The organism is Gordonia terrae (genome assembly GCF_001698225.1).
Lineage (GTDB): Bacteria > Actinomycetota > Actinomycetes > Mycobacteriales > Mycobacteriaceae > Gordonia > Gordonia terrae.
Genome location: NZ_CP016594.1, coordinates 5576223 through 5691565 on the forward strand (window position 1 = coordinate 5576223; position 115343 = coordinate 5691565).

General features: G+C 67.7%; 104 protein-coding genes and 1 pseudogene (1 of these 105 only partly in view). 62 read left to right on the plus strand and 43 right to left on the minus strand.

From position 1 onward, the window contains the following. Positions 1-532 carry the 5' portion of a YoaK family protein gene (locus tag BCM27_RS24710; RefSeq protein ID WP_004021084.1) on the minus strand. Its footprint begins 170 nt before the window's first position, so only the first 532 of its 702 coding nucleotides appear in the window; its start codon is at positions 530-532; the stop codon falls past the left edge of the window. Between the two features lie 8 nt (positions 533-540). Next, positions 541-930 (minus strand): hypothetical protein, encoded by a 390-nt coding sequence (locus BCM27_RS24715; RefSeq protein WP_004021083.1) that lies wholly within the window; start codon positions 928-930, stop codon positions 541-543. A gap of 67 nt (positions 931-997) precedes the next feature. Here BCM27_RS24715 and BCM27_RS24720 point away from each other — a divergent pair, with 67 nt between their 5' ends. After that, entirely contained in the window at positions 998-1918 is a 921-nt protein-coding gene (locus tag BCM27_RS24720) for a dihydrodipicolinate synthase family protein (protein WP_004021082.1), read from the plus strand. On the opposite strand, the gene BCM27_RS24725 is transcribed toward BCM27_RS24720, so the two are convergent. The 3 genes from BCM27_RS24725 to BCM27_RS24735 are packed head-to-tail and all read right to left on the minus strand — an operon-like array spanning position 1908 to position 4869. Next, positions 1908-2537, minus strand: coding sequence for a TetR/AcrR family transcriptional regulator (locus BCM27_RS24725; protein WP_004021081.1), 630 nt, complete (start codon positions 2535-2537; stop codon positions 1908-1910). The two genes, BCM27_RS24720 and BCM27_RS24725, sit on opposite strands and share 11 nt — an antisense overlap. 8 nt (positions 2538-2545) lie before the next feature. Then, positions 2546-3433 (minus strand): alpha/beta hydrolase, encoded by an 888-nt coding sequence (locus tag BCM27_RS24730; RefSeq protein WP_004021080.1) that lies wholly within the window; start codon positions 3431-3433, stop codon positions 2546-2548. A gap of 11 nt (positions 3434-3444) precedes the next feature. Beyond that, positions 3445-4869, minus strand: a complete 1425-nt coding sequence (locus BCM27_RS24735) for an APC family permease (RefSeq protein WP_004021079.1) — start codon at positions 4867-4869, stop codon at positions 3445-3447. A 216-nt stretch (positions 4870-5085) separates the two neighbouring features. On the opposite strand from BCM27_RS24735, the gene BCM27_RS24740 reads away from it, so the two are divergent. From BCM27_RS24740 to BCM27_RS24750, 3 genes are all read left to right on the plus strand, one after another. Then, on the plus strand, positions 5086-6195 hold the full coding sequence (locus tag BCM27_RS24740) for an FAD-dependent monooxygenase (RefSeq protein WP_004021078.1): 1110 nt from the start codon (positions 5086-5088) through the stop codon (positions 6193-6195). A 79-nt stretch (positions 6196-6274) separates the two neighbouring features. Continuing rightward, a complete protein-coding gene (locus BCM27_RS24745; protein ID WP_167550903.1) occupies positions 6275-6973 on the plus strand; it encodes a GntR family transcriptional regulator in 699 nt (232 codons plus the stop codon). 71 nt (positions 6974-7044) lie between these two features. Further along, on the plus strand, positions 7045-8856 hold the full coding sequence (locus tag BCM27_RS24750) for a gamma-glutamyltransferase family protein (protein ID WP_033204189.1): 1812 nt from the start codon (positions 7045-7047) through the stop codon (positions 8854-8856). A 24-nt stretch (positions 8857-8880) separates the two neighbouring features. Here the strand turns inward: BCM27_RS24750 and BCM27_RS24755 are convergent, their stop codons facing one another. Then, positions 8881-9375 carry an Lrp/AsnC family transcriptional regulator gene (locus tag BCM27_RS24755; protein WP_033204191.1) on the minus strand — a complete coding sequence of 165 codons (495 nt, stop codon included), beginning with the start codon at positions 9373-9375 and terminating at the stop codon, positions 8881-8883. A 143-nt stretch (positions 9376-9518) separates the two neighbouring features. On the opposite strand from BCM27_RS24755, the gene pdhA reads away from it, so the two are divergent. The 6 genes from pdhA to BCM27_RS24785 all read left to right on the plus strand — a co-directional run bounded on the left by pdhA (position 9519) and on the right by BCM27_RS24785 (position 16277). Next, on the plus strand, positions 9519-10610 hold the full coding sequence (pdhA, locus tag BCM27_RS24760; protein WP_004021074.1) for a pyruvate dehydrogenase (acetyl-transferring) E1 component subunit alpha: 1092 nt from the start codon (positions 9519-9521) through the stop codon (positions 10608-10610). Further along, positions 10607-11596 (plus strand): alpha-ketoacid dehydrogenase subunit beta, encoded by a 990-nt coding sequence (locus BCM27_RS24765; RefSeq protein WP_004021073.1) that lies wholly within the window; start codon positions 10607-10609, stop codon positions 11594-11596. The genes pdhA and BCM27_RS24765 overlap by 4 nt, the downstream gene beginning before the upstream one ends. 16 nt (positions 11597-11612) lie before the next feature. Continuing rightward, a complete protein-coding gene (locus BCM27_RS24770) occupies positions 11613-12974 on the plus strand; it encodes a dihydrolipoamide acetyltransferase family protein (RefSeq protein WP_004021072.1) in 1362 nt (453 codons plus the stop codon). Between the two features lie 31 nt (positions 12975-13005). Next, complete coding sequence (gene lpdA, locus BCM27_RS24775) at positions 13006-14388, plus strand: dihydrolipoyl dehydrogenase (protein ID WP_004021071.1); 1383 nt, start codon at positions 13006-13008, stop codon at positions 14386-14388. A gap of 28 nt (positions 14389-14416) precedes the next feature. Continuing rightward, a complete protein-coding gene (locus BCM27_RS24780; protein WP_373278285.1) occupies positions 14417-15517 on the plus strand; it encodes a Glu/Leu/Phe/Val family dehydrogenase in 1101 nt (366 codons plus the stop codon). Positions 15518-15590: 73 nt separating this feature from the next. Further along, entirely contained in the window at positions 15591-16277 is a 687-nt protein-coding gene (locus tag BCM27_RS24785; RefSeq protein WP_033204315.1) for an EthD domain-containing protein, read from the plus strand. Between the two features lie 9 nt (positions 16278-16286). Here the strand turns inward: BCM27_RS24785 and BCM27_RS24790 are convergent, their stop codons facing one another. The 13 genes from BCM27_RS24790 to BCM27_RS24850 all read right to left on the minus strand — a co-directional run bounded on the left by BCM27_RS24790 (position 16287) and on the right by BCM27_RS24850 (position 29965). Beyond that, positions 16287-16979 carry a helix-turn-helix domain-containing protein gene (locus tag BCM27_RS24790; protein WP_004021068.1) on the minus strand — a complete coding sequence of 231 codons (693 nt, stop codon included), beginning with the start codon at positions 16977-16979 and terminating at the stop codon, positions 16287-16289. 4 nt (positions 16980-16983) lie between these two features. Then, the gene (locus BCM27_RS24795) at positions 16984-18174 is read right to left on the minus strand and encodes an NAD(P)/FAD-dependent oxidoreductase (RefSeq protein ID WP_004021067.1); all 1191 of its coding nucleotides are present in this window, start codon (positions 18172-18174) and stop codon (positions 16984-16986) included. Continuing rightward, complete coding sequence (locus tag BCM27_RS24800) at positions 18171-19502, minus strand: FMN-binding glutamate synthase family protein (protein WP_004021066.1); 1332 nt, start codon at positions 19500-19502, stop codon at positions 18171-18173. The genes BCM27_RS24795 and BCM27_RS24800 overlap by 4 nt, the downstream gene beginning before the upstream one ends. 202 nt (positions 19503-19704) lie before the next feature. Then, on the minus strand, positions 19705-20463 hold the full coding sequence (locus BCM27_RS24805; protein WP_004021065.1) for a GltB/FmdC/FwdC-like GXGXG domain-containing protein: 759 nt from the start codon (positions 20461-20463) through the stop codon (positions 19705-19707). Further along, the gene (locus BCM27_RS24810) at positions 20451-21347 is read right to left on the minus strand and encodes a class II glutamine amidotransferase domain-containing protein (protein ID WP_004021064.1); all 897 of its coding nucleotides are present in this window, start codon (positions 21345-21347) and stop codon (positions 20451-20453) included. Before BCM27_RS24810 ends, BCM27_RS24805 begins: the two co-directional genes overlap by 13 nt. Positions 21348-21413: 66 nt before the next feature. Next, positions 21414-22772, minus strand: coding sequence for a type III glutamate--ammonia ligase (glnT, locus tag BCM27_RS24815; protein WP_373278284.1), 1359 nt, complete (start codon positions 22770-22772; stop codon positions 21414-21416). 229 nt (positions 22773-23001) lie between these two features. After that, positions 23002-24372: an ammonium transporter gene (locus tag BCM27_RS24820; RefSeq protein ID WP_004021062.1), complete on the minus strand. Its 1371-nt coding sequence runs from the start codon at positions 24370-24372 to the stop codon at positions 23002-23004. Between the two features lie 56 nt (positions 24373-24428). Continuing rightward, entirely contained in the window at positions 24429-25469 is a 1041-nt protein-coding gene (locus BCM27_RS24825; protein WP_033204317.1) for a heme-dependent oxidative N-demethylase family protein, read from the minus strand. A gap of 2 nt (positions 25470-25471) precedes the next feature. Then, positions 25472-26473 (minus strand): PDR/VanB family oxidoreductase, encoded by a 1002-nt coding sequence (locus tag BCM27_RS24830; protein WP_004021060.1) that lies wholly within the window; start codon positions 26471-26473, stop codon positions 25472-25474. Next, complete coding sequence (locus tag BCM27_RS24835) at positions 26470-28008, minus strand: heme-dependent oxidative N-demethylase family protein (RefSeq protein ID WP_004021059.1); 1539 nt, start codon at positions 28006-28008, stop codon at positions 26470-26472. The genes BCM27_RS24830 and BCM27_RS24835 overlap by 4 nt, the downstream gene beginning before the upstream one ends. Continuing rightward, complete coding sequence (locus BCM27_RS24840) at positions 28005-29006, minus strand: PDR/VanB family oxidoreductase (RefSeq protein WP_004021058.1); 1002 nt, start codon at positions 29004-29006, stop codon at positions 28005-28007. The genes BCM27_RS24835 and BCM27_RS24840 overlap by 4 nt, the downstream gene beginning before the upstream one ends. Then, on the minus strand, positions 29003-29572 hold the full coding sequence (locus tag BCM27_RS24845; RefSeq protein ID WP_004021057.1) for a dimethylamine monooxygenase subunit DmmA family protein: 570 nt from the start codon (positions 29570-29572) through the stop codon (positions 29003-29005). The genes BCM27_RS24840 and BCM27_RS24845 overlap by 4 nt, the downstream gene beginning before the upstream one ends. 9 nt (positions 29573-29581) lie before the next feature. After that, positions 29582-29965, minus strand: coding sequence for a cupin domain-containing protein (locus BCM27_RS24850; protein ID WP_004021056.1), 384 nt, complete (start codon positions 29963-29965; stop codon positions 29582-29584). A gap of 555 nt (positions 29966-30520) precedes the next feature. Between BCM27_RS24850 and BCM27_RS24855 the strand changes: the two genes are divergently transcribed. Together BCM27_RS24855 and BCM27_RS24860 are read left to right on the plus strand one after the other, a co-directional pair. After that, entirely contained in the window at positions 30521-30820 is a 300-nt protein-coding gene (locus BCM27_RS24855; protein WP_231895953.1) for a WhiB family transcriptional regulator, read from the plus strand. Between the two features lie 147 nt (positions 30821-30967). Beyond that, a complete protein-coding gene (locus BCM27_RS24860; RefSeq protein WP_004021054.1) occupies positions 30968-31300 on the plus strand; it encodes a hypothetical protein in 333 nt (110 codons plus the stop codon). Here the strand turns inward: BCM27_RS24860 and BCM27_RS24865 are convergent. Beyond that, the gene (locus BCM27_RS24865) at positions 31277-31741 is read right to left on the minus strand and encodes an alpha-isopropylmalate synthase regulatory domain-containing protein (RefSeq protein ID WP_004021053.1); all 465 of its coding nucleotides are present in this window, start codon (positions 31739-31741) and stop codon (positions 31277-31279) included. The two genes, BCM27_RS24860 and BCM27_RS24865, sit on opposite strands and share 24 nt — an antisense overlap. Before the next feature lie 6 nt (positions 31742-31747). On the opposite strand from BCM27_RS24865, the pseudogene BCM27_RS26145 reads away from it, so the two are divergent. Together BCM27_RS26145 and BCM27_RS24870 are read left to right on the plus strand one after the other, a co-directional pair. Next, a pseudogene (locus BCM27_RS26145) lies at positions 31748-31957 on the plus strand (hypothetical protein); the annotation flags it as partial. A gap of 3 nt (positions 31958-31960) precedes the next feature. After that, positions 31961-32422: a FadR/GntR family transcriptional regulator gene (locus tag BCM27_RS24870; RefSeq protein WP_004021052.1), complete on the plus strand. Its 462-nt coding sequence runs from the start codon at positions 31961-31963 to the stop codon at positions 32420-32422. Between the two features lie 29 nt (positions 32423-32451). On the opposite strand, the gene BCM27_RS24875 is transcribed toward BCM27_RS24870, so the two are convergent. Beyond that, on the minus strand, positions 32452-33927 hold the full coding sequence (locus BCM27_RS24875; protein WP_004021051.1) for an MDR family MFS transporter: 1476 nt from the start codon (positions 33925-33927) through the stop codon (positions 32452-32454). 123 nt (positions 33928-34050) lie between these two features. Here BCM27_RS24875 and BCM27_RS24880 point away from each other — a divergent pair, with 123 nt between their 5' ends. Next, positions 34051-34674 carry a TetR family transcriptional regulator gene (locus BCM27_RS24880; RefSeq protein ID WP_033204194.1) on the plus strand — a complete coding sequence of 208 codons (624 nt, stop codon included), beginning with the start codon at positions 34051-34053 and terminating at the stop codon, positions 34672-34674. A 19-nt stretch (positions 34675-34693) separates the two neighbouring features. Here BCM27_RS24880 and ggh read toward each other — a convergent pair whose 3' ends face one another. After that, positions 34694-36034: a glucosylglycerate hydrolase gene (gene ggh / locus BCM27_RS24885; RefSeq protein ID WP_004021049.1), complete on the minus strand. Its 1341-nt coding sequence runs from the start codon at positions 36032-36034 to the stop codon at positions 34694-34696. Positions 36035-36119: 85 nt separating this feature from the next. Here ggh and BCM27_RS24890 point away from each other — a divergent pair, with 85 nt between their 5' ends. Continuing rightward, positions 36120-36800 (plus strand): SDR family oxidoreductase, encoded by a 681-nt coding sequence (locus BCM27_RS24890; RefSeq protein WP_004021048.1) that lies wholly within the window; start codon positions 36120-36122, stop codon positions 36798-36800. Between the two features lie 173 nt (positions 36801-36973). Here BCM27_RS24890 and BCM27_RS24895 read toward each other — a convergent pair whose 3' ends face one another. Next, complete coding sequence (locus tag BCM27_RS24895; protein ID WP_004021047.1) at positions 36974-37363, minus strand: nuclear transport factor 2 family protein; 390 nt, start codon at positions 37361-37363, stop codon at positions 36974-36976. 146 nt (positions 37364-37509) lie between these two features. Between BCM27_RS24895 and BCM27_RS24900 the strand changes: the two genes are divergently transcribed. The 6 genes from BCM27_RS24900 (at position 37510) to BCM27_RS24925 (ending at position 44943) form a co-directional block, all read left to right on the plus strand. Next, the gene (locus BCM27_RS24900; protein ID WP_081487005.1) at positions 37510-38652 is read left to right on the plus strand and encodes a glycerophosphoryl diester phosphodiesterase membrane domain-containing protein; all 1143 of its coding nucleotides are present in this window, start codon (positions 37510-37512) and stop codon (positions 38650-38652) included. Beyond that, on the plus strand, positions 38649-39329 hold the full coding sequence (locus BCM27_RS24905; protein WP_004021044.1) for a DUF4129 domain-containing protein: 681 nt from the start codon (positions 38649-38651) through the stop codon (positions 39327-39329). Before BCM27_RS24900 ends, BCM27_RS24905 begins: the two co-directional genes overlap by 4 nt. After that, positions 39326-40621 carry a DUF4350 domain-containing protein gene (locus BCM27_RS24910; protein ID WP_004021043.1) on the plus strand — a complete coding sequence of 432 codons (1296 nt, stop codon included), beginning with the start codon at positions 39326-39328 and terminating at the stop codon, positions 40619-40621. The genes BCM27_RS24905 and BCM27_RS24910 overlap by 4 nt, the downstream gene beginning before the upstream one ends. Next, entirely contained in the window at positions 40618-41700 is a 1083-nt protein-coding gene (locus tag BCM27_RS24915) for an AAA family ATPase (protein WP_004021042.1), read from the plus strand. Before BCM27_RS24910 ends, BCM27_RS24915 begins: the two co-directional genes overlap by 4 nt. Continuing rightward, the gene (locus BCM27_RS24920; RefSeq protein WP_004021041.1) at positions 41700-42992 is read left to right on the plus strand and encodes a DUF58 domain-containing protein; all 1293 of its coding nucleotides are present in this window, start codon (positions 41700-41702) and stop codon (positions 42990-42992) included. The genes BCM27_RS24915 and BCM27_RS24920 overlap by 1 nt, the downstream gene beginning before the upstream one ends. Before the next feature lie 253 nt (positions 42993-43245). After that, positions 43246-44943 (plus strand): HNH endonuclease signature motif containing protein, encoded by a 1698-nt coding sequence (locus tag BCM27_RS24925; RefSeq protein WP_004021040.1) that lies wholly within the window; start codon positions 43246-43248, stop codon positions 44941-44943. Positions 44944-44964: 21 nt separating this feature from the next. Here the strand turns inward: BCM27_RS24925 and BCM27_RS24930 are convergent, their stop codons facing one another. Then, complete coding sequence (locus BCM27_RS24930) at positions 44965-45375, minus strand: RidA family protein (protein WP_004021039.1); 411 nt, start codon at positions 45373-45375, stop codon at positions 44965-44967. Positions 45376-45456: 81 nt separating this feature from the next. Between BCM27_RS24930 and BCM27_RS24935 the strand changes: the two genes are divergently transcribed. After that, positions 45457-45840: a winged helix-turn-helix transcriptional regulator gene (locus tag BCM27_RS24935; protein ID WP_004021038.1), complete on the plus strand. Its 384-nt coding sequence runs from the start codon at positions 45457-45459 to the stop codon at positions 45838-45840. Here BCM27_RS24935 and BCM27_RS24940 read toward each other — a convergent pair. Continuing rightward, the gene (locus BCM27_RS24940; RefSeq protein ID WP_004021037.1) at positions 45837-46130 is read right to left on the minus strand and encodes a hypothetical protein; all 294 of its coding nucleotides are present in this window, start codon (positions 46128-46130) and stop codon (positions 45837-45839) included. The genes BCM27_RS24935 and BCM27_RS24940 overlap by 4 nt on opposite strands. A 78-nt stretch (positions 46131-46208) precedes the next feature. Then, a complete protein-coding gene (gene acnA, locus BCM27_RS24945) occupies positions 46209-48803 on the minus strand; it encodes an aconitate hydratase AcnA (RefSeq protein ID WP_004021036.1) in 2595 nt (864 codons plus the stop codon). A 106-nt stretch (positions 48804-48909) separates the two neighbouring features. On the opposite strand from acnA, the gene BCM27_RS24950 reads away from it, so the two are divergent. The 6 genes from BCM27_RS24950 (at position 48910) to BCM27_RS24975 (ending at position 54079) form a co-directional block, all read left to right on the plus strand. Then, complete coding sequence (locus tag BCM27_RS24950; protein WP_004021035.1) at positions 48910-49590, plus strand: GntR family transcriptional regulator; 681 nt, start codon at positions 48910-48912, stop codon at positions 49588-49590. Between the two features lie 255 nt (positions 49591-49845). Next, positions 49846-50892, plus strand: coding sequence for a Bug family tripartite tricarboxylate transporter substrate binding protein (locus BCM27_RS24955; RefSeq protein ID WP_004021034.1), 1047 nt, complete (start codon positions 49846-49848; stop codon positions 50890-50892). A 59-nt stretch (positions 50893-50951) separates the two neighbouring features. Then, positions 50952-51350, plus strand: a complete 399-nt coding sequence (locus BCM27_RS24960) for a universal stress protein (RefSeq protein WP_004021033.1) — start codon at positions 50952-50954, stop codon at positions 51348-51350. Then, entirely contained in the window at positions 51340-51903 is a 564-nt protein-coding gene (locus tag BCM27_RS24965; protein ID WP_004021032.1) for a tripartite tricarboxylate transporter TctB family protein, read from the plus strand. Before BCM27_RS24960 ends, BCM27_RS24965 begins: the two co-directional genes overlap by 11 nt. Continuing rightward, a complete protein-coding gene (locus BCM27_RS24970; protein WP_004021031.1) occupies positions 51903-53408 on the plus strand; it encodes a tripartite tricarboxylate transporter permease in 1506 nt (501 codons plus the stop codon). Before BCM27_RS24965 ends, BCM27_RS24970 begins: the two co-directional genes overlap by 1 nt. Then, positions 53408-54079, plus strand: coding sequence for an RraA family protein (locus tag BCM27_RS24975; protein ID WP_004021030.1), 672 nt, complete (start codon positions 53408-53410; stop codon positions 54077-54079). Before BCM27_RS24970 ends, BCM27_RS24975 begins: the two co-directional genes overlap by 1 nt. Before the next feature lie 150 nt (positions 54080-54229). Here the strand turns inward: BCM27_RS24975 and BCM27_RS24980 are convergent, their stop codons facing one another. From BCM27_RS24980 to BCM27_RS25000, 5 genes are read right to left on the minus strand one after another with little or no spacing between them, the layout of a single operon-like run. Next, a complete protein-coding gene (locus BCM27_RS24980; RefSeq protein WP_004021029.1) occupies positions 54230-54973 on the minus strand; it encodes a TetR/AcrR family transcriptional regulator in 744 nt (247 codons plus the stop codon). Beyond that, on the minus strand, positions 54970-56571 hold the full coding sequence (locus BCM27_RS24985; protein ID WP_004021028.1) for an FAD-dependent monooxygenase: 1602 nt from the start codon (positions 56569-56571) through the stop codon (positions 54970-54972). The genes BCM27_RS24980 and BCM27_RS24985 overlap by 4 nt, the downstream gene beginning before the upstream one ends. Positions 56572-56581: 10 nt before the next feature. Further along, the gene (locus BCM27_RS24990; RefSeq protein ID WP_004021027.1) at positions 56582-58300 is read right to left on the minus strand and encodes a (2,3-dihydroxybenzoyl)adenylate synthase; all 1719 of its coding nucleotides are present in this window, start codon (positions 58298-58300) and stop codon (positions 56582-56584) included. Beyond that, on the minus strand, positions 58297-60618 hold the full coding sequence (locus BCM27_RS24995) for a hydantoinase B/oxoprolinase family protein (protein ID WP_004021026.1): 2322 nt from the start codon (positions 60616-60618) through the stop codon (positions 58297-58299). The genes BCM27_RS24990 and BCM27_RS24995 overlap by 4 nt, the downstream gene beginning before the upstream one ends. Before the next feature lie 34 nt (positions 60619-60652). Next, on the minus strand, positions 60653-62761 hold the full coding sequence (locus BCM27_RS25000) for a hydantoinase/oxoprolinase family protein (protein WP_004021025.1): 2109 nt from the start codon (positions 62759-62761) through the stop codon (positions 60653-60655). Between the two features lie 265 nt (positions 62762-63026). Between BCM27_RS25000 and BCM27_RS25005 the strand changes: the two genes are divergently transcribed. The 4 genes from BCM27_RS25005 to BCM27_RS25020 are packed head-to-tail and all read left to right on the plus strand — an operon-like array spanning position 63027 to position 65972. Next, positions 63027-63782 carry a maleate cis-trans isomerase family protein gene (locus BCM27_RS25005; RefSeq protein ID WP_004021024.1) on the plus strand — a complete coding sequence of 252 codons (756 nt, stop codon included), beginning with the start codon at positions 63027-63029 and terminating at the stop codon, positions 63780-63782. Positions 63783-63811: 29 nt separating this feature from the next. Further along, positions 63812-64474 (plus strand): VOC family protein, encoded by a 663-nt coding sequence (locus BCM27_RS25010; protein WP_004021023.1) that lies wholly within the window; start codon positions 63812-63814, stop codon positions 64472-64474. Beyond that, positions 64471-64716, plus strand: coding sequence for a hypothetical protein (locus BCM27_RS25015; protein ID WP_004021022.1), 246 nt, complete (start codon positions 64471-64473; stop codon positions 64714-64716). Before BCM27_RS25010 ends, BCM27_RS25015 begins: the two co-directional genes overlap by 4 nt. After that, a complete protein-coding gene (locus BCM27_RS25020; RefSeq protein WP_033204197.1) occupies positions 64713-65972 on the plus strand; it encodes a hypothetical protein in 1260 nt (419 codons plus the stop codon). Before BCM27_RS25015 ends, BCM27_RS25020 begins: the two co-directional genes overlap by 4 nt. Positions 65973-66053: 81 nt before the next feature. Here the strand turns inward: BCM27_RS25020 and BCM27_RS25025 are convergent, their stop codons facing one another. The 3 genes from BCM27_RS25025 to BCM27_RS25035 all read right to left on the minus strand — a co-directional run bounded on the left by BCM27_RS25025 (position 66054) and on the right by BCM27_RS25035 (position 68497). Further along, a complete protein-coding gene (locus tag BCM27_RS25025) occupies positions 66054-66329 on the minus strand; it encodes a hypothetical protein (protein ID WP_004021020.1) in 276 nt (91 codons plus the stop codon). A gap of 84 nt (positions 66330-66413) precedes the next feature. Beyond that, a complete protein-coding gene (locus tag BCM27_RS25030) occupies positions 66414-67505 on the minus strand; it encodes an alpha/beta fold hydrolase (protein WP_004021019.1) in 1092 nt (363 codons plus the stop codon). Further along, positions 67502-68497: a stage II sporulation protein M gene (locus BCM27_RS25035; protein WP_033204331.1), complete on the minus strand. Its 996-nt coding sequence runs from the start codon at positions 68495-68497 to the stop codon at positions 67502-67504. Before BCM27_RS25035 ends, BCM27_RS25030 begins: the two co-directional genes overlap by 4 nt. Positions 68498-68608: 111 nt before the next feature. Here BCM27_RS25035 and BCM27_RS25040 point away from each other — a divergent pair, with 111 nt between their 5' ends. Together BCM27_RS25040 and BCM27_RS25045 are read left to right on the plus strand one after the other, a co-directional pair. Continuing rightward, positions 68609-69451, plus strand: coding sequence for an RDD family protein (locus tag BCM27_RS25040; RefSeq protein WP_033204201.1), 843 nt, complete (start codon positions 68609-68611; stop codon positions 69449-69451). Between the two features lie 339 nt (positions 69452-69790). After that, on the plus strand, positions 69791-70756 hold the full coding sequence (locus BCM27_RS25045) for a lipase family protein (protein WP_239450636.1): 966 nt from the start codon (positions 69791-69793) through the stop codon (positions 70754-70756). Between the two features lie 298 nt (positions 70757-71054). Here BCM27_RS25045 and BCM27_RS25050 read toward each other — a convergent pair whose 3' ends face one another. Beyond that, entirely contained in the window at positions 71055-72248 is a 1194-nt protein-coding gene (locus BCM27_RS25050) for an acyl-CoA dehydrogenase family protein (RefSeq protein ID WP_004021015.1), read from the minus strand. Positions 72249-72320: 72 nt separating this feature from the next. Between BCM27_RS25050 and BCM27_RS25055 the strand changes: the two genes are divergently transcribed. Further along, a complete protein-coding gene (locus tag BCM27_RS25055) occupies positions 72321-72653 on the plus strand; it encodes a TfoX/Sxy family protein (protein ID WP_004021014.1) in 333 nt (110 codons plus the stop codon). Between the two features lie 171 nt (positions 72654-72824). Here BCM27_RS25055 and leuS read toward each other — a convergent pair whose 3' ends face one another. Further along, positions 72825-75707, minus strand: coding sequence for a leucine--tRNA ligase (gene leuS / locus BCM27_RS25060; protein ID WP_004021013.1), 2883 nt, complete (start codon positions 75705-75707; stop codon positions 72825-72827). Positions 75708-75815: 108 nt separating this feature from the next. Here leuS and BCM27_RS25065 point away from each other — a divergent pair, with 108 nt between their 5' ends. Both BCM27_RS25065 and BCM27_RS25070 read left to right on the plus strand, forming a co-directional pair. Then, on the plus strand, positions 75816-76325 hold the full coding sequence (locus BCM27_RS25065) for an SdpI family protein (RefSeq protein ID WP_004021012.1): 510 nt from the start codon (positions 75816-75818) through the stop codon (positions 76323-76325). A gap of 43 nt (positions 76326-76368) precedes the next feature. Then, positions 76369-77376 (plus strand): bile acid:sodium symporter family protein, encoded by a 1008-nt coding sequence (locus BCM27_RS25070; RefSeq protein ID WP_004021011.1) that lies wholly within the window; start codon positions 76369-76371, stop codon positions 77374-77376. Here the strand turns inward: BCM27_RS25070 and BCM27_RS25075 are convergent, their stop codons facing one another. Beyond that, positions 77377-79428 carry a CocE/NonD family hydrolase gene (locus BCM27_RS25075; RefSeq protein WP_004021010.1) on the minus strand — a complete coding sequence of 684 codons (2052 nt, stop codon included), beginning with the start codon at positions 79426-79428 and terminating at the stop codon, positions 77377-77379. Between the two features lie 148 nt (positions 79429-79576). Next, positions 79577-80170, minus strand: coding sequence for a YqgE/AlgH family protein (locus BCM27_RS25080; RefSeq protein ID WP_004021009.1), 594 nt, complete (start codon positions 80168-80170; stop codon positions 79577-79579). A gap of 145 nt (positions 80171-80315) precedes the next feature. Between BCM27_RS25080 and BCM27_RS25085 the strand changes: the two genes are divergently transcribed. Beyond that, a complete protein-coding gene (locus BCM27_RS25085) occupies positions 80316-81650 on the plus strand; it encodes an MFS transporter (RefSeq protein ID WP_033204205.1) in 1335 nt (444 codons plus the stop codon). Here BCM27_RS25085 and BCM27_RS25090 read toward each other — a convergent pair. Further along, positions 81631-82188, minus strand: a complete 558-nt coding sequence (locus BCM27_RS25090) for a hypothetical protein (RefSeq protein WP_004021007.1) — start codon at positions 82186-82188, stop codon at positions 81631-81633. The genes BCM27_RS25085 and BCM27_RS25090 overlap by 20 nt on opposite strands. A gap of 120 nt (positions 82189-82308) precedes the next feature. On the opposite strand from BCM27_RS25090, the gene BCM27_RS25095 reads away from it, so the two are divergent. Continuing rightward, positions 82309-83400 carry an aminotransferase class V-fold PLP-dependent enzyme gene (locus tag BCM27_RS25095; protein WP_004021006.1) on the plus strand — a complete coding sequence of 364 codons (1092 nt, stop codon included), beginning with the start codon at positions 82309-82311 and terminating at the stop codon, positions 83398-83400. Between the two features lie 30 nt (positions 83401-83430). Here BCM27_RS25095 and BCM27_RS25100 read toward each other — a convergent pair whose 3' ends face one another. Beyond that, positions 83431-84966 (minus strand): glycerol-3-phosphate dehydrogenase/oxidase, encoded by a 1536-nt coding sequence (locus BCM27_RS25100; RefSeq protein WP_004021005.1) that lies wholly within the window; start codon positions 84964-84966, stop codon positions 83431-83433. Between the two features lie 36 nt (positions 84967-85002). Beyond that, positions 85003-85599 (minus strand): TetR/AcrR family transcriptional regulator, encoded by a 597-nt coding sequence (locus BCM27_RS25105; protein WP_033204208.1) that lies wholly within the window; start codon positions 85597-85599, stop codon positions 85003-85005. 49 nt (positions 85600-85648) lie between these two features. On the opposite strand from BCM27_RS25105, the gene BCM27_RS25110 reads away from it, so the two are divergent. Beyond that, complete coding sequence (locus BCM27_RS25110; RefSeq protein ID WP_033204210.1) at positions 85649-86557, plus strand: diacylglycerol/lipid kinase family protein; 909 nt, start codon at positions 85649-85651, stop codon at positions 86555-86557. Between the two features lie 27 nt (positions 86558-86584). On the opposite strand, the gene BCM27_RS25115 is transcribed toward BCM27_RS25110, so the two are convergent. Beyond that, positions 86585-88051, minus strand: coding sequence for a CCA tRNA nucleotidyltransferase (locus BCM27_RS25115; protein WP_004021002.1), 1467 nt, complete (start codon positions 88049-88051; stop codon positions 86585-86587). A gap of 207 nt (positions 88052-88258) precedes the next feature. On the opposite strand from BCM27_RS25115, the gene BCM27_RS25120 reads away from it, so the two are divergent. The 14 genes from BCM27_RS25120 to BCM27_RS25185 all read left to right on the plus strand — a co-directional run bounded on the left by BCM27_RS25120 (position 88259) and on the right by BCM27_RS25185 (position 108705). Beyond that, the gene (locus BCM27_RS25120; RefSeq protein WP_004021000.1) at positions 88259-89506 is read left to right on the plus strand and encodes an NUDIX hydrolase; all 1248 of its coding nucleotides are present in this window, start codon (positions 88259-88261) and stop codon (positions 89504-89506) included. Continuing rightward, positions 89397-92231, plus strand: a complete 2835-nt coding sequence (locus BCM27_RS25125; RefSeq protein WP_239450637.1) for a DUF6049 family protein — start codon at positions 89397-89399, stop codon at positions 92229-92231. Before BCM27_RS25120 ends, BCM27_RS25125 begins: the two co-directional genes overlap by 110 nt. A 329-nt stretch (positions 92232-92560) precedes the next feature. After that, positions 92561-96217 (plus strand): murein biosynthesis integral membrane protein MurJ, encoded by a 3657-nt coding sequence (gene murJ, locus BCM27_RS25130; protein ID WP_033204335.1) that lies wholly within the window; start codon positions 92561-92563, stop codon positions 96215-96217. Between the two features lie 211 nt (positions 96218-96428). Further along, entirely contained in the window at positions 96429-97628 is a 1200-nt protein-coding gene (locus BCM27_RS25135) for a TetR/AcrR family transcriptional regulator (RefSeq protein WP_004020997.1), read from the plus strand. A 727-nt stretch (positions 97629-98355) separates the two neighbouring features. Continuing rightward, positions 98356-99090: a glycosyltransferase family 2 protein gene (locus BCM27_RS25140; RefSeq protein ID WP_239450638.1), complete on the plus strand. Its 735-nt coding sequence runs from the start codon at positions 98356-98358 to the stop codon at positions 99088-99090. Between the two features lie 13 nt (positions 99091-99103). Next, complete coding sequence (locus BCM27_RS25145) at positions 99104-100195, plus strand: glycosyltransferase family 4 protein (RefSeq protein WP_004020995.1); 1092 nt, start codon at positions 99104-99106, stop codon at positions 100193-100195. Then, positions 100192-101217 carry an NAD-dependent epimerase/dehydratase family protein gene (locus BCM27_RS25150; RefSeq protein WP_004020994.1) on the plus strand — a complete coding sequence of 342 codons (1026 nt, stop codon included), beginning with the start codon at positions 100192-100194 and terminating at the stop codon, positions 101215-101217. Before BCM27_RS25145 ends, BCM27_RS25150 begins: the two co-directional genes overlap by 4 nt. A 7-nt stretch (positions 101218-101224) precedes the next feature. Then, complete coding sequence (gene rfbF, locus BCM27_RS25155; RefSeq protein WP_004020993.1) at positions 101225-101992, plus strand: glucose-1-phosphate cytidylyltransferase; 768 nt, start codon at positions 101225-101227, stop codon at positions 101990-101992. Continuing rightward, positions 101989-103170, plus strand: coding sequence for a DegT/DnrJ/EryC1/StrS family aminotransferase (locus tag BCM27_RS25160; RefSeq protein ID WP_004020992.1), 1182 nt, complete (start codon positions 101989-101991; stop codon positions 103168-103170). Before rfbF ends, BCM27_RS25160 begins: the two co-directional genes overlap by 4 nt. A gap of 6 nt (positions 103171-103176) precedes the next feature. Beyond that, positions 103177-105381 (plus strand): hypothetical protein, encoded by a 2205-nt coding sequence (locus BCM27_RS26150; RefSeq protein ID WP_033204217.1) that lies wholly within the window; start codon positions 103177-103179, stop codon positions 105379-105381. Then, entirely contained in the window at positions 105378-105572 is a 195-nt protein-coding gene (locus tag BCM27_RS26155; protein ID WP_004020990.1) for a hypothetical protein, read from the plus strand. Before BCM27_RS26150 ends, BCM27_RS26155 begins: the two co-directional genes overlap by 4 nt. Beyond that, a complete protein-coding gene (locus BCM27_RS26160; RefSeq protein WP_004020989.1) occupies positions 105569-106402 on the plus strand; it encodes a glycoside hydrolase family 16 protein in 834 nt (277 codons plus the stop codon). Before BCM27_RS26155 ends, BCM27_RS26160 begins: the two co-directional genes overlap by 4 nt. 24 nt (positions 106403-106426) lie before the next feature. Then, on the plus strand, positions 106427-107422 hold the full coding sequence (locus BCM27_RS25180; protein ID WP_004020988.1) for a glycosyltransferase family 2 protein: 996 nt from the start codon (positions 106427-106429) through the stop codon (positions 107420-107422). Then, entirely contained in the window at positions 107419-108705 is a 1287-nt protein-coding gene (locus BCM27_RS25185; protein WP_004020987.1) for a polysaccharide biosynthesis protein, read from the plus strand. The genes BCM27_RS25180 and BCM27_RS25185 overlap by 4 nt, the downstream gene beginning before the upstream one ends. Here BCM27_RS25185 and BCM27_RS25190 read toward each other — a convergent pair. Then, complete coding sequence (locus tag BCM27_RS25190; RefSeq protein WP_004020986.1) at positions 108619-109620, minus strand: sterol desaturase family protein; 1002 nt, start codon at positions 109618-109620, stop codon at positions 108619-108621. The genes BCM27_RS25185 and BCM27_RS25190 overlap by 87 nt on opposite strands. Positions 109621-109724: 104 nt before the next feature. Here BCM27_RS25190 and BCM27_RS25195 point away from each other — a divergent pair, with 104 nt between their 5' ends. The 7 genes from BCM27_RS25195 (at position 109725) to trxB (ending at position 115296) form a co-directional block, all read left to right on the plus strand. Next, positions 109725-110441: a TetR/AcrR family transcriptional regulator gene (locus BCM27_RS25195; RefSeq protein WP_004020985.1), complete on the plus strand. Its 717-nt coding sequence runs from the start codon at positions 109725-109727 to the stop codon at positions 110439-110441. A 146-nt stretch (positions 110442-110587) separates the two neighbouring features. After that, a complete protein-coding gene (locus tag BCM27_RS25200) occupies positions 110588-111445 on the plus strand; it encodes an SH3-like domain-containing protein (protein ID WP_004020984.1) in 858 nt (285 codons plus the stop codon). Next, on the plus strand, positions 111442-112158 hold the full coding sequence (gene scnC / locus BCM27_RS25205; protein ID WP_004020983.1) for a thiocyanate hydrolase subunit gamma: 717 nt from the start codon (positions 111442-111444) through the stop codon (positions 112156-112158). Before BCM27_RS25200 ends, scnC begins: the two co-directional genes overlap by 4 nt. A 4-nt stretch (positions 112159-112162) precedes the next feature. After that, positions 112163-112531 (plus strand): hypothetical protein, encoded by a 369-nt coding sequence (locus tag BCM27_RS25210; protein ID WP_004020982.1) that lies wholly within the window; start codon positions 112163-112165, stop codon positions 112529-112531. A 97-nt stretch (positions 112532-112628) separates the two neighbouring features. Further along, positions 112629-113195, plus strand: coding sequence for an RNA polymerase sigma factor SigM (gene sigM / locus BCM27_RS25215; RefSeq protein WP_004020981.1), 567 nt, complete (start codon positions 112629-112631; stop codon positions 113193-113195). A gap of 147 nt (positions 113196-113342) precedes the next feature. After that, positions 113343-114137 carry an anti-sigma factor family protein gene (locus tag BCM27_RS25220; RefSeq protein ID WP_004020980.1) on the plus strand — a complete coding sequence of 265 codons (795 nt, stop codon included), beginning with the start codon at positions 113343-113345 and terminating at the stop codon, positions 114135-114137. Positions 114138-114279: 142 nt separating this feature from the next. Then, positions 114280-115296, plus strand: coding sequence for a thioredoxin-disulfide reductase (gene trxB / locus BCM27_RS25225; RefSeq protein ID WP_004020979.1), 1017 nt, complete (start codon positions 114280-114282; stop codon positions 115294-115296). Positions 115297-115343 lie beyond the last annotated feature (47 nt).

Below are 115343 nucleotides of genomic sequence, written 5' to 3' on the forward strand. Positions count from 1 at the left end.
AGCCGCGCCACCCTCCGGTGAAGAGGTCCGCCGACAGTTGGGTGAGGGTCGACGTCACGACGACCGTGGTCATGTCCCTGATCGCGAGCTTGCGCGCCACACACGCCTGCACGCCCATGACCCCGGCAGTGGCACACGCCGCCAGGATCTCGAAGTGCGCGGAGTCCGCGAATCGGGGAATCGCGAACAGCGCGGCAAGGATCAACAGCACAGCGCTACCCACTGCCAGCAACGTCGTCGTGATCGACGTCCACGACGTGCCCTGGCGTCGTAACACGAACCCGGCGCCGGCTGCCGCAAGAGTGAACGCGACGAGCGCGGCGAACGGCCCGGCCACGGGGAGGTCATCTGCCCCGGCCGCACCCATTCCGAGGATCACGACGTTGCCGGTCATGTTGCCGACGAAGACACGGTCGAGACCGAGAAAGCCCACAGCGTCGACGAGCCCGGTGACGAAGGTCAGGATGACCATGAGGGACACCGCGTAGACGGGCCCTCGCCGACTCGACTGAGCGGGTTCCGCATCACGCACGCGGGAGGTCATTTGGTGAAGGAACCGCAGTCGTTGTGCTCCCACGGGAGTTCGCGCTCACTCGGCGATTCGTCGAGCAGTTCGACGATGAAATGGGTGACTTTGCGGTTCTCCAGGTTTCGGATGCGGTGGGGCTGCAGAGGTCGTTCGCGCCCCACCGTCTTGTAGAGGACGAAGCCCGCCTCGGCAACCTGGCTGATCCCCCACTCGTCGTCCCCGAGATCCTGGCCCTGCGCGGTACCGGGCTCCGGCCATACGACGACGTGGTCATGGTGGTGCTGATGGAAGTCGAACATCCCGTGCGGTTCGAGGGTCATGGACCACACACGGACACGCTCGTTTTCGAAGAGAAGTGTGTCGCCGGGCGTCGGCGGGATGTCGCGATCTGGAGTGGACACGAGTACCTCCTGAATTGGATGCTATTTTGGCATCCTAGCATTCGATTGGTAGGAAGTCTTGAATCCGATGAACCACCCACGGGTCGCCGGCGACCCCAGAGATGTCACAGCCTGGGGCATGGTGCCGACTCCCTTCACCCGCACCGGCGAAGTCGACCACGCCTCGCTGCATCGCGTCGTGACACACCTGCGCAGGCGTGGCTGTGACGGCCTCATCGCGCTGGGCGCCATAGCGGAGCCGGGCACCCTCAGCCGAGGTGAGAAGATCGATGCCGTGCGGACCATCGCCGCTGCAGCAGAAGATGCTCCGGTCGCGGGTGCAGTTCTCGCACTTGAGCCCGATCAGTTCGAGTCCGACCTCGTCGCGGTGAGCGTAGAGACCCACAATGCCCTCTCCGCGATCATGATTCCGGTGAACACGCCCGACCCGAACTTCCTGAGCGCGGCGATCCGACGCGCCGGCGACGTCTCTGGACTCCCGGTCATCTTGCAGGACCTGCCACGTTTCTCCGGGGTACACATCGACATCTCCGACCTCGCCGCGGCGGTGTCTGCAAGTTCGTGCTGCGTCGCCGTGAAATGCGAGGCGTCACCGACATACGAACGGATCCGGTTCTTGTCGGCGAACACCTCCTCCGCCGGCCTCATCAGCGGGTTCGGCGGCCTCGGCCTCGTCGACGACGTGATCGCCGGTGCATCCTCGGTCGCGATAGGTTCCACTCCCACGGGGGAGGTAGTCGAGGCGATGGCATGCGCTCTCCGCGGCCGGTACGCCGAGGCGTCTGCGGTGATCGGATCGGTGGCTTCGCGCATCCACTTCGAGACGCAACCGGGTGCGAATGTCGCCATCCGTAAACGACATTGGCAACGGGCCGGCGTCATCGAGACCTCGATGGTCCGCCAACCGACCCGCCGGTTCGGTCCTGAACTCGAGGAGCATTCGCTCGTTCACCACCCGGCGGTCTCGCCGTTCGGTCTCACGACCTGACGTCGTCCAACAGGCGGGTGGTGACCTCGATCAACGAATGGGCGTACTCGTCCGGGCTCGGAAAGCCTTCGTAGGGAACGGTTCCAGGGGTCAGGTGGCCGAGCGAGATTACCCGCATGAGCAGGCTCTGCACGATCACCTCATAGGCAGTTGCGACAGCCCGCTCGTCGTGGACGCCCTGAGACTTCAAGCTGTCGACGAGAACCGACCGGATCTGCGCGTGGAAGGCGAAACCTCGCCTCCGCAGCCGCTCATCGTCGGCGGAGTGGACGAAGATGAACGCGTACAGGCGTTCCGCGCCGAACAGGGTGCGGCTCAACGTGCCGATGTAGGCGCGCAGAATCTCCTCCAGCGTCGGCCCCGCTTCCGCGAGACGTTGCTCGATCTCATCCGCGAGGTCCGAGAGCGCTTGGTCTTTGACCGCGTACAGCAACGAGTCCTTGTCCGGGTACCGGCCATAGACTCCCCCTACGGACACCGCCGCGCGGGAGGCCACCGCCGCCATCGTGAACTCCCGGATTCCGACGTCGGTGATCACCTCGATGGCGGCCTGCAGGATTCGTGCCGCGGATTGCCGACTACGGCTCTGTTGTGGCTCCAGCGTCGGACGAACGGTCATCGAATCGCCTACTCCTTCCAGGACTGTCGCAGGAACGACACCGCGTCCTCGGTCCTCATGTCGTCGGAGAACTCGGCCGCGCCGTGATCTGCGCCCTCGACGATACTGAGCGTGCTGCGGAAGCCGGCCTCCCGCAGTGCAGTATGCAGGTTGACCGACTGCGCGCGTCCGACGCGCGTGTCCGAGTCTCCATGGACCACGAGGTAATCGGGCCGAACACCCTCCGTGAAGTGAGCCGCGACAGCGGGCACGACTGCGTCGCTCGTGGCGAACAGGGCGACGATGTCGGACAGGTCAGCAGCCGCCCGAGCTCCAGCCGGTGAGGCGTCGGCTCGCAGAGACCGTGCGTCCGCCACCCCGTAATGCGCGATCACCGAACGGACGACGGCCGACTCGCGACCCTCACCGACTCGACGCCCCACAACCCTGTCCCCGGACACAGCGGCGATACCGGCGAGCAGCGCGCCTGCGGAGCTTCCCCACAGAGATACCCGCTGAGGGTCGAGATTCCACTCGTGGGCGTGCCGGCGCAGCCATCGCACGGCTGCCCGCACATCTTCGACCGGTTCGGGGAAGCCGACTTCGCCCGCCAGTCGATACGACGCAGATGCGACGGCAATTCCTCTGCGCGGCAATGCGTTCCATGGTCCCATCTCGCGCACTCCGCCGACGAAGCTGCCGCCGTGGATGTAGACCACCACCGGCCACGGACCGCCGGTGGCCGGAAGATGGAGATCGAGTCGCAGGGGTCGCCAACCCGGTATCACCGCATAGATCAGGCCGCGGTGACTCATCGTCGCAGGTAGGACGGCCACCGGAGGCGGCGACAAGAGTTCGGGAGGCGTCACCGACTCGTAGTCGATCGAGGGTGCGACGTCGACGATGGTCCGGGGCATGGTCGTGGCTCCTAGTCGAGGACGGACAACTCGTTGCGATTGCCGATGTGGTTCTGTCGCGCTGCGCCGTAGACCGCCGCGGCAATCGGGAGAAGTGGCATGAGCAGGACGATCAGCTTCGTACTACCGGTGACATCGGAGTAGTTGGCGATGATGACACCGAGGACCACCAGGAGGCACAGGCCCGACACGATGGGCGCGACGAGAACCGCCCAGACATTCGCCCGGGGGAGCTTCCCCAACCGGGCCGCCACCAGGATGCTCACGCAGCATCCGAGCATGAGGGCGGTCAACGAGATGCTGGTGACACCCGACACCATCGGAAAGAGGTTGACGATGGGATCGGCACCTGCGACGACGAAGGGTGCGAGGACCACCACCGAGATTCCCGTCTGCACCGCTCCGGCCACGGATGGCGTTCCCCATCGCGGGTGCACCGACGCCAACACTGATGGCAGCAGGTCCGCGCGGCCGAGGGCGAAGTGATACCGGGCCGCCATGTTGTGGAACGCGACGCTGGCGGCGAAGAAGCTGACGGTGACCAGGACAGACAACAGATTCCCCGACCACGAGCCGAGATAGATGTCGGCGGTCGCGAAGACCAGCGCGCCCGGGTCCTCGGCGGCGACAGCCTTTACGTCGTCGAACGCAGCGACCAGCGACCAGGTTGCGACGACGAATACGCCCACGAGCAGTGCGATGGAGGCGTACGTCGCGATCTTGATGCTCTTACGCGCCGCCCTGGCCTCTTCGCCGTAGATCGCGGTCGCTTCGAATCCGACGAACGACAGGACGCAGAAGGCCAGCGTCAGCGCCACGTTCCCGTCCAGCATTGCCCCGGGTGAGAAGACGTCGAACGACCAACCCTCCGGACGCTGGACGGCGACCGCGACCGCGAGGACGAGCAGCATCACGAACTGCAGGATCGACACGACGGTGATGAGGTGTTTGGCTACTTCGACGCCGCGCCGGCCGAACCATGCGGTCAGGACGAGCACGACGGCTGCGTAGAGGTACCAGGGCGCATCGAAGCCGAACATCGACTCGATCGTCAGGCCGAGGAAGTACCCTGTCGCCGCGGCCATTCCGGCCGCCGCCATGTTGTAGGCGGTGGTGGCGACGAAGGCCGCGCCGGAGCCGACGACACGTCCGAGGCCGAATCCGATGAAGGCGTAGTACGCACCGGCATTCGTGACGTACCGCGCGAGGGTCACGAACGCCGAGGCGAACACGGTCAGGGCGAGAGCGACCACCACCAGAAGTCCCACGGTCCCGGCGCCGACGCCGAACCCGAGGCTCAGGGAGAGATTCGACGCCATCGCGGTGAGGGGCGCGGCGACGGCCACCACCATGAACGTCAGGCCGAATGCGCCGATCGTGTTGCGCTTGAGATGTTCGGTATCCGGGACTGGTGGCCGGCTGGTCTGTGAGGACATGGTGCCTTCGATTCCTGTGGGTTGGGGCCGGCCGCTCGAGTCTGCGAGCCAGGCCGTCTAACGGACTGCAGCGGTATACGCGAATCCGAATTCGTGTTAGAACTATTGCATCCAATTTGAATCACCGTCAATGGCGAAGGTGATTCGTAACACATCGGAAACACGCCACCGCACGGAGCGAGCTGGTGGTTCCGCACTCGGCAGGAGACCCAAACGATGCGAGTTCTGATTTCTGGCGGCTCGGTGGCCGGCCTGACCGCGGCGGCTCTGCTGAGCCGGGACGGCCACGAGGTCACCTTGCTGGAACGTGCGTCCGGACCGCGGCAGGGCGGTGTCGCCGTCGACGTTCGCGGACAGGCGCTCGATGTCGCCCGGAGCCTGGGTCTTCACGACCTGTTGCTCGACCATCGCGTCGGCTACGAGGACCGCTTCTCGTTCGTGGACCGTGCGGGTGTACCCCAGGCCCTCGTGACCCCCAACACCGATGTCTACGACAGCCCCGACGACATCGAGATCTCGCGCGACCGGCTCGTGGACATCCTGTCCGATGCCGTACCCCGCGGGGTCACCACGTCGTACGGGTCCTGGATCGAGAAACTCGAGGACGAGGGTTCTCACGTCACCGTCGAAATCCGGGGCGCTGACACCCGGCGCGAGGAGTTCGATCTGGTGATCGGGGCGGACGGTCTGCACTCCGGGGTTCGACGTCTGGCCTTCGGGCCGGAGCACCGCTTCGTGCGCCACCTCGGCCTGTACGTCGGCGTCATCCGGAGCTGCTCGACAGACCTGGGCGTTCGAGACACGACGGTCTACAACGAGCCGGGGAGGATGGTGATGGTCCGCGGCGACGGTCGGGAACAGTCCGCCATCCTCGGATACAGATCCCCACTGATCGACTACGACTACCGCGACGTCGACGCGCACCGAAGAATGCTCACGAGGGCTTTCACCGGCGACACGGGATGGAAGTTCGGTGAGATCCGCGACGAGATCGCGTCCACCCCGGACCTCTACTTCGACGCCGTCAGCCAGACCGTCATGGACTCGTGGACGACCGGACGCGTCGCACTGATCGGCGATGCCGGGTACTGCGCGTCGTTCTTCTCGGGTATGGGCACCACCCTCGCCATGACCGGCGCAGCCGCGCTGGCGCACGCCCTCGCTGTGGAGACGACGGTGTCGGCGGCTCTGGACGCCTACTGCTCGACGATGCGTCCCGTGGTCGACGCCGCGCATGCGTTGGCCGGCGAGGGTGCCGACATCCTGTTCCCGACGACGGAAGAGGACATCACCCTCCGGAATCGCCGATACGCGCTGAAGGTCTGATCGCCGCACGTCCCGCCTCGCGCCGAGGAGGCCGTAAGATTGGCGCTCGTCCCGACGAGCCTGGGTGGAGGACGAGCAGGTGCTGGTGGAACCTACCGCTGACGAGCCGTTGTCGTTGAGCGACTCGTTGGTCGCCGAGCTCCAGCGCCGAATCCTCGGCGGTCAGATCGCCGTGGGTTCGTGGCTCCGGCACGAGGCTCTCGCGGAGGAGTTCGGTGTCAGCAGAACTCCTGTCCGCGAAGCGCTCCGGGTGCTCCAGGCGCAGGGGATCGTCACGATCGTCAAGAATCGTGGCGCGCTCGTCGACGGGCTCTCCGGACGCGACATCCGCGAACTCGGCGAGGTCCGTGCGGAATTGGAGGGGCTGGCGGCCGCGCTCGCCGCCGAGAACATGCCCGACGACCTGCTCGTCGTCGTCAACACTGCGTGGGACGCATTCGAGTCCGCACTGGACGCAGGCGACACCGATCGCGCAGCCCTCGAGGGAACGTGGCGAGAAGCCAACCGGCGCTTCCATTCCGCCATCCTGAACGGATGCGGCAACCGTCAGCTGGGCATCACGATCACGGAGGTCAGTCGTCGACTGCCGACCAACTCGTCGTTCGCGATCTATGCCAGGAGCTCGAGGCTGCTCCGGGAGAACCTCGAGCAGCACCACGACATCGTCCGCGCGATCGAGGCGCACGATGCCCGCAAGGCGCGTGCAGCCATGTCGTGGCACATCCGGTCGACGGCCGAACACCTCGCCCGATGGGTCGAAGACCAGGACCGGGGCTGAGTTGTCACATCACGCAACCGGATCCTCCGCGATAATTGCATCCAATTAGCTCCGGTATGCATACTAAGAACATGACCCTGGCGTCCTCCACCACTCGCTTCCGTCCACCGTCGCCTGACGTCAGCAGGCCGACCCTCCGCGGGTGGTTCGGTATGGCCGCGTCGACCCACTGGATGGCCACCGGCGCGGCTCAGTCCGTGCTGGAGCGCGGCGGCAACGCATTCGACGCGGCTGTGGCCGCGGGTTTCGTGCTCCACGTGGTGGAACCCCACCTCAACGGCCCGGGGGGCGACCTGGTGGCCCTCATCGCGCCCGCCGATCGAGGCCGGGCCGAAGTCGTTGTGGGACAGGGGCCCGCACCCCGGGGCGCCTCCATCGAGGCATTCACCGCCATGGGGATCCCCGAGGTCCCCGCTGCCGGAGCCCTCGCTGCAGCGGTACCCGCGGCCGTCGAGTCGTGGCTGTCGATCCTCGAGGAGCACGGCACATGGCATCTGACCGAGGTACTGGCCTACGCGGCCGACTACGCCCGCAACGGAATCCCGTGCAGCCCCAAGCTCGCCGGAGTCATCGAGACGATGGCCCCACACTTCCGCGAGCACTGGCCCACCTCGGCCGAGGTATGGCTCGCCGACCGCATACCGAGCGAGGGTGATCTCATCCGGAACCCCTCATACGCGTCACTCCTCGACGAACTCGCGGTCGCCTCGTCCTCGACGTCGCGGACCGAGGGCATTCGACGGGCCAGAGAACTCTGGCGCGGGCCGATCGCGCGGTCGATCGTCGCGTTCGCATCGCGACCCCACCGGCACTCCGACGGCCGGGATCACGCCGGGGTGATCACGGAACATGATTTCGCCGAGCTCACCATCGCGCGCGAAGAACCACTCGTCCGGAGCTTTCACGGAGTCGAGGTGGTCAAGGCGGGGTTCTGGTCTTCGGGACCGGTGTTGCTCCAGGCGTTGGGCATCCTGGAATCGGCCGGCCGGTCCCGGAGCATCGATCCGTCGACCGTCGAGGGCATCCACACCATCACGGAAGCGATGAAGTTGGCGATGGCCGATCGCGATGCCTATTACGGAGACGCCCGCGACCTGCCGGACACCGCCGTCGAGTACCTTCTCTCCCCGGACTACTGCGCTCAACGGGCGACCCTGATCGCCGACGAGGCCAGCGGCGACTTTCGCCCGGGCACTGTTCCCGGGTGTCGCCCCTTCATTCCTCCCGTGTCCGAACCCCAAGGTGTCCCGACCATCGGCACCGGCGAGCCCACCGTGTCTCGCAATGGCGAAACACGTGGTGACACATGTCATGTCGATGTCGTCGACCGCTGGGGTAACTTCGTCTCGGCGACTCCGTCCGGCGGGTGGCTGCAATCCTCGCCGGCGATTCCCGGTCTCGGCTTCTGTCTCGGGACGAGACTGCAGATGACCTGGCTGGACCCGACCTCGCCGTCGGCGTTGACACCCGGCCGCCGCCCGCGGACCACGCTCAGTCCCACGATGCTGGCGAGTGCCGGCACGCCCGTGGCCGCGCTGGGTACGCCGGGGGGAGATCAACAGGATCAGTGGCAGTTGCTCTATCTCCTGCGCACCGTTGTCGGCGGCTACACGCCCCAGGAGGCGATCGACGCGCCCATGTTCCACACCACCGCGATCACCAGTTCGTTCTGGCCGCGGGTGCGGTCGGAGCGCGGCCTGGTGATCGAGGACCGCGTGGATCCCGACGTGCTCGACGGTCTACGCGAACGAGGACACGACGTCGCCGTGTCCTCCGGGTGGTCGCTCGGCCGTCTGTCCATGGTCGGTCGAGATCCGTTGAGCGGCATCCTCAGTGGAGCCGCCAATCCCCGCGGTGGTCTCGGATACGCCGCCGGCCGATGACACGGTGAAACGCTCGTAGTGGCGTCACCGGGCTCCTTTGACCGGCGACTCGCCCGTCGCGGCCCGACGCAGCAACTGATGCGTGCGATAGGGCACGAGCTCCTGCATGGCGAGGCTCACGTTGGTCCGCTCCACGCCGTCGACGTCGAGGATGAGCCCCGCGACGCGGTACAGGTCGTCGGTGTCTGCGGCGACGATCCGGATGAGAAGGTCTGAGGGGCCGGACAATCCGATCGCCTCGACGATCTCCGGGATTCCCACGAGGCTGTCGGTCACCTCCGCGAGTCGGCGCTGATCGACCGTGGTGATCACGAAGGCGAGCAAGGGCAGACCGAGACTGCGCGGTGAGACCCGCCGGTCGTAACCCGCGAGCACGTCGTCCCGATCCCACCGATCGAGCCTTGACTGCACGGTGTTTCGCGACACGTCCAACCGGGACGCGAGATCCACGCCGGTGGCTCGAGGTGTCTCACACAGCGCGAGGAGTAGACGGGCGTCGGTGCGATCGAGATCTGGCATACCGCTCAGTGTGCCACACCACATACCCGTTCCGTCTGCGCAGAATGCGCAACCAAGAGGAAGGCGGTTGCGCATACAGCGATTCGGTGTTTGTGTCGAATCAACATTCTGCCCAATGGCACCAACAGCATTCAGGAGGAACCATGGTGTTCGAACTCCATGCCGTCCCCGCCCAGCTCATCACCGAGGACGGGATCCGCGTCGAGGACGACGACCTGTCGCCCGCAGTCGCCGACATCGACGGCGAGGCCCTCCAAGGGCTCTACGAAGATCTCGTCGTGGTCCGCCGGATCGACTCCGAGGCAACAGCTCTACAACGCCAGGGGGAACTGGGACTGTGGGCCCCGCTGCTCGGCCAGGAGGCCGCACAGGTGGGGTCCGCACGGGCACTCGACACGTCCGACTTCGTCTTCGCGAGCTACCGCGAGCACGGCGTCGCCTACTGTCGCGACGTCGATCCCACACACATGCTCCGGTTCTGGCGCGGCTCGACCCACTCGGGATGGAATCCGCTCGAGTACCGGATGACCACCCCGGCGATCATCGTCGGATGCCAGGCACTCCACGCGACGGGGTACGCCATGGGCTCGGCGCTCGACGGCGACACCGCCGCGACGATCACCTACTTCGGCGACGGGGCCACCAGTCAGGGCGACATCTCCGAAGCCTTCCTCTTCGCCGCCAGCTTCCGGGCCCCGGTGGTGTTCTTCTGCCAGAACAACCAGTGGGCCATCTCCGAGCCGGTGTCTCTGCAGACGGCCGTGTCGATCGCCGAGCGCGGCCGCGGGTTCGGGATCCCCTCGATTCGCGTCGACGGCAACGACGTGCTCGCCGTGCTGGCAGCCACGCGACTGGCTCTCGCCAACGCGCGAGAGGGTAACGGCCCCAGCCTGATCGAAGCAGTCACCTACCGGATGGGTCCGCACACCACCTCCGACGATCCCACCCGCTACCGCGACGCCGCCTTGGACGACGAGTGGAAACAGAAGGATCCCCTCGACCGGGTGCGCACTCTGCTCGAGCGGGAAGGGCTCGTCGACGACGCATTTCTCGCCCGCATCCAGGAGCGAGCGGACACCACCGCCGCCGCACTGCGCAAGGGCTGCCTGGAAACCGTCGAGCCCGAACCCATGTCCCTCTTCGATCACGTCTATGCCGACCCGCATCCGCTGATCGACGACGAACGCGCACAATTCGCGACCTACCTCGCCGGATTCGAAGGATCGACACGATGACCGACACCACCACGCTCCCCCTGGGCAAAGCACTCAACGCCGGTCTGCGGCGCGCCCTCGAAGACGACCCACGAGTCCTGTTGATGGGTGAGGACATCGGGGCGCTCGGCGGGGTCTTCCGCATCACCGACGGACTCCAGAAGGACTTCGGACCGCATCGTGTGGTCGACACCCCGCTCGCCGAGTCCGGAATCCTCGGTACCGCCGTCGGGCTCGCCATGCGCGGATATCGGCCGGTCATCGAGATCCAGTTCGACGGCTTCATCTACCCGGCTTTCGACCAGATCGTGTCCCAGGTGGCGAAACTGCACTACCGGACGAGCGGCAACGTGAGGATGCCGTTGACGATCCGGGTCCCCTACGGCGGCGGCATCGGGGCGATCGAGCACCACTCCGAATCCCCCGAGGGCTACTTCGCCCAGACCGCGGGTCTGCGTGTGGTCACGTGCAGCACCTCCGCGGATGCACATCTGATGATCCGGCAGGCAATCGCCTCCGACGATCCGGTTCTGTTCTTCGAGCCGAAACGGCGCTACTGGGAGAAGGGCGAGGTCGATCTGCAGGCGCCCGTCGACTCCTACCCCCTGCACCGGGCGCGGACCGTCGTCGAAGGCGACGACATCACGCTGCTGACCTACGGCCCCCTTGTCACCACAGCTCGTCAAGCCGCGAAAGTCGCTGCGGAGGAGGGTACGTCGGTGGAGGTGATCGACCTGCGGTCTCTGTCGCCGCTCGACATGGACACCATCGAGAACTCGGTCCGCAAGACGGGACGACTGGTCGTGGCGCACGAGGCGCCGGTCTTCCTGGGTATCGGCGCCGAGATCGCGGCCCGCGTCACCGAGCGATGCTTCTACCACCTCGAAGCCCCCGTTCTGCGAGTCGGCGGTTTCGCCATCCCGTACCCGCCCGCCAAGCTGGAGGAACACTTCCTTCCCGACGTCGACCGCATGCTCGACGCGGTCGACAGATCTACGGCCGCGTGACGGAGAGGACCTGAACATGAGCACCGTCAACACCTTTCATCTGCCCGACCTCGGTGAGGGACTGACCGAGGCCGACTTGGTCACCTGGATGGTGGCCGTCGGTGACACCGTCGAACTCAATCAGGTGATCGCCGAGGTCGAGACTGCCAAGGCCTCCGTGGAACTGCCTTCCCCGTACGCCGGGACCGTCGTCGCACTGCACGCCGCTGAAGGCGACACCATCGACGTCGGCCGGCCCATCATCGACATCGACACCGGCGGGGGACCCGTCGACCGATCTGACGTTCCGGCCGAGACCGCGGCCGCCGCCTCCGACGGGGAAACGGAACGTGTCCCCGTCCTGGTCGGCTACGGAGTCGCCGGTGAGGGCACGAGTCGCCGGCGTCGAACCGGGACCACCCCGCGCGTCGACGACGCACCGGCCGACGGCACCGTCACCCTGGGCATCACGCCTGCGGTCTCCGAAGGCCGCCGACGTCCACTGGCGAAGCCGCCGGTTCGGTTCCTGGCCAAGCAGAACGGGGTGGACCTCACCGCGGTCACGCCGACCGGCCGGCACGGAGAGGTGACCCGCGCCGACGTGACCGGGTACCTGTCCGACCGCGCGGCCCCATCCGGCGACGGCGCCCATGTCGCTGCCGACGTCGTCGCAGAATCCGCCCCGGCCACACGGCATCTCGAGGAGACACGGACACCGATCAAGGGGGTACGCAAACACACCGCGGCCGCGATGGTCACTTCCGCGTTCACCGCGCCGCACGTCACCGAGTTCATGACGATCGACATCACCGAGACCCTCGACCTACTCGAACGTCTTCGCGTTCACCGCCGGTTCGCCGAGACCCGACTGACCCCGCTCGCACTGATCTCCAAGGCTCTGCTCATCGCCCTGCGGGCGAACCCCAGCCTCAACTCGTACTGGGACGAGGACGCACAGGAGATCGTCACCAAGCACTACGTCAACCTCGGCATCGCGGCCGCCACGCCGCGCGGACTGATGGTGCCCAACATCAAGGCCGCAGAGCGCATGTCGCTCCACGAACTCGCGAGCGCGCTGGTCGAACTGACCACCACGGCGAAGTCGGGAAAGACGCCGCCGGCCGACCTGGCGGGCGGGACGATCACGATCACCAACGTCGGGGTGTTCGGCGTCGATTCCGGCACACCCATTCTCAATCCCGGAGAGGCGGCCATCCTCTGCGTCGGAGCGATTCGTCGTCAACCGTGGGAACACCACGGCGAGATCGCCCTTCGCTCGATCACGACCCTGAGTTTGTCCTTCGATCACCGGCTCGTCGACGGCGAACAGGGGTCACGTTTCCTCGCCGACATCGGGCGCATCCTGTCGGATCCGCTCGAACTGATCGCGCTCGGATGACCGGGCGCAGACCGCAGACAGGAGAACCTTCATGACCCGCACACCTGACGTCGTCGTCCTGGGCGGTGGCTCGGGCGGTTATGCCTGTGCGATCCGTGCCGCGCAACTTGGACTCGCCGTGACACTGATCGAGTCCGACAAGGTCGGCGGCACGTGTCTGCACCGGGGTTGCATTCCGACCAAGGCACTCGTCCACGCGGGCGAGGTCGCCGAGACCATCCGGGACAGTTCGCGATTCGGTGTGCTCGGATCACTCGACGGCGTCGACATGGAACGGGTCCACTCGTACAAGAACGGAGTCGTCGGCAAGCTGTTCAAAGGACTTCAGGGTCTGGTCCGGCATCACGGCATCGAGGTCATCTCGGGCCTCGGCCGATACATGGGAAACCGGACCGTCGACGTCGACGGCGAACTGATCGAAGCGCGACGCGCTGTGGTCCTGGCGACCGGTTCGCAACCCCGGACCATTCCCGGCCTGCCGATCGGCGACCGCATCATGACCAGCGACGACGCCCTCGAACTGTCGGAGTTGCCCTCACGAGCAGTGGTTCTCGGCGGCGGTGTGATCGGCGTGGAGTTCGCCGGCCTACTCGATTCGCTCGGTACCGAGGTCACGGTCGTCGAAGCATTGCCGCGACTCGTGGCGTCCGAGGACGAGTGGTCGTCGAAGAAACTCGCTCGCGCATTCCGCAAGCGGGGGATCGACGTCAGGACGTCCACGAAGGTCCTCGACGCACAACAGTCCGGAGGCACCGTCACCATCAGCACAGATTCCGGGGAGCAGATCGAGGCCGACCTCCTTCTCGTCGCAGTGGGCCGCGAACCCCGCACGGCCGACAGCGGTGTGGCCGAGGCGGGCATCGCACTCGACCGAGGCCACGTCGTCGTGGACAATCAGCTGCGGACCAACCATGACGGGGTGTGGGCCGTCGGAGATGTCGTCGCGGGACTCCAACTCGCACATCGCGGTTTCCAACAGGGTTTGTACGTCGCCGAGCAGATCGCCGGTCGACAACCGTCTCCCCGTGACGAGACCGGGATTCCCCGCGTCACCTACACGAGTCCCGAGATCGCGTCGGTCGGGCTCACCGAGGCGCAGGCCCGCGCGAAGTATGGCGACGTCACCACCGCCGAGTACGACCTCGGCGGCAACGGCAAGAGCCAGATCCTCGGCGCAGCGGGTGGGATCAAGCTGATCCGCGAGGGCACTCGGCAGGGGGGCGGTCCGGTCGTGGGCATCCACATGGTCGGGGACCGGATCAGTGAACTGGTGGGTCAGGCCCAGTTGATCGTCAACTGGAATGCCCACCCAGAGGATGTGGCCGCGCTCATCCACGCACATCCGACCCAGTCCGAGGCACTCGGCGAAGCGCATCTCGCACTCGCCGGCCAGCCACTTCACGCCCATGGCTGACACGCACAGCCACTCCATCGAAGAAGGAATCACCTTGTCCGTCACTGTCGACACCCGCCACGATGCCCACGACGCCGCCGTGTTCGGCCGCGCCGACGCCATCCCCGGACTCCCCCATGAGCAGGTGGTCTTCTGCGAGGATGCAGCCACCGGCCTCCGAGCGATCATCGGTATCCATTCCACCGCACTGGGTCCCGCGCTCGGTGGCACACGGTTCCATGCCTACCCCGACCAGGGTGCAGCACTCACCGACGTTCTCCGGCTCTCCCGCGGTATGACCTACAAGGCGGCGGTTGCCGGCGTCGATCTCGGCGGTGGCAAGGCCGTGATCATCGGTGATCCGGCGCGGGACAAGACGCCGGAGTTGCTGCGGGCGTATGGCCGCTTCATCGACACCCTGGGTGGTCGGTACATCTCCGCGGGTGACGTCGGTACCGGCACCGACGACCTCGACATCATCGGTGAGACCACCGAGCATGTCGTCGGACGATCGACGTCAGCGGGCGGCTCCGGGAACAGTGGGCCCATGACCGCTTTCGGCGTGTACCAGGGCATGCGGGCTGCGGCCGCCGCAGCCTGGGGGGCGCCGAGCCTGGCCGACCGTGTCGTCGGCGTCGAGGGCGTCGGAAAGGTGGGCGCCGAACTCATCTCGTTGCTGCTGGCAGACGGGGCGCGCGTCGTCGCCACCGATGTGAACCACACCGCGTTGGCCTCGGTTGCGAACCGGTTCACGGAGATCTCCACAACAGGTGACCTGCTGGGCGAGGCGCTGGATGTTTACGCACCGTGTGCACTCGGCGGAACCCTGCATCCGTTGTCGCTGGAGCGTATGACCGCGTCTGTTGTATGCGGGGCCGCGAACAACCAGCTCCTCGAGCCGGGTGTTGACGAACAGCTGCGTGATCGCGGGATCACCTGGGTGCCTGATTTCGTCGCGAACGCGGGCGGACTGATCCAGGTCGCGGGTGAACGCGAGGGTATCGAGCCCGACGTCGTGCGCAGTCGAGTGGCGACCATCTACGGAACGGTGACCGGGATCTTCGAACGCGCAGCCGCGGAGTCCATCGCCCCCGGCCGTGCTGCCGACCGGATCGCGCAGACCCGTCTGGCCGAGGCTCGCTCCGTGTGACCGGACCGCGTCACCGACCCCGGCGCACCCGAATTTCGTCCCCCGTGTGACCGCAGCGGGTACCGTCCGCGGGGTGACGGATTCCAAGGTGATCGTGGCCATCCGGGGCGACGGGACCAGCCGCACCGCTGCCGACGATCTCGTCGAGCGCTGTGCGGCAGCGGGGGCAACGCGCGTGCAGGTCAACCTCAGCGACGACGCGGTCTCCGGGGCCATGCGCATCGACGAGCTCGACCCGCCCATCGTCGCGGTGCTGTCCTTCTGGGCGCGCGGCCCCGGACCCGTCCTGGCCGCCGTCGATGCCGCGATCGACGGTCCGATCGCCGCCTGGGAGGTCACCGCGCGGGCACCGCTGGATCCGGACCTTCCCGCCGACGGGACGCGGATCGACGCGCTGTCCAACGTCGCATTCCTGCGTCGCCCCGACGAACTCGACCACGCCGAGTGGTTGCGCCGCTGGTTGGACGACCACACCCAGGTCGCCATCAACACCCAGGCCACGTTCGGTTACGTCCAGAACATCGTCGAACGACCGTTGACCGAGGACACCCCGCCGGTCGCGGCCATCGTCGAGGAACTGTTCCCGATGGCGGCGGTCAGCGACATCCACGCGTTCTACGGAAGCGGCGGTGATCAGCAGGAACTCGAGCGTCGGATGACCCTGATGCTCGAGAGCGTGTCCCGCTTCGGCGCGGACCGTCACCTCGACGTGATGCCGACCTCGCGCTACGACTTCGACCTCAGCCGCTCGCGAACCTGAATCGGGCTGTCACACGGCCGAATCCGGGAACGCGATCACCGACAGGAAGCGCACCGGCAGCTCGATGAGTTCGACGGGTCCATGCGCGCCCTCGCCGTCGAGCTGTAGCGAGTCGCCTGGATGCATCCGGTACACCGAGCGACTGTGGGCGTAGTCCATCACGCCCTCGAGGACGTACAGGAACTCTGTTCCCGCGTGCTGGAACAACGGCTGGGTCACCGACTTCTCCGTCAGTGTGACGAGCAGACATTCCAGGCGTTTGTGCTCACCGCGCAGCGATCCGAGCAGCTCGTACTCGTGACCCTCCCGGGACCCCTCGCGCACGATCTCCGAGCCCTCGCCCGCTTTGACGAACACCGCCGACCGCTCCATCTCGGCGCCGCGGAACAGCGAGGTGACCGACACGTCGAAGCCGTTGGCCAGGCGGGCGAGCGTGCTGAGACTGCACGAGGTCTGGGCGTTCTCGATCTTCGACAGCATCGCCTTGGAGATGCCGACGCGAGTGGCCATGTCTCCCACCGACAGTCCCTGCTGACGTCGCAGGCGCCGCACGTTGTGCGCGATCGCCGTCTCGAGCTCCAGCTCCTCGACCGACTGGTCGACGGGGCGTTCCCGTGCGATTCCAGACTGATTCCGGATCAAAGGGTCGTCGGTCACGCTGCCAGCATAGAGAGAAACAACGTTTCCTGACAGTTGACACATGCGGTCAGCGCATCTCCCCCGCCCCCACGTAGGGGAAGCGCGTCTTCAGCAGGTCGCCGTCGTCGAACCGTGAGAAGCGGAAGTCCGTCTCCGGCACCCTAGGGTCGGAGCTGCGACCGTCGACGACGAGGTCGGCGATCAACCGTCCCACCGCGGGCGAGATCTTGAACCCGTGCCCGCTGAAGCCGGCGGCCAGCACGAGGCCGTCGAGCGGCCCGCGCGAGATGATCGGGTTCCAATCGGGCGTCACGTCGTAACAGCCGGCATAGCTCGTGGTGATCGCCGGATCGCTGAAGCCGGGGAATCGCGTGCCGACCTTCTCGACGGTCAGGTCGATGAAGTCCGAATCAGCGCGATTGCGGTAGCCGTCCGGATCCGCGATGTCGAGAGCCGCCAGATCGCTGTTGCCGAACAGGATCTCGCCACGGACGTCCGGGCGGACATACTGCAACGACACCAGATCGGAGAACACCGGGACGTCTCCGAGATCATCCCCCGGATGAATCATCACGATCTGCTCGCGGTGCACCTCGATCGGGACGTCGATGCCGAAGGGGGCGAGGAACGGCTTCGTCCACACGCCGGTGGCGACCACCACGGTGTCCGCGGAGATCGTCGAACCGTCCGCGAGGCGAACGCCCGTCACCCGGTCGGAGTCGACGACCAGGCCGGTGACGTTGGTGCCCTGACGAATTCGGATTCCTGTTGCCCGCGCCGACGCCGCGAAGGCCTGCGCGGTCTGATAAGCGTCGCCGTACCCGCCACGCTCCTCCCAGCCGAAGGCCGCGAACGGGTCGAGGTCGGCGGTCGGCCACATCGCGGCCACATCGGCGGCGTCGATCTCCTCGGTCTGTACACCCACCGCACGCTGCGCGGCGAGGCTCGCGCGCATGCTCTCGACGTTGGGCTCCCCAACGCCGACGACGTAACCGGTCTGACGGAATCCGATGTCGGCACTGAAGATCTCCTCGGCCTTCTCGAACACCTCGAGACCGTAGGCGGCCATGGCAGCCAACGAGCCGACACCGTAGTGGCAGCGGACGATACCCGACGACTTGCCGGTCATCCCGCCACCGACGGTGTCCCGCTCACAGACGATCACATCGGTGATGCCGCGTTGTCCCAACGCCCAGGCGGCCGCCACGCCCTCGAGGCCGCCACCGACGATGACGACCGAGGCGGTCTCAGTGCTCACAGGCCGGCCCCCGGAATCCAGTTCGTCCCGGCGAGCGGAACGCGGGCCATCGCCGACGCCTCGATCGAGATGGCGACGAGGTCTTCCGGTTCCAGGTGCTGCAGGTGCGCCTTGCCGCACGCACGGGCGATCGTCTGGGCCTCCATCGTCATCACGCGCAAGAAGTTCGCCAGTCGCTTTCCGCCGAGGACTGGGTCGAAACGCGCCGACAGTTCCGGGTCCTGCGTGCTGATGCCCGCGGGATCACGCCCGTCCTGGAAATCGTCGTAGAAGCCGGCGGCCGATCCCAGCGCCTCGTACTCCGCGGAGTATCGGGGATCGTTGTCGCCCAACGCGATCAGCGCTGCGGTGCCGATGGCGACGGCGTCGGCACCGAGGGCCATCGCCTTCGCGACGTCGGCGCCGTTGCGGATGCCGCCCGACACGACGAGTTGGACCTCGCGATGAACACCCAACTCCTGCAATGCCTGCACAGCCTGCGGGATTGCGGCGAGGGTCGGTATCCCGACATGTTCGATGAAGACGTCCTGGGTCGCCGCCGTCCCACCCTGCATGCCGTCGACCACGACGACGTCGGCGCCGGAATGTACGGCGAGCTTCACGTCGTAGTAGGTGCGGGTGGCACCGACCTTCACATAGATGGGCTTCTCCCAGTCGGTGATCTCGCGCAGTTCGTTGATCTTGATCGCGAGGTCGTCGGGACCGGTCCAGTCGGGGTGACGGCAGGCGCTGCGCTGGTCGATACCCTGTGGTAGGGTGCGCATCCCGGCGACGCGCTCGGAGATCTTCTGTCCCAGCAGCATTCCGCCGCCACCGGGCTTGGCGCCCTGGCCGAGCACGATCTCGATCGCATCGGCTTTGCGCAGGTCGTCGGGGTTCATCCCGTACCTCGACGGAAGGTATTGGTAAACCAGGTTCTTGGACTGCCCGCGCTCCTCCGGCGTCATCCCGCCGTCACCGGTGGTAGTTGAGGTACCGACCTCCGAGGCCCCGCGCCCCAGCGCTTCTTTCGCCCCGGCCGACAGCGCACCGAAGCTCATCCCGGCGATCGTCACCGGAGTGGATAGATGCAACGGGTACTTGGCATTTCGGCTGCCGAGGACGACGTCGGTGTCGCAGCGTTCACGATAGCCCTCTAGCGGGTAACGGGACATCGAGGCGCCGAGGAACAGCAGGTCGTCGAAATGCGGCAGCTTGCGCTTGGCGCCCCAGCCGCGGATGTCGTAGATGCCGGTCTCGGCGGCACGCTGGATCGCGGCGATGGTGGTGCGATCGAACGTGGCCGACTCGCGCAGGCCGCGCTGTTCGGTGCTCAGGTTGTTGGTCATGGTGGTTCTCTTTCGTCGTGTGGTCGTGCGACGTCGCGGCCCTTCGTGGCTCGTCGCTAGCGCTCCTCGCACCTCAGGGAGCAGAAGGCCGGGGTCGCTAGCGCTCCTCGCACCTCAGGGAGCAGTTGGGGCGCTTCGCTCCTCGCACCTCAGGGAGCAAATGGTCAAGTCGCAAGCGCTCCTTGCGGCCTACCACTCCGGCTCAGTAGGCGGAGGTGTTGTCGATCTTGAAGTGGTAGAGCTCGCGGGCGGAGCCGTAGCGGGTGTAGTCGCGGGGGTCGTCGTCGCCGAAGCCGGCGGCCTTGAGCAAGCCGGTCAGCTCGTCGAGGTGTTCGGCGCGCATTGGTTTGGCGATGCAGTCGGCGCCGAGCGAGGCGACCTCGCCGCGCACGTAGATGCGGGTCTCGTAGATCGAGTCGCCGAGTCCGTCGCCCGCGTCCCCGCGAACGACCAGGCGGCCTGCCTGTGCCATGAAAGCGCTGTTGTGCCCGACGTTTCCGCCCACGACGATGTCGACGCCCTTCATCGAGATCCCGCAGCGCGCCGCGGCGTCACCCTCGACGACGAGGAGCCCACCGTGTGCAGTGGCACCGGCCGACTGCGAGGCGTTGCCCTTCACGATGACGCTGCCGCTCATCATGTTCTCGGCGACACCGGTACCGGCGTTGCCGTTGATCGTGACCTCGGCCTGCTGGTTCATGCCGGCCGCGTAATAGCCGACGTGGCCGTTGATCGTGATCTTCAGGGGGAGGTTGACCCCGGCGGCGACGCTGTGTGCGCCGGCCGGGTTGTCGATGACGATCTCACCCGAGATGTCGCCGTGGAGCGTCGAGTTGACCTCGCGCAGTGCGGTGCTCGCGAGGTCGAAGGTGTGGTTGGTACTCATCGTCTCAGCTTTCGCCGTGTCGGTGGAGGCGGGTACGGAGGTTGTCGAGGCCATGTCGGCGGTCATCGTGTCCATGCGTAGACGACCTCCGGCTCGGGTTCCCAGATGCGGGCGTTCTCCACACCGGGCAGTTTGGCCAGCGCTCGGTACTCACTTGCCATCGCCACCCAATCGTCGGTCTCGGCGATGACGGCCGGTTTGCACGCGATCGCGTCACGGACCACAGCGAACGAATCCCGGTTGGACACGAGCAGGGTGTAGAAGCCGTCGAAGTTCGCGCACACCTCTTTCAGCGCGGTCTCCACATCCTTGCCCGCCGCCAGCTGATGTGCGACGAAGCGAGCACCCACCTCGGTGTCGTTCTCACTGTCGAATTCCACTCCCGCAGCGCGGAGCTCGCGACGGATGGTCGCGTGGTTGGCAAACGATCCGTTGTGGACGAGGCACTGTTCGGGACCGACCGCGAACGGGTGCGCACCGGACGAGGTCACTGCGGACTCGGTCGCCATCCGCGTGTGGCCGACGCCCTGCCATCCCGATACTGCTGCGAGCCCCCATGATTCGGTCAGGTCGCGGGGCGCACCGACTCCCTTGAGGACGGTGAGATCCGACCCGAAGCCCGCGACGAGTGCGTGCGGGTAGGCCGCTCGGGCGGCGGCCAGCAGTTCGTCGGACGTCACCGGGGCGGAGGCCACGAGAGTGATGTCGATCGACTGTGCCGCGACGGGCACGCCGAGGGCCGCGCTCAAGATCGCGGACACCTCGTCGGGCACCGCGTCCAGTTCGAGCAGGGAGATGCAGCCGTGACCCGGCGGCGCCCACGCGGGGTTGCCGTAGACGGCGATTCCTGCCGAATCCGCACCGCGGTCCTGCATCTCGCCGAGCATCTCGGCGAGCATCTCGCCGAGCCGGGGGTGGAGGTCCGGGTTGCGCAGATGCAGCCCGACGATTCCGCACATGGTCAGATCCTTTACGTCGAGGGGTGGATGATGCTGTCTGAGAGATGAATCGGTCGAGGTGGACAGTCAGAACGCCGTCAGGTACTTGTCGACCTCCCACGGCGTGACCGCCGCGTGCCAGTCGAAGAACTCGTCGCGCTTCAACCCGGCGAAGTACGCGGAGACCCGCTGCTGATCGGCCGGCCAGTCCTCGGGCAGTGCGGCGTCGAGTGTTCCGGTGACCACTGCGTCGGCCTCCAGCGCCTCCACGGCGTGCAGGAGGGTGAGCGGGAGTTCGGCGATGTGCCCGGGACAGTTCCCGACCGCACCGGGGTCCAGACTTCGCTTGATGCCGTCGAGTCCGGCCCCCAGCAGCGCGGCGGCGGCCAGATAGGGATTCGCCGATCCGTCGCCTCCCCGGAGCTCGACCCGCTGGTCGTCGGGCACTCGGATGTAATGGGTGCGATCGTTGCCACCGTAGGTGGCCCGCCGGGGAGCCCAGGACGCACCGGAGCGGGTCGCGGTCGCGCCGGTGCGCTTGTAGGAGTTGACCGTCGGCGCGATGACGGCCTGGAGCGCGGGTGCGTGCTCCAGGATTCCGCCGATGAACCCGTAGGCGGTCTCCGACAATCCGAGGCCGCGCTCGTCGTCGGTGACCTGGGGGAACACCGCGTCACCCGCCTGCGTCAGGGACAGGTGGAAGTGCAATCCCGATCCGGTGCGCTCGGCGAAGGGCTTCGGCATGAAGGTGGCGATCATGCCCTTCTCCGCGGCCAGGGCGGAGAGCAGGTAGCGGAGGGTGACGACACGATCGGCGGTCGTCAGCGCATCGGAGTAGGCGAAGTTCTGCTCGAACTGGCCGTTGCCGTCCTCGTGATCGTTGGCGTAGTTCCTCCAGCCGAGCTGGTTCATCGCGGTGGAGACAGTCGTGAGATGGTCGTACATCCGGGTGAGTCCGCGCACGTCGTAACACGGCTGATCGGAGTCGTCGGCGGCGTCGGCGGTCATCAGCGAACCATCCGCGGCCCGCTTGAGCAGGAAGTACTCGACCTCCGCCCCGACCCACGGTTCGAAGCCGGCGTCCGCGGTCTGCGCGATGAGCGCCTTGAGGATGTTTCTCGGCGCGAAGGGCCACGGCTTGCCCTCGACGTGCGGGTCACACTGGACGACCGCGAGCCCCTCTTTGATGAACGGGATGGGGAGGAACGACCGGACGTCCGGGATCGCGATGAGATCGGGGTCCTTCGGTTCCTGCCCGATCGCGCCGACGGCGTAACCGGCGAAACCCACACCGTCGGAGGCCAGTTCGTCGACCGCCTCCACCGGCACCAGTTTGGCGCAGGGTTTGCCGCGGAGGTCGACGAACATCGCGAGGATGAACTTCGTGCCGTGCGTGGCGCAGAGATCGGCGAGGTCGCCGGTCGTCGTCTCGGTGGTCGTCATCATGTGCTCCGGGGGTCGACTCTAGGGGCTGCGGTTGCGTCTGTCCACTCTTGTGAACCTTTGTCTACTATTAGTAGACATGCGGGATGTTTCGGCCCTGTTTCGACTTAGTGAGCGGTCGGTGTCGGTTTGCCCGCACGATTACGGCGTCGGACAACGCAGACGACTCGGGGGCCCACCGTCGAACGGCGGGCCCCCGAGTGGTCGGGTCGAGAACGACGACCGGCGTCGATCAGACCCCGGCCGGCGGCGCCGAGGCCGGAGCCGACGGCGGCATCGCCTCCTCCACCTTGTCCGCGGCGCGAGCGGGCGACATGGTCGCGAGTCCGCCGGCGTGACCGACCGAGGCGGCGGGAATCTCGTACGCCGTCTCCGCGTGGACCGCGGTGTCGAGGCCGACCATCTCGGTCTCCTCGTCGACGCGCATGCCGATGAGCTTGTCGAGCCCCTTGGCGATCAGCCAGGTCATCACGAACGAGTACGTGCAGGTGATCACGATGCCCGCGAGTTCGCGCCAGACGATGTCGACCGGTCCGCCGAACAGGATGCCCTGCACACCCGCCGGCGCGGCCTCGGTGGCGAACAGCACGATGCAGATGGTTCCGACGATGCCGCCGATGCCGTGCACCGCGAAGGCGTCGAGCGTCTCGTCGATCTTGATCTTGCTCTTGAAGCTGAGCAGGAACGCCACGACCGCAGCGGCGAAGATGCCGACGAGCAGTGCACCGAGCGGGGCCATGCTGCTGGCCGCAGGGGTGATGCCGACGAGGCCGGCGACGGTACCGGTGATCATGCCGAGGGAGGTGACGTGTCCCTCGCGCCACCTCTCGATGATCGCGAAGCCGATCATTCCCGCCGAGCCGGCCAGCAGCGTGTTCAGGATGACGGCCTGCGCGAGGAAATTGGCACCGAGCGCGCAACTGCCGTTGAACCCGAACCACCCGAAGAACAAGATGCCGCCGCCCATGATGGTCATCGGCACATTGTGCGGACGTTCCATCCGGCGCTTGCGCGCACCGAGCACCACTGCCAGGGCGAGGGCCGCGACACCGGCGTTCATGTGCACCGCGGTTCCGCCCGCGTAGTCGACGATCTCGAGGTCGTTCAGCAGGAACCCGCCGCTGTAGTTGTCGTCGACGTCGGCCGCGAAGACCCAGTGCGCGACCGGGAAGTACACCACGACGAGCCAGATCGGGGCGAAGACGAGCCACGCCGAGAACTTCATCCGACCGGCCGCACCGCTGGCCACGATGGCGATCGTGATGGCTGCGAACAGGATGAACCAGGCTGCGAAGTAGAGGGTCTGAGTGGCACCGGAGGCGTCGTCGGTGAGCCAGTTGGTCAGGCCGATGTAGTCGGTCGGGTTGCCGATGAGGCCCCACCCGCCCACCGACGGACCGGACACCAGGCCGTGCCCGATCACGACGTAGAGGACCGCCGTGATCGCCAGGGTGGACATGACCATCGTCATGATGTTGAGGACGTTCTTCGATCCGACCATGCCCCCGTAGAAGAAGGCCAGGCCCGGGAACATCAGCAGGACGAAGACGAAGGCCGCCAGCATCCATGCCAGGTCGGCATTGGCGGCGAGTATGGGTTCCATGAGCGATCTTTCGGTTCTGGGACTCTACGAGACGTCGGGTGTTACGGGACCAGGGCTCACGGGCGACTTTGACCGCGGAGATATGCGACGACGTTGTCGCGATAGTCGAGAAAACCCTTGTAGGCGGCGATGTCCTCGCCGAGCGTCTCGATGACGGTCGCCAACTGACCGGCCCACTCGGGTATGCGCTTCACGTCCTCGAGCGAGGCCATGAATGTCCGGATATTGAACGTCACCGCACCCGACATCGGCAACCGGACGAAGTGTTCGAGCTCGATGCGCAGTCGCGCGCGGCCGAAATCGCCGTCGGCGATCATGCCCGCGACGTCGGCCGCCCACTCCGGCAACTCCTCGAGACTGACGTCGAGCTTGTGCGAGTCCGACGCCGACAGCGTCCAGTTCACCCTGCGGTACACCTGGTCTGCGGGTAGCCTGCGCAGGAACTGCTCGGCGCGGGCGACGATGCCCTCGCGGAGCATGCGGGGAACGGGAGCGTGGATCTCGTACATGTCCATGCCGACGTCGAACGACACCGACCACGCGGCGGCGAAGGTCACCACGCCGGCGTCGAAGTACAGGTGTCCGTCGCGCTCGGTGACGAGCAGCAGGTCGTCGGGTACCTCGCGGGCGAGGAACTCCATCGGGCCCCACGGCAGGGTGGCCGGGTCGCCGAGGACGAATCCCTGGTCTGTCCCGAGAAGGTCGTTGCGCCAATGGAATCGGCCGTCACCGTACTCGGTGAGCCGCATGTTCGCGGGATAGGCGTGGCCGAGATCCCGGAGGTAGTACAGGAGAAGGTCCCAGCACGCGAGTTCCATGCCCGGACGCACCCGGACACGCGTCGGATCGGCGTCGAGGATTCGGCGTCGCTCGGCCATGATCGCCGGGTACTCGACACCGCCGAGGTCGACGAGGTGCCGCCCCCATTCCCCGGCGCGGGTGGGGCGCGGGATGCGTGCCGGCTCCACGTTGACGCTGTAGGAGAACTCCTCCAGTTCGTCCGGGAACGGCCAGGGCAGGTTAGCCAGATGGTCGACCCGCCGGTCACATTCGGCCCGCTCGCTTCGCTCCCGGCGCCGGGTCGAGAACGAATCGATGCTCACAGGTCCACCTCGATCTCCACGCCACGCGACACGCAGCACAGCATTGCGTCGCCGGTGGCCTTCTCGTCGTCGGTCAACACGAAGTCACGGTGCTCGATACGCCCGCCGCGCACCGGGATTCGACACTCGCCGCACACCCCCTGACGGCACAGGTTGGACACCGGCGCACCGTTGTCGAGAAGTCGCTGCAGCAGCGACACCCCGGGCGGTACGTCGATCCGGACCCCGGTGGACGCCAGGGTGACGGTGAACGGGTCACCGGGATCCTGCTCGGGTGCACTGAAGCGCTCGAGATGAACACGTGTGCTCGGCCAGCCGGCCGCCTCGGCGAGTTCCGTATACGCCGTCAGCATCGACGCCGGGCCGCAGGCGTAGGCGTGTGTGCCGAGCGGCTGGGCACGAAGCCGCTCGGCGAGCAGCGCGGCGGTCGCCGCGGCCCCGGACACCTCGTGCAGAGTCACGGAGGGTTGCTCCGCGAGCGCGCGCAGGTCGTCGGCATGCGCATCGCACCCCGGGCGATACGAGTAGACGATGTCGACGCGACGCCCGTCCCGGGCCAGAGCTCGGGCATGGGACAGCACCGGCGTCACGCCGATGCCACCGGCCACCAGCAGGGCGCCGCGCTGATCGAGCACCGGCGGGAACATCGAACGCGGACCCTCGATCTCGATGACGGCATCGACGACGAGGTTGTCGTGCAACCAATCCGAACCACCGCCCGCACCACGTCGCAGCACCGAGATGCCATAGCTGGTCGGGTACATCCCGTCGTCGACGAGCGAGTAGGCGTTGCGTTGTCCGCCCGCGGAGATGATCAGGTGGCTGCCCGGCTGATACGCGGTCAGAGCCGGCGCATCGGCATCGAGGGGTCCGAACCGGAAGTGGGTCACCTCATGGGTGAGTCGTCGCACCGAGAGGACGCGCATCGGTCTCGGACCGGTGGCGTATGCGGGGTGGAGGTGAGCCGGATACGCCACCCCGACAGTGGCCGCGGTCATGCCTCGCCGCCCGACGCGGAGCCCAGAAAACTACCCAGTACGGGCGAATGATGCTCGTGCACTCCGAGATCCCGTGCGCAACCGGGGCACACGACGGTACCGCCGGCAGCGGCGACGACCCGAAAGGTGTCGCGGCAGTGTGCACAGTACAGTGGCAGATCGCGCGTGTGCGTGACATACGACGACAGTTCGGCCGCCACCGCGCCGGCGGCCCGGGCCATCGCGAGTGCGGTCATCACGTCGTACTGTCCCCCGGTCACCAGGATGCGGGTGCCGGTGCGGCACTCGTCGAGAGCCGACCGCAGCGCCGACCGGTCCGCTGCGTCGACGAGTGCGTCGAGGACCAGCAGACGCGTCGCGCCGATCGCCTCGGCCTCACCCACCCAGCCCCGGGACACGTGCGCGACGTCGGCGTCGTCTCCGATCGCCACGACGACAAACGCCGATCCGGTGGTGTCGACGGCCGGCGGCCTCGTGGGCCAGACCGGCATCCCCGGCCCGGCGGTCGCGGTCGATGCGGGAGTCCATGCGCGCAACCACTCCGCCGCCCGCTCCCGGAACTTGATGATGCCCTTGTAATCGGCCATGTCGGCCGGCAATTCGGACAGGACGTCGGCGGCGCGGCGCCGCCAGGGTTCGACCGTCGCGAGTTGGTCGAGCGGCAGCATGTAGGTCCGGATCAGGAACATCACCGCACCCGAGTCCGGCAGGCGGATGAGGTGTTGCACCTCCACGCGCAGATGCACCCGCCTGCCGAACTCGTCGTCGGGCACCCGCTGAATGGCCTCCCGGTCGGGTCCCCACTCGTGGTAGATCTCGGTCGAGACGTCGAGGCGGCGGTCGATGGTCAGGGTCCAGTTGGTCCGCCGGTACGGCTGATGGGGTTGCAAGCGCTTGAGGAACTCGTGCGCGCGGGTGATCACGCCTTCCTTCCGGATGCGTGGCACCGGTCCGTGGATCTCGAGGAAGCTCATCCCGACGTCGAACCCGAAGCTCCAGTCGGCGGCGAAGGTCACCACCCCGGCGTCGACATACAGCTGGTCGTTGCGCTGATCGAGGAGCGCGATGTCCTCCTGAACCTGAGAGGTGATGTACCGCAACGGTTCCTCGGGCAGAGACGCGGGATCGCCGTAGCGGAAGTGCTGCTCGATCCCCAGGATCTCGTTCCGCCATGACCAGGTGTCGGTTCCTGTTGTCCGGAGCTGCATCTGATCGGGGTGGGTGGCGTCGAGTTCCCGCATCAGCGTCAACATCGCGTCCCACGCGGCCGGCACCATGTGCGGCAGCACCGCGTGGCGGGTGGGATCGGCGGCCAGGATCATCGCGCGCCGGTCGAGTTCGGCGCGGTACTCCGAGTCGATGTCGACCACCGCTGCGCCCCACCGGCCGGCCGCGGTGGTCACCGTCGTCCGTGCCGGCTCGACGTTCGTGCTGTATCGGTAACGGTCTTCGGGGAACGGGAACGGAAAGCCCGCGAGGAGATCATCCGCGGACGGCACACCTGTTCCGGCCGTCGGTTCGAATGTGGTCGTCACAGTGGAACCTCCAAAGTGCCTGCGGCAGTGGCACGCGAGACGCACGGCATGATGGCGTCCCCCGCGTCTTTCTCCTCGGTGCTGAGATACAGGTCGCGATGGACCGGGCTACCGCCGGCGAGCGGGATGCGGCATTCTCCGCACACCCCCTGCCGGCAGAGATTCGGCACTGCGATGCCCTCGTCCTCGAGTGCCTCCAACATGCTGGTCCCCGCCGGCACGTCGACCGTGCGTCCCGAAGCGGTCAGCTCCACGCGGAACGGGTCGCCGGGATCGAGGGCGTCGACACCGAACCGCTCGAAGTGGACGCGCGATTCCGGCCAGCCCGCGTCGACGGCGGCACCGACGACCGCGTCGATCATCGACGACGGTCCGCACACGTACAGGTGGGTCCCGACGGGTTGGGCTCGCAGTGCCTGCCCGAGACGATCAGTGAACGACGCACGGTCGGTGAACAATTCGGCACGACGACCGGCCAGACGGGTGACGTCGTCGAGATGCGCGGCCGACGAGTCGCGAAAGACGTAGAGCAGCTGCACATCGCGACGCCACCTGACCGCCGCCCGAAGGTGCGACACCATCGGGGTGATGCCGATCCCACCGGCTATCAACAGGTGCTTGCGCGCCCGGGCGATCGGCGCGAACGCGCTGCGCGGCAGTCCCACCGTCACCGTTGCGCCGACCTCGAGTTCGTCGTGGAGCCACCGTGATCCGCCCTTGCCCCCGGGGAGCCGCAGAACCGAGATCGAGTACTGCGACGGGTGCGCGCCATCACCGGTGAGGCTGTAGGCGTTGGTGGAAGCGCCCGCGTGCACGACCAGGTGGCTGCCGGGTACGTAGGCGGGCAGGGCGCGTCCGCTCGGGTCGGCGAGGGTGATCGTCCGGATGTCCCGAGAGGGCGCGTCGACAGCGGTCACGACGAGTTCCAGCGTCGTCGCGGCAGATGCACGACGCAGGACGGGCTCGGACGGGCTCATCTCGGCCACTCCGCTGATCATGAGACGGGTTCCTCGTGTGGTTCGTTTGCTGGACAGGGCGATTGGGCGGTCTCCGCGTCGATCATGAATCCCAGGTAGTGACCGGTCCGGCGCGAGACGTGGTGGTACACGAGGAGATCGCGACGACATCCGGCGCAGGCGACGACATCGTCGATCGCCGCCGCCGTACGCGTGACCGAGCGGCAGTGCGCACAGAAGACCTCGACGGTGACCTCCGCTGCGGACGCCGCGGGAACGACGGTGATCTCGTCGTCCTCGAGGCCGGCACCGAGCGCCACCGCGCGCAGGGTCAACGCCGATCCCGCATCGGCTGCGATCCAGACCCGGACGCCGACAACGGCTTCGGTCAGCGCACTGCCCAGTTGGGCGGCGGCGGTGTCGGTGTCACCGTGGATCCGGGTCGTGACTTGCGGTGGCAGTGCGGACTCCCAACGCGCAAGGGTCTCGGCGACGTCTCCGACACCGACCAGCACGTAGGAACTGCCGGTCGGCACCGGCGACGTCGCCTCGATCGGACCACCGGGGCGTGCCCACGCCGGCACGCTGGAGAAGGCGATCTGCGACATGGCCGCGGCTCAGAGGAGGGTGGCGTCGCGCAGCCCGGTGTAGAAGGCGAGCGCATAGGCGGGGGTGCTGAAGTAGATCTTCGAACCCTTCGGGAAGAAGATCGCGTCCTTGGCCTTGGCGACCGTCTTCTGGCCGGTCTCCTTGTTCTCGAGGAGGAACTCACCTTCGAGAACGACCTTCATCTCGTCGTACTCGTATTCGTAGTACAGCGGCTCGTCGGTGTGGCGCAGCTCGAAATAGCCGCTGCACATGGGACTTCCGTCCGGATTCTCGTAGACGTCGCCGATGAATCCCTCGGTTCCGGGGTACTCGGCTTCCGGCATCTTCGGCAGGTCTTCGTGTCCGCCGCTGGTCACGCGGAACTCCAACGCCTTGGCACTCTCGATTGTCACGATGCTCCTTCACATGTTTCACAGGGCGTAGTGGCCACCCGCGCCGCGGGAGACTCCCCTCAGTGGACTTTGTCCCCTGTTATGAAACAAGTGTCGTGTTTCCGCGGCGTGACGGTTCTGTAATGGAGTGCTACGCAACTCAAACGCACCGCAGGGTCGACGATGGGGGCGCGAGTGAGCCAGGGGTACGTACTGTTCGTTTCGGCCCCGACTGCGCCGGGTACCGCGGTCGGCAAGCCGGCTCCGCTGCACGCAAGCGGTCCGGCCCAGGTGCCTGGTTGAGAACCCAGCCGGGCGCCGTCCCCGTTGAGTCCGTGTTCTAGCGCGGACCCCCGGGCACGATGCCCCCGTCCAATCGCCTCGCAGGTGCCTCGCCCCTGCGCGACAGCCAGATGGAGAGCACTATTGCGCCTTCGACCAGAGTCTGACAACATTCGTTCTCAGTTTGATCGGAGGGATCAGTGGGCCATCGGCGTCGAAGGGTGACGGTTGTCGTCGTTGTCGGTAGAGCAGACGCGGCGACTGGGCCGACTATCATGCGCGGACGCCGGCGGGATGCCTGACATGCAACCCACGTGCACCTCGAACCCCGACGCGTGGTTTCCCGAACAGGGCACCGGCCCTCGGAGCCTGGCCAACCGGCACGCGCTGGACGGGTGCGTCCGCTGTCCCATCCGTCCCGGTTGTGCACGACTCGCACTCGACGATCCGACCCACCTCACCGGCATCTGGGCGGGCGTCTACGTCCCGCCACCCGGATATCAGCACCGAGCGCGCACCCACGCTCTGAATCGCCTCCAGGCCATCGGGTTTCCCCTTACACAACCGAGCGAGGAGCGGCGGACGCCGGCGTGACGTCGTCACGGGGGTGACCCCGACGAGGTGATCGCGCCGCCCCGGCGTGCGGCCCGGTGGCCTGGTCGCGACTACCTGCGAGGTAGTGGCTTCTCGGAGGCCTGGGGCCGAATCTGGAAGCACGACGATTTCCAGAGGAGGTGTCCGATGACCATCCACCCGACCATCACGGGCACGCGGCCCAGTGCGCACGGTGCACCCACGACGTCGAGTCCGCGTTGGCTCACGGCGGTGATGCGGTGCGACCGTGCCCTGTCGTCGTGGTTCATCGGGGCGGGTTTCTTCTTCGCGCCGATCCTGTTGATGCTCGACCCATGGCCCGTCGCTGTCGTGATCGCCTGGGTCACGATCTCGGTGTCCGGGCTGTGGCTCGGGCTGCTCGGCGTGCTCATGGCCGCCGGTCTCGCCCAGGTGCTGCGCGCCGGTGAGGAGATACCCGACGAATTCTGGTCCGGCCTACTGGATTACCGAATCCGGTGACCGGCGGGGCCGTCGAGAACCGAGCGTCCCGGCCCCGGCCGTCGCCGCATTCATGACAGCGGTGAGGGAGGCGGTGAGGACGGATCGGTCCGTCCCCGCGGCCCATCCGGCCTGCTGATAGTTGCGATACTCGACGAGCGTCATCGCCGTGCTGTCGTCCCCGGCGCCGGTGCTCGTCTGGTGGAAACCGAGGATCTCGACCGTCAACCCGATGTCGGCGAGGGCCGCGGTCAGTGCTTCGACGGGGCCGACGCCGTCATGGCTGGTGGTGGTCTCACGTCCGTACGCACGGATCGTGATCGTCGTGCTCCGGTCATCCGTCACGACGCCGACGAGTTCGACCGAGGCGTCGGCCGGGGTCGCGAGATAGGTGCTGCGAAAGATGTCCCAGAGGTTGTCGGCGGTCACCTCGTGGCCGGTCTCGTCCGTTGCTGATCGCATCCTGATGTGTGCCGGAGAAAGCGGTGTGCACGAGGTCACCGACGTACGGGTGGCGCGGGTGGATCTCGATGCGGTTGCAGTGCTCGACGGTGCGGCGGATCTCGTCGATGTCGGAGAAGTCGATCTTGCCCCCAACTCGGCGTCGGTCGTTCCACCGCGCGGGAGGCGATCCGCATCCTCGCGGGTCGCGGCGTCCTCGCCACCCGGCAGGGGGCCGGCGTGTTCGTCACCGCCACCGACATCCCTGCGAGTTGGGAGACGATCCTTCAGCGCGCAGACATCGTCGCGGTCATCGAGGCCCGGACCGCGATCGAGGTCGAGGCCTCCGCCCTTGCTGCCGAACGCCGAACGACGGCCGAACTCCGTTCCCTACGAGGGTCTTTGGACGATCGGAGCCGCCACCGCGCCGACCTTGACGTACATGTCGAGACCGACCTCGCCTTTCACCGCGGCATCATCGTCGCAGCTCATAGTCCGGTCCTACTCGAGTTGTTCGACGGCTTCGAAGCCCGGAGTCGTCGGGCCATGGCCGGGATGCTCCGCCTGCGCGGCCATCACGGAGACGACGCTGACCAGGACGCTCACGAGCACATCTTCGAGGCGATCGCCTCACGCGATCCCGACGCGGCCGCGGCTCTCACCCGGGCGCACCTCACCATGCTCAAGGAACTGCTCCGCTGAGGTCGTCGGCAACGATCCGGCCAGGCCCGTCAGACCGGCTCGGGTACTGCGGTCTTCGGCGCTCCGGTCCGGCCACGGACGAGCGCGGCCGCCGCGATGAGCACGAGCGACAGGCAGGCCGCGACGACGAATGCGAGATGGATGCCGTCGGCACCCGCCTGCAGCGGGTTCACCCCATCGTCGATGGCCGACTGCGTACCCCGGGACATCAGCGTGATGAACAACGCGGTACCCGCCGCTCCGGCGACCTGCTGGATCGTGCTGACCGTCGCGCTCCCGTGTGAGTACAGTTCGGGGCTCAGCGAACCCAGGGCCGAGGTCATCAACGGGGTCAACCCGAAAGCGATTCCGGCGCTGAGGATCACGTGGGCCGCGATCACCATGCCCAACGACGACCCGGCGTCGAGCGTGGTGAGCAACCACGTACCCGCGCTGACGGCGACCGTGCCGGGAAGAACCAGCGGTCGTGCGCCGACCTTGTCGAACAGTGCTCCGACGAACGGCGCCAGCAGACCCATCACGAGACCGCCGGGCAACAGCACGAGGCCGGTGGTCAGGACATCCTTGCCCATCACGTTCTGCAGGTAGAGCGGCAGCAGGATGAGGGCGCCGAAGAGCGTCAGCATGAAGCCCGCCATCAGCACGACGGCCAGCCGGAACGGTGCGATCGCGAAGGTCCGCAGATCGAGCAGCGCCAGGCCGCGGTCGGCGAGTGTGAGCTGTCGCACGACGAACAGCGCCAGCGCGACGGCGCCGACGAGCAGCGGCACCCATGGCGGGATCGGCGCGTGTCCACCCGCCGATTCCCCGATGCTGCTCAACCCGTACACGATTCCACCGAAGCCCAACGCCGACAGCGGGACCGAGATGATGTCGAGCTGCGCGGGGCGCCGCTCGGTGACATTGCGGACGAACACCCCGCCGAGGATCAGCGCGCCGATCGCGATCGGCAGCACGATCCAGAACATGGCTCGCCAGCTGAGGGACTGCAGGATCAGACCGGACACCGTGGGCCCGACGGCCGGCGCCACCGCGATGACGATGGAGACCAGTCCCATTGTCCGGCCGCGGTTCTGCTCCGGTACGACGTTGAGGATCGTCGTCATGAGAAGTGGAACCATCAGCGCGGTGCCGGATGCCTGCACCACGCGCGCGACGATCAGCAGTTCGAAGCCCGGCGCCAGCGCGGCGACGAGGGTACCGATCGTGAACAGGCTCATCGCCGCGATGTAGATGGAGCGGAGGGTGAACCGCTGCATCAGGTACCCGGTGATCGGGATGACGATCGCCATCGTGAGCAAGAAGCCGCTGGTGAGCCACTGCGCGGTGGCGGCGGTGATGTCGAGATCGGTCATCAGAGTGGGCAACGCGACGCTGAGAATCGTCTCGTTGAGAATCACCACGAAGGCCGCGACGAGCAGCACGCCGATCAGCAGCACGGGGCTGCGATCCGTGCCGGTGGCGGAGCGGTTGCCGGCGCCCTGCAGGGCGGCGTTCTCGGTCACAGTCGTTCTTCCATCGCGTCGGTCGTCCGGTCGATCACCAGAACGAAGCTACCGGAAAGTGGCAGAGACTGCCACAGTGGCAGTAAATGACACTGACGCAGATCGCCGCGCTAGTCTCGACGCATGCCAGATTCCTCCGAGACCGGTGGCCTTCGGGCCCGCCGGCGGGATGCGACGCGAATGGAGATCCACGAGGCCGCGGTGGATCTGTTCGAGCGCAACGGATTCGACGAGACGACCGTCGACGAGATCGCCGCAGCGGCCGGGGTTTCCCCACGGACCTTCTTCCGCTACTTCCCGACCAAAGAAGAGTGCGTGCTGTTCGACCGCTTCGGTTTCGATCAGGCGCTCGACGACCACCTGGCGGACATCGACCCCGACACCCTGGCACTCGCCGACATCGAAGGTGTCTACCGGGCGCTGCTGGACGGATTCGGCGATCGCAGCGACGACGTGTCCGCCCACTTCATGCGAGTGCAGAAGCTCGTGCTCGCGACCCCCACGCTGAGCAGAGCCGCACTCGGACGCTATGCCGACAAGTCACGCCGCCGTCCCGAGGCTCTCGGCGACCGGAGTTCGGCGCGCACTCGGGGCCAGATCAGGATGATCCTGGAGATCGCCAATCTCGAGGTCCAATGCGCGTTCGAGGAATGGGTCGAGATCAACGAGGGTGCAGGCGCATCGGGGACGGCCCGCGCGCTGGTGGACGTCTATGACCACGTGTGTCGTCGGGTGCGGGAGCTGTAGGACGACGCCGCCGCTCGGTTCAGTCCAGCCAATCCAGCACGGACGCCGCAGTCCAGCTCTGCTGCATGCTGCCGAGCGGCTCACCGGTGAACGGTTCGTAGTACTCGGCGAACGTGCCGTCGGTCGCTTGCCGGAGCCCCTCCTCACGCAGGCGTGCCGACCGTTCGGTCCAACCCCGTCGGGCGAATGCCCAACTGAAGAGCCAGGTCATCACCGGCCAGACCGGGCCACGCCAGTACTCGCGGGGACGGAAGTCCGCCGAGATCGGCGACGTCGACGGCGGGACCGCGTAGCGCAGGTCCGGGTGACCGCAGTACCGCGGGCCGTCGAAGAGTCGGAGCAGGGCGCGTTCGCGGTCCCGGGAGAGGCCACCGCACAGCAGCGGCGCGAACACCGCGATCGTCTCGGTGTTGATCCACGAGTTTGCACGCAGGTCGAAATCCCGTGCGGCCCCGTTTCGGTCGTTGGCGGCGGAGACGACCCCGGCCCGGAAACGGTCGGCCCACGCGCGGAGGTCGCGCACATCCGACCGCGGTTTGGAGTAGTCCTCCCCGATGGTGGCCAGCACGTCGCAGGCAACGGCGAAGATGGCGCTGACGAAGACGTCCTCGACCGCGAAGTCCATCACCTTGGGAAGCAGCTCGTCGTCGTAGCCGGCGCGCTTCATCTGTTCGACGAGCCAGATGTACCGGTCGTACTCGAGGTCGGTGGGGCGCATCGACGAATCGTCGACGTGGTCGAGGTCGGCCCGTCGATACGGCGGAAGGTCGAGGCCGGGAACGACATTGGCGTACGCCGAATCCCAGCGGGGCGAATTGTCCATCCCCGACTCCCACCCGTGGAAGATCGTGATCCGACCACGCCCGTTGGGATCCCGAGCGTGCGCCAGCCAGCGATGCCAGCGGACGAGCGAACTCCAGCGCCGGTCGATGAACTCGTTGGCCACGGCGCGGGTGGTGCGTCCATGGCGTCGGGAGTGATCGAGGATCCGCTGCACCGCGATCGCGTGTACGGGCGGCTGGGTGATGCCGGAGGTGTCGGGGAAATCGGGCGCGCACTCGGCCAGTCGGGCGCACTCCCATCGGGCCGGCCCGGGGAAATATCCGTCGCGGCCGTTGGCGAACACGATGTGCGGGATCATGCCGTTGCGCCACTGCGCCGACAGCAGGGTGTCCATCTCGATGACGGCTCGTTCCACCGACAACGGCGCCAGCCCGACCGTGACGAATGCCGCGTCCCAGCTCCACATGTGCGGATACAACTTGGGCGCAGCGCTTGTCATCGTGCCCAGGTCATTGCCTCGGAGCAGGTACGCGGCACGTGCCGAGAGCTGCGTTGGGGTGAATCCGTACCTGGCCACGTCGACGATTGTGCCCCGCGACGTCGGCGTGTGCTCATCGAGCCCGACGCGGCTCCCGGTCGCCGATTCCCAGTAGGGTCGAGGCGTGCCCACCGCGTTGATCACCGGGGCGAGCCGTGGCCTCGGAGCCGAGATCGCCCGCCAGCTCGCGCCCACCCACGACCTTCTCCTGGGCGGACGACCCTCTCCCGAACTCGACCGACTGGCCACCGAACTCGACGGGGCGAGCACCTTCGCCGTCGACCTCACCGACTACGACGAGGTCGAGGCCGCCGTGGAGGCGATCAACGAACTCGACGTACTCGTCCACAACGCCGGAGTGGCCAGCAGCCTCGAGCCGGTCGCGGAGACCCCCGTCGAGGAATGGCAGCACGTCCTCGAGGTGAACCTCGTCGCGGTCGCCGAACTGACGCGGCTGCTCCTGCCCGCGTTGCGAGCGGCCGGCGGCCACGTCGTGTTCATCAACTCGGGCGCGGGACGCCGGGTGAACCCCGGTTGGACCCCCTACGCCGCGAGCAAGTTCGGGGTGCGTGCGCTGGCCGACGGATTGCGGGCCGAGGAACCGACTCTTCGCGTGACGTCTGTCTTCCCCGGGCGCATCGACACCGACATGCAGCGTGACATCGTCGCCATCGAAGGGGACGACTACGACGGGTCGCGGTTCCTGCGTCCCGCGACCGTCGCCCGCGCCGTCGTGCAGGCCGTCTCCACCCCGGCCGACGCCCACCCCGAAGAAATCGTGCTCAGGCCGACCGGGCGGGGGTGACCCTTCCTGAGCGTCCGTATTCTCTGCTCCCTGAGGTGCGAGCGAAGCGAGCCACGAAGGGCCCGCAAGGTGTCTCACCAGGCCCTTCGTGGCTCGTCGCTTGCGCTCCTCGCACCTCAGGGAGCAGAGGGGCCGCCGTTCGCTCGCACCTCAGGGAGCAGAACGGAGCCCGCTCAGAGCTGCTTGAGATCCGACTGCTGCCAGACCGCGCGCATCGTCGACACCTTGCCCTCGGCGTCGAAGACCATGATGTCGACGGGGGTGATCTCGAAGGCAAGTCCGGCGGTCTTGGTGACCAGGGTGAACTCGAAGACGGCGGTGTCGCCGGCGATCTTCTTCCACTTGAGCGTCGCGGTGCGCTCGGCCATCCCGGTGATCACCGAGTAGAACTCGACAAGCTGCTCCCGGGTGTCGCGGATATCCGCGCCGATGGGGTCCTCAACGGTCGCGTCAGCCGCGTACAGGTCGGCGATCTGTTCGGCGGTACCCGAGTTGAGCAGCTCGATGTAGGCATCGACGGCAGCGTCGATCTTCTCGGCGAGCCCGGCTTGTTCCACGGTCATGAATCCTCCAGAAAAGTAGAACGTGTTCTAGTTCGGCACGGTAGCACGGCGTCCGTCAACCGGTGGATGATTCCGGTGCACCGTCGCAGTTGTTTGATACGTTCGCCGCACAGTTCTCCAGCGCGGAAAGGCCGGTGCACTTCTCGATGACCGAGCCGCCGCGCGTCCCGCACCCGCCGTCCGGCGAACCGCCCTGGCAGCCACCCGATGTCTCCGACGAGTGGAGCCCGGTCCCATCTGCCGAGGCGTCGGACCGTCCGCGGACCCGTCCGCCGGCACCGCCGCAGCAGCCGGCGACCGAGCCCGGACCGCAGCCCGCGTGGGGGTCAGCCCAGAGGGGTTCCACGCAGAGGGGTTCCACACATTGGGGTTACGGAGGTTTCACACCGACCGCCCCGTGGGCGGGATGGGGGCCGCCACCGTCGGCATCGGCCGGCGTCCTGCTGCAGCGGATCTTCTCGACGGCAGTCGCGGCACCTCGTGTGTACCTCGGCCTCGTCGGCCTGACCTGGATCGTCGCGGCCGCCCCTCTCGCGCTCGCCACGTTCTGGCTGGTGAACGCCGAGGCCACCTTCGACGATCCGAGCGAATGGGCCTCGACCGTCGCACCGACCGCCGCGTTCGTCGGTGTCATCTTCGCGCAGTGGGTCGTGGTGGCGGGCACGGTCAGCGGCGTTGCCGCCCACTCGGTCACCCGACGTCGCGGCGGGTCGCGTCCGACCCTGGCCGACACGCTGCGCCATGCACGGGGGTCGCTACCCCGGCTGCTGGTGTGGACCGCGCTCCTGGGGCTCGCCATCGCGGCGGCCTTCGCACCTGGCCTCGCGCTGTTCGGCCTGGGCGTGGGCTCCGGCGGGTTCGTCCTGCTCGCCGGGAGCCTCCTCCTCACCGTCGTCGCGCTCATCCCGGTGTCGTGGCTGCTGGTTCGTACGGCCTTCACCGCACCGGCGATCGTGATCGACGGGCTCGCCGTCAGAGACGCGATCGCCCGATCGGGTTCGCTGACGGCGGACCGGTTCTGGCGGACCTTCGGCATCCTGGCGGTCATGCTCGTGCTGGCATGGGTCGCGATGACGACGATGATGTACCCGTTCGATCTGCTGGGATCGGTCGCCGACACGTGGTTCGGCACCTCGGACTCCGGCATCGCGGCGACCGTTCTCTCGGTGATCGGCACCGTGGTCGCATCGATGGTCGTGCAACCGGCGCTGACGGTCGTGCCGGCAGTCCTCTACGACGATGCCGCGTCGGTACCGACAGCGTTTCCCCCGGGACGGGTCGACCGGTGATCGAAATCCTCGCGGCGCCGTTGGATCCCGACAACGAGCAAGCACGCCGGTGGGCCGAGCAGGAACTCTCCGAGTCCGACTACCAACCGCCCGAGCCGTCCTGGCTCGACCGCTTCGGTGAACGTCTCTGGGAGTGGATCGCCGACAACGTCTTCGGCTGGTTCGGCGGCTCCGACACCCTTCGCGCGATCGTCATCGTGCTCGCGATCGGCCTCGTGCTCGGTCTCGTCGTCGCGGTCGTCCGTCACCTCCGCCGTAACCCGCGGCTCCCCCGGACCACCGGCTCGGCGTCCTCCGAGGCGGTGCTGATCGGGCCCGCCCGGTCGGCGGCCGACTTCAGGTCCGACGCCGAGTCCGCCTTCGCCGCAGGCCGGTACGACGCGTGTGTCATCGCCGCCGTACGTGCCGTCGCGCGCCGCGGCATCGAGCGCGAGTTGCTGGCCGACGAGCCGTCACTCACCGCGCACGAGGTGGCTGTCGACCTCGGGCCTCGATTCCCCGCACAGGACGACCGGTTACGAAGGGCGACAGACCTGTTCGACGCCATCGCCTACGGCGACCGGCATGCATCCGCTGAATCGGCCCGCGAGGTACTGGAACTCGAGCAGGCTGTCTCGTCCACCCGGCCGGTCGAGGCCGACGCCTCACGTCCGCACCGCCTGGCGGTGCCCCGTTGACCGGCACCGTGCAGGCGCCACCGGCACCCGGGCCGGTCATGTCGTCACCGCTACGACCGTCCCCGGTCAAGAACCGGACCCCGCCGTGGGTCTGGGTGGTCATCGTCCTGGTGATCCTCGTCGTGGTCGCCGGTGTCGGTCTACTCGGGATCACCGCGCTCACCGGTGTCGGGGGTACCCCCGGGCCCGGGGTCAGCAACGACCCCGACAACGCCCGTCCCACCGGGTCACGCGCGCTCGCGCAGATCCTCGACGACCGCGGGGCCGACCTCCGGCAGGTGCGCGGACTCGACGAGTTCACCGACGCTCCTCGTCCCGGCCGGGGAACAACGGTGGTGGTGAGCTCGACGTCGTCGCTGAATCCCGGTACCACTCAGCAGTTCCGCGAGCGCGTGCGAGACGCCGACCGCGTGATCCTGATCGCGCCGGACAACACTCTGCTGACCGCGCTGGATCTGCCCGTCACCTCCGGTTACGGTGCCGGTCCGGCCGCGGTCGCCGCCGGGTGCCGCACATCCGACATCGACGAGACCGACATCGTCGACTTCACCCCCTTCGGTTACTCACCGACGTCGCCGTCGGCCACCGCCTGCTTCACCTCCGGTGGGGCGTCGAATCTCGTGATCGTGCCGCGGACGGCGGGTCGCCCCGAATTCGTCGTCCTCAGCGGCGAGATGCTCACCAACGAGCAACTCGGGCAACAGGACAACGCGGGCGTTGCGATCCGGGTCTTCGCGAGCTCCGACGAGATTCTCTGGTATGTACCGTTTTTCACCGACCAGGTGGCGTCCGACGAGGACGAGTCCGACATCCCGGCCGCGGTCGGACCGCTGATCGTGCTGGGCGTGTTCGCCGTTCTGGCCCTGATGCTCTGGCGTGGTCGGCGTTTCGGGTCGCTGGTCGCCGAGCCGCTCCCCGCGGTCGTCAGGGCTGTCGAGACCACCCGTGCGCGGGGCCGGATGTATCACCGCGCCGGTGCCGACGCGCGGGCCGCGGGTGCGCTGCGTATCCACACCCTCGGTTCGCTGGCGTCGTATCTCGGTCTGCCGTTCGACGCGGCGAAGGCCACCGACGCACTCTCCCGACCCGACTGGGAGACCGTCGTCGCGCCGACCGAGACCGCGGATCCGTCGGTGTCGGCGATCGTCATCGCCGTGGCCGGGGCGACACACCGCGACCTCGCCGAGGTCCGTGCGCTGCTCGCCGGTCCGCTCCCCACCACCGATACCCAGCTCGTCCACTTCACCGCCGAACTGACCGTCCTCGAGAAGGAAGTCCGACACACACCATGACCGTCGACCCATCCCGCAACCCCGGCCCCGGTCCGTACGCCCCGGCCGGACCCCCATCGTCGGACCCCTTTGCGAAAGCGTCCGCCGGGCCGCCGCCGGAGAACGCGCACCACCGGCCGGGCGGACCGCCGAACCGCGCACGCGATGCGCTCGGGGCCGTGCGCGGCGAGGTTGCGAAGGCCGTCGTCGGGCAGGACCCGGCAGTGGCAGGCATCTTGATCGCGCTGCTCTGCCGCGGGCACATCCTCCTCGAGGGCGTTCCCGGCGTCGCCAAGACGCTGCTCGTCCGGTCGGTGGCCGCCGCACTCGACGTCGAGACCAAACGCGTGCAGTTCACCCCGGACCTCATGCCCGGCGATGTCACCGGATCGCTCGTGTTCGATTCCGCCAGCTCGGAGTTCACGTTCCGGGAGGGGCCCGTGTTCACCAATCTCCTGCTGGCCGACGAGATCAACCGCACCCCGCCGAAAACGCAGGCATCCCTGCTGGAGGCGATGGAGGAGCGGCAGGTCACCGTCGACGGCGACCCACGCCCGCTACCGAGCCCGTTCCTCGTCGCGGCGACACAGAACCCGGTCGAGTACGAGGGCACCTACCCGCTGCCCGAAGCCCAGCTCGACCGTTTTCTGCTGAAGGTCACGTTGCCTCTGCCCCCTCGCGATGACGAGATCACCGTGTTGACGCGACACGCGTCCGGATTCGATCCGCGAAACCTGGCCGCCGCGGGACTCCGACCGGTCGCCTCGGCCGCCGACGTGGAGGCCGGCGCCGAGCAGGTCCGCCGGGTGACGGTCGCGCCGCAGGTCACCGCCTACATCGTCGACATCGCCCGGGCCACCCGGTTCTCCCCGTCGCTGGCACTGGGCGTCAGCCCGCGCGGCGCCACCGCCCTGCTGGGCACGAGCCGCGCATGGGCGTGGCTGAACGGTCGCGACTTCGTGACGCCCGACGACGTGCAGGCGCTCGCGCAGTCCACGCTGGCGCACCGCCTGTCGTTGCGGCCGGAAGCCGAGCTCGAAGGCGTGTCGGTGGGTTCGGTGCTCGACGCGGCGATCAACTCGGTGCCCGTCCCCCGCTGATGTTCCTCACCGGCCGCTTGCTGATTGTGGTGCTGCTCGGCGCAGTGCCTATCCTGATCTGGCCGAATTACGCTGTCCCCGTGCTGTGGGCGCTGTTCTGCGTCCTGCTCGTCTGCCTCGACATCGCGATGGCGGGATCCACGAAGACGATCACCATGTCGCGGTCGTCGCCCGGTCCTCTCCGGCTCGGCCAGAGCACGACGTGTTCGATCGCAGTCACCAATCACGGTTCGACGACCTTCCGTGGCGTCCTGCGCGACAGCTGGCAGCCCTCGGCCGGCGCGTCGGGGAACACGCATCCCGTGGCGGTCCCGCGCGCGGAGACTCGTTCGGTGGCAACGACTCTGACCCCCACCAGGCGCGGTGATCGGCTGGCGGTCCGGGTCGTCATTCGTCGGGTGGGTCCGCTCGGCCTCGCCGGACGCCAGCGGTCCGTGCCGCTGCCGGGGCGGGTCCGTGCACTCCCGCCGTTCGACTCGCGGCGGTTGCTGCCGTCGCGGCTGGCCCATCTCCGTCAGCTCGACGGCAGGTCAGCGGTGCGGGTACGCGGACAGGGCACCGAATTCGACTCGCTGCGTGACTATGTCGAGGGCGACGACGTCCGTAGCATCGACTGGCGCGCGACCGCCCGGCGTCGCTCGACGGTGGTCCGCACGTGGCAACCGGAGAAGGATCGGCACATCGTCATCGTCCTGGACACCTCTCGGACGTCGGCGGGGCGTGTGGGCGACACCCCGCGCCTCGACGCGGCCATGGACGCCGCTTTGCTCTTGGCCGCGCTCGCGTCGCACGCCGGCGACCGGGTCGATCTCATCGCCGGTGACCGCCGGGTCCACCGACGCGTGGTCGGCGTCGGCCGCACGATGTTGCTGAACAGCCTCGTCACCGCGATGGCAGATCTCGAACCCGCTCTGCTGGAGGCGGATTGGCCTTTGCTCGGGGCCGAGGTAGCCAAGATCGGGCGACAGCGCGCGCTACTTGTCCTGCTCACGCCTCTCGAACCCGCGGCCGTCGAGGAGTCGCTGCTGCCCCCGCTGGCGGTACTGGCGCAGCGGTACAAGGTCATCATCGGCTCCGTCGCCGACCCCGCGCTCGACGCCATGCTCACCGAGCGCGCCGACGCCGCCGAGATCTACGACGCCGCGGCCGCGGCACGCACGCTCACCCTGCGGGACCGCACCGCCACCGCGGTGAGCCGGCTCGGCGTCGACGTGGTGGACGCGGCGCCCGACAAGCTCCCGGCGAAGCTCGCCGACCACTATCTGCTGCTCAAATCACGCGGATTGCTCTGAGCCACCCCGACGGTCGACCCGGCAGCGCCCCCTCCCGCCGCCCACCCCCCGCTGGTTGAGCCGGCGCCACCCCTCCGCTGGTCGAGCCGGCACCTAGCGAAGCCGCCGGGCCGAGCAAGCGACGAAGGAGCGCGTCGAGGTCGAGGCGCCGAGTCGAAACCACCTCGCAACCAAACCACCCTTCTCTCAACCACTCCCGGCATCGACCGCGTTTGTCGGTGGGGTGGTTTACCTTGGTGGGCAGAGGGCCGGGATGGGGACCGGTCCGCGAGAGTCCGGGGTCATCGTGCGGGTGTGGACCGATCTACCGAGCGAGTTCCTCGCCGGGATCGAACCTGCCTACGTCGACGAAGACGACATGGTCACCCTCACGAACGGGCTGTCCGCCACCCACCGGGGCCAGTCCTATCTCGCCTGGAGTCGCTACCAGACGGTCGCGGTCATGTACGACCGGCTCGTCGCCGCCCGCGAGCACACCGATGCGTTCGTGATGGACGGCTACGCCGACTGCGCCGCCCGCATCGCCCGCCAGTCCACCATCTCGCGGCGCCGCGCCGAGATACTGATCGACGAAGCCCTCGCCCTGCGAGATCGGCTCCCCGAGGTCGCGACCACCCTGCGCGACGGGATCCTCAGCGAGGACCAGATCCGCCTGATCATCTCGCGGACCGACCTCATACCCAGCGACAGTTCCATCGCCCCGATCATCGACGCCCAGATCGCGAAGACCATCCGAAGCCGACGAGGCGCGTGGGATCGTGCACGGCTGCGGGACATGGTCGACCGACTCGTCTTCCGCCACGACCCCGACCTCGTCCGGGAACGACGCCGCGATGCTCTCGAGTCCCGCGGGGTGTGGACCGACAACTTCCACGACGGCGTCGGCGAGATCACCGCCGTCATGTCCGCCGAGAACATCCGCATCTCCGCCAAAGCGGTACGGATACTGGCCGATTCGGTGTGCGGGCACGACGGCCGCCTCCTGGGTGTCCGAACCTCCGACGCCATGTTCGCCCTCCTCACCCGAACAGCCTTCGAGTGCCAGTGCGACCGCGACGACTGCACAGCCACCATCCCCGACCCCGACGCTCTCGTCGCCGCTCTGCGCACCGAGGTCGTCATCCATGTCGTCACCGACGCCGCCACCCTCGCCGGCGCCACCGGACCCGGATTCCTCGACGGATACGGCGTCATCTCCGACGAGCATGTCCGCGACCTCGCCGCGCGTGCAGACGCCACCCTCACACCCGTCACACCATCCCGGACGCGGCCGATACCCGCAGCGGCCGAATCGGTTTCCGGACCCAGCACCGACGACCCCGACCACACCGGCGCACCGCGCACCACGCACCGCGACGCACCGGCCGCGTCGTCAGATCCCGAAGTCGCGGTGATCTACCCGGGTTCACAGCCGGCCGACCCCTACCGGCCCACGACGGCGTGTGCCGACTTCGTTCGCGTGCGCGACGGTTACTGCACTGAACCGGGCTGTGAACGTTCGGCTTTCGACTGCGACCTCGACCACGTCACCGAGTACGACCACACCCATCCCGCGCACGGCGGTCCGACCTCGAGTGACAACCTCAACGCGAAATGCCGCCCGAGCCATCTCCTCAAAACTCACGGCGACTGGGTCGACGATCAGTACCGCGACGCCGACGGACGCCTGCACACCGCATACACCACACCTGAAGGCGTCACCATCGACGGCGACGCCGAAACCCTCGAAGACCTGTTCCCGAACCTGCGCCGCATCCGGTTCGAGCAAGCCGCACAGGCACCGCCCTCACCCCACACGATCGTGCCCGAGGACAACCCGCGGCGCACCACCACCCGACTGGAGGCGAAACTGGCCCGTCGGCGGGCCGAACGTGCCCGCAACAAGAAGCAGCGCGAAGCCGAAGAAGCCGCCGAACGTCAGGACTTCCGGGACAACCCACCACCGTTCTGACATCGCCCTTCCGCGCCGGCATCAGTCGAGGATTGCGGTGGCCTCGACTTCGACGAGCACGTCTGGTTCGAAGAGGTAGTCGACACCGATCAACGAAGCGGGCGGCATCGGAGACGGCAACCCGATGTCCGTCGCGACGCGCTCGACACCGGCCATGAAGTCGGCGATCTTCTCGGGCGCCCAGTCGGTCACATAGAACGTCAGCCGGAGAACATCGTCGAAAGACGCTCCCGCCCCGGCCAGTCCGGTCGCGGTGTTCCGCAACGCCTGCGCGACCTGGCCCGCCAGGTCACCCGGCGCCACGGGCGTTCCGTCGGCAATGCGGGCGATCTGGCCACTGACGTGCACGTGACGCGTCCCCGTGCCCACGGCAACGTGGTGGTAAGGCGTCGGTTGTGTCATGCCCTCCGGGGTCGAATATGCAACTGCCATGGCGTTCTCCTTCGAGTGGATCCAATCAGGTATATCGTTGATACCTGGTTGTCAAAGGACACTTCAAGGAGACGTGGTTTCATGACCAATACCGGTGGGCATGCCGCCGACCTTGCGATCAGCGCACCGCATCGAGAGCTGCTGGATCAGGTGCTCGACAAGTGGTCGTTGGCGGTGTTGAACGAGCTCTGTGAACAACCGAGTCGCTTCAACGCTTTACGGCGCGCCATCCCGACGGTCACGCAGAAGTCGCTGACCGCGACCCTGCGCAAGCTCGAGCGCAACGGCATCGTCGAACGGGTTCTGCTGAGCTCGCGCCCGGTTGCGGTCGAGTACCGGATCACCCCGCTGGGCAAGACGCTTCGTCCGCCGATCGATGCGGTCGTCGGGTGGGCGACGGCACACATGCCCGACATCGAACGTGCCCGGGAGGCCTTCGATTCCGCCGAGGACGACCAGACCTAGACCGCCACCGCAGGGATGTCCGCTGCGTAGCGGATGACCGAATCGACCCGGCCGAAACGGCGTTCGATGATCACGATCGCCTCGGCGAGCTGGTTCGGGTCGTCGACGTCGGCGACGAGGGCCGCGGTGTGCCCGTTGTTGCCGAGCATGAACGGAAGGACCGCGGAGTACTGGCTGCTGACGACGGCCAACGGGATGTCGCGACGGAACAGGTCGTAGGCGTGGTCGATCGCAGCGGGGTTCTCGAGGACGACCAGTGGGACTGAGGTGACGTGCTTGTTCTTTCTCATGATCCGAGAGTGAACCCGCAGGTTATGAGGCGGTTGACGGATCACTGTGAGTTCGCTGGCAGCTGCCGGCCGACGAGGTCACCTGCCGAGTTGCTCGTCCAGAATGCTGGGGATGACCCCGCCGCGTCGGAGCAGGCGGCGGTCCAGGTCGGTCTCCGCGGCAACCCCGGCGTCGAAGCGCAGCTCGCTCCCGTCGGCCCGGTGGACTACGACCGCCACCGTCCCGCGGTCGACGGTATCGGCGGTGCCGACTATGTGCAACCGGTCTCCCGGCCGGAGGTCCTGCAGGCCGCCGTCGACGTCAGCGGGGATGAGCAACGGCAGGACGCCGACGCCGATCAGATTGGACCGGTGGATGCGTTCGAAACTGCGCGCGAGCACGGCCCGCACTCCGAGTAGACGCACGAGCTTCGCCGCCCAGTCGCGCGAGCTGCCCATGCCGTACCGTTCCCCGGCCACGATCACCACCGCGTCGCCGTCCTGCGCGTACCGGTCGGCGGCCTCCGGAAGGGTCATGACCTCGCCGGTGGGTGCGTGCACGGTGTGCGCGGGACCCGCATCCGGGGCGAGCGCGTTGCGGACATTCTTGTTCTGAAAACCGCCCCGCAACATGGCTTCCCAGTTGCCGCGTCGGGACGCGTAGACGTTGAGATCGCCCGGGGCCGCACCCCGCTCCACGAGGTATCGCCCGGTCGGACTCTCGACGTGGATCGCCCCCGCCGGCGAGATGTGGTCGGTGGTGATGTCGTCGCCGAGGACGAGCAGCGGGTGGGCGTCGTAGTCGCCCAGCATGCTGCGCGCGAAATCGTCATCGGCGAACGGGGGACGCCGCAGCGCCGTCGACGACGGGTCCCAGGGAAAGAGCGGCTCATCCGGTACATCGAGTGCGTCCCACGCGGGATTGCGCGACGCCGAGACGAAGTCACCGACGACATCGCGCGGCCGCCGCGACGACTCCGTGAGGGCGTCGATCTCTTGAGGACTGGGCCACAGATCGGCGAGCATCACGGCCCGTCCGTCGGCGTCGACCCCGATCGGTTCGGCGGTGGGGTCGATGGCCGCATCACCGGCGAGCGCGAAGACGATCACCATCGGCGGTGACATCAGCAGTCCCAGTTCGAGGTCCGGGTGGACGCGGCCGGGGAAGTTGCGGTTGCCGCTGAGTGCGGCAACCGGTTTGCGTGTTCCGTCAGCGGCCACCTCGGCGATCTCACGAGGTAGTCCACCCGAATTGCCGATACACGTCGCACAACCGAATCCGACGATGTCGAATCCGACGGCGGACAGGTCGTCGACGAGACCGGCTCGCTCGAGCACGCCGGCAGCCGAGGGCGAACCCGGCGCGAGGGAGGTCTTCACATACGGCGGCACCCGCATCCCTCGCTCCCGTGCACGGCGGGCGACCAGGCCCGCGGCGACGAGGAGGCGCGGGTCGGAGGTGTTGGTACAGCTCGTGATCGACGCGATGGCGATGGGGAAGGCGGGCATGTCGATGTCGTCGTCGCACGGAGAAGGCGCCTCGGCGCGGAAGGTCGCCGGCAGATCGGTGAGCGGCACGAGATCCTGCGGACGGCGCGGGCCGGCCACCGAGGGGACCACGGCGCTCAGGTCGATGTCGATCGTGCGGGTGAAACGCGGCACGGCGTCGGGGTCGAACCAGAGTCCGAGACGTCGTGTGACCGACTCGACGAGGTCGCAGTGTTCCACCGAACGCCCGGTGTCGGCCAGATAGTCGAGGGTCCGTGCGTCGACGGGGAAGAACCCGGTGGTGGCACCGTATTCCGGCGCCATGTTGGCGATCACCGCCCGCTCGCCCACCGTCAGCGCCGATACGCCCGGCCCGAAGAACTCGACGAATTCACCCGTGACCCCGATGTCGCGCAGACGGTGGGTAACCACCAGCGCGAGATCCGTGGCGAGCACGCCCGCGGGCAACGCACCGGTGAGGCGCACACCGACCACCTCGGGGACCCGCAGGGTGGTCGGCATGCCGAACATCACCGTCTCGGCTTCCAATCCGCCTATGCCCCAGCCCAGTACACCCAGACCGTTGATCATGGGCGTATGACTGTCGGTGCCGAGCATCATGTCGGGGACCGCGTGATCGACGCCGTCGACCGCCTCCACTGTCACCACGGTGGCGAGCTGTTCGAGATTGATCGTGTGCATGATCCCGGTGCCCGGCGGGTTGATGTGCACGGTGTCCATGGTCTTCGACGCCCAGGACAGAAAGCGATACCGTTCCGCGTTGCGGCGCATGTCGTGGGCCAGGTTGACGACGGCGGCATCGCGGCGCCCGAACGACTCGACCGCAAGCGAATGATCCACCGAAACCTCCACCGGCAGGCGCGGGCTCAACGCCGTCGGATCCCCACCGCGGGCGGCGACCGCGTCCCGCATCGCGGCGATGTCGACGAGGGCGGGCGTGCTGGTGGTGTCGTGCATCAGCAACCGACCCGGTGCATACGGGATCTCGGCGTCGCTGCTGCCGGTCTCGAGCCACCGCGCCATGTCACGCAGGGCTCGGTCGCGCGTGTCGGGGTCGGCTCGGCGGGTCACGTTCTCGGCGAGCAGGCGGATCACCGTGGGCCACTGCCGGTACACATCGACGTCGACTCGCTGCTCGACGTCGACCACCGGCAGCTCGGACCCGCACTGCTCTGATCTGCTCATTCGCTCATCATAGATTATAACCTATAACTTGCACCACCGGTGCTAGTATCTCCGCGTCCGGGAGCGCCGGACCCCGACGCCCACGACCACCACCCGGAGGCCCGCCATGACGACACCCGGCGGGATGTTCACCAAGAACGACTACGCATACGCCGAACTCCAGAGACGCATTCTCACCGGCGTCCTCCCGGCCGGCGCGGTGATCCCCCAGGCAAAACTCGCGGCCGAGATCGGCGTCAGCACCACGCCCCTCCGTGAGGCGATCCGTCGCCTGTCCGCCGAGGGCATGGTCGAACTCGAGGCCCACCGGGATGCTCGGGTGACCCCCGTGTCGGCCGACGAGGCACGTCACCTTTACCAGGTGCGCGAGAATCTCGATCCACTCGCGGCGGCGCTCGCCGCGCAGACGCGGACAGCGTCCGACATCGCGGCCATCAGCGCGGCCTTCGATCGCCTGTCGCCCATCGCCAGCGCATCCGATCTCGATGCCCTTGTCCGACACCGGGAATTCCACCGCACGGTGTACCGCGCATCGGGCAACCCCGTCCTGATCGACATCCTCGAACGACTCTGGGACAAAGCAGACCGCTACCGGGTCATCGGCCTCTCCCACCGCGGCGACTCCCCCGAAGACCGGTCGCGGGTCACCGCCGAGCACCGGGCGATCATGGAGGCCGTCGCCGACGGCGACGCCGACCGAGCGAACGCGGTCATGCGCGAGCACATCGGCAACAGCCTGGGGCGTCGCGCGATCGATGCGCTCGCCGAGGATTCCGCAACCGCCTGACAGCCCACATCTGCACTTTGTGCGATGTGGCCCGCGTCACGGTCATAGGTTATAATCTATAACCAGCACACAAGGCTAAGCGCGCGAAAAGCGCAAAACGATACTTATGCGCCTAAGCGTGACCGTGATGCCGGTTACACCAACACTCCTGATGTGACCACCGACGTGGTTGCCTCACATCCGACCCAGAATCGAGAAGGCGATGTTGGCACTACTCGGCCTCGGCGACCGACCCCGAATGGAAACGAGCAACGCATGACCTCACCACCTCCCGGTGCCGACGAACCGGCCGAGACACCGTCGGCACCGTCCACTCCGAGGCGTCTGCCCGCCCTCGTCAAGGCGCTCGGTGCCCTGGTCGCCGTCGCGATCGTCGCCGTCGGGGTCATCGACGCGGCCGGGAGTGAGGGTGGGGCCGACGCACGTTCTCAGCTGACCCTGATCGCTCCCGCCGCCGCCGGCGGAGGGTGGGACGGCGCGGCGCGCGAGATGCAGCAGGCGATGCGAGCCCAGAACATCGTCAACAACTCGCAGGTCGTCAACATCCCCGGCGCCGGCGGCACCATCGGGCTCAGTCAGTTCGCCGGAATGACCGGGGACGCCACCACGATCATGGTCATGGGCATCACGATGCTGGGCGCGATCAACATCAACGGGTCCGATGTGGATCTCGGCGACGTCACCCCGATCGCTCGCCTCGCCGATGACTACGACGTGGTCGTCGTACCTGCGGATTCGCCGATCACCAGCGTCGACGAGCTGATGGCCGCGTGGAAGAAGGACCCGAAGGGTTTCACGTTCGGCGGCGGATCGCTGGGCAGCGTCGATCAGATGATCATCAGCCAGATGGCCCGCGAGAACGGCATGGACCCCGCTGCGGTCAATTACATCGCCTATTCCGGGGGCGGCGAGCTGGCGACGTCGCTCATGTCCGGGACGATCAAGGCCTCGGTCAGCGGTTACGAGGACTTCGTCGACCAGATCACCGCCGGAAACCTCCGCGCGCTGGCGATCTCGGCTCCCGCCCCGGTCCCGGCCATCGACCTGCCGACCCTGTCCGAACTGGGCTACGACGTCGCCCTCACCAACTGGCGGGGAGTGGTTGCGCCGCCGGGCATCACCGATGACCAGCGCACCGAACTCGAGGCGATCGTCACCGAGGTCGTCGAGTCACCCGAGTGGCGAGATGCGTTGCAGCGCAACAACTGGTCCGACACGTTCACCCCGGGGAACGGATTCACCGAGGTCATCGACCAGCAGTCGGAGTTCGTCCGCGGCATCTGGGCCGATCTCGGGTACTGACCGATGACCCCGGACCTCCACCGCACAACCCCTGCCTCACACGACATCACGGAGACATCATGACCATCCTTGTCGCCTTCGCCCACACGCCCGAAGGCCGCGCGGCGCTCGAACACGGCCGTCGCGTCGCGCGCAGCGAGAGCTCGCAACTGATCATCTTCGACATGGACACCCCCGCTGTCGACGACGACGGCGGCATCCCCGAGCCGGACTTCGCCCGTGCCGGAAACCCGATCGACGACATCGCGATCCGCTGGGTCGGCCATCGCCGGGAGGACTCCGATCCGGCCGCCGAACTCATCGACGTCTCGGAAGAATTGTCCGCCGATCTCATCGTCGTCGGCCTGCGCCGACGGTCGCGGGTCGGGAAGCTCCTGCTCGGCTCCAACGCGCAGCGCATCCTCATCGACGCCGAGGTCCCGGTCCTCGCGGTGAAGGCAGCCCATCATGACGACTGACAACGCGGCGGCCCAGCCCGCCGACACGTCGATCGACGACGGACCGGTGCGCGCCCGCCGACCCCTCACCGGACGGAGCGGTCTGGTCGTCGCGGGCTTGATGCTCGCGCTCGCCGTCTACCTGACCGCCGGTATCATCGGCATGGAGATCCCGGGAAGCGCGGCCACTCCCGGGCCGGCGTTCTTCCCGATCATCCTGACGATCTGCGCCTACCTCATCGCCGGTCTCCTGACCGTGCAGACGCTCCGTCACCCCGACGAGCCCGATCCCGACATCGTCCCACCCGCAACCGGACAGTGGCGCACGCAGAGCGATTGGCGTGCAATGGGTCTCGTCCTGGCCGGGCTCATCGCCTTCACCGTGCTGCTGATCCCGCTGGGTTGGATCCTGTCCGCCGCACTGCTGTTCTGGATGGTCGCCCACGCCATGGGTTCCACCCGCCCGATTCTCGACATCGGGGTGTCCCTCGTCGTCTCCTGTGCCGTGCAGGCGTTCTTCTCGGCGGGCCTCGGTCTGAATCTGCCCGCCGGCATCCTGGGAGGGCTGTTCTGATGGACAACGTCTCGCTTCTGCTGGAGGGCTTCTCCCAGGCGCTCACGCCGATGAACCTGCTCTGGGTCTTCATCGGCGCGCTGCTCGGTACCGCGGTGGGGGTGCTCCCGGGTCTCGGTTCGGCGATGGCCGTCGCGCTGCTGCTCCCGGTGACCTTCACCCTCGACCCCACCGCCGCGTTCATCATGTTCGCCGGTGTGTACTTCGGCGGTCTGTTCGGTGACTCGACCATGGGCATCCTGATGAACACGCCCGGCGGGTCCACCGCCATCGCGACATCGTTCGAAGGTCACCGAATGGCCAAGCGCGGGCGGGCCGCACAGGCGCTCGCCACCGCCGCCATCGGCGCCTTCATCGGCGGGATGATCGCGACGACGATCGTCGTGTTCTTCGCTCCCAAGCTGGCCGACCTCGCCATCCAGTTCGGTCCCGCAGAGTATTTCGCACTGGCCGTCTTCGCGTTCATCGCGATCGCCTCGGTGGTCTCCGACTCCGTCATCAAGGGCCTGACCGGGTTGCTCATCGGTCTGATCCTCGCGGTCATCGGGATCGACGGGATCTCCGGCACCCAGCGCTTCACCATGGGCGCTCCCGAGTTGTTCGACGGCATCAGCATCATCGTGATCACCGTCGGCACCCTGGCCCTGGGCGAGGTCATCTATGTCGCTTCGCGCATCCACCGCACTCGTGCCCCGGACGCGGACGCCGTCATCGGCCGGCCCTTCCTCAAGCGCGCCGAGTTCCGTGAGGCGCTCCCGGCGTGGCTGCGCGGCACCGGTTTCGGTGTTCCGTTCGGCGTCATCCCGGTAGGTGGCGCGGAGGTTCCCACGTTCCTCGCCTACGGAACCGAGCGGCGCCTGGACCGCAAGCGACCCGACCCCCAGTTCGGACAGGGCGCCATCCGCGGCGTCGCCGGACCGGAGGCGGCGGGCAACGCGACGTCGGGCACCGCGATGGGAGCCCTGCTCGCCATGGGCCTGCCCACGTCCGCCACCGCGGCCATCATGCTGGCTGCGTTCCAGCAGTACGGCCTGCAGCCCGGACCACTGCTATTCGAACGCAACGCGGACCTCGTGTGGACCCTCATCGCCAGCCTGTTCATCGGCCTGGTCATGCTGCTGATCCTCAACATGCCGTTCGCCGCCATCTGGGCGAAGCTGCTGCTGATCCCCAGGCACTACCTCTACGCGGGCATCGCGGTGTTCTGCGTCCTGGGCGTCTACGCAACCTCGGCCGCGATCACCGACCTCATCCTGGTCATCGCGATCGCGTTCGTCGGATATCTGCTGCGCCGTTACGGTTTCCCGCTCGCGCCGGTCATGATCGGCGTCGTGCTCGGCCCCCTCGCCGAGACCAGCCTGCGCAACGCGATGATGTCGAGCGGCGGGGATCCGAGCGTGTTGGTGGGCAGCGCGATCACCTGGGTCCTCTACGGCGTCCTCGCTGTTGTCGTCCTGTTCACCGCGTTCCGCCGCCTGCGCATGCGGACACGTCAGGACACGTGATGCGCACAACCACCGACCGCGCACTCATCCGTTCCCGGTTCCTCGCCGTCGACGTCGCCAATGTCGCCGATGTCCTCGACGACCTCGGCCACCGCGATCAGGCGCTCGGGACCGACTTCGCCTGCGTGGCCGGACGCGAACGTCTGGCCGGGTGGGCATTCACCATCTCGGGCGCGATGAGCGACGCCCCGGGTCGGGACCCGCTGAAGGCGCAGGCGTGCAGCCAGATCGGCCCGGACGAGGTCTCCGTGTGGGAGGGGAACGGACTTGGTGTCTGCTACTTCGGTGAACTCGTCGCGATCGGGATGATGCAGCGGGGTTCCCCCGGCGCAGTGCTCGACGGCGGTGTCCGCGACCGGAAGTGGCTGCACGAGATCGGCTTCACGACATTCTCGCGCTACCCGACGTCGGTCCAGACCAGCGGCCGCTGGCGCGTCGAGACGTGGCAGCAACCCGTCACCCTGCCGGGCGCGTCCGGACAGCCGGTCGACATCGAGCCCGGCGACTTCGTCCTCGGCGACGACGACGGTGTCATCGTCATCCCCGCCGCGCTCGTCGACGTCGTGCTCGAGGCCGCCGAAACCATGACGGACAAGGAAATCGACGTCCGTGCGGCGATCCGCAACGGCATGACCCTCGCCGATGCGATGACGCAGTTCGGCCGAATCTGACGGTGGCGATCCCGTTAGCACCCCTGCCCTCTGCGGAGAGCGTGCTCGTCAGCCCTTCGTGGCTCGTCGCTATCGCTCCTCGCACCTCAGGGAGCAGAAGCCATGCGGCCGTTTCGGATCAGGGACCAGGAGTCATGCGGCCCTTTCGGATCAGGGAGCAGGGGGCTCCGTGCGTTCCCGCACCTCCCGCTCCAGGTAATCGAGGTTTTGCCGCATCTGCGCGATGAGTCGTTCCGCGCCCGACACGGTGTTGTCCGCATCGGGGTCGACGACCGAGTTGACCGCCATGTCGGCCAGTTGGCGCGCGACCTTCCGGTCGCTCTCGCTGTCACCCGGGTGATGCCACCAGGCCAGCCAGTTGAGCATCCCGACGATGCCGAGCGCGGAGATCCGTGGATCGGCGGCACGGAACCGGCCCCCGGCGATACCTTCCTCCATGACCGCCACCAACTCCTTGAGCACCCGCCTGCGGCTCTGCCGGTAGGTCTCGGCGAGCGCGGGTGGCAGCTCCGCCTCCGAGCGGATCAGCAGCCGGAACCGATCCAGGGTCTGGGTCTGGTGGAGTGCAATGGACATCGCCATCTCGTGGATCTTCCCGACCGGATCGAGGTCGGCTCGCTGATTGATCTCGTGGAGCAGGATGGCCGGTTCCTCGGCGATCTCGCTGACCAGCCGGGCGAACAGCTCGTCCTTGTTGGCCACGTAGTGGTAGAGCGCCGGACGCGTCAGGCCGGTGGCGTCGGCGATGTCCTGAAGGGTGGTGCTCGCCAGCCCGCGTTCGGCGAACAACCTCGTGGCCTGCTCCATGATCTCGCGTTCGACCAGCTCACGCCGTGAATTGCTGCGGCCGGTGCGCCCGGCGGCCGGCGACTCCTGGGGCGTCGAGCTGGTCATAGGCGAAGGATAGTGCGTCCGGCCCCCGCGCCGCGCCCGACCTCCGGGACGTCGTCCGGGACGTCGCCGTCGGTCACGGCGAGGAGATCGGTGCGCAGACTCACCAACCCGGCGACGAGATCGTCGTAGGAGCCGGTGGGCGCCTCCACGACGACCAGCGCGTCCGTCTCCTGACGCAGGCGCTCGCCGAGGTCCAGGCGCGTCAGCACCGCGTCCCGGTCGCCGCGGCCGGTCAGCCACACCGCGGACGCGCCCGTAGCTGCAGCGAGAAGAGGTACCGCGGCCTCTCCCCAGGCGGAGTCGATGTCGACCTCGAGCCGGGTGGTTCTTGGGTCGAGCAACAGCTCGGCGGGGGCCTGCCGGGTCGGGAACGTCCAGGGCCCGTGTGACAACGGTTGTCCGACAACCCACGTCGACAATCCGCCGGCGGGGACAGCAGCATCGTCGACGCCGGCATACGCGGCGAGACCGCGGCGGGCCACCTCGGGCGCCGAGGACGCGAAGCGGTCGAGTCCGACCTTCCCGGCACGGGTCATGTACGCGATCATCAACTGGTCCACCGGGATTCCGGTGCGGCGGGGGAACGACTCCCACCACCGCTCGCTACGCGCCGCGATCGACTGCAGATACTCGACGTTCGGCCGACGCGCCGACTCGTAGGCCGACAGCGCCTCGTCGAGCGTCGTCGCACTCCGGACCGCGTGATCGAGTTCGATTGCATCCTCCATCGCGAGTTTGGTTCCCGAACCGATCGAGTAGTGCGCGGTGTGTGCGGCGTCCCCCAGGAGCACGATGTTCCCGGAGTGCCACCGGGCGCAGGTGACGGTGCGGAACCGTAGCCACCGCGTGCGGTTGCCGATCAGCCGGTGCCCGCCCAACGTGTCGGCGAAGGCGTCTTGAAGATACGCCAGCGCGGTCTCGTCGCTGTCGGTCATCGGGGTCTTCTCGGTGGAGAGATCGAAACCGGCGCGACGCCAGGTGGTCTCGTCGGTCTCGATCAGGAACGTACTCCGGTCGGACGCGTACGGGTAGGCGTGCGCGACGAAGGTGCCGTGTTCGGTGGTCACCGGCGTGAAGATGGCACTCGGCAGCGCGAAGTCCGTTCCGCACCAGAGGTACAGGCCTTCGCCGGTGCTGATGGCCGGACCGAGGTCGTCGGCGAGATCGGTGCGGGTGGCGCTGTTGACGCCGTCGGCGGCGACGATGAGGTCGGCGTCGAGGTCGGCGACCGACCTGCGCGCGCCGAACTCCAACCGCACACCCGCGTCCGTGGCATGGTCCTGCAAGACCTCCAGCAGTGTCGTCCGCGCGATCGCGAGCAACTCCCCGTGGGACAGGCGCGCGACGTCGTCACCGACCCGCATCGACATCTCGTGTGGATGCGACACCGCGACGATGGCGTCGAGGGACGCAGGGTCCGCCTCGCGCAGATTCCGCTGGGTTCGGGATGCGAGTCCGACGCCGAATCCGAAAGTGGTGTCGGGCGAACCCTGTTCGTACACGGTCACCTCGGCATCGGGGTGACTACGCTTGAGCAGGCGCGCTGCGTACAGCCCACCCGGACCGCCACCGAGCACGGCGATTCGACTGAGTTTCATCGTTTCTTCCTCACTGATCAGTTCGCTCGAGCTTGTCCACGACGTCGGCGCGGAGTCTCTTCTTGTCGATCTTCCCGACGTTCGTCTGAGGCAGTTCCGGCACGTGCTCGAGTCGCTCGGGCCACTTGAACTTGGCCACGCCCAGCTCTTCAAGGTGTGCGCGAACACTCGCCATCGACACCGGCTCGCCGTCCGCGGTGACCAGGTATGCGCAGGTCCGCTCACCCAGCCGCGGATCCGGCATCGCGACGACCGCGGCGTTGCGCACTCGCGGATGCGTGACGAGCAGCTGTTCGACTTCTTCGGCGTTGATCTTCTCGCCACCGCGGTTGATGAGGTCCTTGATGCGCCCCTCGATGGAGAGGTGGCGTTCGCCGTCGACCAGCACGATCTTCGCGAGATCCCCGGTCCGGTAGAAACCGTCGGATGTGAACGCGTTCCGATTGTGGTCGGCGGCGTCGAAGTAACCGGGGATCGTGTACGGGCCTCGGCAGGACAGCTCACCGACCTCGCCGTCGGGCACCTCGATCTCGGTGCCGGGGTCGAGGATGCGGATCTCGTCCCGCGTCGCGATCGGGGTGCCGACGGTGGCCAGCCGCGACTCCTCCAAAGCATTCCGCGGAGAGACCGTGAACAGGCCCTCGGACATCCCGAAAAGCTGACCGACCCAGCGTGTTCGGCCAACGGCCCGGTCGAAGAGCTCGCGACTCGGCTTGGCGCCGGACAGGATCACATTGCGCAGGAACGCACTCGGCTCGTCGAACTGAGGATCGGCGACGGCCTGATAGTGCCCGTGTCCGATCAGGACGTCCGTGGCCTGTTCCCGTGCCATGAGCGGGAACGCCTTCGACACGTCCGCGGTCGCGAGGACGAGACAAGCTCCCACCGAATGCGCGGCATGGAGTCCACAGCTGATGCCCGCGTTGTGGATGATCGGGATCAGGTGCGCGACGCGCGTCTCCTCGGTCCACCCCAGGCGCCGTGCGTACAGCAGGGCGTTGTCCCAGTACTCGACGTGCAGCCGCGGAATCACCTTCGGCACACCGGTGGTGCCGCCCGACAACTGGAAGACGCAGACGTCGAGCGGGTCGATGCCGGCCTGGATCGAGGTCACCCGCGCTCGGGCCTCCGCGGGTGCGGTTCCGGTGCCGAGCGCCTCCACGGGGTGCACGTCGTCGCCGACGTCGTCGAGCGCCCCGATGGTGAGGATCGTCCGCAGCGTCGGGTGGCCCTGGGCCTGCTCCCGCGCGAACTCGACGAGGTCGAAACCGAGCCCCGCCTCGACGATGTGTCCGACGGCGCCGACCGCACGGGAGATGTGACCGATCTCGTGCGCGCGGTGCGCCGCCAGCGTCGCCACCGGCACCAGCCCCGCTTTGAGACAGCCGTACCAGGCGAGGACGGGCTCCATCCGATTTCCTGCCTGGAACAGCACCGGGTCGCCGGGCACCAGGCCGAGATCGAGCAGTCCCGCCGCGATCCGATCGGTGCGAAGTCCCAACTCGGCGTACGTCATCGAGGCCACGTCGGTCACCACGGCCGGACGATCGGGAAAGCGGTCGACGGTGTCCTGCAGGCGATGAACCAGCGGACGGTCGGTCCACTCCCCCGCCTTCCGATAGACCGCAGCGCGGTCCGCCGGGTACCCGACCAGTCGGTCGCCCCAGCGTGACCGACCAGGTCCCGGAGTCCGGGCCGACGATCGCTCGGGGGTGGAGGTCACCGTCATCGACCCGCCACCGCCGGGAGCAGTTGCGCGAGTTCGGCGACGTGGTCGGGATGGTCGACCGGCACGATGCCCGAGTAGACGGCCGTGAAGCACCCCGGGCAGCATTGCTGCCGGAACACCACGTCGGTGTCGACGTATTCGCGGGGATCGGAGGTGACCTGCGGACCGGCGTCGCTCGACGGGCCGTCGTAGCGTGCCAGGTCGAGCCGGCCGGACTTGCTGTCGCCCAACAGCCTTCCGCAGTGTGCGCAGCCCACGACGCGGGCATCGCCGATCGTGGCCTCGACCAGGTTGTCGTCCAGTCGACGGGCGCGAGCCAGGTCCAGGGTCGCCTCTTGGCCGGAGGGAAGCTCCGAACGGTTCCGTCGAATCTCGCGCAACTGTGCCCGCTTCGCCTCGGTCCGCGAGTCGTCGACCCGACCGTCGGCGAGAACGACGCCGTAGGTCTCCTCGGCACCGGCGAGGGTCACCTTGCCGTTGCGTACGTCTGTCGCCACGGCTTCCGGCTCGCGGTGCAGCGGGTCGCCATAACCGCCCCCGCCCTGCCAGTGCATGTACAGCACCTCACCAGGGGCGAGGTAGCTCTCGTCGTAGCACGCGCCGATCTCCTTGTTCCCGGTCAGTTCATCCATCGATCCGGGAATTCGCCCCTGTGCCAACAAGTCCTGCACGCCGGAATCACGAACGAGTATCTCCAGGCCGGTGTTGCCGGGCAGACCCCCCGCCAATCCGGAGTTCTGGGCCACCGCCTTGCCCGCCGAGGCGAACACGAGCCCCATCGGCAGACTGGTGCCGTACGGAGTGACCGCCAGCGACGCCGACACCCCGCCGCGATGCCGCCCCGGACCGCCGGAGTCGGGCTCCTCCCGGCGCCACAGGGTGAGCAGCGGGTAGAGGAACTCCGTCATCTCGGTGTCGGGGATGCGCCCCATCGGGATGCAGAACAGGCCACCGGTGTCCATACCGTCGGCGACCGGCCGCGCGCCGTACCCGCCTGCCATCGGCTCCATCATGATGTTGAGGAACGGCACCGGTTGCTCACCGCGCTCGTCGAGGCCGGCCACCACCGCGGTGTCCCACGTACCGCAACACGACGCCTGCACGTTCTTGCCGAACTCGAGGTGGCGGTCCAACATCTGGGCCAGACATTCCGCGATCAGGTTGCCGGTGAGCCAGGCCGGGCCGATCGGTCCGCGGCTCACCGCGGCCGGGAAGGTCGCGTTGTTGATCGTCCCCTCCTCGGCCACCAGATCGAAGCATCGCATCAGACCGCCTGCCGACCAGGGGATGTCACCGGCGAGGATCGGGAGCAGCGCCAGCATCACCCCGCCGCGCATGCCCGCGTACGTGCAGTTGATGACGCCCGTCTGCGGGTCGGTACCGGTGAAGTCGAACTCGAGGTGGTCATCTGTCTTTGTCATGGCGACGGTGATCTTGTGGACACCGCGGTCGCCGGTCTGGGACTGGTCCTGGTACCCGGTGGCATGCCAGGTGCCGTCCGGCAGGTCGGACAGCTTCGTTCGCAGCCGTCCCTCGGCGTCGGACATCATCCGCTTCATGACGGCCTTGACCGTGTCTGCCCCGTACTGCTCGATGACCGCGAGCAACCGGTCACGTCCGACACTGTTCGCACCGATCTTGGCGCGCAGGTCGAGCCCGACGAGCATCGGGACCCGACTCCGCCGGACCCACACGTCGGCGACGTCGCGCTGCAGCTCGTAGTCGCGAACAACCTTGATGGGCGGCGTCGGAAGCGACTCGGAGAACACGTCTTTGGCAGCCGGGTCGAAAGAGCCCAGTCCGGACCCGCCGAGGTCGGGCTCGTGGCAGATCGCACTCGTCCAGGCGAACAGCTTGCCGTCGTGGAAGACGGGCTGGTAGACGATCACATCGCTCTGATGCAGTCCGCCGCCGACCCACGGGTCGTTGCACAGGAACATGTCACCCTCGGCGATGCCCGGATTGAGCGAACGGTGCTGCAGCGTCCAGTAGATGGCGAGGTCCACCGCGCCGACGAGCATCGTGTTGTACAGCCCGACCTGGACCTCTTGGCCCAGTTCGTCGCTGACCGCGAAGTCGAAGTCGTTGGCGTCGGTGACAATCGGCGATCCCGACATCCGTTTGAGGGCTTCACCCATCTCGTCGGTGACCGACCACAGCCGGTGCCGGATCACCTCGTAGGTGAGCGGGTCGAGTGCATCGATCTGTTCCTGCGAGACGGTGTGCACCGGCAACGACGGCGGCAGGGATCGGGCCAGCGCGTCGAGATCGGTGGGTCGGCTCGAGAAGACCTCCGAGCCGGGAATGGGTGCGGTCATGAGAGCGACTCCTGTGATTGCTGCGTGTGGTCGGTCATGCGGGATCGACGGTGATGTTCAGGTTGCCGAGGCGGTCGATCTCACCGGTGGTGTCGTGCGGGACCACCACCGTCGTGGTGGGCACCTCGATGACGGCGGGGCCGGGGATGATGTGGCCGGCTCGTAGTCCGGCGTAGTCGTAGATGTCGGTGTCGACGAAGCCGCGCCGGCCGTCGAGGCAGACCTTTCGCACACCCACGTGCGCCGACGACGGGTCGGTGGTGTCGGCGGTTGCCAGTTCGGGCAGCTCCGGCGAGAACGGCAGGATCCCCGTGCCGCGCACGCGGTAGGTGATGGCCTGGATGCCCGCCTCGCGGAATCCGCTGTCCTTTCCGTAGAGATCCGCGTACTTCTTCTCGAATGCCTCTGCTGCGTCGACGATCTCGGTGGATGTCAGCGAACCGTCCGGTAGCGGGGTCGCGACCTCGGCCAGCTGCATGCTGTATCGCATGTCGATCTCGCGCTCTATCTCGACCGCGGCGAACTGCAGGCCCTGACGGTCGAGCTGACCGCGTACCTGTTCCTCGAGGACCTTGAAGTTCTCCTCCACCCGGGCCGGGTCGACCGGCATCGCTGCCGGGTCCGAGAGTTCCTTGGCGAGAACGATGTTCGACGATGCCAGGCCGTAGGCGGAGAAGGCGGACGCCACCTGGCCGAGCGGGACGACGACCCGGGACACCCCGATCTCCTGCGCGTACAGGCCGCAGTGCGCCGGGCCCGAACCGCCGAACGCGTAGACGATGAAGTTGCGGGGATCGTGACCGGCCTCGACGACCGTCTTGCGCAACAGGTCTCCGGTCTGGGCGTTCTGCACCGCGTAGATGGCCGCGGCGGCCTCTTCCACCGACAGGCCGAGGGGTTCGGCGATGCGGGTGCGGATCGCCTCGCGGGCGAGCTGCAGATCGAGCGCCTTGCGACCACCCAGCAAGCCGCGCTCGGGCAGGATGCCGAGGACGAGATTGGCGTCGGTGTTGGTCGGTTCGGTCCCGCCTTGCCCGTAGCAGGCCGGACCCGGCACGGCTTGAGCGCTGTGGGGTCCGATCTGGAGGTTGCCGCCGGCATCGATCCAGGCGATCGCGCCGCCGCCGGCGCCGATCGCATGGACCTCGAGCGTGGGGACGTTGATCGGGTGATGGTTGATGATCGTCGTCGACGACCGGACCGGCTCGCCGTCGACGACGAGCCCCACGAGGAAGGTCGTGCCGCCCGCGTCGGTGGCGATGATGTTGTCGTGGCCGAGCTGCCGACCGAGGGACACCGACCCGACGACGCCGCCGGTCAGCACCGAACCCACCGTCGAGATGGCATTGCCCGGTGCTTCGGACGCGGCGACCGCGCCGCCGTTGCTCTGCATGACGAGGAGGGGACCGGCGAGCTGATGGTCGCGCAACCTGCCCTCGAGTTCGCCGAGGTAGTCCCGGAGGCCGGGGCCGATCTGGGTGCTCATCACCGTGGTCGCGTTGCGCGCGAACTCACGGATCCGTGGACTCACCTCACTCGACAGCGAGACGAACACGGTGGGGTCGATCTCGGCGACGATCTCGCGAATCCGCTGTTCGTGAGCGGGGTTACGGAACGACCACAGCAGCGAGACGGCGATCGCGGAGATCCCGTCGTCGAGCAGCCGGCGGACCGCGGAGCGCACCTCGTCCTCGTCCAGCGTCACCACGACACGACCGTCACGGTCCATGCGCTCGGTGACCTCGAGCGCGTGACGCTTGTGGATCAGACCGTGGGATTTGCTCTGCGCGAGCACATTCTGCAGCTGTTCGGGTGACCGTCCGAGGTAGCGGCCCTCGACGTTCATGATGAAGATCGAGTCGCGGTGCCCCTTGGTGGTGATGAATCCGACGTCTGGCACCCGGCCCATCACGAGCGCGTTCAGCGACGACGTGGTGCCGTGCGCGATGTGGTGGGTGTCGGCGAGCATGTCGTCGAGTGGACGGCCCAGCTGCTCGGCCAGAACGGTCAGGACGTCCATCACACCGGCCGAGTAGTCCGACGGAGTCGATGGCGCCTTCCCGGCGACGACCAAGCCGTTGCCGTCGTCGAGGACGGCGTCGGTGAACGTCCCGCCGACGTCCACACCGATCACGTATGTCATGGCCAGGTACTCCTTCGTTGTCCGGGCTTCGAGGCCCTACAGGTCGGTTTACGTTGGCGTTGAGTATTCGACGTGATCGACCATGTGTCAAGCATTTGATATGAGCTGGGTCACCCCTGATTGTCCCCTACTCGCCCATCGCTGCAGGTCAGCACGGCCGCAATCGGCACCTTGACGAATCATCATTCGCGTCGAATAATCATCGTCAGCGTCAACTTGGCGCGATCGGCCCGCTGCACGGGTCGCGATCGAAAGGACCGGACCCATGGGTGTCCACCGCATCGGCCTCGTCGTGCCGAGTTCGAACGTCACGGTCGAGACCGAGATGCCGGCCCTCCTGAACCGGCACCCGATCTCGCAGTTCTCGTTCCATTCGACCCGGATGAGGATGCACACGGTGTCCCCGGAACAGCTCGCCGCGATGAACGCCCAACGCGAGCGGTGCGTTCTGGAGATCGCCGATGCCTCGCCGGAGGTGATCCTCTACGCCTGCCTGGTTGCGCTGATGGTCGGTGGACCGGGCGAGCACCAGCGCGTCGAGGGTGCCGTCGCGGAACAGCTGGCCACCGGCGGCTCCGACGCGATCATCCGGTCGAGCGCCGGCGCTCTGGTCGAAGCGCTCCGCGCGCTGGATGCCCGGCGCATCGCCCTCGTGACCCCGTACCTCCGGCCACTCGCCGAGAAGGTCGTCGAGTATCTGAACGCCGAGGGCTTCGAGGTGATGGATTGGCGGGCCCTCGAAGTCGCGGACAACGCGGAGGTCGGATGCATCCCCGGTGACCGCGTCATGACCGCCGCCCGGTCCCTCGAACTGGACGGCGTCGATGCGCTGGTGCTGTCCTGTTGCGTCCAGATGCCGTCGCTGGATCTGATCGACGACGCCGAACGAGAGTTCGGCCTGCCCGTCCTGTCGGCCGCGACGGCGGGCGCCTACAGCATCCTGCGCGGACTCGGCCTGCCGGCGTCCATCGAGGGCGCGGGGAGCCTGCTGCGCGCCGACATCGCCACCGTCCCGGCCTGATCACTCATCCCGATTCTTCTGGAGCTCTCATGAATTCACTCCCCCACAAGGTTCGTGGCGTCGACCACGTCGCCTATCCCACCTTCGATCCGGCCGCGACGGTCCGCTTCTACCGCGACGTCCTCGGTTTCCCGGTCGTGCACTCGATCTGCGCGGCCGGCTGGGGACCCGACAAGCATCCCGACTTCATCCACTTCTTCTTCGACATCGGCAACGACGACCGGCTGGCGTTCTTCTACTACTTCGGTCTGGAGCCGTTCGACGGTGGCCCACAGGGTGATTCGTACTCACGATTCGCCGAGGACGTGCCGATCTGGTTCATCCGCTCGCGCCATCTCGCCATTCACGTCGACGACGAGAGCGACCTGTTGGAATACCGACGACGCCTCGACGCCAGTGAGTGGCCGGTCGAGATGCAGATCCAGCACGAGACCATCGAGTCCATCTACACCCACGACCCGAACGGTTACATGATCGAGATCACCCGCGCCATGCGACCGGTGACGCCGCAGGAGGACCTCGACGCCAACCTCACCATCGAGGCCCTCATCGACGTGGTGTCGCAACCGAATCCGAGCATGGATGCCCTGCTCGTACGCAAGGCGGAACGGATCCTCGAGCGTGCATCAGACTGGCAGGACCAACAGACGACCGGCAGCGTCCTCGCCGGTGGGGAGGTATCGTCGCGATGACGACGTTCTTCGTGCTCGACGTCCCCGAGAACAAGGCGGTCGCCGCGGTCGCCGGCGAGGCACCGGGTGTCACCGTGGATCACATCGGCCCCTACTTTCGCATCTCCTCCGACGACGCCATCGTCGTCGACCGGCGTGCAACCGGGTGTCGGCATGCCGTCTGGTACAGCAGCGTCGCGGGTCTGCTCGATTCGCGGATCACGCAGTGGGACAAAGACGCACTGAAGGTCCAGGCACGGTGAGCGCGACCACGACCGCCGGCGCGAACAGGTTGGGAGCCGGACGCTACATCGAAGCCGCCGAGCAGCCGTCGGACACCACGACCTCCGTCCACGAGCTGACCACCGCCGACGGCGCCAAGGTCACCGGGGTCCTGCGCACCGTCCCCGGCGCGACCGTGGTGGTCGCACTCATGCACCCGCGTCAGGACCTCACGCATCATGTGCTCGTCCCCGAACTGCTCGCCCGAGGGTTCGCGGTGTGGACGCAGGGCACGCGTTCGGTCAACAACGACCTCACATTGATCCACGAACAGGCCATCCTCGACGCCGCGGCGGGACAGGCCTTTCTCCGCGAACGCGACTTCGGATCTGTGCTCACACTGGGTCATTCGGGTGGCGGCGCGTTGTTCGCCTTCTATCACCAGCAGGCCGGACTGGCGCCCGGTGACCGACTGACCACGACTCCCGCCGGGCGGCCGGTGGACCTGGCCGGCGCCGACATGCCGTTACCCGACGGCGCGATCTTCCTGGCCCCGCACCCCGGTCAGGGCGAACTGCTGCTGCGCCTCATCGACCCGTCGGTGACCGACGAGGACGATCCGCTCGCCGTCGACCCGGCGCTCAATCCGTTCGATGCGGCCAACGGATACGCCGAACCGCCGGAGAGCTCTTCTTATACAGCTGATTTCGTCGAGAGGTACCGGGCTGCGCAACGCGCTCGCGTCGAACGTCTCGACGCTGTCGCACGCGAACTCGTCGCCGAGACCGGCCGCGCCCGTGGCCGTTTTGCCGACAGCGCGGATCCCGTCGACCGCCGGGCCGCGCTCGCACCGCGCGTCATGACGGTCTACCGCACCGACGCCGACCTGCGATTCCTCGATCTGACACTGAGTCCCAACGACCGGCCGTACGGGTCACTGTTCGGCCGGCGTCCCGATCTCACGGATTACGGCCTGGTCGGGTTCGGTCGGCTGGCGACCCCGGATGCGTGGCTGTCCACGTGGTCGGGTCTGTCGAGCAACGCCGGATTCCTCCGCTGCGCCCCCGGTGTCCGGGTGCCCACGCTGTTCGTCGAGCTCACCGGCGACCAGGCGTGCTTCCCCGAGGATGCGGTGGCGATGGTGAACGCTCTCGGCGCGGGCGATGTCACGCACGTCCGCGTCGAGGGAACCCATTTCGGCGGTCCGATCCGCCGAGATGCTCCGAGCGGCGCAAGCCTGGCCGCCGCCGAGATCGGCGGCTGGCTCGCGCAGCGGTTCCCGCAGTTCACCCCCTGAGGTGCAAGTAGCGCAAGCCGCCGGGCCGAGCAAGCGACGAAGGAGCGTGTCGAGGTCGACGAGCCACGAAGGGCGCCGTCGTCACTTCTTCGCAAGCGCCGCCCGGTAGCCGAGGAAGCCCACGTAACCAGCCAGCCCGACCAGGCCCAGGCGTCGGGTGCGCTTCGACACCAGCGCCGCACCGATTGCGGTCTCGCAGGCGCCGTTGCGGTAGGTCCACGTGGTGGTGTCGTCGGGGAACACCGGCGCGGTGATCGGCGCGAACGCTTGCGGGGCGACGAAATGCGCGAGCCCCATGGCCGCGAGTCCCCCGCCCACCAACGAGACCTTGTCCAGCGATTGCTTGCCTGCGGCCATCAGAGTGTTCCCTCCGTCGTCGAGTCTTTCCGGTGATCGTATGCACTCAGGTGGGTCCGGTTGCGGCGACCCACTCCTCGGCCGTCAGTGACCGCCGGCCTCGAGTGCGCGGCGCAGACCCCAGATGTAGTCGTCCGGCCGCTCCCACGCGGCGAAATGTCCACCGCGATCGAACTCGCGCCAGTCGGCGACAGCGAAGTGACGGTTCGCGAACTGCCTCGGAGCGTTGACCAGATCGTGGGCGAACAGCGTGAACACCGTCGGCGTCTCGACCCGCGGCCAGTCTTTGGCAGCCCTGGTCGCGTAGGGGCCGAATGATGTCGCGATCGTGCCGGTCAGCCAATACGCGGTCACCCAGGTGAGGACCTCGTCGTAGGAGAACACGCGGGTGATGTCACCGTCGCAGTCGGTCCAGCGCAGAAGCTTCTCGACGATCCACGCCGCCAGTCCGACCGGAGAGTCGCCGAGTCCGACCGCCAGGGTGTCCGGCCTCGTCGACTGCTGGTGCATGTATCCGCCCTCGGCGGCCTGCCACCGATGCCCGCGCTCCACATACGCCACCTCCTCGTCGTCGAGGTCGGGCGGGAGGTCGGTCAAGAAGTGATACTGGGATACATCAGTGAGGTGCAGTGATGCCACGCGCTCCGGGTGGCGGGCGGCCAGGGCTTCCGCCACATCACACCCGACGTCGCCGGCCGAGACGGTGAACCGGTCCACACCGAACTCCGTCATCGCGGCAGCGACGGCATCGGCCATCTGAACCGAGGACAAGCCACGCGCGACGGGCGTGGAGAACGGGAACCCGGGGAGCGCGGGCGCCACGTAGGACACATCCCCCAGGAGGGGAAAGAGCCGCTCGAACCGCAACACCGAGTCGGGCCAACCGTGGAGCAGCAGCACCACCGGTGCGCGCCCGCCGTCGGCCTCGGACATCACAGCCCGCACGGGCACCTCGGCCCGCTCTGTCTCCACCCAGCCGAGCTCCGCTATCCGATCCTCGTGGATCCGCCAGTCGAACCCGGTCGTCCAGTGATCGACGAGGTCATCGAGCAACTCCGGATCGAATCCGCCGGCCCCGGCGACGTCGGCGCGCGGGATCGACCGGAAGCGAAGCAACCGGTCCCGGAGACCGTCGAGCGCGGCGGTCGTGCTGCGACGGAACATGTCCCGGGTCACCGCACCGTCGGTGCGGTCAGTCCGCGGTCGGTCTCGTCCAGATCACCGGTGTCGCCGTACTCGTACGCTCGGCGGCCGGCGACGAAGACGTATGCCATGAACAGCGACCAGGCCGTCACGCCGATCCCGATCCGCGCCCAGGTCGGGAGCGGGGACGGCGTGACGAACGCCTCGATGACCCCGCACAGCAACAGCACGACGACCAGGCCCAGTGCCACGCCGACCGCCGCCCGGCCCTCCTCGCCGAGAGCCGCTGCGCGCGTACGATTTCCCGGGGACACCCACGCCCAGAAGATCCGCAGTCCCACCCCCGCGGCGACGAACAGGCAGGTCAGCTCGAGCATCCCGTGCGGCAGGATCAGTCCGAAGAACAGGTCACCACGACCGTGCCGGATCATGATCGACGCCACGACCACCAGATTGAGGATGTTCGTGTAGAGCATCCAGATCACGGGGAACCCGAAGACCCCTAACGCGATACACAGCGCGGCCAGCCAGAAGTTGTTGGTCCACACGCGCGCGGCGAACGACGTCGCCTCGTATTCGCTGTAATAGTTCTCGAAGTCGTTGGTCACGAGGCGCTCGATCTCGCCCGGTGACGCGAACGAGCTCTCGATCCGCGGGTGCTCGAGGACCCACCACGTCATGATCACGGCTGCGCCGAGCGACCCGCCCATCACCGAGAGCCACCACCAGCGCATCCGGTACAGGGCGGCGGGGAACGACCTCGTGAAGAACTCGATCACCGTCGCCGGCGTGCTGACCCGGGTACCGGTCGCACGACCGCGAGCGCGTGCCAGCAGAGCCGACAGGTACGCGACGAGCGACGCATCGGGGGCGGTCGAGCGGATGACCGACAGATGGGTGGCCACCCGCTGGTAGGTGTCGATCATCTCGTCGGCCTCGGCACCGGTGAGTCGGCGGTGCCGCGAGAGCGCGTCGAGCCGCTCCCACGTCGCGCGATGCGCGGAGACATAGGCGTCGAGGTCCACGCGGCCAGCGTATCCGGCATTCTCGCGCCGGCGACGCGTGTCATTCAGCGGACGTCCGCGCTGTGTGTTCCCGATGCCGCCTCCCGGGACCGCGTCGTAGGGTGAGGCGTGATGACTCATCCCGTGCCGCCGCGACCCCCCGCCTGGGGATCCGGCGCCACGGCGACGGTCGGAGTCGGGCGCGACGACCTCGTCTCCGGCGAAGCGGTCGCGCTCGCACTGCCGCCCGCGAACATCGGCTATCGGATTCTCTCCGGCATCATCGACGTCCTGCTGGGGTTCGGGCTGTGGCTGTTCTTGTGGTGGTTGTCGTTCAAGGTCGCCGGCGAGGCGAGCGAGGCGTGGCGGGGAACCATCAACACGCTGATCCCGATCGTCGCCGTCGTCGCGCTCCCGACACTGCTGGAGACACTGACCCCGGGAAAGTCCGTGGGCCACCTCGTCCTCGGTCTCCGGACGGTCCGGGACGATGCCGGACCGACGGGCTTCCGGCACTCGCTGACCCGCGCCCTGATCGGTTTCGTCGAGCTCTACGCCTGCCTCGGGCTCCCCGCCCTGATCTCGGCGGCCATCTCCCGCCGGAACAAGCGTCTGGGTGATCTGCTCGCCGGGACCTACGTGATCCGCGACCGTCATCGGCTGGTCGAACAGGCACCCATCGACATGCCGCCGGGCCTGACGTCGTGGGCCGTCTCGGCCGACATGGCCGCACTTCCCGATCGGCTCGCCGTGATCATCCGCCAGTTCCTCAACGGCCGGCACGGCATGAAACCCGAACCGCGGGCCCACGCCGCGCGACGGATCGTGTTCGACGTCGCACCGTTCGTCGCCCCGGCTCCCCCACCCGGGGCCCCGTTCGAGGACGTGTTGTCGGCGATCATGGCCGAGCGCCGGCGCCGCGACACCGAACGCCTGGCGCGCGAGGCGGAACTGCGCGCGCGTCTGTTGCGATGATCCGTGCCTCGGGCCGCTCGGCACGCCACGCGCGGTGGCCGCGGCGGTTACGCTGCTGGGGTGACGGTGCCGGCCCCCTCCGCGAGGGACACGAGACGAGCCGGCGGGCGGCGCCCGGCCTCCGTCTTCCTCGCCGCCGGAATGGCCTGTGCCGCGGTCCTCGCGGGCGGCGGACCGTCATGGGCGGCGCCGGCCGAGGGGGCACCGGCGGTCCAGCAAGTGATCCCCCGCATCATCGATATCGAGAGCGTGACCGACCGGACCATAGCCCTCCCCCAAGCTGATTCGACGCTTCGCGTGCGATACACCTCGACTTCCGTGCGAGGAGTGCCCACGGTGATGTCCGGTACCCTCCTCACGCCGTCGACCCCTCCCCCGCCCGGCGGCTGGCCTCTTGCCGTCTGGAACCACATGACGGTGGGCGCCGCCGACGTCTGTGCGCCGTCCGCGGCGCACGCCGGGCACCCCGAACTGCCTCGGATGGTCTCCGGCGACGCCATCGTCTCGCGCCTCCTCGACGCCGGATTCGTCGTGGCCCGGCCGGACTTCGAGGGAATCGGTTCGCCCGGTCCGCACCCCTACCTCATCGGGCGTTCGCTGGCGCGGTCGACGATCGACATGGCGCTCGCCGCGGCCGATCACGACGCACGCATCGGTCGTGACGTCGTTGTCGCGGGCCACTCGGAGGGCGCCGTCGCCGCCTTGTCGGCCGCCGGCCGTCCCTCCTCGGAGTGGGGACATCTGCGGCTGCGCGGTGTGTCGGCGCTCGCACCGCCGACACGGGTGGCCGACCTGCTCGACGGGGCGTCGAACATCCCGGTGGCCGGGCCGGCGATCGATGAACTCATGGGGTTGGCCGCGTTGATCGGAAGTGGCGCGGCCGCAGCAGATCCCGGCTTCGATGCGTTGATGGAGAACGGGGGGCTCAGTGCCCGAGCGCGTGCGCTACGTCCACAGGTGGAGACCCGGTGCTACGCCGACCTGACCGCGCCGGACTCCTTCGGAGGTCTCGCTCCGACGCAACTCCTCGGCCCCCGGGGCGACGAGATGAAGCGGGAACTGCTCGAGGTGCTCAGGGCGAACGACGTTGCCCGTCTGCGGTTTCCACCAGGACTCCCGGTGCGCATCGACTCGGGAACCGTGGACACCGTGTCCCCGCAACCCCTGGTGTCCGGTCTGGTCGACACCTACCGACGGGCAGGGGTGTCGGTGACCTACTCCGACCACTTCACCGGACACCCGGGAGTGGCGACCGACCGCGACAACGCGGCCGTCATCGCCCGCTGGCTTGTCGCTCAGAGGTGAGGACTTCGGGGCTACTGCCAGACTTCAACTCGACTGCCAGACTTCGATCGAGGTCTGGCAGTCGAGTTGAGGTCCACCGGTCGATGCTTCATCAACAGAAGAATAGGAACCTTTCTAACGCACGGAAGCTATCGCCACTGCAAGCCGCATTGCAGAACGGCACCCGTCCGGCGCGCCACGAACGATCGATTGCCGCGAGCAACCGCGCATAGTGTGCATCGACATCTACGTTCGGGGCGAACAGTGCACAACTGGTTTTTCTTTGCCTGGCACTGGTGTTCGCTGGACCAAGGAAGTGCTACCTCAGATCGGTGGAGGTCTTGCCGAGTAGCCGTCGCGCGATGATCAACTGCTGGATCTGCTGTGTGCCCTCGAAGATGTCGAGGATCTTCGAGTCACGCGCCCACTTCTCCACCAGTGAGGCCTCGGAATAGCCTGCGGTGGCGCCGATCTCGACGGTCTTGTTGGTGATGTCGGTGACGGTACGGCCGGCCTTCGCCTTCGACATCGAGGCCTCGGTCGAGTTCGGCTGCTTGTTGTCCGCCATCCACGCGGCCCGCACCGTGTGCAACCACGATGCCTCCCAATCGGATTCGAGTCGGATGAACTCGGCGACGGTGGCGTGCTGCGACGTCGCAGGACGGTCGTAGTCGATCTGGTGACCGACCTCCTCCAACATCCGCCGCAACTCCTCGAGGGACGCGCGGCCGAGCCCGATGGCCATCGCCGCGACGACCGGGCGGGTGTTGTCGAAGGTCTGCATGACCCCGCCGAAGGCCTTCTTGGTGTCGATCTCCGGCGAACCCAGGAGGTTCTCGGCAGGCACCCGCGCATTCTCGAAGCGGATGACCGCCGTGTCGGAGGCCTTGATGCCCAGCTTGTGCTCGAGACGGGCGACGGTGACACCGTCGGTGGTCATCGGGACGACGAAACTCTTGATGGCCGCGCGTCCGACGCTCTTGTCGATGGTCGCCCACACGACGACGTGGTCGGCGCGCGAGCCCGCGGTCACGAAGATCTTCTCGCCGTTCAGGATGTACTCGTCGCCGTCGAGCGTCGCGGTCGTCGACACCGCCGCCGAGTCCGAGCCGAAGCTCGGCTCGGTGATGGCCATCGCCGCCCACACATCGCCGAAACGCTCGAGCTGCTCGGGGTTGGCCACCGCCGCGATCGCCGCGTTGCCGAGGCCCTGGCCCGGGATCGAGAGCAGCAGGCCGACGTCGCCCCAGCTCATCTCGAGAGCGGAGAGCAGACCGCGCATGTTGGCGCCGTTCACCGACGGCGCGTCGGAGGCCGGCTTCTCGGTGTCGTCCGACTTCTCCGAGGATCGGCCCTGCTTGGCGAGCTTCGCCAGTTCGTCGAGTTCGACCGGATACTCGTGCTCGGCCTGGTCGTACTTCCGCGAGATCGGCCGGAAGAGGTGCTCGGCAGCCATGTGGGTGCGCTCGACCGTCGAATCGAACTTCTTCGGGAGCTCCAGGTTGATCGCCATGTCAGCACCTTACTGCGCAGTAAGTTCCTTGCCAAGTCCCGGTCCGTGACCGAAGCCGAATAGCCTGGACCGGTGGCGTACGACGAGGAACTGGCCTACCGCATCCGCGCTCTGCTGGCGACCGAGTGCGGCCTCGACGAGAAGACCATGTTCGGCGGGCTGGCCTTCCTGATCAACGGCAACATGGCCGTCGCTGCCAGTGGCAAAGGCGGGATCATGGTCCGCGTCGCACCCGAGGAGACCGAGACCCTCCTCGAGTACCCGCACACCCGGCCGATGGTGATGTCCGGCCGTGAGACCCGCGGGTGGCTACGCGTCGACGACGCGGGCATCGCGACCGACCGACAGCTCTCCCGCTGGATCGCCATCGGTTCCGACTTCGCGCGGAAGCTGCCGCCGAAGTAGATAGCGTCGCCCTTCGAGGCTCGTCGCTTACGCTCCTCGCACCTCAGGGGGCAAAGAGGCGTCGCCATCGCTCCTCACACCTCAGGGGGCAAAGAGGCGTCGCCATCGCTCCTCACACCTCAGGGAGCAAGGGGGCGTCGCCATCGCTCCTCGCACCTCAGGGAGCAGAGGTCAGGGGACGATGTTCACCATCCGGCCGGGCACCACGATGACCTTGCGGGGCTCGGCGCCGTCGAGGATCGCGACGATCTTCTCGTCGGCGAGGGCGGTGGCGCGCACCGTGTCCTCGTCGGCGTCGGCGGGGACGGTGATCCGGCTGCGGACCTTGCCTTTGACCTGGACCGGGATCTCGACGGTGTCCTCGACCAACCACGCCTCGTCGGCCACCGGGAACGACGCCCGCACCACGAGCGTGTCGTGACCCAGCCGGTGCCACAGTTCCTCGGCGATGTGCGGGGCCAGGGGGGCGAGCATGGTCACGAGCGGCTCGACGGCATCCCGCGGCGCACCCGATTTCTCGAAGTTCTTGGTGAGATGGTTGGTCAGGACCGTCAGCTTGGCGACCGCGGTGTTGTTGCGCAGCGCGTCGTAGTCCTCGCGAACGCCGGCGATCGTCTTGTGCAGCAGTCGCTTCGTCTCGTCGTCGAGTTCGGTGTCGGCGACGCGCAGCGAACCGGACTCCTCGTCGACGACGAGCCGCCAGATGCGCTGTAAGAAGCGCTGGGAGCCGACGACGTCCTTGGTCGCCCACGGGCGCGACTGGTCCAGCGGACCCATGAACATCTCGTAGACGCGCAGGGTGTCGGCACCGTAGTCACGGCAGATGTCATCGGGGGCCACCGAGTTCTTCAGCGACTTGCCCATCTTGCCGTACTCCTGGCGGACCTTCGCGCCGTTGTAGAAGAACTCGCCGTTCTCCTCGGTGACCTCCTCGGCAGGCACGTAGACCCCGCGCGAGTCGGTGTAGGCGTAGGCCTGGATCATGCCCTGGTTGAACAGCTTCCGGTACGGCTCGCGACTGGTGACGTAACCGAGATCGAACAGGACCTTGTGCCAGAACCGCGAGTACAGCAGATGCAGCACGGCGTGCTCGACACCACCGATGTACAGGTCGAGGCCGCCCGGATCGTTCGCACCGTGCAGTACCGGGCGCGGACCCATCCAGTACGCCTCGTTCTCCTTGGCACACAGGGTCTCCGAGTTGGTCGGGTCGATGTAGCGCAGCTGGTACCACGAACTGCCCGCCCACTGGGGCATGACGTTGGCGTCACGCGTGTAGGTCTGGACGCCGTCGCCGAGGTCCAATTCGACGGTCATCCAGTCGGTGGCCTTCGCCAGTGGGGGAGAGGGCTCACTGTCGGCGTCGTCCGGGTCGAAGGACACCGGCGCGTAGTCGTCGACCTCCGGGAGTTCAACGGGCAGCAGCGATTCCGGCAGCGCGTGCGGCTGACCGGCGGCGTCGTACACGATCGGGAACGGCTCGCCCCAGTACCGCTGCCGCGCGAACAGCCAGTCGCGCAACTTGTACTGGATTCGTCCGGAGCCCACACCGTCGGCCTCCAGACGTTCGACGATGGCCGCCTTCGCGTCCTCGACGTTGCGACCGTCCAGGAACCCGGAGTTCACCAGGGGACCATCGCCCACGTAGGCCTCGGTCGCGATGTCGGTGTCGGAGCCGATCACCTCGCGGATCGGCAGTCCGAAGACCGTCGCGAACTCGTGGTCCCGGGCGTCGTGGGCCGGAACCGCCATGATCGCACCGGTGCCATATCCCATCAGCACGTAGTCGGCGACGAAGACCGGAACCCGCTCGCCGTTCACGGGATTGACGGCGAAGCTGCCGGTGAAGACGCCTGTCTTCTCCTTGTTCTCCTGCCGCTCGAGGTCGGACTTCGCGGCGATCGATGCGCGGTACTCCGCGACCGCGGTCGCGGGATCCGTTGCACCGCGGGTCCATCGGTCATCGGTGCCGGCAGGCCATTCGCCTCCGGTCAGCTCGTCGACGAGCGGATGTTCGGGCGCGAGGACCATGTAGGTGGCGCCGAAGAGCGTGTCGGGACGGGTCGTGAACACCTCGACGCCGCCGACACCGGGCACGTCGAAGCGAACCTGCGCGCCGCGCGAGCGTCCGATCCAGTTGCGCTGCATGGTCTTGACCTTGTCCGGCCAGTCCAGCAGATCCAGATCGTCGAGCAACCGGTCGGAGTACGCGGTGATCCGCATCATCCACTGCCGCAGGTGCTTCCGGAAGACGGGGAAGTTACCGCGGTCGCTGCGACCGTCGGCGGTGACCTCCTCGTTGGCCAGCACGGTGCCCAGTCCCGGGCACCAGTTGACCAGCGAATCGCTCAGGTACACCAGGCGATGGTCGTCGAGGATTTCGGTGCGCTCGGCGGGGGAGAGGTCGGCCCAGTTGCGCCCCTCATGCTTTCCGCTCAATGCTCGTGCACCCGAGGCGAATTCGTCTACCAGCTCGGAGATGCGCCGGGCCTTGCCCTGGTCGGCGTCGTACCAGGCGTTGTAGATCTGCAGGAAGATCCACTGGGTCCAGCGGTAGAAGTCGACGTCGGTGGTGGCCACCCGACGACGCTCGTCGTGTCCCAGCCCGAGCCGCCGGATCTGGCCCAGGTAGCGCTCGATGTTCTGCTCGGTCGTGGTCCGCGGGTGGGTACCGGTCTGCACGGCGTACTGCTCGGCCGGCAGGCCGAAGGAATCGAAGCCCATCGTGTGCAGCACGTTCTTGCCGGTCATCCGCTGGTAGCGGGCGAAGACGTCGCTCGCGATGAAGCCGAGTGGGTGGCCGACGTGCAGGCCCGCACCGGACGGGTAGGGGAACATGTCCTGCACGAAGAGCTTGTCGGCCGCGTCGGCAGAGCCGCCGCCGAAGGCGGACAGGTCACCGGCGAGCGGCCCGACGGGATTCGGCGCCTCGTAGGCGTGCTCGTCGGACCAGGTCTGCTGCCAGCGCTGCTCGATCTCCCCGGCGACCGACGCCGTGTAGCGGTGTGCGGTCGTGCCGGCGGTGTCGCCGCTCGTCTTCTCGGCTGAAGTCACGCGACCAGGGTAAATCCTGTCGGTCGCAGCCCCCCAATCCGGTCGCTTCCGCGGTGGCCGGCGCCGGCGCGTCCGATACCGATTCTCCGCCGTACGACGCACGGTCGTATGCTGTGGGTCGTGAATGCCGTGTCCGTCGCCGTTGCCGTACTGCTCTTCGTGCTGGCCGGACTCTGGGCGGTGGTAGGAATCCGTGGACTCCGCGGCACCCTCCCGCGCAATCGTTGGATCGGCGTCCGCTCCGCGGAGACCATGCGATCCGACGAGGCGTTCACCGTCGCCAACCGCATCGCCGGGCCCGGCACCCTGGGAGCCGGTCTGATCCTCGCGCTGGGCGGCATCGCGACCCTCGCGGTCCCGAGCGGGTGGGCCGTTGCCTTCGGCCTGGTCTCGCTGGTCGTCGCGCTCGTGGTGATCGGGCTGGTCAGCGGCATCGGCGTACGTGCCGCGGCAGCCGTACCCGTCGACGACGACGGCTGTTCCTGCTGTTCGGGCGGCGACGCCCACGGTCATGCCGCCGACGAGGACACCTCGGGTCCGGCGGCCGATTGCGGCACCAGCAGCTGCGGTGCCTGCTCGTTGCGCGGCGTCTGCGCGAGCGACTCGGCCCAGGCCTGAGTCGGCCCGCGTCGTCTCACACCACTGATCTCGGGGCACATCCATGCGTACTCTCAAGAATCTTCTCGATCGCTCACCGATCGACGGCTTCATCCTGGCCATCATCATCGCCGTCGTCGTCGCCGCCTTCCTGCCGGTTCGCGGCGCGGCAGCAGAGGCACTCGACTGGGTGGTGATCGTCGCGATCGCCGCGCTGTTCTTCCTCTACGGCACGCGACTGCATCCGCGCGAAGCACTCGAAGGCCTCCGGCACTGGCGACTGCACGTCACGATCCTGGCGTTCACGTTCATCGTGTTCCCGATCGTCGGGCTTGCGCTCAAACCGGTCGTCGAGCCGCTGATCGGCGAGGATCTCTACGCCGGCCTGCTGTTCCTGTGTCTGGTGCCGTCGACTGTCCAGTCCTCGATCGCCTTCACCTCGATGGCCCGGGGCAACATCGCCGGTGCCATCGTCAGCGCGTCCACGTCGAACATCCTCGGCGTCTTCCTGACCCCGCTGCTCGTCGTCGCGCTGATGCAGAACGCAGGCGACATCAGCATCGACGCGACGTCCGTGCTCAAGATCGTCGCGCAGATCCTGGTGCCGTTCCTGATCGGGCAGCTCGCCCGCAAATGGGTCGGCCCGTTCTTCACCCGGCACGCGAAGATCACCAAGCTCGCCGACCGCGGCGCAATCGTGCTCGTCGTCTACGTCGCATTCAGCGAGGGGGTCGTCCAAGGCATCTGGTCGACGGTCGGCGTCGGCCAGGTCATCGCCGTGACCGTCATCTCCCTGCTGCTCGTCCTGGTGATGCTCGCGATCACCGGCTGGCTGCCGAAGCGGCTCGGCTTCGATCGCGCCGACACGATCGCCATCCAGTTCTGCGGCACCAAGAAGAGCCTGGCCACCGGCCTGCCGATGGCGACCGTCCTCTTCGCCGGGACCACCGTCGGCCTCATCGTGCTGCCGCTGATGATCTTCCACCAGATCCAGCTCATGATCTGCTCGTGGCTGGCCACCCGGTACGGGCGCGAGGCCGACGACGCCGAAGTGGCCGGCGCGCCGGTGTGATCAACCGACCGGCCGACCCACCGGCGTCGACAGCGGCAGGTTCACGAAGCTCGGCCGGTTCGGGTCGAGTTGGATGTGCTGCGGCCGCAGTCCGGACTCGTTCAGCAACGGCCGCAACGGAAGACCGCGTGGGAAGTTCATCGCGAACACGTCGACCCGCAGCCGGTGCCCCGGCTTGATCAGCGCCTCGGTCGGCAACAGACCGATGTCGACGCTGACCGGACGGCCCGGCACGACCGGCTGCCGCGACGCCAGGGTCAGCTCGTAGAACGGATCGATCACGTCACCGTTGGGCGCGAACTGCGAGGCCGCCTTGTCGTACCCGCGCAGCGACGCCATCACCTGACCCGAGGTCAGCACCTTCGACGTCCCGTCGGGGGCAACGTCGTTCAGCGTCGCCGTCCAGTAACCGTCGGTGGCGTCCAGCACGGTGTTCAGCCGCACGTTCGAGTACCCGGACACGCTGCGCGTCGTCGTCAGCGGGGGAGTGGTGAACGACAACGCCGCGCGCTCGGAGATGCGAGCATCGTCGGCGCACAAGGGGAAGATCGCGAGGGCGCCGGCCAGCTGTTGCGCGGCGTCGCGCGAACACATCGGTGCCAGACCGGGCGCGATGGTCATCCGGGCACGCGAGGCGGGTGGGGTGGGGGTCAGGCTGCCGTCGCGGACCGCGTGCGCCGCGGTGCCGCTGCGCCGGTCGCCGAGATAGAGCCGCTGACGTTCCATCCCGGCCCGCGGGAACTGCTGCGCGGTGATCCACGAGTCGCCGACCTGCTTGAGGTTGACCGGCCCATAGGAGTCGACACCGTTGTCGATTCCCTTGAGCCACTTGTCGAACCACGCCTTCTGTAAGACGTCCAACCGTGGCGGGGTGTTCCGCCGGCCCTCCTGGCCGCCGCCGATCGTGAGGTGATACCCGTCGCCCATGATCAGTTGCTTCTGGCCCGGCGGCAGCGGGATCTTGTTGTACATCCGGACTTCACTGTTGGTGAAGAGGTCGAACCAGCCGCCGTAGATGAGCGTCGGGGTGGTGATGCGATCGGCGTGGTCGAGCCAGGACGACCGTGGCTCGGAGTCGTTGTCCAGCAATGCCTTCAGGTTCGGCGGCACCGACGGGATGTCGGGGGTCAGCAACGCGGCGAACAATTGCGGGTAGAACGTGAACGGGTCGGAGATCCGGTCCGCCAACCACTTCCAGTCGAACGTGCCGTTCAGCATCGACGCGACGTTCGGGATCATCTTGGTCGTGTTGACCAGTGTCAGCCACAGCGGGAGGAATCCGACACCCAGAGCGCCGCCCGGGGCGACGATGTCGCGGATGAGGTCGCCGCCGGGCTCGACCGGGAAGATCGCCTTGAGTGCCTTCGGGTTCTTGTTGGCGGCCTGGATCTGGTTGATCGCCGAGTAGGACACACCCGACATGCCGACCTTGCCGTTGGACCACCGCTGCTTCGACGCCCAGTCGATCACCTCGATGGTGTCGCGCTGTTCCCGCGACTGGAAGACGTCCCAGACGCCCTGGGAGAAACCGGTGCCCCGGACGTCCACGACCACCTGCGTGTAACCGCTGCGGACGAGGTCGAAGTCGACGAGGAAGGTCTTCGCACCGCCGTCGCGGATCGTGTGCGCGATGTCGTTGATGCCGTCGATCGGCGTCCCGGACAGGTTGATCGACCGCGCGATCTGCAGCAGATAGGGCTCGAGGACCGGGTTCTGCATCACCGCGGATCCGACGGTGGTGATGAGCTTGGTGTACGGCGTCATGTTGACGATGACGGGCGTCTTGGTCGACGTCGGTCGCTCGCGGACGTCGGCCGGGCGGTACACGTTGGCCCGGAGCACCGTGCCGTCGCTCATCCGGATCGGGACATCCCAGGTGACGTTGACGCCGGCGTACGGCTGCGGGCCGTCATGGCTCGCCGCCCACCGTGCCGCATCGGCTCCGCCTGTCGGTCCGACCGGTGCGGCGCCCGCCACAGCGATCGGCGCGACCAGCGCGACCACCGCCAGGACCACCGCGATCAGGACCCGAGCACTCTTCGACCCACTCATGCACACCCCCGCATGTCATGCGCTGGAGAAACCACGGTTGATCCAGCGAGCTTGTGATCAAGCGTCCACAACCTAACACCTCGGGGGTGACGTGGATCACCGGGTGTCTCAGGGAATGCTCAGCATCACCGCCGGGTGCCGGGACGACTCAGTTCAAACTGAGATCGATCGGGTGTGTCGCGAGGAGTGGCTTGGGCCAGGCCTGCCTGCGCAGGACGTCGAACCACACATCGGACGCCGGCGGCGCGAGCAGATCGCGGGGGAGTGCCGACGCGGTCATCCAGCTGAACTGGTCGAGCTCGTCGTCGAGCTGCCCGACCCCCCAGCCGCTGTAGCCCGCGAAGATCCGGACGCCCTCGAGGACGTCGGCAAGAGGTTCGGGGTCGGCGTCGAGGTCGACGAGGACGACCCGGCCGTCCACCGGTCGCAGGGCGGGTACGTCGTCGACGTCGATTCCCGGTTTCACCACCCCCAGGCACAGCGCGGCTTCCTGGTTCACCGGCCCGCCCACATAGAGGGCGCGCGGCGAGGCCGCGATGTCGGTCCACTGGGGCAGGAGATTGTGGACGGCGGTCTGGCTCATCCGGTTGAGGATGACACCGAGGCTGCCCGACTCGTTGTGCTCGATCACGTAGATGACGGTGCGCGCGAAGGTGGGTTCGACGAGGTCGGTCGACGCGATCAGCGCGGTGCCCGCCCGCACCCTCGGCGTCGGGTCGGCGTCCCACGGAACGCCGGGCATACGTGCACCACCACCGGCACCCGCCGAGTGCTCTCCGGGACGGGATTCCGGTGTGGGATCGTCTGCGTCGTCACCTCCGGCCACCCGACCATCATCGCACGTCCGTGGCCGACCGGGTCCATCGTCAGCTCGGTACCCTGGATCAGTGAGCAGCACCCAGGTGACCCGTGACCGACGCGGGTGGTCGGTGTTCGTCCACTCCCTCCGTTCCTCGCCTGGACTCGGCCGCCTGCTGTCGGTGCGACTGTCGAGTCAGATCACCGACGGCATCTTCCAGGCCGCGCTGGTCGGCAGCATTCTCTTCAACCCGGAGCGCCACGCCGACCCGCTCGCGGTGGCCGGTGGCCTGGCAGTGCTGCTACTGCCGTATTCGCTCATCGGCCCGTTCGCGGGGGCGTTGCTCGACCACTGGGATCGACGCAACGTGTTGCTGTACGCGAACCTCCTGCGCGGACTGATCATCGGACTCGTCGCACTCTCGGTCGCCTCCGGCGCGCCCGACGTCGTGGTGTTGATCTCCGCGCTCGCCGCGACGGGCGCGAGCCGGTTCGTCGCCGCCGGGCTGTCCGCCGGACTGCCCCACGTCGCCCGGCGAGAAGTGCTCGTCGCCACCAACGCACTGTTCACGACACTCGGTGGCGCGATGCTCACCGTAGGGCTCGGCGTCACGCTGGGTCTGCGTGCGATCTTCGGGGACGACAACGTCGGCAGCGCCCTCACGATGCTCGCCGGGATCGTGCTCGCCGTCGTCTCCGGCGGGCTGGCACACGGGTTCCGCCCACTGCAGCTCGGCCCCGACGAGCCCGACGATCCGGGTCGTTCGGCGGTGCACGCGGTGTCCGTCGGGCTGTGGCACGGCGCGCGTGCCGTCGCGCACCACAAGACCGTGGCCGCCGCGCTCTCGGCGATCGGCGCGCATCGGCTCGTATTCGGGATGAACACGCTGATGATCCTGGTGCTGACGCGCCAGATGGGCCCCGGCGACGGCCTCGACCGCGTCAGCGTCGTGATCGGCTTCACCGGCGCCGGTGCGCTTCTCGCCGCGGTCGTGACGCCGATCGCGGTGGCACGCGCGGGCCGGTACGCGACCCTGCTCGTGGCGCTGGGCGTCGGGGCGGTCGCGGAACTCTCCGTGCTGAGTTTCGAGTTCGCGGTGATCTGCGGTTCGGCATTCGTGCTGGGGCTCATCGGCCAGATCGCGAAGTTGTGTGGAGACGTGGCGATGCAGGTCGACGTCGACGACGCGGTACGCGGTCAGGTGTTCTCGGTTCAGGACGCCGTGTTCAACATCGCCTATGTCGGCGCGGTGACGGTCGCGGCCCTCGCGATCCCCGACAACGGGCGGGCGACCGGGCTCGTCGTGCTCGGGGTGGTGCTCTACCTCCTCGGAATGCTCGTGGTGCGCCTCCTTCATCCGCGCGGGCACGGGTCCACCCAGCCCACGACCGTGCGGCCCACCGTCACCGACCCCGCCGCGTGAACCGCGGATCCCGCTTGTCGTAGGTGGCGTCGGCGATCCCGTCCCCGTTCGTATCGACCAGGACCACATCGTGTCCGCCATCGGCATCGGAATCCACGTACAGACGTTCGCCGACGATCCGGCCACCCCGGTCGGCTCCCACGATCTCGGCGTCGGGGTCACCGTCATCGTCGAGGTCGATTCGGGTGACGAGCGCCGCCGGGGGTCGCGAATTCTCGTCGGGGACGTCGCGCCGCGGCAGCTGGTCGCCGGCGAGGTCGGCTCGCGCGACGGGCTGGTCCCAGAGTCCCGCCCCGGAGTCGCGGTAGAACGCATCGGGCACTCCGTCGTCGTCGGTGTCGAGAGCGGCCACGTCAGCGACACCGTCCGCGTCCGTGTCCCACATCGCGTCATCGCGATGTCCGTCGCCGTCGAAGTCGAGCCGGATGGCATCCAGGGCTTCGGACCGCGCGGTCCCGAGCGCGAGATCGGCGGTGCCGGACCAGCGCGTCGTCGGACCGTCGCCGGTCCCGAAGAAGTACTCGATCGCCGGGTCCATGAGGTGTTGGACGCAGCGGGGCGTCGTCCGGTTCCCCGGAGTGGACACATCGCCGGGCCGGGTTTCACCGACGCACCCGCCGGGTGACCCCGCACCCGACCACCCGGTAGGTTGTGGCCCATGTATGTCAGCGATCTCGGCGAGCAGTGGCACGCGGCCCGGCTCGAACCAGCCCTGGCACATCTCGACTCTGCGTCGGCGGGTCGCTCCTCCTACGCACTGATCGGCGCGATGACCGCACATCTGTGGCGGGAGACCGAACGCGGTTCCTACGTCGCCGCTGATGACCGCGCCGATGAGATCGCGCGGGACACAAGGAATCTCGCCGCGCTCATCGGACACACCGGCGACGAGGTCGTCTTCCGTGAGAGCGCCCGCGCCGCACTGCGTGCCCTTCTCACCAACTGGAGCCTGCCCGTCACCTCGACGGTGTGGGTGGCCAAGAACGAATTCGGGCCCAACCTCGAGGAGTTCGAGCGCCGCGGCTACGCGGTGCGGACGATGCCCGACGGCGACGTCTACGGTCATGTCGACACCGACGCGCTCGAGAACATGCTGCAGTTCGAGCAGCCCGACTTCATCCACGTCTGTCACATCGGCTCGATGTCCGGTGTGGTGCAGCCGGTCACGCGGATCGTCGAACTCGCGCACCGCGCCGGAGTGCCCGTGGTGGTGGACATGGCGCAGTCGGTGGGTCACGTCCCCACCGTCACCGGTGCCGACGTGGTCTACGGCACCAGCCGCAAGTGGCTCACCGGTCCGCGCGGCGTCGGGTTCGTCGCGGTGCGCCGGGACTCGTTGCGGCCGGTCCGGATCGACGGCTCGGAGGCATTCATCGCCGGACGCCTCGGACTCGGTGTCGCCGTTCGCGAGCTGCTGGAGATCGGCCAGCAGCGCGTGTTCCGCGAACTCGCGAAGATCGGCAAGGCCACCCGCGAGCGGCTCCACGGCATCGCCAGCTGGGAGGTCCTCGAACCGATCGACGAGCCGTCGGCGATCATCACCCTCGCACCCCCGCCCGGGTGGCAGTTCGACGACGTCGCCGCCGCCCGCGACAAGCTGCTCTCCCTCGGCGTCCTGGTGACCGCCGCGGACACCTGGCGCGCGCCGCTCGCGACCGAGCACCCGGTCCTCCGGATCAGCCCACACCTCGACGTGCGCAGGTCCGAACTCGATCAGGTCGCCGACGCGTTGCGGACGATGGGTTACTGACGCCCCGAGCTAGCCCCGACACCGAGCACCTCACCCGAGCACCTCGCCGACGATCCGTTCGATCTCCGGGCGTGCCGCGTCGGCGTCACGCCGGACGAGTCCGATCCGGGTGCGCCGGTGCAGGATGTCGTCGGCGTCGAGGGCTCCCTCATGAGTCATCGCGAACTCGATCTCGGCGCGGGTGACGTCGATCCCGGGGACAATCGGATCCAGCGGACGATCGATCGTCGCGGCGTCCACGACGGCCGGCGCCTCCCCGCCGAATCGCTGCACGAGCGACGGCGGCAGGCCCTGTTCCCGCGGACTCCGCACCGCCCCCACCAGTGGCGTCGTGGTCGTGACACAGTCTCCGGCCGCCAGATCGGTGGTCGCCAGCGCGGCGTCGACGGCGTCCTGCGCCATGCGCCGGTAGGTGGTGAGCTTGCCGCCGAGGACGCTGACAAGGCCGTCGCCGCGCACACCGATGTGATGCTGCCGCGAGACATCGGCGAGTGCGTCGGCATCGCGCCCGCCCCCGCCCCCGCCACCGCGGGTGTCGACCAGCGGTCGCAGGCCCGCGAACGTGCCGACGATGTCCGAGCGGTCGAGTGGCCGCGCGAGCGCGGGATTGATCGCGTCGAGCAGGAAGTCGATCTCCGACTCGTCCGGCGTCGGGACATCCGGGATCGGTCCCGGCGCGGCGACATCGGTGAGGCCGACGTAGACGCGACCCAGCTGGGCGGGTATCGCGAAGACGAACCGCGACACCGAGCCGCCCAGCGGGCTCATCAGCGCGGCGCCGGGATTGCCGAGCCTGGCCGCGTCGACGACGAGATGTGTTCCGCGACTGGGATAGACGGCGATACCGTCGTCGATGCCGCCGGACCAGACCCCGGTCGCGTTGACGACCATCCGGGCACCGACGTCGAACCTCTCGCCGGTCTGCCGGTCGGTGAGGGTGGCCCCGCGGCCGTCCACGCGTTCGGCCCGGACCCGGGTGCAGATCAATGCGCCGTAACCCGCGGCCGTCCGCGCAAGTGCGATGACCAGTCGGGCATCGTCGATAAGCTGGCCGTCAGCGGCGGAGATCCCGCCGCGCAGACCATCGGGGGACACCGCCGGACAACGGCCGAGGGTCTCCAGCGCCGACAGCCGTGAGGGTGGGGGCAACAACGAATCGGAGGTGCCGGCGTTGCGTCGGAGCACGTCTCCCGCCCGGAGACCCACACGAATGACAGCGCTCTGCCGGCCGCCGCGATCGGGGATGATCTGCCGGAGGGGGGCGATCAGATGTGGGGCGATGGCGGTCATGAGGTGATGACGCTCGACCGCGCTCTCCCGCGCGATCCGGATCTCACCCTTCGCCAGGTAGCGCAGGCCGCCGTGCACGAGCTTGCTGCTCCAGCGGGAGGTCCCGGCCGCCAGGTCGTCCTTCTCCACGAGCGCAACGCGCAGACCCCGGGTCGCGGCGTCGAGCGCCACGCCGGCGCCGGTGACACCGCCTCCGATCACCAACAGGTCGAGAGGTTCATCGGATGCCAACCGGTCCAGCGCACAACGGCGGGTCTCGGCGGACAGCGTGGCCATCAGTGCCGTCCCGCCGCGGGATCGGTGCTCACGTCGTCACCCGTCGCCGCCCGGTCCGACCGGACGCAGGTAACCGGCCAACATCTCGTGCAGTTCGACGCTCCAGCCGTCGGCGAGGATGTCGGACACCAGCGCCCCCGACTGCAGGAACGACTGCGCGATCAGCAGCACCATCGCGGCCATCCGCTTGGTGTCACCCGCACGCACCTGTCGCCGTTCCTGCCCCTGCGACAGCATGTCGGCGAGAATGGCGAGGATTCCCTGCTGGCTCGTACCCAGACGCTCGAAGACGTACGGCGACATGAACTCTCGCTGCTCACGCCACAGCGAGGCGATCAGTTCGTCGTCCCGGAGCGCGCCGACCACCGCCACCACCTGCCCGACGAGCGCGTCGAGATCGGCGGGCTCACCGGTTCCGCCGATGGCATCTTCGACCACCCCGAGGACCTCCCGGGTCAACAGACCGCGGATGATCTCGGTGATGTCGGGCCAGCGGCGGTACACCGTCGGTCGACTGACGCCTGCTTGTCGGGCCACTTCGGAGACAGTCACCTTGCGTCCGCCGCTACGCAGCAGGCAGCTCCGCGCTGCATCCAGAACGAGATCCCCGATCTCCTCGTTACGGATTGCCATGATGTGTAACACTGTAACGGATCACTTGAACGGCGGGGGGCCGACTCATATGACTATCGAACACGCCACAGTTGTGGCCAGTCCGTACGCGCGTCACGGAACGGGACTCCGTGTGGCGCACGACGCTGCGGAACTCCTGCGCGCCCGGGACGTGGAGGTGGAGGTCATCGTCGGCGAGGACATCGCCGACGCCGCCGATCTCGCGGGCAAGGCAGCACGGGGAGACACCGACGTCATCGTCGTCGTGGGGGGCGACGGCACGGTGCGTCTGGCGGTCGAGGCCATCATCGGATCCGGCAAGCCACTCGCCGTCATCCCGGCCGGCAGCGGAAACGACTTCGCGCGCAACCTCGGCATCCCGCTCGAGCCCGCCGATGCCGTCGAGGTCGTCCTCGCCGGACACCGCCGGCCCATCGACCTCGGCCGCGTCAGCTTCCCGGACGGTCAGACCGCGTTGTTCAGCACGGTCGCCGCCACCGGGTTCGACGCAGCCGTCACCGCCCGCGCGATCGACATGCGCCGCCCGCGCGGGCAGTCGCGGTACACGATCGCGGCGCTGCTCGAGCTGCTCGCGCTGCGCTCGCGCCACTACCAGGTCCGAGTCGACGACCAGGCCGTCGAATCCGACCTCGTCTTCGCCGCGATCGGCAACACCACGTCGTACGGCGGCGGTATGAAGATCACTCCTGCGGCCTCGATCACCGATGGGCAGCTCGACGTGACGCTTGCGCTCACCCCGCCGCGGCTGGCCCGCTGGACGATTGCCCGCGTGTTCCCGAAGGTGTTCTCGGGCAAGCACATCGACAGTCCCAATGTGCGGACCATGCGCGGCGAGGAAGTCGAGCTCTACTGCGATCCGCCGGCGCTGGTGTCGGTCGACGGCGACCTCGTCGGACAACTCCCGGCGGTCTTCGAAGCGGTGCCCCACGCGATCGAGGTCTTCGCACCCGCGAGCTGAGCCGGCCGGGGGATGCCGCGGGCGGCGTCACTTCCCGCCGCGGGCCGCCCACCATTCCCGCAACGCGTCCTCCGCCTCATCGCGGCTCAGGGGTCCGCGGTCGAGTCGCAGTTCTTTGAGGTGACGCCATGCCTGACCGACGATCGGACCGGGCGGCACACCGAGGAGTTCCATGATGGCGTTGCCGTCGAGGTCGGGACGGACCTTCTCCAGGTTCTCGGCCGCCTGCAGGGCGGCGATCCGCTGCTCGAGGTCGTCGTAGTTCTGTTGCAGACGCCGCGCGCGCCGTTTGTTGCGCGTGGTGCAGTCGGCGCGCACCAGTTTGTTCAGCCGGTCGAGCAAGGGACCCGCGTCGGTGACGTACCGGCGGACGGCCGAATCGGTCCACGCGCCGTCACCGTATCCATGGAACCTCAAATGCAGGAAGACCAGCTGCGCGACATCGGACACCACCGCTTTGGGGTACTTCAGGGCCCGCATCCGTTTGCGCACCATCTTCGCGCCGACCACCTCGTGGTGGTGGAAGCTGACGCCGCCTCCCGGTTCGTGGCGGCGCGTCGCGGGCTTGCCGATGTCGTGCAACAGGGCCGCCCAGCGCAACACCAGGTCCGGATCGCCGTCCTCGAGGTCGATGGCCTGGCGGAGCACGGTCAACGAGTGCTGGTAGACGTCCTTGTGCTGATGGTGTTCGTCGATGGTGAGCTTCATCCCCGGCACCTCGGGCAGCACCCGCTCGGCCAGGCCGGTCTCGACCATCGCGTCGAGGGCCTCGATCGGGAACTCCCCGCAGATCAGCTTGTCCAGCTCGGTGCGAACGCGTTCGACGGTGATGCGTTCGATCTCGCCGTTCATCTCGGTGATGGCCTGCCACACCCGCGGCGCGAGCCGGAACCCCAGCTGGGAGACGAATCGGACCGCGCGCAGCATCCGGAGCGGGTCGTCGCCGAACGACTGCTCCGGGGTCGCCGGGGTGTCGATGACCCCCGCCAGGAGTGCGGTCAGACCGTCGAGTGGATCACAAAAATCCTGGGCGCCGGAGGAACCGATCTGCACGGCCATCGCGTTCACCGTGAAGTCGCGCCGGATCAGATCGTCCTCGAGCGACTCCCCGAAGGTGACATCCGGATTGCGGCTGACCTGGTCATACGCGTCCGCGCGGAACGTCGTGATCTCGATCAGGTGGTCACCCTTGCGGACCCCGACCGTGCCGAACTCGATGCCGACGTCCCAGAACGCGTCGGCCCAGCCGCGGAGCAGCTGCGAGACCGCCTCCGGGCGCGCGTCGGTCGTGAAATCGAGGTCGTTGCCCAGCCGGCCGAGGATCGCGTCGCGCACCGAGCCGCCCACCAGGTACAACTCGTGGCCGGCGTTCTCGAAGAGGGTCCCCAGCGGCACCAGGACGTCGTCGAGTTCGCGGAGCGCGATCGCCGCGGCGGCGAGCAGACGGGTGCGCCGTTCCGGGTCCGTCGCGCTCGATCGCCCGTCCGAGCTCACCTGGTCCGAAGAGGCCGTCGTCCCGGACGAGGATGTGTCGTTCACGGCTTGTCACCCTACCGTCGTGACCCGCGCCGATGACGCCGCGCAGTTCGACGCCGACCACTCATACACTTCCCGCGCACTCTCGACATCCCGAATCCACAACCTACGCGCCCGGGGAGGCGTCCAGACAAACTGCAGGTGACCAGCCGCTAGCATCGTGGAGTGTCCACCGATTCCTCGACCAACCCTTCAGACGTCAGCGGCGTCTCGTCGGGTGCACATGGCGAGGGCGGCGGACAGGGCGAGCAGAACCCCGCCGGCCAGGGCCGTCGTTCCCGTCGCGGCCGCCGACGCCGGGGCCGTCGCAAGTCCGAGGCCCGCGGTGCCACGGCCGCCCACACGTCGGCATCGCACAAGCAGAGCGGCCATCCGCAGTCCTCGAACAGCCAGCCAAAGAACAAGCAGCCGGGTTCCGGCCAGGCGGGTTCCCGACCGGGCCACAAGCCGGGTTCACCCAACCCGGCGTCCGAGCCGGCACCGTCGACACACCACCCGACGCCGAACGACCTCGCGCGCGCCCGGGCGTCGGATCCCGGGTGCCCGGACCCCGTCGAGGCCGAACCGGTCGACAAACTCCCTGTCGATCCCGACCGCGCACGGCCGCGGGTCACCCCGCCGAAGCCGTCGGACATGGTCTCCGTCAGCGCCAAACTGACCAAGACCGGTCTGGCCCAGACGGGATCGGCGCCATCCGGAGGCAAGGCGGCGAAGGGCCGACGACGCTCATCACGACCCGACCGCGGATCCGAGCGTCCGGCCACCGAACGCACCCACTCCGACCGCGCCGGCACCGAGAAGCTCCGGACCGTGCGCGAGACCTCGGCGGGTGGCCTCGTCATCTCCGACCTCGACCTCCCCGTCGATCAATTGTCGGCGGCGCTCATCGGCCGGGTCGACCGGCGGGGACGCACGATGTGGTCGTTGCCCAAGGGCCACATCGAGACCGGCGAGACCGCCGAACAGACCGCGATCCGTGAGGTCGAGGAGGAGACCGGCATCCAGGGCACCGTGGTCGCCCCGCTCGGCAAGATCGACTACTGGTTCGTCAGCGAGGGGCGTCGAATCCACAAGACGGTGCACCACTATCTCCTGCGGTGCACCGGTGGCGAACTCTCCGACGCCGACTACGAGGTGTCCGAGGTGGCCTGGGTGCCGTTGCACGAGCTCCCGCGCCGGCTCACGTACTCTGACGAGCGACGACTCGCCCGGATGGCCCGCGGCGTGATCGCCGAGCTCGCCGCCGACCCGACCCGGCTGGCCCAGTCCGAGGCCGACAGCATTCGCACCGAACCCAACGCCTATGAGAAAGCCGCCGCCGCGCGCAACCAGCGCCGCAACGAGCCGCCACCCCCGGCTCGTCCTCGCCGGCGCCGGCGCCGTCCACGACGGCCCGCGGCCGGCGATGGCTGAGCCGCGTCCGTCCGCCGCCGCACCTCGTTCGTCTCGTTCATCGGCGCTGTCGCGCGCGACGCGGTCCCGTGCGCGCACAGCCCTGGCCGCGGCCGTGGTCCTGGCCGTCCTCGGTCTGACGCTCCTGTCCGGCGCGGTGGGATCGGGACCGGCCTCGGCGGCACCCGAGACGAGCACCAGCGGATCCGACACCGGATCCGGCACCTCGGACCAGCAATCCCCGAGCAGGTTCGCCCGCATCGTCATCGATTCGATGACGCCGAACATCGTGACCACGACCAGCCGACCGGTGGTCACCGTCAGCGGCCGCGTCGACAACGTCGGCGACCGGTCCATCACCGACCTCACCATCCGGCTCGAACGCGGGGATCCGGTCACGTCGGCCGCCGGCCTGCGGACCGATCTCGCCGACGAGGATCCCGCGGTCGCGGTGGCCGGTCCGTTCGAGGCGCTGTCCGACTCGCTCGCCCCCGGCGAGAGCGTCGGATTCCGCATGTCGATGGCCCTGTCGGCCAACAACGGACCCGACGGTCAGGGCCTGGCCATCTCCCGGACCGGGGTCTACCCGATGCAGGTGAACGTCAACGGCACGCCCGAGTACGGCAACACCGCGCAGGTCGCGGGATCACGCATGCTCTTGCCGGTGTTGTCCCTCCCGCCCGACGAGACCCGCGCGGAAGGGTACGTCGACCCGTCCATCGAGTACTCCGACACCGACCCGGTCGCCGGGCTCGGACCGGACGGGTCGATCTCGGCGAACCTGTCCAGCCCGGCGCGCATGACCATGCTGTGGCCGCTGGCCGCACCGCCCCAGCTCGCCCCCGGCGTGCTCGGGGGCAACACCGAACCGGTCCGGCTGATCAACGAGAACATGGCCCGTTCCCTCGCCGACGGTGGTCGTCTCGACGAACTGCTGACGGCACTGCAGAAGGTCGTCGGCGAACCCCCACCCGCGCAGTCGGATTCGACCGCGTCGGGCTCAGCTCCGCCGGAGACGTCGGAGAGCCCTGAACCCGCCGCACTGCCGGGGTCGGAGAAACTCGCCGACAGCATGTGCCTCGCCGTGGATCCCGACCTCATCGTCACGGTGCGCGCGATGTCACTGGGATACGAGGTGTCCGACAATCCCGCCGATCCCAGGTCGTCGACCCGCCCGGGCAGCGGAGTCGAGGCCGCCGGACGCTGGCTCGACACGCTGCGCTGGACCGCGCAGCGGATGTGCGTCGTGGCGCTGCCGTACGCGCAGGCGGACCTGACCTCGCTCTCCCGGATCGGCAACGCCGGACTCACCGAAGCCGGGCTGCGGTCGCCCGCCGACATCGTCGACACCGTCCTGGGTGTGCGGAGCGTGCGTGGTCTGTCGATACCGGCCCTGGGCGCCATCGACTCCGACGGTGCGGCGACGCTCACCGGGGCCGGGCTCGCCGCGACCGCGGTGGCGTCGAATTCCGTCGCACCGACGGGCCGTCGTGACGACGCTGGGCGCTACCGGATCGGCGACCTCGCGGCGCAGACCTACGATGCGCCGGTCACGGCGTCGTTCGCCGCCATCGGTACCGCGCCGTCCACCCCCGCGCTGACGCCACCCGATCAACGCGTCGACCTGTCCGACGAGTCCGAGGGAAGCCGCAGGCAGAGTGCGATCGGCGCGCTGGCGTACCCGGCGATCGCCGCCCCGGAGGCCGCACCGACCGGGTCCGATTCCCGGCCGTCGCCTCGCGACCCGATCGTCGGGAGATCGGCATTCCTGCTGCCACCGACGTACTGGTCTCCGACGACCACCGACGCCGAGGCCCTGTTCGCCACCGCGCGCCTGCTGCTCGAGTCCGGTGCCGCGACGCCGACACCCCTGCCGACGCTGGTCGCCGAACTCGGGTCCGCTCCCGAGCAGGCACGACTGATCGACCCGCCCGGGGTCGGGCCCGTCGGCCGCATCGGTTCGGTGCTGACAACCGACGCCACCGCGTCGATACGGCGCAACGTCGAGGACAGCTGGCAGTTCGAGGGCGCCCTGGTGCGCTCGGCGGATGTCGCCGCGACCCCCGAGCGCTACATGTCCCCGCTGCGCGAGGACCAGTTGCGGGCGATCCGCTCGCCGGATGCCTGGGGTTCGGCCGTCTACACCCATCTGCGCCGGGCGCAGGCCGAGCGCATCGACGCGGTGTCGTCGACCCTGCACGGGATGTCCCGGTCGGTCACGATCCTCGATCCCGGCGGTCGCTACACGCTGGCCTCCGAGCGCAGTCCGCTGCTGCTGGTCGTGAAGAACGACCTCGCGCTGCCGGTACGCGCCCGGATCACCACGTCCGAACCGGCCGGCATCGAGATCGGCGACCTCGGCGTCATCGAGATCCCCGCCCGCGGCACCCGGCAGATCCAGCTGCCCACGCAGGGCGAGGCCTCCGAGGCGATCAGTGTCGAGATCCGCTTGTCGACGGTCACCGGCGTGCCGCTCGGCGAGCCGATCAGTCTGTCCGTGCACACCAACGCCTACGGCAAACCGCTCTTCTACATCACGATCATCGCCGCGGCAGCACTCGTCCTGCTCACCGCCCGGCGCCTGTGGCATCGTTTCCGCGGCCAGCCCGATCCCGCCGACGCCGACCGGCCCGAACCCGACGAACTCGAGCGGATGCTCGCCGGAAGCGGGTATCAGGAGCGACGCCGTACCCTGCAGAGCGAGGGTCGGATGCACGGCGAGGAACCGGACGATGACCCCTCATGACCGACATCAGACGACCCGAGGACGGCGGCAGAAGCGACGTGACCTGGAACGATGAGCCGCGTGCACCGCGGTCGGGGAAACCCGGCCCGGTGCCGCCCCAGCGTCCCGAGCGCGCCGCACCCCAACGAATCCCACCCAACCGGATCGCCGGTGGCCGAGTCCCGCCCACGCGGATTCCGCCAGGGTCCCCGGACCCGAGGTCGACGAATCCCCGACCCGGCCGGCCCACTCCCTCGGCCGGTCGTCCGCCGACGCCCCGCCCGCCCGCACCCCCGGTGGCCCCGTCGGCCCGACCCGACGCGTCACCCGCTGAGGGCAACACGCGGATCATGACCGCGCCCGCCCCCGATCGTCCGTCGGGCGGCCCGGCGTCCACCGCCGCGGCGTCGGAGGAGAAGGCGTCGTCGACGGGTCTGGCTCGCGACTCCGACTCGAGCATCCTGCGCACCAGCGGATCCATCGCGATCGCGACACTGTTCAGCCGCATCACGGGCTTCCTGCGCACCGTGCTGATCCTGGCGATGCTCGGACCCGCCATCGCGTCGGCATTCCAGGCGGCCGATGTGCTGCCGAACATGATCGCCGAGGTGGTGCTCGGTGCGGTCCTGACCGCGATCGTGATCCCGCTGCTGGCCCGGGCCGAAGCCGAGGACAAGGACGGCGGAGAGGGGTTCATCAACCGGATCTTCACCATCACCGTCGTCGTCCTCGGGTCGGCGACGGTGGTGGCGGTGATCGCGGCACCGCTGCTGACCTATCTCAATCTGGGCGACGGCCAGGTCGATCGCGAGCTCGCCACCGCGCTCGCCTACCTGCTGCTCCCGGAGATCCTGTTCTACGGACTGTCCGCGCTGTTCATCGCGATCCTCAATCTCCGCGGACACTTCAAACCGGGAGCCTGGGCACCCGTCCTGAACAACGTCGTGCAGATCACCACGCTCGTGCTCTATGCGGTGGTGCCCGGCGAGATCACCCTCAACCCCGTCCGGATGTCCGACCCGCAACTGCTGGTGCTGGGTATCGGTTGCACGACCGGTGTCGTCTTGCAGGCCCTCATCCTGGTGCCGTTCCTGCGGAAGTCGGGCGTGCGCCTCCGCCTGCAGTGGGGCATCGATGACCGGTTACGCCAGTTCGGGAACATGGCGGTCGCCATCGTCGCCTATGTCGCACTGCTCCAGGTGGGCCTGATCGTCACGTACCGGATCGCGTCGTCGGCCGACGCCTCAGGCGTGAGCATCTACTTCACCCACTGGCAGTTGCTGCAGCTCCCGTACGGCGTGTTGGGCGTGACCATCCTGACCGCGATCATGCCGCGACTGTCACGCAACGCCACCGCGGACGACACCAAGGCCGTCGTCGACGATCTCTCGCTGGCGACCAGGCTCACGATGGTCGCCCTCGTCCCGGTCGTGTCGTTCATGACGTTCTTCGGACCGGCCATCGCCATCGCCGTGTTCAACTTCGGCAAGTTCGACGCCGCGTCCGCGTCGCAACTGGGTTCGGTGCTGTCCTGGGGTGCGTTCACGCTCATCCCGTATTCGATGACCCTCGTCCAGCTCCGCGTGTTCTATGCGCGCGAGGACGCGTGGACCCCGACGTTCATCGCGCTGGGCATCACCGTGGTCAAGGTCGCGTCGTCGTATCTCGGGCCGGTGCTCTTCGACGATCCCGAACTCGTCGTGCGCTGGCTCGCGCTGTCGAACGGACTGGGCTATCTCGTCGGTGCCGTCGTCGGACACTTCCTGCTCCGCAGCCGGCTGCGCGGGGCCCGGCTCTCCGATGTGGCACGCACGTCCGTCGTGACCTTCGCCGTCTCGATCGGGGTCTCCGGGACCGTCTGGGCCGTGGCGAAGCTGAGCGGTCTCGACCACATGATCGGCTGGCTGGGCAAGGTCGGTTCCGTGCTCTACCTCGGCCTCACCGCCGCGGTGGTGCTCGCGGTGACCTACGCCGGACTGGCCGCGGCCCGCGTGCCCGACGTGGTCGCGATCGGGCTGGCGGTTCGACGCCTCCTCGGCCGGTTCATCCCCTCGCTCGCCCCGCCGGCACAGCCCGAACGTGAACAGTCACCGGCGATCACAGTTCAGTTTCCGCGGGTCACCGGCGACGAATCGCTCCCGTACTCTGGTCAGGTACAGGTGCTGCGCCGCTTCGACAGAGGTACCGCGACGTGGCAGTCGTACTCCGTGCATTCCGGTGGCGCGATCGGCGCGACCCGGGATGTGCGCCCCATCCCGGAACGCGCGCCGGTGCCGCGCGACATCAGATACCGCAGGAGAGGAGTCCGTCGCGTGAGTGACAGTGAGGTCGACACCACCGCTGCCACCGGGCCGCCCACCGAGCCCGGAGCCGGCGACACACCCACTCCACCGACTCCGACTCCCGCCGATGCCGGTACGGCCGGTACCGCCGACACCGCAGCGAGCCCCCGCCGCCGCGGACCGCGCCTCATCCCCGGCGCGGCGGTCGCCGGTGGTCGGTACCGACTGCTCGAGCAGCACGGCGGCACCCGCGGACTCCAGTTCTGGCGAGCCCAGGACATCAACCTCGACCGCGAGGTCGCACTGACCTTCGTCGACGCCGAGCAGTTGGCGCCGCCCCCCGAACGCGGCCAGGCCGCGAAGATGTCCGACCAGGGACCGCAGGCAGTCCTGTCGCGCACCCTGCGTCTCGGCCAGATCAACTCCGACGGCGTGGCACGCGTCCTCGACGTCGTCCGCGGGTCCTCCGGCGGCATCGTCGTCGCCGAGTGGGTGCCCGGATCATCGCTGGCCGATGTGGCGCGATCGGAACCGTCACCGATCGGCGCCGCCCGCGCGGTGCGTTCGCTCGCAGCGGCCGCCGAGATCGCCCACCGCTCCGGTGGTGCGTTGTCGATCGATCATCCCGACCGCATCCGGATCAGCCACGACGGCAATGCTGTGCTGGCGTTCCCGGGGACCCTTGCCGGCGACGACAAGGCGTCCGACGTCCGCGGACTCGGGGCGGTGCTGTACGCGCTGCTGCTCAATCGCTGGGCGCTCGACCCCGCCGACGGGTCCCGGCTGATCACCACCGCCGACGCCGCCGAACCCGTGGGCGGGATCCCGGTCGCCGCTCCCGGTGACGACGGCCGACCGGTCGAGCCGCGAGTGATCAAGCCCGACACCCCGTTCGAGATCTCGGCTGTCGCCGCGCGCGCGCTCGACGGGACCCGGGGTATCCGAACCGCCGCCACCGTCCAGCATGTGCTCGACCAGGCCACCGTCGTCGACCTCAACACCGACATGCTGCCGGCCATCACCGATGCCGACGCTCCACCGCCGGTGACGGTGACACCGCGTCTGGGCGGCAGCGGCGGCGAGAAGCCGCCGCGGCGCAACCTGGCGTTGCTCATCGGCGCCGGACTCCTGGCGCTGTTCATCGTCATAGCGCTGATCGTGGGCGCCACCAACGTCTTCGGTGGCAGCAATGGATCGAGCGACATCGACTCCATCCTCACCACCACCGAGCCTGCGCCCTCGCCCGGCGCCAACCCGCCGCCGACCCCGGCGGCGCCGGCTGCTCCGACACCGATCGCGCTGCAATCGGTCTCGGTGGTCGATTTCTCCGCGCAGACGCCGGACAACTCGGCGAATGTCCGCAACGTGATCACCGGTGCCGCACCGCCGTGGCAGACGGACAATTACCGCGGCCGGCCGGATTTCGGCGGACTCAAGCCGGGATTGGGACTCATGTTCGACCTCGGCGCGGAGCGCGCGGTCCGGTCGGTCACCATCGAGAGCCCGACGCCCGGTATCGGCGTCGAGATCCGTACCGCACCGTCGGCGCGTCCGGCCTTCGCCAGGACCACGACGGTGGCCTCGGGACAGGTGGACCAGGCGTCGACCACGATCCCGATCGCGCAACCGCCGACCACCCGTTATGTGATGGTCTGGCTCACCAGCCTGCCGAGTTCCGGAAGCGGCTACCAGGCGGAGATCTCTCGCGTCACGATGGCCGGCTGACACGCCGCCGCATGTAACCGGCCGTGGCTCGCTGCGAGTGATCGGCAGCGAGTGATCGAGATCATGCGTGCAACTTCGGGCTCCGCTCCGACTAACTCATATGGAGAACTGCAGCCCCCGCCTACACGACAATCGTGATTCCGAAGCATCAGTTCAGTCAGCTGAACCGCTGACGGCGACGACGCCGCCTCCGGAACGAGGGCAACCGGGGGTGGCGAGCCCCACTCGGCCGGACCGGTTCGTCACGGCAGCCACGACCCTTTTCCAGGACCACGGCTACCGCAACGTGAGTATGGAACAGATCGGTGGGGCAGTCGGCTTGACGGGACCGGCCGTGTATCGGCATTTCCCGTCCAAACAGGACATCCTCGCGACGGCGCTGACAACACAGGTCCACACCGTGCGTGACTTCCTGTCGGATGCGCAAGATCGTGGCGACACACCGGTCGAGCAACTCGGACTGTTCTTCGACGCCTTGAGTGAGATGACTGCGCATCGGGACGCCTCCACGCTCTGGAATCGCGAACGGCTGCACCTCTCTCACGCGGACCTCGACACCATGAACGCGTACTTCGGCGTGCTGACGGACAAGTTGGCATGCAAGATCTGTGCCGCCCGACACGACGTCGACTCGATGGACGCGAAACTCCTCGCCACGGCCGCCCTGAGCGTGTACTCGAACGCCGCCCAGATCCGCGGATCGCTCACCGCAAAACGACTGATGAAAGTGCAACGCGCCGTCACTGACTCGATTCTCGGTTGCGAGCTACCGCGGGCGCCCGGCCCTCCGGTTGCACAAGCGTCACACTCACGCCGCAGTCCCGCCGCGCGACGTGAACGCATCCTCGACGCCGCCACCCAATTGTTCTTCGACCGCGGGTTCCGCGATGTCCGCATCGACGAGATCGCCGCTCGAGCCGGGGTGTCGGTGACGACCGTCTACCAGGAGTACGCCGGCAAAACCGTCATCCTGGGGACCGTGCTCCGCCGGGGCCTCGAGGGTCTCTTGTCGGCCTCCATCGCTGCGCTCGACGGTTCGTCCCGAACAGACGCGCTCGATGTGCTGCTCGGCACCTTCGTCGAGTTCTCGCTCAGCTCGAACGGGCGGATACTCGCGGTGGCTCTTCGTGATGCCGTGTATCTGCCGGAGGAGAGTCGGATCGCGCTCGGCCGGACAGCCTCGGACTACACCGCCGAGTGGACCACGGCGATCCTCGCGCAGACGCCTGGTTTGTCGATCGACGATGCGAAGGCTCTGGAGAAGTCGCTCGCCGGATTCGCCTGCGAGGTGATCTCGTCGCCTGAACTCAGGTCCCGACCCGGCATCGACAGCGAGCTTCGAGCCCTGGCCTACGGCATCCTGAGTCCGTCCGGGCTCAGCAGATCGCACCCACGTAGGTCCGCGCACTGACATCAGCAGTGCCGATCGCGCGATCTGCACATTTCGATACCAAATAGTGACCTCTGCTCTTTTCGTCGGTACAGCAGCGGCGGAGCGACCACACGCGGAACCTCACGGGCGATCCGACCGCGAGGAGTGTGCCCCGAAATCGGGAATCTGCACCGGACGCGATTGCACAATGCCGACTCACTGGATCGTCCTTCACACCGACGGTGCCGAGCGGACGAACAGCGAATTTCCGGAACCCGATTCGTCGACTGTCCTGGATCGGTTCGCACCGAGCACCCGTTACACCGGGTAGTGGGCATTAACGCTCAGCTCTCCCGATGGCCGTGCGGTCTGTTCTCCGTACCGTCGGGTATCCGGGTGGAGAGCGAATCAGCATGCGGCACCGTTCTTTACGAGACGATGTCGGGACGCGGTCACCGGCCGCGACCGGTGCGTCTTCGCCTCGCCAATGCCACGAACCTCTGCTAGCGTCGATTTCAGGTCGTCGGGGAGGGCGACCATCTCTACTTCAGAACACGCGACCGCTCGACTCGCTAAGTCGATGCTTCCGGGGGGAAGTCTCGTCCTTGCATTGTGGTTGAACCGTGCGCGGGATCGGAACACAATGATCGAAACAGCCAATCACAGCAATGGGTCAGCAGCCCTTGCGGCACAGTCGGATACGCACCACCGACTCATCGACCCGAAGCCGGGCACGCAACGAGAACGCGCTCGGCCGACGCAAACGGTGAGCCTCGTCATCCCGGTGCGGAACGAGGCGCGGAACATCGGCTGGGTCCTCGAGCAGATACCCGAACGCATCGACGAGATCATCCTCATCGACGGAAACTCCACCGACGCAACGGTTATCACCGCTCGCAGTTGCCGACCCGACATCAAGGTCGTTCAGCAACAGGGCCCGGGCAAGGGAAGCGCACTGCGAACCGGTTTCGCGTCCGCGAGCGGCGACGTCATCGTCATGATGGACGCCGACGGAAGCATGGCGCCGCAGGAGATCACCCATTTCCTGCACTTCCTCGAGAACGGCTACGACTTCGTCAAGGGTTCGAGATTCATGGGCGGGGGCGGATCGCTCGACATCACCCGGTTCCGGCGCCTGGGCAACTACGGGCTGCTCGCCTTCTTCAACAGCCTCTACCGAACCGACCTGACCGATCTCTGCTACGGATTCTGCGCCTTCCACCGTCGATACCTCGACCTACTCGACCTCCAGGCCACCGGTTTCGAGATCGAAGCCGAGATGACGGTGCGCGCGGTGCAGGCAGGTCTTCGCATCGCCGAAGTGCCCAGCCTGGAAATGCCGCGTCGCACAGGACATTCCAACCTCAATGCCATCACCGATGGTCGCCGGGTCCTCCGCACGGTGTGGCGAGCTCGACGTGATGAGGGTGTGTCCGCCGCCGGCGCGGCTGTTCGCGGTCCCGAGAGCGCCCATCCCGCGTCACACCACACCGCTTCGTGAGCGACCGACGACCATGACCGCCGAAGCCGCCGCCATCCGCGGACGCCGCATCGTCGTGCTGACCGACCGAATGAGTCCCGGTGGAGTGAGTCACTTCATTCTGCAGATCGCCACCCACTTCGCTCGCCAGGGCCACCGAGTCGACGTGGTCTCCCTGGCGCCAGGGGAGTGGGACCACCGCCTCACCGAGTCAGGCATCCGGCGGCATCTTCTCATGTCCCCCAGCGCACTCCGAAGACTACGGTCGGCCGATGTGATCCACTGCCAGCAGCGATTTCTGGGGTTCGTCAGTACACTCCTCGGACGTCGTTCGCGCACAATCGAACACGTTCACAACGTATTGACCGACCATCCGACGGCGTCCTACCGCACCCCGCGGATCGTCGCGGTGTCGGCGGCCATCCGGGAGTCACTTCTCGCCCATTACCCTCACCTGTCACCCCATCGGGTCTCGGTGGTGCACAACGGTGTACACAAACTACGCACCGCTCCGCCGGCCTACGAGGACCGGTCCTATGATTTCGTGAACGTGGCACGGTTCGACGAGCAGAAAGACCCGTTGCTCTTTCTCGAACTGGCCAAGGAACTCTCGAGGCGGCACACCGCGCTCCGGTGCCTGTGGATAGCGCCGGGCTCCGGACCCCTGCGGGACCGATTCCTGCACCGCCGGCGCGAACTCGGCCTCGAGCGCATCGTCGACCTGAGCATCGGCGACACCCACGCGCACACACGCGCGCAGGTCGCACGGTCTCGTGTCTTCCTTCTCACGTCGCAGTGGGAGGGGCTACCCCTGTCCGCTCTCGAGGCGCTGGCCAGCGGCACACCCGTGGCGACCACCCCGTGCGGCGAGATCACGCGCATCGTGTCGCAACGGTCCTGTGGTCTGGTGATCGACACCGAGGCGGCCGATCGTGTCGGCCCCCTCCTCGACGTCGTCGAGGACCGGTCTCGATGGGAACGGTTGTCGCAGCGAGCCTTCGAAGTCGCCGACGACTACAGCGAGACCCGCATGACAACGCAGGTCGAACGAATCTACGCCGGCATCGACCCGGCATTCATCGAGGCTCCACGGGACCTCGACAACCAACCGACAGGAAGACGATGAAGGTACTCGTCACCGGACATCTCGGCTACATCGGCGCCGAGCTGGTCCCCATGCTGGTCGACACGGGACATGACGTGGTCGGGCTCGACACCGACTACTATCGTGACCGCGACTTCCGTACCGAGCCGATGGATGTACCGACGATCCACATGGACATTCGGGACGTGGAGCCGCGCCACCTGGCGGGCTTCGACGCGGTGGTACACCTGGCCGCACTCTCCAACGACCCGGTGAGTGAACTGAATCCGCAACTCACCTACGACATCAACCTCGATGCCAGCGTGGGACTCGCCCGTGCCGCGAAGGCCGCCGGCGTCGCACGCTTCGTCTTCTCGTCATCGTGCAGTCTGTACGGCAGCGGCTCCGACGGGGCACTGCGTGAGGACGCCGACATGGTCGCGGTGACCGCGTACGGTGAGTCCAAGGTCCTTGCTGAACAACAGATCCGGACACTCGCCGACGAGACCTTCTCGCCGACGTTCCTACGGAACGCCACGGCCTACGGTATCTCTCGCCGCCTACGGACAGATGTCGTGGTCAACAACCTCGTCGGCCATGCGGTGACGTCCGGGCGGGTGCTGCTGATGAGCAACGGACAGGCTTGGCGCCCGCTGGTCCACGTGCGCGATATCGCGCACGCGATGCTCACCGTGCTCGGATCACCCACGGACGCAGTGCACAACGAGGTCTTCAACGTCGGCCGGACCACCGAGAACCATCAGATCCGCGACGTTGCGAAGATGGTCGCCGACATCGTGCCGAACTGCGAGGTGGCCTTCGCCGACGAGGTGAGCGCCGACATCCGCAACTACGTCGTCGACTTCACCAAGATCGAATCGGCACTCCCGGGTTACTCGCCGCAGTGGACCCTGGCCACGGGAATCGCGGAGATCTACGACGCCTACGTCGACGAGGGTTTGGATGCCGACCGATTCGGGGGGAACGACTTCGTCCGACTCCGAGTCCTGCACGAGCTGCTCGAGCGCGACGCCCTCGACGGCGATCTCCGGTGGAAGGAGTGATCTCGAGATGAAGGCTGTGATCCTCGCCGGAGGCAGGGGTACTCGGATCAGTGAAGAATCCGTCGACCGCCCCAAACCCATGGTCGAGATCGGCGGACGTCCGATCATCTGGCACATCATGCAGATCTATGCGGCGGCCGGTGTGACGGATTTCGTTGTGCTGCTCGGTTACAAGGGCTACATGATCAAGGAGTTCTTCGCCAACTACTTCTTGCACGCCAGCGATGTCACCGTGGATCTGGGTAGTGGGGCGATCGAGAATCTGTCGTCGAAGGGTGTGCCGTGGCGCGTCACCCTCCTCGACACCGGCCTCGACACCATGACAGGTGGGCGCCTCCTACGCGCTCGAGAGCACATCGGGAACGAGACCTTCTCGTTCACCTATGGTGACGGTGTCGCCGACGTCGACATCCGAAAGGTGGTCGCGCATCACGAGATGTCGGGCAACATCGCGACCGTGACGGCGGTGCAGCCACCCGGACGCTTCGGCACCCTGGACGTCTCGTCACCGCAGACCAGGTTCGTGGAGAAACCGCAGGGTAGCAGCGGGTGGATCAATGGCGGCTTCTTCGTCTCCTCGCCGAAGATCCTCGACTACATCGCGGGCGACGCCACCCTGCTGGAGAAGGAACCACTCGAGACCCTCTCCGCCGAAGGCCAGTTGTCGGCGTACCAGCACCACGGGTTCTGGCGCGGCATGGACACCATCTGGGACAAGGTCTTCCTGAACGATCTGTGGGAACGCGGCGAGGCGCCTTGGAGGTGCTGGTCATGACCGCCACCACCACGACCGGACAACCGACCGTACCGGTGTACCGTCCCTATCTCGGCGAGGATGTCCGCCAGGCAGCGGTGGATGCGCTCGCCGCCGGGTGGCTGGGTATGGGGGCCCTGAGCCGAGAGTTCGAGGAGTCCGTCGGGGACTTTCTCGAACTGTCCGAGGACCGGGTCGTGGCCACGAACTCGTGCACCGAGGCGCTCCACCTGGCCGCACAGTTGATCGGACTCGGTCCATCCGACGAGGTGATCTGTCCGGCTTTCACCTACGTGGCGGGCCATCAGGCCATCACGCGGACCGGCGCCGACGTGGTCTTCTGCGACATCGAGCCGCGGTTTCTGAACATTGATCCCCGGCGCGTTCGCGAACTCATCACGCCTCGGACCAAGGCGATCATGATCGTCGACTACCTCGGATTCCCTTGCGAGATGGACGAACTGATGGCCACCGCAGACGAGCACGGGCTTCGCGTCATCGAGGATGCGGCGCATGCCTTCGGCAGCTTCCGCGGGAGCCGTCGCGTCGGATCACACGGTGACATCACGTGTTTCAGTTTCGGGCCGGTCAAGATGATCACCACGCTTGAAGGCGGGGCCATCATCACGTCGAATCCCGCCGACGTTTCGGTCCTTCGTGAACTCCGGCATCTCGGTATCGACTCGGACACCGACGCGCGCTATCGGAATCAGCGCAACTGGGATTTCGACGTCGTACGGCAAGGCTACCGGTGCCACCTCGGTTCGGTTCCGGCCGCCATCGGACTGTCGCAGCTGAGGCGCGTCGAGGAGTTCATCGCGAATCGTCAACGCTACTGCCGCTTGTACGACTCGGCGTTCGCGGATCTCCCCGAGGTCGAGTTGTTCGACACGGATTGGACCGGAATAGCGCCGTACATCTATGTGATCCGGGCCGGTGGCCGCTCCGAGCGCGCCGCCCTCATCGATCATCTCAAGTCGCACGGGGTCGCCACCGGTATTCACTTCCAGGGCGCGCATCAGTTCAGCTACTACCGGGACAGCCGCCGTGGCGACCTCACCGTCACCGAGGCCGCTGCAGATCGCGTGCTCACGCTCCCGCTGCACTCCTACATGACCGAGGCCGATCTCGACCGGGTGGTCACCGCAGTGCGGTCGTTCTATGGTTCGACGGCCGGCGCGGTTCGAGCAAGCGGGTAGGCACGCGTGTCACACAGACTCGACGTCGAGACGCGGGCGATTCCGGACAGACCCTCCGCGAACCCGCCGGTCTCCGACTCGGCGGCCGGGATCGCACTGGCCTCCATGGCGGCCATCGCACTCTCGGCCGCCATCACGGTCCTCACCGCGTTCGGGGTGTCCGACCTGTTCCCGGAGGGTCTCCGCGCCGTGGTGGTCGTCGCCGTCACCCTGGTCCTTCCGGGTCTGCCGGTCGCGGGACTGTTGGCGTTGCCGCGCAACGGGCTTCTCCCCAGCGTCACGATCGCGCTGTCGCTGAGCACAACCATCATCCTCTCGCTGGCGTCACTCGTCGCGGACCTCTGGCATCCGCTTCTCCAACAAGGTCTCGTGCTGGCCATGTCCGCCGCCGCAACCGTCGTTCTCATCCGGACCCGATGCCCTGGATCGAACCTCCGCGCATGCTTCGCGGGCATCGAACCGGCAGTGCGAACCGCGGCTCGAGCCGGGGATCCGGCCACCGGGGCTCTACTCGTCGCCTCTGCGACCCTCCTTGCGGTTGCCATCACACGACTACGTCCCGAACAGGCCGGTGTGTACGGGCTCGTGCCGATCCTCGGAATCCCTTATCTCGCGGGTCTCGCCACGCTGTGCGTCGCGCTGTTCCGGGAGTACCGGCGGCGCCGGCTGCACCGGGCCGGTCTGGCGACCGCCAATGTGCTGCTCGTGATGTACATGAGCATGACTGTCGCATGGGCAAGTGGCGCACCGCCGTTCCCGACCGCGTACGTTCACCGGTTCCTCACCAACTGGATCTCCGAGCTCGGCGCGCTGCCACCGGCGGTCGACGGCCGGATCAGCTGGAGCGGGTTCTTCGCGGGTGCGGGTCAGGTGATGACCACGGGCGGTCTCGACGACAGCCTCGTCTTTCTCACCAGCGCATCATTGGTATTCGGTGTGCTGCTGATGTTTCCACTGTATGCACTCGGCCACAGCCTCTCCGGGAGTGCGCGCGTGGGGTGGGCGACCATCACCATCTACATCCTGTTCAACTGGTATCAGCAGGATTACTTCGCGCCGCAGGCGGTCGCGATGCAGTTGTACGTGACGATCATGGCTGTCATGGTCTGGCAGTTGCAGACGGCGCCGTTGCCGACCGTCGGATCGTGGCGGACCTGGCGACGGGTGCCGGGACGGCCCGCGGGCCGCGGACCGGGATTCCTCTACGGCATCGAGGCAGTGCTCCTCGTCCTGCTCGCCGCCATGGTGGTCACCCACCAGTTGACGCCGATGGTGACGATCGCTTCCCTGGCCGGCCTCGCGATCGTCGGGTCGACACGCCACAAACTGCTGTGGCTGGGCGGCCTCCTCCTGTTCACGGCGTGGTTCACCTTCGGGGCGAGCGGATACTGGCTCGGGCATCTCGACCAGATCCTCGGCGAGATCGGGGACGTCACGGCCAGTGTCAATTCCGGTCTCTCGGACCGGATCGCCGGAGATCCGGTGTACAGCAGGATGCAGTACCTCCGGATCGGCGGCACCCTGTTGTTGTTCGGGGTGGCCGTGTTCGGTTGGTTCCGCCTCCGCCGGAGTCGATTTCGGGCCCCGTTGACGGTCTTCTCGCTCGTCCCGTTCCTGTTGGTCGTGGTGCAGAGCTATGGCGGGGAGGTCGTCGTACGGTGTTTCCTCTATGCGTCGCCGGCCCTTGCCGCACTGGCCGCGTTGGCCATGGTCGGCCTGGCGCGGCGCCTCGAGTCCTCCGCGCGCGCGCCGATCACCGCCGTCGCCGTAGGCACGATCACACTCACCTTCCTGATCGCGCTCCTCGGAGTCTCCAACCGCGGCCTGAACACCTCGTTCGAACAGTCTCGTCCGGAGACCGTACGGGTCGCCGACGAGCTGGTCGCGCAAGCACCGGCATCGTCCATCGCCTACTGGGGCCAGGGCACGACCATCGGATTCCCGCGGGCCTACGACATCGGTGCATCGTGCATCGCCGACGATCGGGAGCTGGCCGAGTGCACCGCAGGTGAGGACATCGATTATCTGATCGTCACCGAACAGGACGAGAGACTCCTCCATTATCGGTACGGCATCGCACCGGCCGAGGTCGCCCGGCAGCTCGATCTCCTGGTGGTCCGTGACGGCTTCGTCTCGGCCTACGACGACGGTCAGGTCCACGTCCTCAAGCGGGCGGGCGCCCGCCACCTCGATCTGGGGACGGCGCCGTGATCGCCACGATCGTCCTCTTGCTCTCCGCCGCAGCGCTTCTCGTCGTCGCCACCGTCCGGCGCGAGCACCGCGTGGATGCCCGCGGAGGCACCGCCTCCGATTCGGCCTCGCGACTCGTCACCGTCGCCGCACTCCTGACGTCGGGGATCGCGGCCGCCTCGGCGCTGCTCTACATGGTGGATCGACTGTGACACGGAACCCGGCCGGCATCGTTCGGCGTACCGTCCTACAGCTACTCGCGTTGGTTCTGCTCGCGCCGCTGGCCGCGTGCGGGGACTCTCCCGCGCGTGGCGTACCCCGCGGGGACCTGCCCGGTTGGAAGCAGGTCTTCTTCGACGACTTCGATCGCGATGCCCCAGTCGGGAGCTGGGCCAACGAATGCTCTCCCTACGACGTGGCGTACACCGGCGCGCAGGGTCAGCGGTGGTTGACCTACCCGCGCTGCTACCTGGACACCTTCGACCGTCGCCCCTACCGTGCGGACGAGGTGCTGAGCGTGAGCGACGGTCGGCTCGTCTTCGACCTACACAATGTCGACGGCGTCCCGGCGGGCGCCAATCCATCTCCCGTGCTGGACACCGGCAGCCAGTATCAGACCTACGGGCGGTACTCCGTCCGCATGCGGGTCGACGAGCCCGACCTCGACGAGTACTACGTCGCCTGGCTCCTGTGGCCGCAATCGGAGCAGTGGCCGCGCGACGGCGAACTCGACTTCCCCGAAGGATGGTTGTCGAGAACGGTTGGCGGTTACCAGCATTTCGCCGGCGGGGGTGCGTGCGACGGATGCAAGATCCAGTCGCGGGACATCGGCGCGAGATTCACCGACTGGCACACCTACACGATCGAGTGGACGCCGGGGCGGGTGCGCTATCTGCTCGACGACACCGTCGTCCTGGACAGCACCCAGTGGGTACCGACGACCCCGATGCGTTGGCAGCTGCAGACCGAGACCAGGGGTGACGGGGACAGTCGCGGCCGGTTGCTCGTGGACTGGGCTGCGGTGTGGTCGTACGACAGGTGACCGGCCCGAGAAGGAAGGAGTCCCATGGAGGTTCATGAGCTCGACAGGATGTCGGTGGTGATCTGTGCGTACACCACCGACCGATGGGCCGCTCTGATGTCGTCGATCAACGCCGTCGAACGCCAACTCACCGTCGACGACGAACTCATCGTGGTGATCGATCACAACGACGAGCTGCTCGAGCTGGCGACTCGCGAGTTCGCCTCGTCCCTCAAACCTCTGATCTGGGTGGTGGCCAACGACGAACGGCGTGGTCTCTCCGGCGCCCGGAACTGCGGCATCCGTCTCGCATCCGGTCAGATCGTGGCGTTCGTCGACGACGACGCCACCGTAGAACCCCACTGGCGACAGCGACTCACTGAGCACTTCACCGATCCCGACCTCGCGGCGGTCGGCGGATACGCCGATCCCGTGTGGCCCGAGTCCCGGCCCAGATGGTTTCCCCCGGAGAGTGATTGGATCGTCGGGTGCAGCTACACGGGCTTGCCGACCACGTCGGCGCCGGTTCGCAATCTGATGGGATGCAACATGTCGTTCCGCCGCCGGTTGCTCGTCGAGGTCGGCGGATTCGACACCGACCTCGGCCGGATCGGCACCCATCCGGTGGGTTGCGAGGAAACCGAGCTGTGCATCCGCATCTCCCGTCATGACCCGGCTGCGAAGATCACCTTCGACCCCGACATCCGGGTACGTCACCACGTGAGCCCCGACCGGACCACCGTCCGGTACGTGCTGCGGCGCTCATTCGGAGAAGGCTTGTCGAAGCGACAGATCAGCAGGCTCGTCGGCTCTGGCGCTGCCACGAGGACGGAGCGTTCTTATCTGACCGTCACGGTGCCGTCGGCGATGATGCGGTACCTGCGCGACAGCCTGTCACCCGGTAGGCGCAACGCCGTACCCGGAGGACTCGGTCGTTGTGTCGCGCTGGGTGCATCGGTGCTTGCTGCGGGGATCGGTTACTCGTTCGCGACGGTGACCGAGATGCGCAACGGTCTCCGTGAACCGAGGTCGGACACATGAGCGTGGCGAGCAAGCCCGCGGTCCTCGGTTCCCGGGCGCTCACCCTGGACTCCGTTGCCGTGGTGGCGACCTTCTTCGTCACGGCCGGGGCCGGGATGCTCTTCTGGGTGGTTGCCGCACGAGTGATCCCGCCACACGAGCTCGGCATCCAGACCGCTCTCATCTCCCTCGTCACGGCGATCGGCACCGTGACCGCGTACGGCGTCGGAAGTGCCTTCAAGGCAATGCTGTCCACGCCCGATTGTCCCCGCGGTGCGCGTCTCGTCGAAGGCCTGAGCATAACCGTCGGTGCCGCTTGTGTTCTCGGCGTGATCGGTGGGCTGGTGGCGGATGATCTGGTCACCGATCGCGTGCAGAGCGTACTGCTGGTCTCCGTCGGATCCGTCGTCATGGCGCTGTTCGTCTCCAAGGACTCCGCACTGATAGGGCTGCACGCAACCCGATGGCTCCCGGTCGTCAACGTGATGTCGGTGTCCCTCAAGGTGGTCCTGGTCTGCGCCCTGGCGGGTGTCGTCTCCATCGCCGCGGTGTGGGCGACGATCGTGCCCGCCGCGCTCAGCGCCCTCGCGGTGTTCGTTCTCCTCGTGCCGCGAATTCTGCGCCGCCGCGAGACCCGCCCGGACCGGGACCGTGTCGCCGCGTCGGACAGCACGCGGTTGCGTACGTTCGCTCTCCGCGACGGCATCGCGAGCACGACATCCTTCGGACTCATTCTCGCCCTGCCGTTTCTCACGACGAGCGTCGCCGGGCCCGTCCCCGGTGCAACGCTTGCGTTGGCTCTCGCGGTGGCTCAGGTGCTCGACTTCGTCCCCGACGGTATCGGTGCGGCGCTCACCGCACATCTGGCCCGGGAGCCGATGGGACTCACCGGGCAGATCCGCAGGATCTGGACGATCTCGCAATGCCTCGTCGCCGCGGGCGCGGCATTGTTGGTGGCCGCGTCGCCGCTCATCGGGAAGATCTTCGGCGCGGCCTATTCGAGCCCTGAGTTCTCGGCCACGCTGTGCCTGCTCGCGATCGCCTCGGTTCTCCGCGTCCCGTACTCCATCTGGATGTCGGTGTTGCGAGCAGCGATGGACTCCAAGACGATCCTGCGGAGCAACGCTGCGGTGTTCGCCGTCACCTTCCCGATCACACTGGCACTGGCCGGGATCTGGGACAGCGCGGGCGCTGCCCTGGGTCTGGTGATCAGCTCGCTACTGCTGAGTGCGGTCGGCATCCGGGATCTGCGACGCCGATGGTTGACGACCGGGCAGACACTGGGCCGCAACGACATCGGGTGATCGACGCGGCGTCCATCCCGGAGGTCCGAAGACGTAGCCGAGGCGGGAGCGCCACGATGACGCCGCGCGGACGTCACGCGCGATCGCCGCGTACTCGTGCGTCTGCAGACGCACGATGTTGTAGGTGTCCACCGGCTTGGTCAGTCCGTAGCGGGGGCGTCGGACCTCCGGTGCGAATGTGCCGAACATCCGGTCCCACACGATGAAGACGCCACCGTAGTTGCGGTCGAGGTATTCGGGGTCGCATCCATGGTGCACGCGATGATGCGACGGTGTGTTGAATACGAATTCGAACGGCGCCCAGAGTCTTCCGATCCGCTCGGTGTGAATCCAGAACTGGTAGACCAGGTTCAGCGAGTAGGCGGCGAACACCAGCGCGGGCGGGACGCCGAGCAGGGGGAGCGGTATCCACATCACCACCGCGGCACTGATGTTCCATTTCTGCCGGAGTGCCGTGGCGAAATTGAAGTACTCGCTGGAGTGGTGGGCCTGGTGAGTCGCCCACACCAGGCGGACCCGATGCGAGACGCGATGGCTCCAGTAGAAGAGGAAGTCGACACCGATGAACGCGATCACCCACGTGTACCACTCGTCGGCGGGGAGTTGCCACGGCGCGACGTAGGCGAACAGCGCGCTGTACAGGAGTAGTCCCAGGAACTTCCAGAAGGTGCTGGTCGCGATCGACACCAGACCCATCGACACGCTGGAGCGCGCGTCCCGGGCGTCGTAGGCGCCCGGCGGTGCTTGCGCGGGACGCCCGGCGGGGTCCGAGTCGGCCGCTCCATCCGCGGTCAGCGCGTGTTCGTCGTGCTCCAGTTTGGCCGCGGCGAACCATTCGATGGCGAGCAGGGTGACGAAGAACGGGATCGCGAGCACGGTCGGCTCGCGCATCGGCTCCGGCAAGAACTCCAACACGGTGTACCCCTCAACGACATCATCTGACACGAAGCCGTGTCAGTTGGTTCTGACAAGGTATCGTGTCAGAAGCAGGGCTGTAAAGACCCCGGGAGGGAGATCGCGTGGCGTCCGTGCCGAAGCCGACCCCATCGACATCGGAGAATCCGCCCGGACGCCGCTATGGCGGTGTCGACCCGACGCAGCGCAGGGAACGACGCCGGGCCGCACTCATCACGGCCGGACTCGACGTGTTCGGCACCGACGGATACGCGAAGGTCTCGGTCAAGAGCATCTGCGACCAGGCCGGCCTGACGCAGCGTTACTTCTACGAGTCGTTCGCCGACCGCGCCGCACTGCTCGTCGCCGTGTACGACGACTGTGTGGCCTTCGTCCGTGCGGCGACCGTGCAGGCCGCCGCCGACATCGCCGAGGCCGACCCCGAACGGTTGGAGGCCGCCGAAGGTGTTGCCGCCGATCGTGTTCCGGACGTCACTCGTGCCGCCCTGGGCGCCTTCATGTCCTGCCTCGCCGACGATCCCCGACGCGCACGGGTGATGCTCGTCGAAGTGGTCGGTGTGTCCCCGGAGATCGAGCGGGTCCGGATGCGCGCGATCCACGACTGGGCGGCACTCATCCTGGCGCTGGCCCGCGGCGCGCGACCGCCGACGGACCGCGAGCGCCTGGCGTCGGTGGGCCTCGTCGGAGCGGTCACCCAGCTGCTCGTCGACTGGTACGTCGCCGGCGCGGAGGACGCCGACACGGAGCGGTACGCGCTCGACGAGATCCTCGACGTGTGCGTCGAGCTCTTCGTCGCCGCCTACGGCCGACTCCTGACCTGACCCTTCGCGGCTCGCTTCGCCCAGTACTCCTGAGCTGAGGAGGGTCAGCGAGCCGTTGGCGAAAACGCTCCGAGAACCGGTTGCCGGGGAGTACATTCTCGTGCAACTGCGCTACAACCGTCGGACGTGGGTCCGGGAGGTGTTCGGTGAGCACTGCCGAAGAACGTGCGAGACAGCTCGACCTTGTTGCGCGACTTCACTCCTCGTATCCCGAGCTGCCGGACGCGCCGACACCCGATCTCCTCGATCACAGCCGGTTCGTCGCCTACATGAAGCCGGTGCATGACGTCGGCGGCGAACCCGACGCTCCGATCACCTACGAGGGCAAGGCGTACGAGGAGTGGGAGCACATGACGTACGTCATGTGCGAAGTCCTCGCCTGGCGCGGGATCTGGCTGTCCGAGGAGCGTCGTCGGATCGGCAACGTCGATGTGGGGCGTGCGATCTACCTCGGTATTCCGTACTACGGGCGCTGGTTGCTCGCCGTCGCCAGGATTCTCGTCGAGAAGCACCACATCGCACTCGGTGAGCTCAGCGAGCGCATGCTTGACGTCCGGCAACGATACGCCGGGGGACTGGACGGTCGGCGCCTCGAGGCCCGACCCCGCGGCGTCGGAGACGGATCCGACGTTCCGCGGAACACCCATCATCGTCACGCGGTCGGGGTCGGCGACCCGCAGATCTACGCCGGCCGGGCCGGCGACGCCGCATTCCGGATCGGCGACCGCGTCCGAGTGCGCGAACTCCCCGTCCTGTTGTACACGCGAACACCGGAATACGTTCGAGGAGCAGTCGGCGAGATCGCCGCCGTCGCATACGAGAGCCCGGCGCCCGAGGACGAGACCTGGGGTCTGTCCGATGCCCAGCCGGAATGGTTCTACGTGGTCCGGTTCACCATGGGCGACCTCTGGCACGGCTACACCGGACCCGCAGACGACACCCTGCAGACCGAGATCCCCGAGCGCTGGCTCGCCTCGGCCGGGGGAGAGGACGAACGCCGATGAGCGACGGCCACGGCACGCACGACCACGACCACGACCGCACGGTCAAACCGATGGTCGACGAGATCACCGACTTCGAGGTGCTCGAGATCGCACTGCGCGAACTGTGCATCGAGAAGGGTCTTTTCACCGCCGAGGAACACCGCCGCTTCACCGAGTTCGCGGAGCAGATCGGGCCGACCCCCGCCGCCACACTGGTCGCGCGAGCCTGGCTCGACCGGGATTTCGCGAAGCTGGCGCTCGACGATCCCATGGCGGCCAGTAAGGAGGTCGGCGTCGATTGGCTGGAGCCGACCGGGTTCGGAACCCCGAGCGACTTCACGGCTTTCGAGATCCTCGCCGACACACCCACGGTGCACCACGTGATCGTGTGCGCGCTGTGCTCGTGCTACCCACGTCCCATCCTGGGGAACTCCCCCGAGTGGTACCGCACCCCGAATTACCGTCGTCGCATGGTGCGGTGGCCCCGACAAGTCCTGTCCGAGTTCGGCCTTCAGCTCCCCGACGGCGTCTCGGTACGCGTGCAGGACTCCAATCAGAAGCATCGGTTCATGGTGATGCCGCAACGCCCCGAGGGTACCGACGGGTGGACCGAGCAGCAGTTGTCGGAGATCATCACCCGCGACTGCCTCATCGGCGTCGCGCTGCCCAAGCCGGGTGTCACCACCAATGCCGTCTCCACCATCCGGCCGGCCGTCCACCCGGCGGGGGAGTAGGCCGATGACCGACGAGGGGCACTCCGGGTCCCACCGGCCGCTCGACGAGATCGTCGAGCGCAACCAGGTGTGGCACCGGATGGCGGCGAAATACGGTGTCGAGAACCCGGTTCCACCGTGGAAGACCAGCCTCGACGGGCTCTGCGACGCCCTCGACCGGGTCGCCGACTCCTCGTCCACCCGCGCGGATGCTCCCGGCGTCGTCGAACGACGGGACGAGGAGGACCGGTTGTCGTCGACGATCTACGCCGAGCTGCCGTACCCCGAGAACCAGCTCGTGGCACTGGCGCACACCCTGCTGGACCGCGGTGTCATCGACGAGGGGGAGTTGCGGACCCAGATGGACGCGGTGCGCGCACGCCTGCAGTCCTGACCCGTCCCGCCTGAGGAGTAATCCACTTCGCTCCGGCAGCTGTGCACAGACGTCGCTTCATCGGATGACCCGGTCCGGGCTCCATTACTCTCAGCCCATGCCCGGGGGGAACGACGCGATCGACACGCGTACCGACGAGCAACTCCTGCACGCCCACCTCGCCGGTGATCCACACGCGTTCACCGACCTGATCAACCGCCACCTCGAGTACCTGTGGTCGGTGGCGTTGCGGGCCAGCCAGAATCCGGAGGACGCCGCCGACGCCCTGCAAGATGCCCTGTTCGCCGCTCACCGGACCGCGCAGGACTTCCGGTCCGACGCCAAGGTCACCAGCTGGCTGCATCGGATCGTCGTGAACGCCGGTCTGGATCGCATCCGGCGCAACAAGGTTCGCAGGACGGTGCCCCTGCCGGAGTGGGATGTCACGGCGATCGCCGACACCGCCGACGAGCTCGCCGCCGTCGACCTGTCGGTCTCGATCGGGCGCGCCCTCGACGTCCTCACCGATGGACAGCGAGCGGCCATCGTCGCGGTCGACATCGAGGGATACACGGTCGCGGAGGCGGCGACGATCCTCGGCGTCGCCGAGGGCACGATCAAGAGCCGATGCGCCCGCGGGCGCCTCAAGCTCGCGCAGGTGCTCGGCCATCTGCGTGACGGGTGAACGGAGCCCGCGGGGTGGCGCCGACCCGTTCCCGGCCGATCGCGATCAACGGGAACCGAATCGCAGCGGGGCGCGTCCAAGTATCCGACGCCGACCCGACGCGAACTCCACGAACGCCCGCGACCCCGGAAATGGAAGACTGACACCATGACCCCTCGGGGACCAGATGACCACGAGACGAGTGATCTACCCGATCCGCCGTACTCGGCAGACCTTCTCGCCGACTTGCACGCAGGTGCGCTGCCCGACCCGGTGGCTGCCCACATCCGGGCTCATCTTGCGGAAGATCCTGCAGCGCAGTCGATTCTGGACGCGCTGGATCGCACCGTCGGCGATCTGCGCTCCGCGGAAGCGGCGCGGGAACCCGTACCCGCCCGTGTGCGCGACGACGTTGCCGCCACTCTCACCGCGCTGGGAGCGAATCCCGTCGAGCCCTCGATCCGACAGCCCGCGGGGTTCCGTACCGGGTCTCCGCCCGTGACATCTGCGCCCGTCGACATCACCACCGCACGCCGAGGGCGCCGCACGGCCACCCGGCTCCTGCTGGCCGCAGCCGCGGTCGTCGTCGTGGCGGCCGGGTCGATCGGGGTGTCGCGACTGATCTCCGCGTCCGACTCCTCTCCCGGGCCGGCACCTCGAGCCCAGTCGTCGGCCCCCGCCCCGACCGGGCCCGCCGATGCCGCGGTCGCACTCACCGTTCTCGGCCGGACCGACGGAGCACCATTCGGCTCTGTCGAGGCACTCCGTCGCTGCACCGCCGCCCACCTCGTGCCGGCGACTGTCGTGATCGTCGGCTCCGGCCGCATCGTCGTCGACGGCTCCGGCGCGGCGGCGATCCTTCTCTCCACCGGGGTGGCGGGACGTTTCGACGCACTGATCGTCGGCCTCGACTGCGACCTGGGGAACCCGTCGCTGATCTCGCGGGGCATCGTCGGCGGGTGACCGAGGCGTCCCCCGCCCGCCGGCGGCCGACGGGCCGGACGCGCGGCACGTCCGAGGGAACATCTCCGCATACCCTGGTGTTGAAGCAGCCGTGACCCGCCGGGATGGGCGGGTCTCGCTAAACCCACAGCACGGAGGACAAGTGAGCCAGCCAGAGACCCAGCAGATCCACGAGTTGATCATCATCGGATCTGGTCCTGCCGGGTACACCGCAGCGATCTACGCCGCGCGCGCCGAGCTATCACCCATCGTCTTCGAGGGCACCCAGTTCGGCGGCGCTCTGATGACGACCACCGAGGTCGAGAACTTCCCCGGTTTCCAGACCGGTATCCAGGGTCCCGCGTTGATGGACGAGATGCGTGAGCAGGCGATCCGTTTCGGCGCCGACCTGCGCATGGAGGACGTGGACGCGGTCCGGCTGTCCGGCCGCGTCAAGGAGGTCGAGGTCGGCGGCGAGGTCTACCGGGCCCGCGCGATCATCCTCGCCATGGGTGCCGCGGCACGCTACCTCGGCGTCGAGGGCGAGCAGCAGCTCCTCGGGCGCGGAGTGTCGGCCTGTGCGACCTGTGACGGATTCTTCTTCAAGGACCAGGACATCGCCGTCATCGGCGGTGGCGACTCCGCGATGGAAGAGGCCACCTTCCTCACCAAGTTCGCACGCAGCGTCACGCTGGTCCACCGCCGCGACGAGTTCCGGGCGTCGAAGATCATGCTCGAGCGCGCCCGCGCCAACGACAAGATCCGATTCGTCACGAACGCCGCCGTGCACTCCGTCGTCGGCGACGGGTCGGTGTCGGGCCTGAAGGTCGAGGACACCCGGACCGGCGAGGTCAGCACTCTCGACGTGACCGGCATGTTCGTCGCGATCGGCCACGACCCGCGCAGCGAACTCGTCCGCGGGCAGGTCGACCTCGATCCCGAGGGCTACGTCCTGGTCCAGGGACGCACGACACTCACCTCGGTGCCCGGTGTGTTCGCGGCGGGTGACCTCGTCGACCACACGTACCGTCAGGCCATCACCGCCGCCGGTAGCGGCTGTTCGGCCGCCATCGACGCCGAGCGCTGGCTGGCCGAGCAGGGCGAAGCCGCCGACCTCACCGTCGATGACGCCGAAGCTGCCACCGTTTCCGAGATCGACGCTGTTCAGGCACCTGCCTGAGCCGTCAACCACATTCACCCGGGCCATCGCGGCCCCGGTCCGACCAA

Excerpts from the sequence above, each read along its gene's own strand:
- BCM27_RS24920 (WP_004021041.1), top strand. The coding sequence starts at position 41,700 with ATGTTCCTCACCGGCCGCTTGCTGATTGTGGTGCTGCTCGGCGCAGTG.
- acnA (WP_004021036.1), bottom strand. The coding sequence starts at position 48,803 with ATGAGCAGATCAGAGCAGTGCGGGTCCGAGCTGCCGGTGGTCGACGTC.
- scnC (WP_004020983.1), top strand. The coding sequence starts at position 111,442 with ATGAGCGACGGCCACGGCACGCACGACCACGACCACGACCGCACGGTC.
- BCM27_RS24915 (WP_004021042.1), top strand. The coding sequence starts at position 40,618 with ATGACCGTCGACCCATCCCGCAACCCCGGCCCCGGTCCGTACGCCCCG.
- BCM27_RS25040 (WP_033204201.1), top strand. The coding sequence starts at position 68,609 with ATGACTCATCCCGTGCCGCCGCGACCCCCCGCCTGGGGATCCGGCGCC.
- BCM27_RS24930 (WP_004021039.1), bottom strand. The coding sequence starts at position 45,375 with ATGGCAGTTGCATATTCGACCCCGGAGGGCATGACACAACCGACGCCT.
- BCM27_RS24965 (WP_004021032.1), top strand. The coding sequence starts at position 51,340 with ATGACGACTGACAACGCGGCGGCCCAGCCCGCCGACACGTCGATCGAC.
- BCM27_RS24950 (WP_004021035.1), top strand. The coding sequence starts at position 48,910 with ATGACGACACCCGGCGGGATGTTCACCAAGAACGACTACGCATACGCC.
- BCM27_RS25100 (WP_004021005.1), bottom strand. The coding sequence starts at position 84,966 with ATGGCCACGCTGTCCGCCGAGACCCGCCGTTGTGCGCTGGACCGGTTG.
- BCM27_RS24840 (WP_004021058.1), bottom strand. The coding sequence starts at position 29,006 with ATGATCAGCGGAGTGGCCGAGATGAGCCCGTCCGAGCCCGTCCTGCGT.
- BCM27_RS24830 (WP_004021060.1), bottom strand. The coding sequence starts at position 26,473 with ATGACCGCGGCCACTGTCGGGGTGGCGTATCCGGCTCACCTCCACCCC.
- BCM27_RS25180 (WP_004020988.1), top strand. The coding sequence starts at position 106,427 with ATGGAGGTTCATGAGCTCGACAGGATGTCGGTGGTGATCTGTGCGTAC.
- BCM27_RS24975 (WP_004021030.1), top strand. The coding sequence starts at position 53,408 with ATGCGCACAACCACCGACCGCGCACTCATCCGTTCCCGGTTCCTCGCC.
- BCM27_RS25025 (WP_004021020.1), bottom strand. The coding sequence starts at position 66,329 with ATGGCCGCAGGCAAGCAATCGCTGGACAAGGTCTCGTTGGTGGGCGGG.
- BCM27_RS24790 (WP_004021068.1), bottom strand. The coding sequence starts at position 16,979 with ATGTGTCAACTGTCAGGAAACGTTGTTTCTCTCTATGCTGGCAGCGTG.
- BCM27_RS24960 (WP_004021033.1), top strand. The coding sequence starts at position 50,952 with ATGACCATCCTTGTCGCCTTCGCCCACACGCCCGAAGGCCGCGCGGCG.
- BCM27_RS25015 (WP_004021022.1), top strand. The coding sequence starts at position 64,471 with ATGACGACGTTCTTCGTGCTCGACGTCCCCGAGAACAAGGCGGTCGCC.
- BCM27_RS25075 (WP_004021010.1), bottom strand. The coding sequence starts at position 79,428 with ATGAGTGGGTCGAAGAGTGCTCGGGTCCTGATCGCGGTGGTCCTGGCG.
- BCM27_RS24880 (WP_033204194.1), top strand. The coding sequence starts at position 34,051 with ATGCCAGATTCCTCCGAGACCGGTGGCCTTCGGGCCCGCCGGCGGGAT.
- glnT (WP_373278284.1), bottom strand. The coding sequence starts at position 22,772 with ATGATGACGACCACCGAGACGACGACCGGCGACCTCGCCGATCTCTGC.
- BCM27_RS25110 (WP_033204210.1), top strand. The coding sequence starts at position 85,649 with ATGACTATCGAACACGCCACAGTTGTGGCCAGTCCGTACGCGCGTCAC.
- rfbF (WP_004020993.1), top strand. The coding sequence starts at position 101,225 with ATGAAGGCTGTGATCCTCGCCGGAGGCAGGGGTACTCGGATCAGTGAA.
- BCM27_RS24845 (WP_004021057.1), bottom strand. The coding sequence starts at position 29,572 with ATGTCGCAGATCGCCTTCTCCAGCGTGCCGGCGTGGGCACGCCCCGGT.
- BCM27_RS24735 (WP_004021079.1), bottom strand. The coding sequence starts at position 4,869 with ATGTCCTCACAGACCAGCCGGCCACCAGTCCCGGATACCGAACATCTC.
- BCM27_RS24935 (WP_004021038.1), top strand. The coding sequence starts at position 45,457 with ATGACCAATACCGGTGGGCATGCCGCCGACCTTGCGATCAGCGCACCG.
- BCM27_RS24990 (WP_004021027.1), bottom strand. The coding sequence starts at position 58,300 with ATGACGGTGACCTCCACCCCCGAGCGATCGTCGGCCCGGACTCCGGGA.
- BCM27_RS24820 (WP_004021062.1), bottom strand. The coding sequence starts at position 24,372 with ATGGAACCCATACTCGCCGCCAATGCCGACCTGGCATGGATGCTGGCG.
- BCM27_RS25150 (WP_004020994.1), top strand. The coding sequence starts at position 100,192 with ATGAAGGTACTCGTCACCGGACATCTCGGCTACATCGGCGCCGAGCTG.
- pdhA (WP_004021074.1), top strand. The coding sequence starts at position 9,519 with ATGGTGTTCGAACTCCATGCCGTCCCCGCCCAGCTCATCACCGAGGAC.
- BCM27_RS24985 (WP_004021028.1), bottom strand. The coding sequence starts at position 56,571 with ATGAAACTCAGTCGAATCGCCGTGCTCGGTGGCGGTCCGGGTGGGCTG.
- BCM27_RS25145 (WP_004020995.1), top strand. The coding sequence starts at position 99,104 with ATGACCGCCGAAGCCGCCGCCATCCGCGGACGCCGCATCGTCGTGCTG.
- BCM27_RS24805 (WP_004021065.1), bottom strand. The coding sequence starts at position 20,463 with ATGGACACGATGACCGCCGACATGGCCTCGACAACCTCCGTACCCGCC.
- BCM27_RS24855 (WP_231895953.1), top strand. The coding sequence starts at position 30,521 with ATGCCTGACATGCAACCCACGTGCACCTCGAACCCCGACGCGTGGTTT.
- BCM27_RS24970 (WP_004021031.1), top strand. The coding sequence starts at position 51,903 with ATGGACAACGTCTCGCTTCTGCTGGAGGGCTTCTCCCAGGCGCTCACG.
- BCM27_RS25125 (WP_239450637.1), top strand. The coding sequence starts at position 89,397 with ATGAGAAAGCCGCCGCCGCGCGCAACCAGCGCCGCAACGAGCCGCCAC.
- BCM27_RS24925 (WP_004021040.1), top strand. The coding sequence starts at position 43,246 with ATGGGGACCGGTCCGCGAGAGTCCGGGGTCATCGTGCGGGTGTGGACC.
- BCM27_RS24725 (WP_004021081.1), bottom strand. The coding sequence starts at position 2,537 with ATGACCGTTCGTCCGACGCTGGAGCCACAACAGAGCCGTAGTCGGCAA.
- BCM27_RS25210 (WP_004020982.1), top strand. The coding sequence starts at position 112,163 with ATGACCGACGAGGGGCACTCCGGGTCCCACCGGCCGCTCGACGAGATC.
- BCM27_RS24720 (WP_004021082.1), top strand. The coding sequence starts at position 998 with ATGAACCACCCACGGGTCGCCGGCGACCCCAGAGATGTCACAGCCTGG.
- BCM27_RS24810 (WP_004021064.1), bottom strand. The coding sequence starts at position 21,347 with ATGTGCGGAATCGTCGGGCTGCATCTGCGCAACCCGGACCTCCACCCC.
- BCM27_RS25010 (WP_004021023.1), top strand. The coding sequence starts at position 63,812 with ATGAATTCACTCCCCCACAAGGTTCGTGGCGTCGACCACGTCGCCTAT.
- BCM27_RS24995 (WP_004021026.1), bottom strand. The coding sequence starts at position 60,618 with ATGACCGCACCCATTCCCGGCTCGGAGGTCTTCTCGAGCCGACCCACC.
- BCM27_RS25065 (WP_004021012.1), top strand. The coding sequence starts at position 75,816 with ATGCTGTGGGTCGTGAATGCCGTGTCCGTCGCCGTTGCCGTACTGCTC.
- BCM27_RS24765 (WP_004021073.1), top strand. The coding sequence starts at position 10,607 with ATGACCGACACCACCACGCTCCCCCTGGGCAAAGCACTCAACGCCGGT.
- BCM27_RS24900 (WP_081487005.1), top strand. The coding sequence starts at position 37,510 with ATGACCGAGCCGCCGCGCGTCCCGCACCCGCCGTCCGGCGAACCGCCC.
- sigM (WP_004020981.1), top strand. The coding sequence starts at position 112,629 with ATGCCCGGGGGGAACGACGCGATCGACACGCGTACCGACGAGCAACTC.
- BCM27_RS24860 (WP_004021054.1), top strand. The coding sequence starts at position 30,968 with ATGACCATCCACCCGACCATCACGGGCACGCGGCCCAGTGCGCACGGT.
- BCM27_RS25160 (WP_004020992.1), top strand. The coding sequence starts at position 101,989 with ATGACCGCCACCACCACGACCGGACAACCGACCGTACCGGTGTACCGT.
- BCM27_RS25050 (WP_004021015.1), bottom strand. The coding sequence starts at position 72,248 with ATGGCGATCAACCTGGAGCTCCCGAAGAAGTTCGATTCGACGGTCGAG.
- BCM27_RS24800 (WP_004021066.1), bottom strand. The coding sequence starts at position 19,502 with ATGACCAACAACCTGAGCACCGAACAGCGCGGCCTGCGCGAGTCGGCC.
- BCM27_RS24980 (WP_004021029.1), bottom strand. The coding sequence starts at position 54,973 with ATGACCAGCTCGACGCCCCAGGAGTCGCCGGCCGCCGGGCGCACCGGC.
- BCM27_RS24755 (WP_033204191.1), bottom strand. The coding sequence starts at position 9,375 with ATGCCAGATCTCGATCGCACCGACGCCCGTCTACTCCTCGCGCTGTGT.
- BCM27_RS24955 (WP_004021034.1), top strand. The coding sequence starts at position 49,846 with ATGACCTCACCACCTCCCGGTGCCGACGAACCGGCCGAGACACCGTCG.
- BCM27_RS24740 (WP_004021078.1), top strand. The coding sequence starts at position 5,086 with ATGCGAGTTCTGATTTCTGGCGGCTCGGTGGCCGGCCTGACCGCGGCG.
- BCM27_RS24730 (WP_004021080.1), bottom strand. The coding sequence starts at position 3,433 with ATGCCCCGGACCATCGTCGACGTCGCACCCTCGATCGACTACGAGTCG.
- BCM27_RS25220 (WP_004020980.1), top strand. The coding sequence starts at position 113,343 with ATGACCCCTCGGGGACCAGATGACCACGAGACGAGTGATCTACCCGAT.
- BCM27_RS25090 (WP_004021007.1), bottom strand. The coding sequence starts at position 82,188 with ATGGACCCGGCGATCGAGTACTTCTTCGGGACCGGCGACGGTCCGACG.
- BCM27_RS25005 (WP_004021024.1), top strand. The coding sequence starts at position 63,027 with ATGGGTGTCCACCGCATCGGCCTCGTCGTGCCGAGTTCGAACGTCACG.
- BCM27_RS25045 (WP_239450636.1), top strand. The coding sequence starts at position 69,791 with ATGTCCGGTACCCTCCTCACGCCGTCGACCCCTCCCCCGCCCGGCGGC.
- BCM27_RS25000 (WP_004021025.1), bottom strand. The coding sequence starts at position 62,761 with ATGACATACGTGATCGGTGTGGACGTCGGCGGGACGTTCACCGACGCC.
- lpdA (WP_004021071.1), top strand. The coding sequence starts at position 13,006 with ATGACCCGCACACCTGACGTCGTCGTCCTGGGCGGTGGCTCGGGCGGT.
- BCM27_RS24940 (WP_004021037.1), bottom strand. The coding sequence starts at position 46,130 with ATGAGAAAGAACAAGCACGTCACCTCAGTCCCACTGGTCGTCCTCGAG.
- murJ (WP_033204335.1), top strand. The coding sequence starts at position 92,561 with ATGACCGCGCCCGCCCCCGATCGTCCGTCGGGCGGCCCGGCGTCCACC.
- BCM27_RS24770 (WP_004021072.1), top strand. The coding sequence starts at position 11,613 with ATGAGCACCGTCAACACCTTTCATCTGCCCGACCTCGGTGAGGGACTG.
- BCM27_RS24750 (WP_033204189.1), top strand. The coding sequence starts at position 7,045 with ATGACCCTGGCGTCCTCCACCACTCGCTTCCGTCCACCGTCGCCTGAC.
- BCM27_RS25070 (WP_004021011.1), top strand. The coding sequence starts at position 76,369 with ATGCGTACTCTCAAGAATCTTCTCGATCGCTCACCGATCGACGGCTTC.
- BCM27_RS25095 (WP_004021006.1), top strand. The coding sequence starts at position 82,309 with ATGTATGTCAGCGATCTCGGCGAGCAGTGGCACGCGGCCCGGCTCGAA.
- BCM27_RS24895 (WP_004021047.1), bottom strand. The coding sequence starts at position 37,363 with ATGACCGTGGAACAAGCCGGGCTCGCCGAGAAGATCGACGCTGCCGTC.
- BCM27_RS25185 (WP_004020987.1), top strand. The coding sequence starts at position 107,419 with ATGAGCGTGGCGAGCAAGCCCGCGGTCCTCGGTTCCCGGGCGCTCACC.
- BCM27_RS24865 (WP_004021053.1), bottom strand. The coding sequence starts at position 31,741 with ATGCGATCAGCAACGGACGAGACCGGCCACGAGGTGACCGCCGACAAC.
- BCM27_RS25105 (WP_033204208.1), bottom strand. The coding sequence starts at position 85,599 with ATGGCAATCCGTAACGAGGAGATCGGGGATCTCGTTCTGGATGCAGCG.
- BCM27_RS25080 (WP_004021009.1), bottom strand. The coding sequence starts at position 80,170 with ATGCCCGGCGTTCCGTGGGACGCCGACCCGACGCCGAGGGTGCGGGCG.